At 40.8% G+C, this 115,343-nt stretch carries 104 protein-coding genes, 4 tRNA genes and 1 other RNA gene (1 of these 109 running past the window's edge); 43 read left to right on the forward strand and 66 right to left on the reverse strand.

All coding sequences use genetic code 11. From position 1 onward, the window contains the following. Positions 1–78: 78 nt before the first annotated feature. The 4 genes from KO530_RS10905 to KO530_RS10920 all read right to left on the reverse strand — a co-directional run bounded on the left by KO530_RS10905 (position 79) and on the right by KO530_RS10920 (position 4,448). Complete coding sequence (locus KO530_RS10905; RefSeq protein WP_216048434.1) at positions 79–846, reverse strand: 3-hydroxybutyrate dehydrogenase; 768 nt, start codon at positions 844–846, stop codon at positions 79–81. A gap of 3 nt (positions 847–849) precedes the next feature. After that, the gene (locus tag KO530_RS10910; RefSeq protein WP_216048435.1) at positions 850–1,869 is read right to left on the reverse strand and encodes an extracellular catalytic domain type 2 short-chain-length polyhydroxyalkanoate depolymerase; all 1,020 of its coding nucleotides are present in this window, start codon (positions 1,867–1,869) and stop codon (positions 850–852) included. Positions 1,870–1,881: 12 nt separating this feature from the next. Then, complete coding sequence (locus KO530_RS10915) at positions 1,882–3,066, reverse strand: E22 family MetX-like putative esterase (RefSeq protein ID WP_216048593.1); 1,185 nt, start codon at positions 3,064–3,066, stop codon at positions 1,882–1,884. 86 nt (positions 3,067–3,152) lie between these two features. Beyond that, positions 3,153–4,448 (reverse strand): GntP family permease, encoded by a 1,296-nt coding sequence (locus KO530_RS10920; protein ID WP_216048436.1) that lies wholly within the window; start codon positions 4,446–4,448, stop codon positions 3,153–3,155. 247 nt (positions 4,449–4,695) lie between these two features. On the opposite strand from KO530_RS10920, the gene KO530_RS10925 reads away from it, so the two are divergent. The 4 genes from KO530_RS10925 to KO530_RS10940 all read left to right on the forward strand — a co-directional run bounded on the left by KO530_RS10925 (position 4,696) and on the right by KO530_RS10940 (position 9,433). Then, a complete protein-coding gene (locus KO530_RS10925; RefSeq protein ID WP_216048437.1) occupies positions 4,696–6,960 on the forward strand; it encodes a TonB-dependent receptor in 2,265 nt (754 codons plus the stop codon). Positions 6,961–7,089: 129 nt separating this feature from the next. Beyond that, complete coding sequence (locus KO530_RS10930; RefSeq protein ID WP_216048438.1) at positions 7,090–7,731, forward strand: response regulator; 642 nt, start codon at positions 7,090–7,092, stop codon at positions 7,729–7,731. A gap of 71 nt (positions 7,732–7,802) precedes the next feature. After that, the gene (locus KO530_RS10935; RefSeq protein WP_216048439.1) at positions 7,803–8,162 is read left to right on the forward strand and encodes an MmcQ/YjbR family DNA-binding protein; all 360 of its coding nucleotides are present in this window, start codon (positions 7,803–7,805) and stop codon (positions 8,160–8,162) included. Between the two features lie 626 nt (positions 8,163–8,788). After that, positions 8,789–9,433 (forward strand): PEP-CTERM sorting domain-containing protein, encoded by a 645-nt coding sequence (locus KO530_RS10940; protein WP_216048440.1) that lies wholly within the window; start codon positions 8,789–8,791, stop codon positions 9,431–9,433. 249 nt (positions 9,434–9,682) lie between these two features. Here the strand turns inward: KO530_RS10940 and KO530_RS10945 are convergent, their stop codons facing one another. After that, the gene (locus tag KO530_RS10945; protein WP_216048441.1) at positions 9,683–13,045 is read right to left on the reverse strand and encodes a PAS domain-containing hybrid sensor histidine kinase/response regulator; all 3,363 of its coding nucleotides are present in this window, start codon (positions 13,043–13,045) and stop codon (positions 9,683–9,685) included. 227 nt (positions 13,046–13,272) lie between these two features. Between KO530_RS10945 and grpE the strand changes: the two genes are divergently transcribed. From grpE to KO530_RS10965, 4 genes are all read left to right on the forward strand, one after another. Continuing rightward, entirely contained in the window at positions 13,273–13,890 is a 618-nt protein-coding gene (gene grpE / locus KO530_RS10950) for a nucleotide exchange factor GrpE (protein WP_216048442.1), read from the forward strand. A gap of 103 nt (positions 13,891–13,993) precedes the next feature. Beyond that, positions 13,994–15,922 carry a molecular chaperone DnaK gene (gene dnaK, locus KO530_RS10955; RefSeq protein ID WP_216048443.1) on the forward strand — a complete coding sequence of 643 codons (1,929 nt, stop codon included), beginning with the start codon at positions 13,994–13,996 and terminating at the stop codon, positions 15,920–15,922. A 206-nt stretch (positions 15,923–16,128) separates the two neighbouring features. Further along, positions 16,129–17,268, forward strand: a complete 1,140-nt coding sequence (gene dnaJ, locus KO530_RS10960; protein ID WP_216048444.1) for a molecular chaperone DnaJ — start codon at positions 16,129–16,131, stop codon at positions 17,266–17,268. 227 nt (positions 17,269–17,495) lie between these two features. Next, on the forward strand, positions 17,496–17,972 hold the full coding sequence (locus KO530_RS10965) for a c-type cytochrome (RefSeq protein ID WP_216048445.1): 477 nt from the start codon (positions 17,496–17,498) through the stop codon (positions 17,970–17,972). Positions 17,973–17,996: 24 nt separating this feature from the next. Here KO530_RS10965 and KO530_RS10970 read toward each other — a convergent pair whose 3' ends face one another. The 3 genes from KO530_RS10970 to KO530_RS10980 form a co-directional block, all read right to left on the reverse strand. Further along, entirely contained in the window at positions 17,997–18,680 is a 684-nt protein-coding gene (locus KO530_RS10970) for a cytochrome b/b6 domain-containing protein (RefSeq protein ID WP_216048446.1), read from the reverse strand. A gap of 67 nt (positions 18,681–18,747) precedes the next feature. Then, positions 18,748–20,313 carry a PH domain-containing protein gene (locus KO530_RS10975; RefSeq protein ID WP_252729180.1) on the reverse strand — a complete coding sequence of 522 codons (1,566 nt, stop codon included), beginning with the start codon at positions 20,311–20,313 and terminating at the stop codon, positions 18,748–18,750. Further along, the gene (locus KO530_RS10980; protein ID WP_216048448.1) at positions 20,306–20,839 is read right to left on the reverse strand and encodes a PH domain-containing protein; all 534 of its coding nucleotides are present in this window, start codon (positions 20,837–20,839) and stop codon (positions 20,306–20,308) included. The genes KO530_RS10975 and KO530_RS10980 overlap by 8 nt, the downstream gene beginning before the upstream one ends. A gap of 203 nt (positions 20,840–21,042) precedes the next feature. Here KO530_RS10980 and dapB point away from each other — a divergent pair, with 203 nt between their 5' ends. The 4 genes from dapB to greA all read left to right on the forward strand — a co-directional run bounded on the left by dapB (position 21,043) and on the right by greA (position 27,156). After that, positions 21,043–21,846 (forward strand): 4-hydroxy-tetrahydrodipicolinate reductase, encoded by an 804-nt coding sequence (dapB, locus tag KO530_RS10985; protein WP_216048449.1) that lies wholly within the window; start codon positions 21,043–21,045, stop codon positions 21,844–21,846. 317 nt (positions 21,847–22,163) lie between these two features. Next, the gene (gene carA / locus KO530_RS10990) at positions 22,164–23,327 is read left to right on the forward strand and encodes a glutamine-hydrolyzing carbamoyl-phosphate synthase small subunit (protein WP_216048450.1); all 1,164 of its coding nucleotides are present in this window, start codon (positions 22,164–22,166) and stop codon (positions 23,325–23,327) included. Positions 23,328–23,346: 19 nt separating this feature from the next. Then, positions 23,347–26,571 (forward strand): carbamoyl-phosphate synthase large subunit, encoded by a 3,225-nt coding sequence (gene carB / locus KO530_RS10995; protein ID WP_216048451.1) that lies wholly within the window; start codon positions 23,347–23,349, stop codon positions 26,569–26,571. A 108-nt stretch (positions 26,572–26,679) separates the two neighbouring features. Continuing rightward, entirely contained in the window at positions 26,680–27,156 is a 477-nt protein-coding gene (gene greA / locus KO530_RS11000) for a transcription elongation factor GreA (RefSeq protein ID WP_216048452.1), read from the forward strand. A 169-nt stretch (positions 27,157–27,325) separates the two neighbouring features. Here the strand turns inward: greA and lnt are convergent, their stop codons facing one another. Genes lnt through miaB form a run of 5 tightly spaced genes read right to left on the reverse strand, consistent with a single transcriptional unit; the run spans position 27,326 to position 32,693 of the window. Further along, on the reverse strand, positions 27,326–28,822 hold the full coding sequence (gene lnt, locus KO530_RS11005) for an apolipoprotein N-acyltransferase (RefSeq protein ID WP_216048594.1): 1,497 nt from the start codon (positions 28,820–28,822) through the stop codon (positions 27,326–27,328). 12 nt (positions 28,823–28,834) lie between these two features. Continuing rightward, positions 28,835–29,695 (reverse strand): CNNM family magnesium/cobalt transport protein CorC, encoded by an 861-nt coding sequence (corC, locus tag KO530_RS11010; protein WP_216048453.1) that lies wholly within the window; start codon positions 29,693–29,695, stop codon positions 28,835–28,837. 33 nt (positions 29,696–29,728) lie between these two features. Then, on the reverse strand, positions 29,729–30,187 hold the full coding sequence (gene ybeY, locus KO530_RS11015; protein WP_216048454.1) for an rRNA maturation RNase YbeY: 459 nt from the start codon (positions 30,185–30,187) through the stop codon (positions 29,729–29,731). Next, entirely contained in the window at positions 30,184–31,230 is a 1,047-nt protein-coding gene (locus KO530_RS11020; protein WP_216048455.1) for a PhoH family protein, read from the reverse strand. Before KO530_RS11020 ends, ybeY begins: the two co-directional genes overlap by 4 nt. 26 nt (positions 31,231–31,256) lie before the next feature. Then, complete coding sequence (gene miaB, locus KO530_RS11025; protein ID WP_216048456.1) at positions 31,257–32,693, reverse strand: tRNA (N6-isopentenyl adenosine(37)-C2)-methylthiotransferase MiaB; 1,437 nt, start codon at positions 32,691–32,693, stop codon at positions 31,257–31,259. 254 nt (positions 32,694–32,947) lie between these two features. Here miaB and KO530_RS11030 point away from each other — a divergent pair, with 254 nt between their 5' ends. Next, positions 32,948–34,108 (forward strand): FAD-dependent oxidoreductase, encoded by a 1,161-nt coding sequence (locus KO530_RS11030; protein ID WP_216048457.1) that lies wholly within the window; start codon positions 32,948–32,950, stop codon positions 34,106–34,108. Positions 34,109–34,136: 28 nt separating this feature from the next. On the opposite strand, the gene KO530_RS11035 is transcribed toward KO530_RS11030, so the two are convergent. The 7 genes from KO530_RS11035 to KO530_RS11065 all read right to left on the reverse strand — a co-directional run bounded on the left by KO530_RS11035 (position 34,137) and on the right by KO530_RS11065 (position 37,665). Then, positions 34,137–35,594: an alanine/glycine:cation symporter family protein gene (locus KO530_RS11035; RefSeq protein WP_216048458.1), complete on the reverse strand. Its 1,458-nt coding sequence runs from the start codon at positions 35,592–35,594 to the stop codon at positions 34,137–34,139. A gap of 128 nt (positions 35,595–35,722) precedes the next feature. Beyond that, positions 35,723–35,797, reverse strand: a tRNA-Gln gene (locus tag KO530_RS11040). A 38-nt stretch (positions 35,798–35,835) separates the two neighbouring features. Continuing rightward, positions 35,836–35,910, reverse strand: a tRNA-Gln gene (locus tag KO530_RS11045). A gap of 7 nt (positions 35,911–35,917) precedes the next feature. Further along, a tRNA-Leu gene (locus KO530_RS11050) sits at positions 35,918–36,002 on the reverse strand. 24 nt (positions 36,003–36,026) lie between these two features. Next, positions 36,027–36,103 (reverse strand) — tRNA-Met (locus KO530_RS11055). 601 nt (positions 36,104–36,704) lie between these two features. Continuing rightward, positions 36,705–36,884 carry a hypothetical protein gene (locus tag KO530_RS11060; protein ID WP_216048459.1) on the reverse strand — a complete coding sequence of 60 codons (180 nt, stop codon included), beginning with the start codon at positions 36,882–36,884 and terminating at the stop codon, positions 36,705–36,707. 124 nt (positions 36,885–37,008) lie between these two features. Beyond that, on the reverse strand, positions 37,009–37,665 hold the full coding sequence (locus tag KO530_RS11065; protein WP_436792300.1) for an arylesterase: 657 nt from the start codon (positions 37,663–37,665) through the stop codon (positions 37,009–37,011). A 22-nt stretch (positions 37,666–37,687) separates the two neighbouring features. Here KO530_RS11065 and KO530_RS11070 point away from each other — a divergent pair, with 22 nt between their 5' ends. Next, entirely contained in the window at positions 37,688–38,392 is a 705-nt protein-coding gene (locus KO530_RS11070; RefSeq protein WP_216048596.1) for an ABC transporter ATP-binding protein, read from the forward strand. A gap of 2 nt (positions 38,393–38,394) precedes the next feature. Continuing rightward, positions 38,395–40,911, forward strand: a complete 2,517-nt coding sequence (locus KO530_RS11075) for an ABC transporter permease (RefSeq protein WP_216048460.1) — start codon at positions 38,395–38,397, stop codon at positions 40,909–40,911. 86 nt (positions 40,912–40,997) lie between these two features. Here KO530_RS11075 and folX read toward each other — a convergent pair whose 3' ends face one another. Further along, the gene (gene folX, locus KO530_RS11080; protein WP_216048461.1) at positions 40,998–41,363 is read right to left on the reverse strand and encodes a dihydroneopterin triphosphate 2'-epimerase; all 366 of its coding nucleotides are present in this window, start codon (positions 41,361–41,363) and stop codon (positions 40,998–41,000) included. Between the two features lie 111 nt (positions 41,364–41,474). Between folX and KO530_RS11085 the strand changes: the two genes are divergently transcribed. Further along, entirely contained in the window at positions 41,475–42,548 is a 1,074-nt protein-coding gene (locus KO530_RS11085) for an AI-2E family transporter (RefSeq protein WP_216048462.1), read from the forward strand. On the opposite strand, the gene KO530_RS11090 is transcribed toward KO530_RS11085, so the two are convergent. From KO530_RS11090 to KO530_RS11150, 13 genes are all read right to left on the reverse strand, one after another. Further along, positions 42,529–43,854: an ATP-binding protein gene (locus tag KO530_RS11090; protein WP_216048463.1), complete on the reverse strand. Its 1,326-nt coding sequence runs from the start codon at positions 43,852–43,854 to the stop codon at positions 42,529–42,531. The genes KO530_RS11085 and KO530_RS11090 overlap by 20 nt on opposite strands. Beyond that, positions 43,851–44,525 (reverse strand): response regulator transcription factor, encoded by a 675-nt coding sequence (locus KO530_RS11095; RefSeq protein WP_216048464.1) that lies wholly within the window; start codon positions 44,523–44,525, stop codon positions 43,851–43,853. Before KO530_RS11095 ends, KO530_RS11090 begins: the two co-directional genes overlap by 4 nt. Next, on the reverse strand, positions 44,525–44,797 hold the full coding sequence (locus KO530_RS11100) for a PepSY domain-containing protein (RefSeq protein WP_303500821.1): 273 nt from the start codon (positions 44,795–44,797) through the stop codon (positions 44,525–44,527). Before KO530_RS11100 ends, KO530_RS11095 begins: the two co-directional genes overlap by 1 nt. 49 nt (positions 44,798–44,846) lie before the next feature. Beyond that, positions 44,847–45,356, reverse strand: a complete 510-nt coding sequence (locus KO530_RS11105) for a glycine zipper 2TM domain-containing protein (RefSeq protein ID WP_216048465.1) — start codon at positions 45,354–45,356, stop codon at positions 44,847–44,849. Positions 45,357–45,449: 93 nt separating this feature from the next. Continuing rightward, positions 45,450–45,908, reverse strand: coding sequence for a hypothetical protein (locus KO530_RS11110; RefSeq protein WP_216048466.1), 459 nt, complete (start codon positions 45,906–45,908; stop codon positions 45,450–45,452). Positions 45,909–46,072: 164 nt separating this feature from the next. Beyond that, on the reverse strand, positions 46,073–46,495 hold the full coding sequence (gene arfB, locus KO530_RS11115) for an alternative ribosome rescue aminoacyl-tRNA hydrolase ArfB (RefSeq protein ID WP_216048467.1): 423 nt from the start codon (positions 46,493–46,495) through the stop codon (positions 46,073–46,075). Positions 46,496–46,505: 10 nt separating this feature from the next. Then, positions 46,506–46,805, reverse strand: coding sequence for a YciI family protein (locus tag KO530_RS11120; protein WP_216048468.1), 300 nt, complete (start codon positions 46,803–46,805; stop codon positions 46,506–46,508). Positions 46,806–46,830: 25 nt separating this feature from the next. Beyond that, positions 46,831–47,637 carry a tryptophan synthase subunit alpha gene (gene trpA / locus KO530_RS11125; protein WP_216048469.1) on the reverse strand — a complete coding sequence of 269 codons (807 nt, stop codon included), beginning with the start codon at positions 47,635–47,637 and terminating at the stop codon, positions 46,831–46,833. Next, entirely contained in the window at positions 47,634–48,815 is a 1,182-nt protein-coding gene (trpB, locus tag KO530_RS11130; protein WP_216048470.1) for a tryptophan synthase subunit beta, read from the reverse strand. Before trpB ends, trpA begins: the two co-directional genes overlap by 4 nt. A 78-nt stretch (positions 48,816–48,893) precedes the next feature. Next, positions 48,894–50,276 (reverse strand): bifunctional indole-3-glycerol-phosphate synthase TrpC/phosphoribosylanthranilate isomerase TrpF, encoded by a 1,383-nt coding sequence (gene trpCF, locus KO530_RS11135; RefSeq protein ID WP_216048471.1) that lies wholly within the window; start codon positions 50,274–50,276, stop codon positions 48,894–48,896. Then, positions 50,277–51,305, reverse strand: coding sequence for an anthranilate phosphoribosyltransferase (gene trpD, locus KO530_RS11140; protein WP_216048472.1), 1,029 nt, complete (start codon positions 51,303–51,305; stop codon positions 50,277–50,279). A 2-nt stretch (positions 51,306–51,307) separates the two neighbouring features. After that, complete coding sequence (locus tag KO530_RS11145; protein WP_216048473.1) at positions 51,308–51,910, reverse strand: aminodeoxychorismate/anthranilate synthase component II; 603 nt, start codon at positions 51,908–51,910, stop codon at positions 51,308–51,310. Continuing rightward, positions 51,907–53,505, reverse strand: a complete 1,599-nt coding sequence (locus KO530_RS11150) for an anthranilate synthase component 1 (RefSeq protein ID WP_216048474.1) — start codon at positions 53,503–53,505, stop codon at positions 51,907–51,909. The genes KO530_RS11145 and KO530_RS11150 overlap by 4 nt, the downstream gene beginning before the upstream one ends. A gap of 405 nt (positions 53,506–53,910) precedes the next feature. On the opposite strand from KO530_RS11150, the gene KO530_RS11155 reads away from it, so the two are divergent. The 5 genes from KO530_RS11155 to rluB are packed head-to-tail and all read left to right on the forward strand — an operon-like array spanning position 53,911 to position 57,770. Beyond that, positions 53,911–54,774, forward strand: coding sequence for a PHP domain-containing protein (locus KO530_RS11155; protein WP_216048475.1), 864 nt, complete (start codon positions 53,911–53,913; stop codon positions 54,772–54,774). 9 nt (positions 54,775–54,783) lie between these two features. After that, on the forward strand, positions 54,784–55,404 hold the full coding sequence (locus tag KO530_RS11160) for an L-threonylcarbamoyladenylate synthase (protein WP_216048476.1): 621 nt from the start codon (positions 54,784–54,786) through the stop codon (positions 55,402–55,404). 13 nt (positions 55,405–55,417) lie between these two features. Beyond that, a complete protein-coding gene (locus tag KO530_RS11165) occupies positions 55,418–56,257 on the forward strand; it encodes a segregation and condensation protein A (protein ID WP_216048477.1) in 840 nt (279 codons plus the stop codon). Then, positions 56,245–56,913, forward strand: coding sequence for an SMC-Scp complex subunit ScpB (gene scpB, locus KO530_RS11170; RefSeq protein WP_216048478.1), 669 nt, complete (start codon positions 56,245–56,247; stop codon positions 56,911–56,913). Before KO530_RS11165 ends, scpB begins: the two co-directional genes overlap by 13 nt. Next, positions 56,913–57,770, forward strand: coding sequence for a 23S rRNA pseudouridine(2605) synthase RluB (gene rluB, locus KO530_RS11175; protein ID WP_216048479.1), 858 nt, complete (start codon positions 56,913–56,915; stop codon positions 57,768–57,770). Before scpB ends, rluB begins: the two co-directional genes overlap by 1 nt. A 71-nt stretch (positions 57,771–57,841) precedes the next feature. Here the strand turns inward: rluB and KO530_RS11180 are convergent, their stop codons facing one another. The 8 genes from KO530_RS11180 to KO530_RS11215 form a co-directional block, all read right to left on the reverse strand. Beyond that, entirely contained in the window at positions 57,842–58,225 is a 384-nt protein-coding gene (locus KO530_RS11180) for an MAPEG family protein (protein ID WP_216048480.1), read from the reverse strand. Positions 58,226–58,416: 191 nt separating this feature from the next. After that, entirely contained in the window at positions 58,417–59,103 is a 687-nt protein-coding gene (locus KO530_RS11185; RefSeq protein WP_216048481.1) for a DUF4097 family beta strand repeat-containing protein, read from the reverse strand. 314 nt (positions 59,104–59,417) lie between these two features. Next, a complete protein-coding gene (locus KO530_RS11190) occupies positions 59,418–60,305 on the reverse strand; it encodes an NAD(P)-dependent oxidoreductase (protein ID WP_216048482.1) in 888 nt (295 codons plus the stop codon). Positions 60,306–60,322: 17 nt separating this feature from the next. Next, positions 60,323–61,987, reverse strand: coding sequence for an FMN-binding glutamate synthase family protein (locus KO530_RS11195; protein ID WP_216048483.1), 1,665 nt, complete (start codon positions 61,985–61,987; stop codon positions 60,323–60,325). A 60-nt stretch (positions 61,988–62,047) separates the two neighbouring features. Then, positions 62,048–63,367: a type II toxin-antitoxin system HipA family toxin gene (locus KO530_RS11200; RefSeq protein WP_216048484.1), complete on the reverse strand. Its 1,320-nt coding sequence runs from the start codon at positions 63,365–63,367 to the stop codon at positions 62,048–62,050. Further along, positions 63,361–63,675, reverse strand: coding sequence for a helix-turn-helix transcriptional regulator (locus KO530_RS11205; RefSeq protein WP_216048485.1), 315 nt, complete (start codon positions 63,673–63,675; stop codon positions 63,361–63,363). The genes KO530_RS11200 and KO530_RS11205 overlap by 7 nt, the downstream gene beginning before the upstream one ends. Positions 63,676–63,834: 159 nt before the next feature. After that, positions 63,835–64,275: a hypothetical protein gene (locus KO530_RS11210; protein ID WP_252729104.1), complete on the reverse strand. Its 441-nt coding sequence runs from the start codon at positions 64,273–64,275 to the stop codon at positions 63,835–63,837. A 163-nt stretch (positions 64,276–64,438) separates the two neighbouring features. Next, positions 64,439–65,575: an ROK family transcriptional regulator gene (locus KO530_RS11215; protein WP_216048486.1), complete on the reverse strand. Its 1,137-nt coding sequence runs from the start codon at positions 65,573–65,575 to the stop codon at positions 64,439–64,441. A 313-nt stretch (positions 65,576–65,888) separates the two neighbouring features. Here KO530_RS11215 and KO530_RS11220 point away from each other — a divergent pair, with 313 nt between their 5' ends. The 7 genes from KO530_RS11220 (at position 65,889) to KO530_RS11250 (ending at position 76,211) form a co-directional block, all read left to right on the forward strand. After that, positions 65,889–68,612, forward strand: a complete 2,724-nt coding sequence (locus tag KO530_RS11220; protein ID WP_216048487.1) for a TonB-dependent receptor — start codon at positions 65,889–65,891, stop codon at positions 68,610–68,612. 177 nt (positions 68,613–68,789) lie between these two features. Continuing rightward, on the forward strand, positions 68,790–70,337 hold the full coding sequence (locus tag KO530_RS22235; protein ID WP_216048488.1) for a phosphodiester glycosidase family protein: 1,548 nt from the start codon (positions 68,790–68,792) through the stop codon (positions 70,335–70,337). A 35-nt stretch (positions 70,338–70,372) separates the two neighbouring features. Next, complete coding sequence (gene nagK / locus KO530_RS11230; protein ID WP_252729105.1) at positions 70,373–71,299, forward strand: N-acetylglucosamine kinase; 927 nt, start codon at positions 70,373–70,375, stop codon at positions 71,297–71,299. A 13-nt stretch (positions 71,300–71,312) separates the two neighbouring features. Then, entirely contained in the window at positions 71,313–72,311 is a 999-nt protein-coding gene (nagB-II, locus tag KO530_RS11235; protein WP_216048489.1) for a glucosamine-6-phosphate deaminase NagB-II, read from the forward strand. Further along, a complete protein-coding gene (nagA, locus tag KO530_RS11240; protein ID WP_216048490.1) occupies positions 72,308–73,477 on the forward strand; it encodes an N-acetylglucosamine-6-phosphate deacetylase in 1,170 nt (389 codons plus the stop codon). The genes nagB-II and nagA overlap by 4 nt, the downstream gene beginning before the upstream one ends. 4 nt (positions 73,478–73,481) lie before the next feature. Further along, positions 73,482–74,795 carry a sugar MFS transporter gene (locus tag KO530_RS11245; RefSeq protein WP_252729110.1) on the forward strand — a complete coding sequence of 438 codons (1,314 nt, stop codon included), beginning with the start codon at positions 73,482–73,484 and terminating at the stop codon, positions 74,793–74,795. A 75-nt stretch (positions 74,796–74,870) separates the two neighbouring features. Further along, entirely contained in the window at positions 74,871–76,211 is a 1,341-nt protein-coding gene (locus KO530_RS11250; RefSeq protein WP_252729185.1) for an alkaline phosphatase, read from the forward strand. A 113-nt stretch (positions 76,212–76,324) separates the two neighbouring features. Here KO530_RS11250 and uspE read toward each other — a convergent pair whose 3' ends face one another. The 13 genes from uspE to KO530_RS11315 form a co-directional block, all read right to left on the reverse strand. Then, positions 76,325–77,236, reverse strand: coding sequence for a universal stress protein UspE (gene uspE / locus KO530_RS11255; RefSeq protein WP_216048492.1), 912 nt, complete (start codon positions 77,234–77,236; stop codon positions 76,325–76,327). A gap of 147 nt (positions 77,237–77,383) precedes the next feature. Next, the gene (locus tag KO530_RS11260; RefSeq protein ID WP_216048493.1) at positions 77,384–78,286 is read right to left on the reverse strand and encodes a F0F1 ATP synthase subunit gamma; all 903 of its coding nucleotides are present in this window, start codon (positions 78,284–78,286) and stop codon (positions 77,384–77,386) included. 1 nt (position 78,287) lies between these two features. Continuing rightward, on the reverse strand, positions 78,288–79,865 hold the full coding sequence (locus KO530_RS11265) for an alternate F1F0 ATPase, F1 subunit alpha (protein WP_216048601.1): 1,578 nt from the start codon (positions 79,863–79,865) through the stop codon (positions 78,288–78,290). Between the two features lie 13 nt (positions 79,866–79,878). Beyond that, the gene (locus KO530_RS11270; RefSeq protein ID WP_216048494.1) at positions 79,879–80,730 is read right to left on the reverse strand and encodes a F0F1 ATP synthase subunit delta; all 852 of its coding nucleotides are present in this window, start codon (positions 80,728–80,730) and stop codon (positions 79,879–79,881) included. A gap of 3 nt (positions 80,731–80,733) precedes the next feature. Next, a complete protein-coding gene (locus KO530_RS11275) occupies positions 80,734–81,012 on the reverse strand; it encodes a F0F1 ATP synthase subunit C (RefSeq protein WP_216048495.1) in 279 nt (92 codons plus the stop codon). Next, positions 81,005–81,730, reverse strand: a complete 726-nt coding sequence (locus tag KO530_RS11280; RefSeq protein WP_216048496.1) for a F0F1 ATP synthase subunit A — start codon at positions 81,728–81,730, stop codon at positions 81,005–81,007. The genes KO530_RS11275 and KO530_RS11280 overlap by 8 nt, the downstream gene beginning before the upstream one ends. A gap of 67 nt (positions 81,731–81,797) precedes the next feature. Continuing rightward, positions 81,798–82,085, reverse strand: a complete 288-nt coding sequence (locus KO530_RS11285) for an N-ATPase subunit AtpR (RefSeq protein WP_216048497.1) — start codon at positions 82,083–82,085, stop codon at positions 81,798–81,800. 2 nt (positions 82,086–82,087) lie between these two features. After that, complete coding sequence (locus KO530_RS11290; protein WP_216048498.1) at positions 82,088–82,444, reverse strand: AtpZ/AtpI family protein; 357 nt, start codon at positions 82,442–82,444, stop codon at positions 82,088–82,090. Between the two features lie 6 nt (positions 82,445–82,450). Further along, positions 82,451–82,840: a F0F1 ATP synthase subunit epsilon gene (locus KO530_RS11295; RefSeq protein WP_216048499.1), complete on the reverse strand. Its 390-nt coding sequence runs from the start codon at positions 82,838–82,840 to the stop codon at positions 82,451–82,453. Further along, positions 82,830–84,296: a F0F1 ATP synthase subunit beta gene (gene atpD / locus KO530_RS11300; protein ID WP_216048500.1), complete on the reverse strand. Its 1,467-nt coding sequence runs from the start codon at positions 84,294–84,296 to the stop codon at positions 82,830–82,832. The genes KO530_RS11295 and atpD overlap by 11 nt, the downstream gene beginning before the upstream one ends. 136 nt (positions 84,297–84,432) lie before the next feature. Next, the gene (locus KO530_RS11305; protein WP_216048501.1) at positions 84,433–85,512 is read right to left on the reverse strand and encodes a 6-phosphofructokinase; all 1,080 of its coding nucleotides are present in this window, start codon (positions 85,510–85,512) and stop codon (positions 84,433–84,435) included. A gap of 213 nt (positions 85,513–85,725) precedes the next feature. Next, on the reverse strand, positions 85,726–86,793 hold the full coding sequence (gene corA, locus KO530_RS11310) for a magnesium/cobalt transporter CorA (RefSeq protein ID WP_216048502.1): 1,068 nt from the start codon (positions 86,791–86,793) through the stop codon (positions 85,726–85,728). 362 nt (positions 86,794–87,155) lie between these two features. Beyond that, positions 87,156–87,752, reverse strand: coding sequence for a hypothetical protein (locus KO530_RS11315; protein ID WP_216048503.1), 597 nt, complete (start codon positions 87,750–87,752; stop codon positions 87,156–87,158). A 230-nt stretch (positions 87,753–87,982) separates the two neighbouring features. On the opposite strand from KO530_RS11315, the gene KO530_RS11320 reads away from it, so the two are divergent. Next, the gene (locus KO530_RS11320) at positions 87,983–88,267 is read left to right on the forward strand and encodes a hypothetical protein (RefSeq protein WP_216048504.1); all 285 of its coding nucleotides are present in this window, start codon (positions 87,983–87,985) and stop codon (positions 88,265–88,267) included. A 244-nt stretch (positions 88,268–88,511) separates the two neighbouring features. Here KO530_RS11320 and ssrA read toward each other — a convergent pair. Next, positions 88,512–88,871, reverse strand: a transfer-messenger RNA (tmRNA) gene (ssrA, locus tag KO530_RS11325). Positions 88,872–89,237: 366 nt separating this feature from the next. On the opposite strand from ssrA, the gene KO530_RS11330 reads away from it, so the two are divergent. Continuing rightward, entirely contained in the window at positions 89,238–90,476 is a 1,239-nt protein-coding gene (locus KO530_RS11330; protein ID WP_216048505.1) for an NADH:flavin oxidoreductase/NADH oxidase family protein, read from the forward strand. Between the two features lie 70 nt (positions 90,477–90,546). Here KO530_RS11330 and smpB read toward each other — a convergent pair whose 3' ends face one another. Continuing rightward, positions 90,547–91,026, reverse strand: a complete 480-nt coding sequence (gene smpB / locus KO530_RS11335) for an SsrA-binding protein SmpB (RefSeq protein ID WP_216048506.1) — start codon at positions 91,024–91,026, stop codon at positions 90,547–90,549. Positions 91,027–91,166: 140 nt separating this feature from the next. On the opposite strand from smpB, the gene KO530_RS11340 reads away from it, so the two are divergent. The 5 genes from KO530_RS11340 (at position 91,167) to KO530_RS11360 (ending at position 96,081) form a co-directional block, all read left to right on the forward strand. Beyond that, positions 91,167–91,598, forward strand: coding sequence for a type II toxin-antitoxin system RatA family toxin (locus tag KO530_RS11340; RefSeq protein ID WP_216048507.1), 432 nt, complete (start codon positions 91,167–91,169; stop codon positions 91,596–91,598). Further along, complete coding sequence (locus KO530_RS11345) at positions 91,595–91,927, forward strand: RnfH family protein (protein ID WP_216048508.1); 333 nt, start codon at positions 91,595–91,597, stop codon at positions 91,925–91,927. The genes KO530_RS11340 and KO530_RS11345 overlap by 4 nt, the downstream gene beginning before the upstream one ends. A gap of 182 nt (positions 91,928–92,109) precedes the next feature. Then, positions 92,110–93,102: a ribosome biogenesis GTPase YlqF gene (gene ylqF / locus KO530_RS11350; protein WP_216048509.1), complete on the forward strand. Its 993-nt coding sequence runs from the start codon at positions 92,110–92,112 to the stop codon at positions 93,100–93,102. A 135-nt stretch (positions 93,103–93,237) separates the two neighbouring features. Then, entirely contained in the window at positions 93,238–94,632 is a 1,395-nt protein-coding gene (locus tag KO530_RS11355) for a sensor domain-containing diguanylate cyclase (protein WP_216048510.1), read from the forward strand. Between the two features lie 228 nt (positions 94,633–94,860). Beyond that, positions 94,861–96,081, forward strand: a complete 1,221-nt coding sequence (locus tag KO530_RS11360) for an EAL and HDOD domain-containing protein (RefSeq protein ID WP_216048511.1) — start codon at positions 94,861–94,863, stop codon at positions 96,079–96,081. Between the two features lie 92 nt (positions 96,082–96,173). Here the strand turns inward: KO530_RS11360 and KO530_RS11365 are convergent, their stop codons facing one another. Both KO530_RS11365 and ppsR read right to left on the reverse strand, forming a co-directional pair. After that, the gene (locus KO530_RS11365) at positions 96,174–96,857 is read right to left on the reverse strand and encodes a DUF2461 domain-containing protein (protein ID WP_216048512.1); all 684 of its coding nucleotides are present in this window, start codon (positions 96,855–96,857) and stop codon (positions 96,174–96,176) included. Positions 96,858–96,868: 11 nt separating this feature from the next. Then, entirely contained in the window at positions 96,869–97,681 is an 813-nt protein-coding gene (gene ppsR, locus KO530_RS11370) for a posphoenolpyruvate synthetase regulatory kinase/phosphorylase PpsR (protein ID WP_216048513.1), read from the reverse strand. A 212-nt stretch (positions 97,682–97,893) separates the two neighbouring features. On the opposite strand from ppsR, the gene ppsA reads away from it, so the two are divergent. Next, on the forward strand, positions 97,894–100,266 hold the full coding sequence (ppsA, locus tag KO530_RS11375; protein WP_216048514.1) for a phosphoenolpyruvate synthase: 2,373 nt from the start codon (positions 97,894–97,896) through the stop codon (positions 100,264–100,266). Positions 100,267–100,355: 89 nt separating this feature from the next. On the opposite strand, the gene KO530_RS11380 is transcribed toward ppsA, so the two are convergent. Both KO530_RS11380 and KO530_RS11385 read right to left on the reverse strand, forming a co-directional pair. Then, positions 100,356–100,574: a tellurium resistance protein TerC gene (locus KO530_RS11380; RefSeq protein WP_216048515.1), complete on the reverse strand. Its 219-nt coding sequence runs from the start codon at positions 100,572–100,574 to the stop codon at positions 100,356–100,358. 171 nt (positions 100,575–100,745) lie between these two features. Then, positions 100,746–101,684, reverse strand: a complete 939-nt coding sequence (locus KO530_RS11385; protein ID WP_216048516.1) for a fatty acid desaturase family protein — start codon at positions 101,682–101,684, stop codon at positions 100,746–100,748. Positions 101,685–101,754: 70 nt separating this feature from the next. Here KO530_RS11385 and KO530_RS11390 point away from each other — a divergent pair, with 70 nt between their 5' ends. The 3 genes from KO530_RS11390 to KO530_RS11400 all read left to right on the forward strand — a co-directional run bounded on the left by KO530_RS11390 (position 101,755) and on the right by KO530_RS11400 (position 106,236). Then, positions 101,755–102,582, forward strand: coding sequence for a hypothetical protein (locus KO530_RS11390; protein ID WP_216048517.1), 828 nt, complete (start codon positions 101,755–101,757; stop codon positions 102,580–102,582). A gap of 153 nt (positions 102,583–102,735) precedes the next feature. Next, positions 102,736–105,789: a D-2-hydroxyglutarate dehydrogenase YdiJ gene (ydiJ, locus tag KO530_RS11395; protein WP_216048602.1), complete on the forward strand. Its 3,054-nt coding sequence runs from the start codon at positions 102,736–102,738 to the stop codon at positions 105,787–105,789. A gap of 18 nt (positions 105,790–105,807) precedes the next feature. Then, positions 105,808–106,236: a DUF4826 family protein gene (locus KO530_RS11400; RefSeq protein ID WP_216048518.1), complete on the forward strand. Its 429-nt coding sequence runs from the start codon at positions 105,808–105,810 to the stop codon at positions 106,234–106,236. Positions 106,237–106,285: 49 nt separating this feature from the next. On the opposite strand, the gene KO530_RS11405 is transcribed toward KO530_RS11400, so the two are convergent. The 4 genes from KO530_RS11405 to cdd form a co-directional block, all read right to left on the reverse strand. Then, the gene (locus KO530_RS11405) at positions 106,286–106,744 is read right to left on the reverse strand and encodes a GNAT family N-acetyltransferase (protein ID WP_216048519.1); all 459 of its coding nucleotides are present in this window, start codon (positions 106,742–106,744) and stop codon (positions 106,286–106,288) included. 21 nt (positions 106,745–106,765) lie between these two features. Beyond that, positions 106,766–107,917: a cupin domain-containing protein gene (locus tag KO530_RS11410; protein WP_216048520.1), complete on the reverse strand. Its 1,152-nt coding sequence runs from the start codon at positions 107,915–107,917 to the stop codon at positions 106,766–106,768. Between the two features lie 5 nt (positions 107,918–107,922). Further along, a complete protein-coding gene (locus KO530_RS11415) occupies positions 107,923–109,182 on the reverse strand; it encodes an adenylate/guanylate cyclase domain-containing protein (protein WP_216048521.1) in 1,260 nt (419 codons plus the stop codon). A 102-nt stretch (positions 109,183–109,284) separates the two neighbouring features. After that, entirely contained in the window at positions 109,285–109,677 is a 393-nt protein-coding gene (gene cdd, locus KO530_RS11420; RefSeq protein ID WP_216048522.1) for a cytidine deaminase, read from the reverse strand. A gap of 276 nt (positions 109,678–109,953) precedes the next feature. Between cdd and nlpI the strand changes: the two genes are divergently transcribed. The 3 genes from nlpI to KO530_RS11435 all read left to right on the forward strand — a co-directional run bounded on the left by nlpI (position 109,954) and on the right by KO530_RS11435 (position 114,076). Then, positions 109,954–110,847 (forward strand): lipoprotein NlpI, encoded by an 894-nt coding sequence (gene nlpI, locus KO530_RS11425; protein ID WP_216048523.1) that lies wholly within the window; start codon positions 109,954–109,956, stop codon positions 110,845–110,847. A gap of 17 nt (positions 110,848–110,864) precedes the next feature. Continuing rightward, entirely contained in the window at positions 110,865–112,298 is a 1,434-nt protein-coding gene (locus KO530_RS11430; protein ID WP_216048524.1) for a hypothetical protein, read from the forward strand. Between the two features lie 95 nt (positions 112,299–112,393). Then, the gene (locus tag KO530_RS11435) at positions 112,394–114,076 is read left to right on the forward strand and encodes a sensor domain-containing protein (protein WP_216048525.1); all 1,683 of its coding nucleotides are present in this window, start codon (positions 112,394–112,396) and stop codon (positions 114,074–114,076) included. 61 nt (positions 114,077–114,137) lie between these two features. Here KO530_RS11435 and cysZ read toward each other — a convergent pair whose 3' ends face one another. Further along, positions 114,138–114,890 (reverse strand): sulfate transporter CysZ, encoded by a 753-nt coding sequence (cysZ, locus tag KO530_RS11440; RefSeq protein WP_216048526.1) that lies wholly within the window; start codon positions 114,888–114,890, stop codon positions 114,138–114,140. 141 nt (positions 114,891–115,031) lie between these two features. Here cysZ and smc point away from each other — a divergent pair, with 141 nt between their 5' ends. Then, positions 115,032–115,343 carry the start of a chromosome segregation protein SMC gene (smc, locus tag KO530_RS11445; RefSeq protein ID WP_216048527.1) on the forward strand. Its footprint extends 3,168 nt past the window's final position, so only the first 312 of its 3,480 coding nucleotides appear in the window; the start codon lies at positions 115,032–115,034; its stop codon lies off the right edge, out of view.

Below are 115,343 nucleotides of genomic sequence, written 5' to 3' on the forward strand. Positions count from 1 at the left end.
TTTAAATTCAAAAACTCAGTATAACCATGCTTAGTAATGAAAACCAAGCATGATAGTTAACACTGTCTCAATAAATGTTTACCGAGCGGTCCAACCTCCATCAATTACTAGCGCTTGAGCGGTCATATTTTTAGCGGCATCACTGATTAGAAAAGCCGCTGTGCTGGCCAGTTCTTCAATTTCTATAAAGGCTTTTTTAGGCATAGGCTCAAGCATGATTTTATTGATAACATCTTCTTCACTGATACCATTTTCTATTGCTTGGGCGGCAATTTGTTGCTCGACCAAAGGGGTTTTAACGTAGCCTGGACATAAGGTGTTGATCGTCACGTCGCAATCACCTGTTTCTAGCGCTAAGGTTTTAGCAAATCCCAATAACCCGTGTTTGGCAGCGACATAAGCGGATTTGTAGGGGGAGGCGACAACCGAGTGCAAGGAACCAACATTGATAATGCGTCCGTAATTTTGTTCGCGCATATGGGGCAAAAACGCTTTGCTTAATAGTGCGGGGCCAACAAGCATGATATTGATTAGTTGTTGCCATTTTTGTGCGGGAAAATCTTCTAAACGAGATACATGTTGGATGCCTGCGTTGTTGATCAGCACATCGACAGTATCTGGCAACAGTTTTTCCGGTAACGCTTCTATCTGGGCGGCGTCACTCACATCTAATTCAACAGACTGAGCATTAATATTCTCTGCAACTAATTTATCAACTGCATTTTGAGCGGCTTGGGCATTAATATCGGCAACAATGATCTTATGTCCCATTTTTCCTAAATATTGGCCTATACCAAAGCCAATCCCACTTGCAGCGCCGGTGATTAATATGGTTTTATTTTGCATTTTTTATCCTTTAGATTTCGATTGAACGGCAAGTGATTTCACGATATTTTTTACAGCTTGGAGTTGTTTTCCTTGGGCTGTAGCATAATTTTTGTCAGTGTACCCCCACCAATCCCAACATCCTTGAGGGTTCATTGGAAGCATCATTGATGTAGTGGTTTGAGGATATAAAATGATTAACTGATTATTATCAGCCCAACGGTTCAAACCGTTGTTTTTGATATAATCTTGACCAATAGTTTGAGCATTTTGATTGCATCCGTGAAAGTTCACATGCACTTGACACTCTTCACCTTGTGCACAGCTCTTAGGCACATATACAAAACCTTTCTCGGCCATACTTTCGGCAGGATCTCCGCCTAATTCATGTTGGTCAATTTGTTTGATCTGGCCACTAGATGCAGCTGAAGGTGCCGTTAAATCTGGGTGTAAAAAATTAAGCAACTCACCCGCTGCATCGTAGTTACAATTTCCTAAAAAGGGCGATTCTGAGCTATCACAAGAAGATCCCGTTGCCAGGGTAGGGAAGTGATGGGCAAAAGGTTTATCTTTTATATAAGTTAGGTTTTCGTCTTTAACTAACCCTTGATATTGCTGATAAAGGGCATTGGCTACTGGGGGCGAGATTTTTGCGTCTAATTTGCCATGTAGTAACCAAACTTTACTGTCTTGTAAATGAGATAACGGGGCAATTAATCCTTGTTCTGCATATTGGCTTAGTTGGTTTGTTAATACATCCAGCGAGAATTCTGCGGATTGTTTGTTAACACATTCAGATAGCGCGGTAGTGATACTTCCTTGAGCGCAATAATAGGGGCCTGCTGCAATAATGGCGGCACCTTTTACCCAATCAGAATAAGCAATGTGAAACTGATTTGCCATATATCCACCGCTAGATAGCCCTGACACAGTGATCTCGTCAATATCTAAATCCAATTCTACAGTCTCGGCATTAACAACGGCGTTAATGGACAGGCTAGTGGTTAATCCCATACAGATAACCAAATTACGTAATTTTCTCATATGCTTGTTAACCTAGTTATTTAAAAAAGATTGGATTAGCGCGGCGTGATTAGTAATACCTGTGACACCTTCTAAGTGCCCTAAGGTTCCCGGCAAAATCGATAACTGACTGTCTTTACCATTATCCAATAGCATTTGATGTGTAGCCTGCAAATTATATGGCATCAATAAAAGATCTGTGGCTGCCGGTAAAAATAAGGTTTTTGCCTTAACTTTTTTTAGCGCATTCTTTAAATCACCTTGGTGGCCAGCAATGTACAACTGACAGGCTCGAACTAAATACAATAGGTGGTTTGCATCCATCGCCTCCGCCCGTGCCTCAGCCCTTGCTCGCAACCAATTAACGATGCTTGGTGATTGTCGAATATCTTCAAGTGGCGCTACTTCGGATGGGGAAAAATCAATAGATTGTCCAACTTGATTAAAAAAATCAGGGTAGAGTGCATCTTGGGTTATTAGCATTAAAGAGGCCACTAATCCGTCTGTTGGCGGCAGGCCAGAATAATAATTTCCCTGCTGCCAGTTTTTATCCAATTTGATGGGTGTCGACCAATGTTCGAGTTTAGCCGATGTCCATGCGTCTGCTTCACCTGCACCGATAACCGATATCATTCGTTCTACCCAGTCAGGATAAGCAACTGCCCAATCCAGAGCTTGCATTGAGCCCATAGAGGGACCTACTACGGCATATAATTTTGAAATTCCCAACGACGTTAGCAATTGTTTCTGGACGTTTACAAAATCACGAATGGTTACTACCGGGAAATCAAGACCGTATGGCTGACCTGTTTTTGGATTCATTGAGGCCGGGCCGGTTGTGATCACATTGGGATCATGGGCACCTAAATTGGCTAGGCTATCTACACTTACAACATAAAAACGATTGGTATCAATGGCTTTACCTGGGCCAATGATGGCGTCCCAATATCCCGCTGCGCTATCACTGTGTTGATACTTTCCGGCAGCATGGGAGTTGCCGGTAAAATAGTGAGTTATTAATATTACGTTGTCTTTGTTGGCGTTCAGGCGGCCATAACTTTCCCAACCTACAGTGACCGTTTCAATACTTTTTTCGCCAAATGTCTGGAAGTTTTTAGTCGTAAATGACTTTTTTTGAACCAAAGGTAAAGGTTCAACCTCAGCAGAACTGACCACATTGGCTGCGCTACTTTGGGTATTCGCACAAGCCGATTGCATGCTTAAACATAACAGCAAAAAACAGCCTTTTAGCCAGATGGTAGGATGTAATCTCAACTCTATTCTCCTCATATCCACTTACAAATTTAAAAGAAAGTAAACAGTGCGATGGCTAAACTTAATCCAATCAGTGGAATAACCACCGTCAATGCACCTACTGCCCAATAAGCACGTTGATGTGTTTCATGACAAATGCCTCGAATGGTTGTTACAACATAACCGTTATGGGGCAGTGAATCCAACGCACCAGAAGAGATTGAAACGATTCTATGTAACTGCTCAGGATCGACACCTTGATCCATGTAGTGTGGCCCAACTAAAGGTAACGCTATTGCTTGTCCTCCTGAAGCCGAACCGGTTAAGCCTGCGATAACACTAACCGCAATCGCTGCGCCTATTAATTCGTTTCCTGGAATTTGAGTCATGACTTCCACTGCTGTTTGAAACGCTTGTGTGGATTTAGCAATAGTGCCGAAACCAACCACTGCTGCGGTGTTACCAATGGCGATAAGCGCACCTGTTGTACCCACGCCAACTGCTGCGGTTAGGTTATGGAAGTATTTGAAATTGATTATCATCAAGGTTAATACTCCGCCACCTAACGCAACGATCAGCGCCATTTGTTGTAACGATTCATGGAAGGTATAGGATAAAACCAGTACCACCAACAAGGGGATTAAACCTGTGACCCAATGAGGGTAATCTCGTTCTGAAATTTTAGGGTCGTGATCTTTGCTTTCAAATCGTTCACCGGCGGCTAACGCTTTGTTCATCATTCTTCTGATCCACCAGAATCCCAATGTCGCCATGAAAATTGCCACCACTAAACTGACTTCCCATGCAGCAAAAGGGGATGTACCTAAATATTTTATCGGGATCCAATTTTGTATTTCGGGTGAGCCTGCTGATGTCATAGTGAACGTAACAGAGCCAAAAGCCAGTGCCGCAGGAATGAATCGTCTTGGTAAGTTGGCGTCTTTAAACAGACTCAAAGCCATGGGGTAAACAGAGAATGCCACGACAAAAACGCTCACCCCACCATAGGTTAGGATTGCACAGGCAATGACCACTGCGGCTACCGCATGTTGTTTACCCAAGCGCCCAATAATTGCCTTTGCCACAGCATCAGCTGCGCCAGTATCTTCCATGAATTTACCGAACAGGCTTCCCAATAAGAACATGAAGAACCAGTTTGCTACGAATCCAGAAAAACCCGACATATAGGTTTCTACAAAATTGGTATCGCCGATAAAGACAGGTAAACCACTCGTTAACGCAACAATTAGAGCACATAGAGGGGCTGCAATAAAAAGATTCATGCCTCTGATAGTCAAGACTATGAGCAAAAATAAGCCGCCGATTAAGCCAATTAGACTCAGCATTTTTATTCCCTTTTTTTTAATGATACAAAAATCTGTGACCGCAGAGAGTCATATCATTTCGCTCTTTCGTGTATCTAAATACAGTTTTGAGCGCGGTATATAGTGTTAATCTTTTTTACCTTTTGGGACATAGTACTATGGTACTAAGGTAAAATATTTTGAAGTAGATTAGAGTAATCACACTGTCACTGTGACCGCAGCGAATCGAATAATTGTATAAAAAGAAACTGTGTAAGAAGGACACTCTATGAAACACACACACACACAATCTATCGTTCAAAAGGGAAAGTTTTTAAAACTTTCGACACTCGCATCAGCTGTTGCTTTATCTTGTCTTTCAGGGCAAGTAGCGGCACAAGAAGAATCTAAAGGTGGTTTAGAAAGAATAGAAGTTACTGCTCGTAAAACGGTTGAAAGTCTACAAGAAGTCCCTGTTTCTGTTACCTCATTAGGTGCCACAGAATTAATGGAAAAAGGGATGTCAGTGATGACTGAGATCCAACAGCAATCACCCAATACAACTTTACAAGTGAGTCGCGGAACGAACTCTACATTAACTGCATTTATTCGTGGTGTGGGGCAACAAGATCCTGTTTGGGGTTTTGAACCAGGTGTTGGTGTTTACGTAGATGATGTCTACATTTCTAGACCCCAAGGCGCAGTTTTAGACTTGTTCGATTTGGAACGAGTGGAAGTTCTTCGTGGGCCTCAAGGTACTTTATACGGAAAAAATACAATTGGTGGCGCGATTAAATACGTTACCAAGAAAATGACCGGTGATACTGAACTGTCCGTGAATGCGACAGTGGGAAGTTACTCACAAAAAGACTTAAAAGTAATGGGGCAAATCCCTATCACTGACAACTTATTCTTTGGTTTTGCGGTTGCAACGTTAAATCGTGATGGTTTTGGTGAATTTCTTGTTGCGCCAGAAGGTCAAGATACTGAAAACTATAATAAAGATGTTCAGGCTGCACGTTTTACCTTGGAGTACCAAGCAAACGAGGACGTATTTGTTCGCTTTAACTATGACAAGACCAAAGACGAGTCAAATGCCAAAGGTGGTTACAGATTGTCAGATAGTATCCTAACGGATGCTCCGCAACCTGATAGTGTTTACGATTCATATTCAAGTTTGCCTACCTGGAACAAAGTTGAAACCGAAGGCATGAGCTTAACGGTTGAGTGGGACATCAACGATAGTTGGGCATTTAAATCGGTTACTGCTAGTCGTGAAGGTGACTCGCCAACCAATATCGATTTTGACAGCACGCCGCTAGGTATTTTTGATACGCCAGCAACTTATACCGATGAACAGATCTCCCAAGAATTCCAACTTAACTATGTTGGTGATGACATTACCTTCGTATCTGGCGCTTATTATTATGATGCAGAAGCTTGTGGAATATACGATGCTTACTTAATGGCATTTGGAATTTCAATCGAGCAAAGTGGTTGTACAGATACCAAAAGCTTAGCTTTGTACGGACAAATGTCTTACGACATAACCGATAAACTATCTACCACAGTAGGGCTTCGTTACACCAAAGACGAAAAACACGGTGTAGTGGAAGCGGGCACAAGACTGGGCCAAGCTTATCCAAACTCTGATTGGGTTGATGGCTATGTCAGACCTGATTATGCGCCGAATGTGGTGATTGATGATACTGAAACTTGGTCTCGTTTAACCCCCAGACTTGGTTTGGAATATGCCTTGACTGACTCAACCATGTTCTTTGGAAGTTACTCACAAGGTTTCAAATCTGGAATGTACAACCCTCGCGCGACTTTCTTCCAACCAGCAGCTGCGCCTGAGATAGTCGATTCTTATGAAATCGGTATGAAAAGTGACGTAACCGATTCATTTAGACTTAACGCTACTTTATTTAGATTGGATTACACCGACAGACAGTATGTTGTAAATGTACCTTCGGACGATTTAGCGGAGCCTACACAACGAATCGCTAACGTAGGGGAGTCTGATGCGAATGGTCTTGAAATTGAACTTACTTATATTGTCACCGAAGGGCTAACCTTCACCAGTGCATTAGGTACAATTGATGCAGAATTCACCGAAGTATTCTCGGTAGATGCAGCGGGTAACCCCATTGATTTATCTGATAATTTTGTGATTTCAAATACTCCTGACTTTACCTTTAATGCGGGTGTGAAATACGAGTTTACCACTGATATGGGCGACTTCGTTTTCAATGGTAACTATTACTATCGCGATGATTACGAATTATTCGAATCACCTGATGAATTGTTACGTCAAGAAGGCTATGGATTAGTTAACTTAAGCTTAAATTGGTATAGCGATGATGGTCAATGGACTGCTGGATTGCATGCCAAGAACCTGACTGACGAAGAATATCGAGTGGGTGGTTACAACTTTACCGGTGGCCGAACTGCCGATGGTGAATTATTACCTGGCTTAGGTGGTGATACAACGTTGATCGGTTATTACGGCGATCCCCGTACTGTTCACCTAACAGTAGGTTACACTTTCTAACGGCACTTTGTGTTGTTCCCAAGGGGCGACTTGGTCGCCCTTTTTTTGTTTTTATTATTAATATAACTTGAGCTTGGCAGTAACCTTTCATATGCTGCCAGTCATAGTAGTCTTGTAAAATCATTCATTATGTCAGTTAAAGCGCTTATCGCCGATGATCATCCGTTATTTCGCATTGCCCTTAAGCAGGCTGTGAGTGCACTATTGGATGACGACATCACTGAAACCTCAACCTTGCAAGAAACCTTGTCGGCATTAAATCATGATCCCCAAATTGAATTGGTATTTTTGGATTTGAATATGCCTGGCAATGACGGTTTATTTGGATTGAGCCAAATCCGCTTGTTGCATCCTGATGTGTTAGTGGTGATTGTTTCAGGTGAGGAAAAACCACTTATTATCCAAAAAGCGATTAATTTGGGAGCCAGTGGGTTTATTCCAAAATCCAGTTCATTGTCTGAAATTGCAAATGCCATCGAACAAGTATTGGATGGCCTGCAATGGTTGCCAGAACATCTGATTGCTCAGGTTGAAGCAAAGTTACCCGCCGAAGAGTCTGAATTTGCGAAAAATTTAGAACAATTAACACCACAACAATTTGTGGTACTTAAAATGATGGCTGATGGCCTGTTAAATAAACAGATAGCTTATGAACTAGGCATTAAAGAAACCACCATAAAACAGCATGGTTCAGCCATTCTTAAAAAGCTAAAGCTAAATAATCGAACTCAAGCAGGGGTGTTATTTAAACAGCTTATGAATCAAGTGTGATATTTTCTTTGATTGCCGAAGATTAACTGGCTGTTGAGCATTATTTTAAACGGTGAACCTAAACAATCAATATGAATTACGACGAGTTTAATCATTTTTGTGGCGCACTCAAAGCAACGACCTATGTTATGCAATGGGGCAATTCACATGTGTGGAAAGTTGGCGGAAAAGTATTTGCTATTGGTGGCTGGAGTAAAGATAAAAAACCTGCGTTTACTTTCAAAACTTCTGAACAAAACTATTATTTTTTGTGCGAACGGCAAGGATACATTCCAGCCCCTTATTTCGCCAATCGAGGTATGAAGTGGATTCAACAAATTGAATCCGACTCACACAGTAACGAAGAGTTAGAATATTACCTAATTGAATCTTATCGCTTAGTCTCGAAAGGGTTAAGCAAAACAAAACAACAAGAGCTTGGTTTACATTAGCAGATAATCAACTGATCCATTTGCTAATACTCACTAGCCGCGGTCAACCAAATGGGTGTGTGATCGGGGCAAGAATATCTTCTTGAAATAAGTTATTTGTAGTAGCTAAGACTCGATCTGGTATTTATGGTCAAATGCTTTGACCTAATCTGATAGTTAGAAATGAGCCATAACCGGCCGTTAAACTATACTCAATACATGCCAAAAATCATGATGTCAAAACGAACATTAGAAAATCACATCCGTCGAATAACGTTGCTTTGTAAGCAAAAAAAGTATCAAGCTAATTGGAAGATGCTTCTTGATGATTATTGACAACATTGGGTTATATCGTTTGGTTACTATAAATTAAGACATATCGTCTTCGCCAATTAATTTTGATACTAAGTCAGTAGCATTAAGATTTTTTTCTTAAATCGAGGTGATGCTAAACCAATCAGTCATAATGCAAATTAACACTTCTGCAGGGATTGTGGGAAATATCTGACGCAGGAGTGTCAAGACTTTCTACAAAAATCATTGAGATAAAGAGAGTTTTTTGTAAGTTATTGATATTTATTGGATAAATATCTTAGCATTGGTTTTGCTAGCTCAAAGGGAAATGACGCAATTATAAGAGACAGAGAATGAAATCGAAATACACTCCAATGTTATTACTGCTTAGCTTTTTTATTGCTGGCGCCTCTCAAGCTACGCTTATTACTGTAGATCCGGGAAATGGCACTACAACGGCGTTCACTCAAACTGGAGTTAACAGTTCGGCAGGTCCAGTGGTTGTCGATGGGATCAGTATCTCAGGTGATCCTCAGTTCTATTACGGTGACGCACCTTACGGTCTTGCAACTAATGGGAGTTGGAATTCTTCTTGGGTTGCAACCAATAGCCCAAGCAGCACGATTACCTTTGATCTTGGTGGATTGTTCGGATTCGTCGGTGGATTCATGAATTATGCTGTACTTGATTCTGGGTTGCCGTATGGAAATAATCCTATCATTGAAGCGCTTGGGTTTGATATGGCTGTGCTTGAAACTTATGATTTACACACGCTAGCTGCGATATCGACGCCCGGTGCGACAAATGGTGGCGCTTTCCGTGGCATACAACGGGCAGAGGCAGATATTAGCTTTTTCCGTATCAGTGGCGGTTACATTTTGACACGTGACTTGACAATTGGAAGTTCGCCGGCGCAACCAGTGCCAGTCCCTGCTACACTCGCTCTCTTCGGGCTTGGCCTTCTGGGGCTTGGCTGCTCACGCCGCAAAAAGGCGTAAACAGAACTCTTCATCCACTGGCCCACTTAGGTGGGCTTTTTATTGCCTGAGATTTGATACAGTCTGAGTCCGTAGTTGGCTAGCATTTGCCGTAAGGCGAAACTAACACAGTATATCGTATCAGCAGACATTGTTAATTAGTCCTTTCAATGTCCGCTTTTCGCTGCGACTGTCAGTTTAAGTTAGGACTAATTCAAGTTATTTTGTTAACGCCAAGCGACTTTTTCGTATCTTAATTACCACGCGATTTTATTCGATTTTAGCCCAGCCAATTTTTCGTAACATTCGTTTTAACGCGGCACTTTTTAGGGGTTTAGGTAAAAACATAAGGTCCGCTTTTTGCGCATTTTCTCGCATAATGTCACTGCGATCGGAAGAGTTTAGGATGCCTGGAATATTGTATTGCAGTTTATTCCTAAGACGGTTGGCGATGTCTAACCCTGTTAACTGGTTATCTAAGTGAAAATCTAACAGCATGAGGTCTATGTTTTGCTCTATTTTTTCAACATCCTCTAGGCTCTCAACACTGACGACGTTAGCTTCCCAGCTCTCTAATAACTGAACGACAGCCTCGCGAGTTTGCGGATCGTTTTCGGCCAATAATACGGTTCTACCATGCAAAATCTCGGTTTTTGCCAACCCAGTATCGGTAGATTTAACTCGGCTTTTTCGTTGTTTGCTAAGTGGTAAAGAGACAGAAAAGTTACTGCCTCTGCCAATCTGCGATTGCAGTTGAATAGGGTGATTCAGCAGTGACGAAATACGATCGACTATTGTCAGTCCTAACCCTAAGCCTTGCTGAATATTGGTTTTATCTAACTGTTTAAATTCTTCAAAAATATAACCTTGGTCAGTGCTCGAAATACCTGGTCCGGTGTCCAATACGCACACTTTAATCTGGTTTTTGCTGCGACGGCATCCGATCAGAATTTTTCCCGCTTGGGTATATCGGATTGCGTTAGATAATAGGTTTTGAATAATACGCTTAAGTAGTTTTTTATCTGAAATTACAACAGCGCTGCTGTGCACGTAAATCAAATTCAAGTTTTTTCGTTGCGCGATCAGATTAAAATCGTTGAATAAAGGCGATAAAATATCATCAATGGGGAACTCTTGAATATGGGATTCAAGTACCCCAGATTCTAGTTTTGTCATGTCTAAAAGCAGTGAAAGTAGTTCTTCAGCGTTATTGATAGAGTCATTTAAAGATTGGCTTAATAGTTTTATTTCCGGTTCGTTTGATTTTTGCTGTATTAGTTCACCAAACAAACTTGCCGCATTGAAAGGTTGCATTAAGTCGTGTCCTGCAGCGGCTAAGAACTTCGTTTTACTTTCATTTGCTCTTTCGGCAAGCAGCTTGGCTTTGGTTAACGCTAGATTGGAATGTTTCAGTTCTTCAGTGCGCAGATCCACTCGCTTTTCCAATTGCGATTTGGCTAATTCTAATTGCTGTTGAATTTCCATATATTCTGTAATATCGCTGTAGGTGGTAACAAATCCACCTCCAGGAAGTGGGCCACCATTGAGTTCAATCACCTGACCATTGGGTTGTTTACGAACATATTTATATATACTGCCTTGTTTAATATATTCGATCCTTTTGTCTATTTCCTGCTGCGGATTGTCTAAACTACCAAACAATCCCCGCTGGGCATTAAACGCCAGAATTTTGCGCATTGAGATACCGGCATGTATGTAACCTTCAGGGTAGTCGAACATTTGTATATATCGTTGATTCCACGCTATCAATTTCAGATCTGGGTCGATAACACTGATACCTTGCTGGATATGCTCAACACTGGATTGTAGAATCTCGTGATTAAATTGAAAGGTTTGCGCGGCTTCTTCCACCCATTCGACTAATTCTGTCAGAGGAACTTCATCTTTTTCTGCTATGGCTGAAATTAATATTCTTGAACTTGCGCCGCCTATTTTGGCCGCCAACATACTTTCCACCGATTCGACAATATTGATACTGGCATAACTGCTTTGTGCCGCATCACCTAGTTTATTTTTGATTCCATCAAGTTCATCTTGATTGAGCACATTTTGTGTCAGTGCTAGTAACTTAGACAATTTAATCGGTTGTTTCTGTGGGAAACTATTCTTAGGACTATTTTGTTGACTCTGTGGGGCAGAGGGGAAAAACCAAGTGATCAGCCCAAAGCAAATGCCATTGGCTAATAAACTAAATATAAATCCTCGTCCTAATTCCAAATCTGTTGGCGTAGGATCAAAATAGTAACTTGAGGTAATACTGGGCCAAAGCAACCAATAAAACCAACCTGCAGCGCCAACTAAAAGCCCAACATAGGCAGCTAATTTACTCGATTTTTGCCAATAAAGGCTCAGAATCATCATCGGAAATGTTTGCGCCAATAGTGCCATGGCAATTATGCCGCTGTTGACCAGCGGGGAGCCTGAACTCACATCTTTATGATAAAAGTAGGAGACGGCTAATACCGAAGCGATAGTTAGCCGTCGAATAAACAAAATGATGGCGGGACTTAAATTATTCTGTTTGTGATTAATTAATTTGAATTTGACCCAAGCAGGCGTAATTAGGTTGTTAGAAATCATTATCCCAACAGCTAAGGTGGCTACGACCACCATACTGGTTGCGGCGGCTAACCCGCCAATAAAACTCACCAATGTTGTAATCGCGCTATTTGAATTCAGTGGCAGTGCCAGCGCATAGATATCTGTGGAAATATCTTGTTGATCAAAAATTATGTGGCCTGCTAGGCCGATAGGCATTACAAACAATCCCATCCCCACTAAAAACAATGGGAATAACCACCTGGCAGTATTGAGCTCATTTTTTGATTTGTATTCCACAAAGTTCACATGAAATTGCCTCGGCAGACAAAACATCGCGCATATGCCTAATAGAACATGACTGACATACACCCAACCCCCTGAGTTGGTATGTAAAACCTGTTGGGCTTCAGTCGATAACTGAGCTTTACCCATTAAGTCGAATACGCCGTTAAATAACTCATAACAAACGAAAATTCCAACAAAACTCAGAGCAATAAGTTTCAAAGATGAGGCAAACGCCACGGTTAGCATTAATCCGGGCTTTTTATCGGTTAAGTCAAACGAGCGAGCCCCTAAAAAAATAGCTAATATGGCAAGCACTATTGCGACATACAATCCCATACTGGTGGAGGATTCATTAGTTAATAGTGTCAAGCTGTCAACTACCGAATCGAGCTGCAAAGCCACGTAGGGCACCACACCAATAAAACACAGTAACGACACTGTTGCGGCTAGCAAATTTGCGCTGTTGTATTGCATACCAATAAAATCGGCAAGTGAACTAATATTATTCCGTTGGCATATTTCTGCTATTTTCCGTAACGTACCAAAACCAAAGAGCATCACTAATATAATGCCTAAATAAGTTGGTACAAACGCCCATCCGTATTGTGTTGCTTGGGTTGTTGTACCAAAAAACGCCCATGATGAGCAGTGAACGCCCAAGGCTAAACTATAAATTATCGGATGTTGTCGTCCCTGCCGTAAATATTTATCGCCCAAATAACCAACCAAAAACAAGGCGATCAAATACATGAAAATGACAGTCGACATGGAAACAAGGCTAAACATGGATTAGTACATATCCTTTTGCAGCGGCTATTAGTTGAAATTTAATTAGTTTTTTCAGCCAAACTCACTATAAAACCGATTGCTTTTAATTCCAATTGGAAATGTTTTTTCTATTTCATTAAAAAAACTGGGGTCTTTGCCCTTGAAGCCGTTTAAACAAACCCCATTAATAACGCAACTCGAAGTTAATCCGATTAAGTTAAGTGAAAAAGGCGATGGAGTAAGGCATGAGCAAAGAGCAACAGCCAACAGATGATAATCAACAGGAACAACCTGAATTCAACCAAGCGGAACAAGCTGAAGTTGAGCAAGCGGCTGAAAATGCCGATGCCGGTGATTCCGAACAAACAATTGCAAAGTTACAAGAAGCATTAGCTAAAGCAGAAGCGACTGTAAACGAGCAAAGAGATTCGGTTTTGCGCGCTAAAGCTGAAATGGAAAATGCTCGTCGCCGCGCAGAAGGCGAAGTAGAAAAAGCGCGTAAATTCGCTTTAGAGCGTTTTGCAGGAGAGCTTTTACCTGTAGCAGACAATTTGGAGCGAGCTATTCAGTTAGCTGATCCGGATAACGAATCGCTTAAACCTATGATTGAAGGCGTGGATATCACCCTTAAGTCATTCGTAAGCACAGTAGAAAAATTTGGCTTGAAAGTGATAGATCCGCAGGGTGAACCCTTCAATCCAGAATTGCATCAGGCAATGTCGATGCAAGAAAATGCAGAGCTACCTCCTAATACGGTGATGGCTGTCATGCAAAAAGGCTATGAAATTAACGGTCGGTTGCTACGTCCTGCGATGGTAATGGTTTCTAGAGCCGCTGAAGGTGGCGTTGACATCGAAGCATAAGAGTTTTTGTGGAGATTTTTTTACATTTAACATTGAAAAAAATCAGAATAACCCCACAAATGATAAGACTTAGTTTTAATAATTTTTTAATGGAGACACGCTAATGGGTAAGATCATTGGTATCGACTTAGGTACAACAAATTCATGTGTCGCAGTTTTAGAAGGCGACAAAGTTAAAATTCTTGAGAATGCGGAAGGTGATCGCACAACGCCATCTATCATCGCATACAGTAACGACGGCGAAACTTTGGTAGGCGCACCTGCTAAACGTCAAGCAGTGACTAACCCACAAAACACTTTATACGCAATTAAGCGTCTTATAGGTCGTCGTTGGGAAGATAAAGAAGTACAACGTGACATCGACATCATGCCATTTACTATCACTAAAGCTGATAATGGTGATGCATGGGTTGAAGTTAAGGGTGAGAAATTGGCTCCGCCACAAATCTCAGCTGAAGTACTGAAAAAAATGAAAAAGACAGCAGAAGATTACTTGGGTGAAAAAGTCACCGAAGCGGTTATCACTGTTCCTGCTTATTTTAATGATTCACAACGTCAAGCAACTAAAGATGCAGGTAAAATTGCCGGTCTAGAAGTTAAACGTATCATCAACGAGCCAACTGCCGCTGCTCTAGCATACGGTATGGACAAGAAAAAAGGTGATAACGTCGTTGCTGTTTATGACCTTGGTGGTGGTACTTTCGATATCTCAATCATTGAGATTGATGAAGTTGAAGGCGAGCACACATTTGAAGTACTAGCGACTAACGGTGATACTCACCTAGGTGGTGAAGATTTCGATAACCGTGTAATCAACTACCTAGTTGACGAATTCAAGAAAGATCAAGGCGTAGATTTACGTAAAGATCCACTTGCAATGCAACGTCTAAAAGAAGCCGGTGAAAAAGCTAAAATTGAATTATCTTCTGCACAACAAACAGAAGTTAACTTGCCATACATCACTGCTGATGCGTCTGGTCCTAAGCACCTTACTATTAAAGTAACGCGTGCTAAGTTAGAGTCATTGGTTGAAGATATGGTAAAAGCTTCTCTTGAACCAGTGAAGCAGGCTTTGGCCGATGCTGATTTATCCGTTAGCGATATCAACGACATTATTTTAGTTGGTGGTCAGACTCGTATGCCACTAGTACAAAAATATGTAACTGAATTCTTCGGTAAAGAGCCGCGTAAAGATGTTAACCCTGATGAAGCTGTTGCCGCAGGTGCTGCGATTCAAGGTGGTGTTTTAGCCGGTGATGTTACAGATGTATTGTTGCTAGACGTTACACCATTGTCTCTTGGTATCGAAACAATGGGCGGTGTTATGACTGCATTGATTGAGAAAAACTCTACGATTCCTACTAAGAAATCTCAGACTTTCTCAACTGCAGAAGATAATCAGTCTGCTGTAACTGTACACGTATTACAGGGTGAGCGTAAGCAAGCGTCTGGCAATAAATCTCTAGGTCAATTTAACCTAGAAGGTATTCGTCCAGCACAACGTGGCGCTCCTCAAATTGAAGTAACTTTCGATATTGATGCTGATGGTATTTTACATGTATCTGCCAAAGATAAAGATACCGGTAAAGAGCAGAAAATCACTATCCAAGCTTCTTCTGGTTTGAGTGAATCTGAAGTTGAAAAAATGGTAGCTGACGCAGAAGCAAATAAAGATGCTGATGCGAAATTTGAAGAAATGGTACAAACACGTAATCAAGCTGATGCAATGATCCACGGTACCAAAAAGCAAATTGAAGAAGCCGGTGACGACTTACCAGCGGAAGACAAAGCAACCATCGAAACTGCAATTGAAGCACTTGAAGCAGCTGTTAAGAGTGAAGACAAAGCGGAAATTGAAGTCAAGACTCAAGAATTGATTCAAGCTTCTGCTAAGTTGATGGAAATTGCTCAAGCTAAAGCTGCTGCTGAAGGCGCTGCTGCTGGTGCAGAACAACCGCAAACAGAAAATGCGACAGCTGAAGACGATGTTGTTGATGCTGAGTTCGAAGAAGTGAAAGACGATAAGAAATAAGCGTCTTAACCTGTCGTAATTGGCAGGTAATTGATAAAAATAGGCGCAGAAATAACCTTTCTGCGCCTTTTAAGTGTTATCCCCTTGTTACTTAATAGCGCGTTTAGGTGACAAGGGGATAAAGCCCGAATTAACAGGGCATCTAACGTTGCTCAAGTTCAAACACGGTAAATTGTGTTTGTCATCAAAAAGGATAAACAAGCGATATGTCGAAGCGAGACTATTATGAAGTGCTTGGTGTTAGCAAAAGTGCTGACGAGCGCGAAATTAAAAAGGCATACAAACGCCTCGCCATGAAATTTCACCCTGATAGAACCAAGGGTGATAAAGGCATGGAAGAAAAATTTAAAGAGGTGCAAGAGGCCCACGAAATCCTAACCGATTCGCAAAAACGTGCTGCTTATGATCAGTATGGTCACGCTGGTGTTGATCCTAACCGAGGTGGCGCTGGCTTCGGTGGCGGCGCTGATTTTGGCGATATTTTTGGTGATGTATTCGGCGATATATTTGGTGGCGGCGGCCGTGGAGGGCGTCAGTCAAGAGCGCGTCAAGGTTCCGACTTACGATATAATTTGGAACTTAGCCTTGAAGAAGCGGTTCGCGGTAAGAGTGTCGAGATAAAAGTACCTACCTTGGTTGCCTGTGAGCCTTGTGATGGCACTGGTGCGAAAAAAGGCACTAAACCAACGACTTGCCCTACCTGTCATGGTAATGGACAAGTGCAAATGCGTCAGGGCTTTTTTGCTGTGCAGCAAACCTGTCCTACCTGTTCTGGTCGTGGCCAAATTATTTCCGATCCTTGTCGTGAATGTCATGGTCATGGTCGCACGGAGAAAACGAAAACCTTATCGGTTAAAGTACCAGCGGGCGTTGATACCGGAGATCGTATTCGTTTAACTGGTGAAGGTGAAGCGGGAGAAAGCGGTGCACCTCCTGGTGATTTATATGTTCAGGTGCATGTTCGTGAACACAATATCTTTACCAGAGATAGCAATAACCTGTACTGTGAAGTGCCGCTAAGTTTTACTGTTGCAGCCCTTGGTGGTGACATTGAAGTGCCCACTTTGGATGGCAAGGTTAAGCTGAAAATCACGCCTGAAACTCAAACCGGTAAGCTTTTCCGTTTACGTGGTAAAGGGGTGAAGTCGGTACGAAGCGGTAGTGTTGGTGACTTGATGTGCCGCGTAGTTGTGGAAACACCGGTGAACCTGAACAGCAAACAAAAAGAATTGTTGCAGGAATTAAATAATTCCATGGGTAAAGGCGACGAAGCAGCTAAATACCGTCCAAAAGAGAAAGGTTTTTTCGATGGTGTGAAGAAATTCTTCGATGACTTAACCAGTTAATTGAAAAATAAGTGATATGATAAAGACGTCATTTTTATGGCGTCTTTTTTTATACCTAAGATTTATGCTTTAATTTACGAAGTGGTTACCGATGGTAAGCAGCTTATTTTAAATAAATGTTTAACTAATTAGTTATTGATTTCTAATGATATAACAATGTAAATTGCTGTTTGTACGTCGAATCTAAGTCTATGAATCCAAAAACTATCCATTTAATCGAGGTCAATATGAAAAACATTATCGCTCCTGCGATGTTAGGTATTACATTGTTAACTGCAAGTTTCGCATCAGTCGCAGTTACGCCAGCTAAATCTGAAAAGCATGCCGGTGATGCAATAGAATATCGTCAAGCTATATTGCAATTAGTTAAAAGTAACGTTGGAATTATGGGCGCTATGGCGAAAGGACAAGTTCCTTTGAGTGCTGAAACATTAGAAAAGAATGCAAGCCGCATTGAACAATTATCCTTGATGATGGACGATTACTTTTCAGTCGACACAAGTAAGTTCAGTGTTGAAACTGAAGCTTTACCGGCGATTTGGAAAGACTATTCTGACTTCCAAACTAAAATTACGGCATTAACAGAAGCGGCAAGTAATCTGAAAATGGCCGCAGCAAGTGGCGATGAAGGCCAGCTAAAAGCAAACATTGGCGCAATCTTTAAATCTTGTAAAGGTTGTCATGATTCTTACAAGGCTGAATAACACCTTGTAAGAAGTCATTTGTAATTAAAAATAATAGTCTACTTCTGGCACTGGTGCTGCGATAGCAATTAACCAATACAAGAAGGCGGCAATGACAATTGCAAGAATAACCGCTAATAATAATCTAGATGAACCGATACCGTTTTGCGCGGCATCGGTTTTTTTTCCAGTAATCATAGCCCCGATTAAGGGAATTTTGCGTCCAAATTGATACCAAAGGATGGCCAGGATATGAATCCCAGCTATGCCTAAAATAACATTGAATATTTGATGATGTAAACCGTCCAACCAACTCTGTGTATCGCTGCTTACCGCTGACATATAAGGTCCAGAAGCAAGCACATCATCACTTGCAAATAAACCTGTGATGGCTTGAGCCCCCACAATTAAGATGACTGCTGGAACGATTAAACCACCCAATGGATTGTGACCAGTGAAATGAGGGTTTTTGGCTTTCAAAAAAGCTACCAAATACTGCCAGATAGCCTTCGGAGGATAGATGAAATTACTAAATCTTGCGTATTTTGGACCAACTAACCCCCACATTAAACGGAAGATAATGAGTCCTAGAGTGAAGTATCCAATATAAAAATGAATATCCATATACTCGCTACCTAATTCAGCCGTTATCCATTGGGATACCAAAGCTAAAACCAATAACCAGTGAAAAAGCCTAAGCGGAATATCCCAAATTAATTTCTTTTGCATTTTGATTTTTCTCCAAAGAGGTACCAATATCCTCACATTATCTAAGATCAGTTATACTCTTTTTATATTACATCCAAGAACGTTTTAGCTTAGAGACAATAAACAAGGCATTGCCTAAAATTCGTTTCGCATCATTTTGATTGATAAAAGGAATACTCAGAGCGCCGGATGCCATAATGATATTAATAGTGGCTATTTCATGCCTTCTCATCATACGGCTTTGTATAAATTGTGTTTGTTGTACTTTATATTTTGGGAAACTGTAAAAATCGACTCCAAATAATCCTTTTCTAAGATAAATATATTCGTCATCATCAGCGTAACCCCAGCGTTTCCATCGACAATATATCAAAAATACGATAAATCCACTTAGCAACTGGGTTACTAAAATACCTAAAATCCCTGATTTTGAAAAAGTTATTGCGCTTACGAGCAGATTAAAAGGGATTAACCACAAAAGCTGTCTAAAAATAAATCGTTTACTGATAGCAAGAAAGCTAATGTCATGTAATTTATTATTCGGTAACGCATCCTTGACGATGCTATGCGCTTCATCTTGCGTCACTGAAGGTACTAATATTCTGTTACTATTGGCCTGCAATTGGTTAGAATTTTGTTCTGTGCTGCTATTCTGTTTTAATTCCAAATTGACCCTGCCGAGAATCACATCTAACCAATCTTGTTTTAACGCTATTACTTGAAGGCGTGAGCGTTTCATGGTGACTTCTTGTTTAGTGAACAAGCCACTTCGACGAATATATCTGTCTGTGGTTTTCGCCAACGAATAATCGTAAAATAAAACGATTGAGCCAACTACGGATATCAAAGTAATAATCAAAGTTGCAAAAAGAACAAGCGAAAAAAATGCTAACCCTAACTGCCAAATTGCCTGTGACTGTGCGTCAAAATAACGTTCATAATCAAAACCTAATTGCTCTGCCAATGAGGCTAAATAGGCGGCTAAGTTGTCATAAAATGGTGCTAGTGCACCAATAATAATCCACACTCGATTGTTAGTAATACCGTGTAAAATCAGATCTTTAATTGAACGTGTATTGAGAATTTGTTCGCTTTCAATTCCCACATTAGGTTGCTCTAAAAGAGTCTTTTCTTCATCTGCTTGTCGTTCGGTTGGCGTATTGTGTGTTTTACCCTTTGCAAGGATGGATTGTTTTAACTTTTCAGCAAAACCCACAGGTAATGCAACTATTTTTGCCTCTTGTTTCGTCGAGCCAGCTGTATCGAGTTGCAAACAACAGGTATGGGTTAGCCGGTAGTAAAGCGGCCTTTCAATGGTGACGTTTTGAATTCTAGAAAAAGGCAAATCAATATGGGTTTTAGAGAACACACCAGAGCGGATTTCAACCGTTTCATCAATCAATCGAAATGAATAAAAGAAGTATTGCAGCCAAGATGAAACACTGATTAAAGCTAAAATTCCCACAATGATTGGGATCCAGATTTGCGGGTTCTCTTGCACCGTAGAGTAGCTTATGGCAATGGCTGGCAGCAAATAGATAACATTGTTGGCCGCTAATTTAATCCCACTTGCAATAAAATATAACACCGCAATGGGGGACAGTTTCTGCCAACGGTGAGTATTGAGTGTGGCATTTTCTCCCTCATTATCCATCACTTTGAACACCTTTATGGTCCAAGATGAATTGCCTGATTTTTTGTGCATCATCAAGACTTAAACCAGGTATTTCAAACGTGTGCATTGCGCCTCCAGCACTAAAAACCTGTAATGAAGCCAATTTAAAGGTTCTCTCCAGTGGGCCTCGTTTTAACTCAACGTGTTGTATCCGTAGTATCGGCTGACTATAAATTTTACGAAATATTACCCCGCAGGCGAAATGCAAATCAGTGTCTGTTAAACAATATTGTTTGCATGGAATAGCGATATATAAATAGAGGCTAATTAGAATTGCGACTAAAAACGCAATACCAAGTCCCAGCGGATAGACTACGATTAGCTCGGGGTGAATATCAATAAACGGCTGCCATCGGGTTAACGACATAACTAACATAAACATCAAGCAAAACAGCCAAGTAGAGCAGATAACCATGGGTCTATAACGGCTATTTAGAGGTTCAAAATCAATTTCTAATGGATCGGGTAAAGTGGATGTTTCTATTAGTTGATAAGACACAATCATACGGCAACATTAATTTAATTTACCCTAATGTAGCGGAATCAGAGTTTGAATCAATATATATCAGGTTACAAAATCTCAATCAGCTTAAAAACTGCTATGAAGATTTCCAATCAAATATAACTTATCGCTTTTTTACTGCTGCAAATTAGGTGTTTATATTGCACAATATTCAATAGTATTTATCTAATTGAAATGAGTAGAAAATGACAGGAATTGGTATTTTGGGAGCCAATGGCCGAATGGGCCGTGTATTAATAGATGCCGCCCATTTAGATGAAAACGTGAATTTGGCCGCAGCTTCTGTACGAGAAGGTTCGCAATGGATTGGAATGGACGCTGGCGAGTTAGCCGGTATTGGTAAACAAAATCTTAGCATTGCAGCAAGTTTAGACCAACAAGCACCTGAGATAGACGTCGTCATCGATTTTACGCTGCCCGATGTGCTTGAACAAAATTTAGCTTGGTGCGTGGCAAATAATAAAGCCATTGTGATTGGCACCACTGGACTGAACGATAATCAAAAAGCGCTGTTGCAAAATGCGGCTACTAAGATTCCAGTTGTGTTTGCGGCGAACTACAGTGTAGGCGTTAATCTTATGTTGAATTTGGTTCGTCAGGCAGCAAAAACAATGGGCGATACAGCAGACATCGAAATTCTTGAAGCCCATCATCGTTTTAAAAAAGATGCGCCATCTGGAACTGCTATGGCAATTGGAGAGGCTATCGCTGACGAAATTGGCCGTGATTTAAAGCAATGTGCCGTGTACGGTAGGGAAGGTGACACTGGTGAGCGCAAACACGAAACAATTGGATTTGCTACCGTCAGAGCGGGCGACGTGGTTGGTGAACACACAGCGTTATTCGCAGATATTGGTGAGCGACTAGAGATCACTCACAAAGCTTCTAGTCGATTGACCTTTGCTAAAGGTGCGATAACCGCTGCTAAATGGCTGGTTGGCAAACCTGCCGGACTATATTCTATGCAGGATGTGCTGGGGTTTAATTAATCTGAACTAAAATAGTGGGTAAAAATTAAGTGGCGTTTACCGGTTGCTTAATTTGACGTTTTAATGACTTACCTACGAATTTTGAATCAAATGCTCATTTTAGTAATTTTTCTACATTCTAATGGATCAAATAAAACCATTAGTGTATGATCTCGGGAATTTGCCAAATTTTCGGATGAGATGTGCTTAATCTCCCGAAAATACTAGCGGTGATGAGGTAAACGGGATGTAAATTAATAATTTCAACCCGTTTTTTATAGGGTTTTGATGCTTAGCTTGCAAAAAAACCTTGGGTTGTCCTTAATTAGGAGGTTGACTTGGCTATTTCTGCTCTTTTGGTGCTAGAAGACGGTTCTGTTTTCAAAGGCACATCAATTGGAGCTTCTGGTGTTTCTGTCGGTGAAGTGGTGTTTAATACATCAATGACAGGCTATCAGGAGATTTTGACTGACCCTTCATATGCTGAACAAATTATTACCTTAACTTATCCTCATATAGGTAATACCGGTACTAATGAAGAAGATGTTGAATCCACAAAAATTTGGGCTAAAGGCCTAATTATTCGAGACCTTCCTTTATTAGCTAGTAACTTCCGTAATCAATCTTCTCTTTCTGACTATTTGAAACATAACAATATTTTAGGCATTGCCGATATTGATACTCGTCGATTGACACGCATCCTTCGAGACAAAGGCGCGCTTAAAGGTTGCATTGTCACTGTTGATGAATTTAATCAAGATGATGTTTCTGAAGCCTTAAGTGCTGCTCAAGCGTTTCCGGGTTTGAAAGGAATGGATCTAGCGAAAGTGGTGACTACAGATAAAGCATATCCATGGCAAGATGGTGTGTGGTCTTTAGAAACCGGATATGCGAAAAATGTAGAAGATTGTAAGTTTCATGTAGTTGCTTATGATTTTGGTGCGAAACACAATATATTGCGCATGTTAGTAGATAGAAGTTGCCGCTTAACTGTGGTGCCAGCTACAACACCTGCCGAAGAAGTGTTAGCAATGCAGCCAGATGGAATATTTTTATCTAATGGCCCTGGTGATCCTGAACCTTGTGATTACGCTATTGCCGCTATCAAAACTTTCTTGGAAACCGAAATTCCTATTTTTGGTATTTGTTTAGGTCACCAATTGTTGGCGTTAGCCAGTGGTGCAAAAACAGAAAAAATGAAGTTTGGTCATCATGGCGCAAATCATCCGGTTAAAGACTTAAAGCGTGATGTGGTAATGATTACCAGCCAAAACCACGGTTTTGCAGTGGACGAGTCTTCTTTGCCAGATAATTTGGATGTGACACACGTATCTTTGTTTGATAAGTCGTTGCAAGGCATACACAGAAATGACAAACCGGCATTTAGCTTTCAAGGGCATCCTGAAGCAAGTCCAGGTCCCCATGATGCAGCTCCCTTGTTTGATCATTTTATTGAGCTGATAGAAAAATCAAAATCAGCAACTACTTCAATTTCAGCTTGATACTTAGAGAAAGAATACTATGCCAAAACGTACTGATTTAAAAAGCATTCTGATTCTGGGCGCGGGTCCAATTGTAATTGGCCAGGCATGCGAATTTGATTATTCAGGAGCTCAAGCCTGTAAAGCCCTACGTGAAGAAGGGTATAGAGTTATTCTAGTCAATTCCAATCCTGCTACCATTATGACAGACCCGGAAATGGCTGATGCGACTTACATTGAACCCATCCATTGGGAAGTGGTAAAACGCATAATTGAAAAAGAACGCCCAGACGCAATTTTACCTACTATGGGTGGTCAAACGGCACTTAACTGCGCCCTTGATTTGAACAAACATGGTGTATTGGAAGAGTACTCTGTTGAGATGATTGGCGCGACAGCCGATGCAATTGATAAAGCAGAAGACCGTGAGCGTTTTGATAAGGCGATGAAATCAATTGGTTTGGCTTGTCCAAGAGCTGAAATCGCACATACCATCGAACAAGCTCATGATGTGCTGAGTCGTATTGGTTTTCCTTGTATAATCAGACCTTCGTTCACTATGGGCGGCTCCGGTGGCGGTATCGCCTATAACGTTGATGAGTTTGATGAGATTTGTCGCCGCGGGTTAGACCTTTCACCAACCAGTGAGTTACTCATTGATGAATCGCTAATTGGTTGGAAAGAATACGAAATGGAAGTGGTACGAGATAAAAGCGATAATTGTATTATTGTTTGTACCATCGAAAACTTCGATCCAATGGGTGTTCATACTGGTGATTCAATAACTGTTGCACCAGCGCAAACCCTGACAGATAAAGAATTTCAAATCATGCGTAATGCAGCAATGGCAGTATTGCGTGAGATTGGTGTTGAAACTGGCGGTTCAAACGTACAGTTTGGTGTTGACCCAAAAACTGGCCGCATGGTTATCATAGAAATGAATCCTCGGGTGTCTAGATCTTCTGCACTAGCGTCGAAGGCCACAGGTTTCCCAATTGCGAAAGTTGCGGCTAAATTAGCGGTTGGCTACACCTTAGATGAACTGGCAAATGATATTACTGGTGGTTTAACCCCAGCATCGTTTGAGCCTGCGATTGACTATGTTGTCACTAAAATCCCTCGTTTTAACTTCGAAAAATTCGCTGGTGCTAATGATCGCTTAACCACACAGATGAAATCTGTCGGTGAAGTGATGGCAATTGGCCGTAATCAGCAAGAGTCTTTGCAAAAAGCGTTACGAGGCCTAGAAGTTGGCGTTAATGGCTTAAACCCGATCATCGATATTGAAGATCCGGAAAGTGAAGCGATTATTATCCGCGAGCTCAGAGAACCAGGCGCAGAGCGCATTTGGTATATTGCTGATGCAATGAGAATGGGCATGTCAGTTGAGCAAGTTTTCTCACTGACCAACATTGATCGTTGGTATTTGGTTCAGATTGAAGACCTTGTGAACCTTGAAAAACAGGTGGCTGAAATTGGCTTATCCGGTATCGATTATGACTTGATGCGCACCTTAAAACGCAAAGGGTTTGCTGATTCTCGTTTGGCTGAGTTAACTAATGTCGCCGAAAGTGACGTGCGTGAACTTAGACACTCGATGGAAATCACACCTGTTTATAAGCGCGTAGATACCTGTGCAGCGGAGTTTTCGACTAGTACAGCTTACATGTATTCAACTTATGATGAAGAATGTGAAGCTAATCCATCGGATAAAGATAAGATTATGGTGTTGGGCGGCGGTCCTAACCGAATAGGTCAAGGTATCGAATTTGACTACTGTTGTGTTCATGCAGCGCTAGCAATGCGTGAAGATGGCTATGAAACTATCATGGTTAACTGTAACCCAGAAACGGTTTCTACTGATTATGATACATCTGACCGGTTATACTTTGAATCCGTTACCTTAGAAGATGTGCTCGAAATTGTGCGTATCGAAAAGCCTAAGGGCGTCATAGTGCAGTATGGTGGCCAAACACCATTGAAACTCGCTCGCGAGTTAGAAGCTGCCGGCGTGCCAATTATTGGTACATCTCCTGATGCTATCGATAGAGCTGAAGATCGTGAACGCTTCCAACATATGGTCAATAAATTAAACCTAAAACAACCCGCAAATAGCACCGTTAGCAACATGGAGCAGGCGTTGGTTGAAGCTGAAAAAATTGGTTTTCCATTAGTTGTTCGTCCGTCTTATGTTCTAGGTGGTCGTGCAATGGAAATTGTTTACGACTTAAAAGATTTAAAACGATACTTGAATGAAGCTGTGAAAGTTTCAAATGACTCTCCAGTGTTACTTGACCGTTTCCTTGATGATGCCATTGAAGTTGATATCGACGCCATGTGTGATGGTGAAAACGTGGTAATCGGCGGAATTATGGAGCATATAGAACAAGCTGGAGTTCACTCTGGTGATTCTGCCTGTTCCTTACCGCCATACTCATTGAGTCAAGAAATCCAAGACGTAATGCGTAAGCAAGTTAAAGATATGGCCCTAGAACTAGGTGTCGTGGGTTTGATGAATACACAATTTGCCGTGAAAAATGGTGAAGTGTACTTAATTGAAGTAAACCCGCGCGCTGCTCGTACTGTTCCGTTTGTATCTAAAGCAACAGGAATGGCGCTTGCAAAAATAGGCGCTCGTGCAATGGTTGGTCAATCACTTCCTTCACAAGGGGTGACGGAGGAAATTATCCCGCCGTTTTATTCTGTCAAAGAAGTTGTTCTGCCGTTTGCTAAGTTTCAAGGTGTTGATCCTTTGTTGGGCCCAGAAATGCGTTCAACAGGTGAAGTGATGGGAGTAGGGGATACCTTTGAAGAAGCCTATGCCAAAGCTAACTTAGGCGCTGGTGCGCCCATTCCGCAAAAGGGTAAAGCGCTGATTTCAGTTCGTCACAATGACAAAAAACGCGTTGTTGAACTTGCCCGTAAAATGATTGAAAAAGGCTTCAGTTTAGAGGCTACCTCGGGTACTGCAAAAGAGTTAAACGATGTTGGAATTGCCTGTAGTGTGGTTAATAAACTTACAGAAGGTCGTCCAAACATTGTTGACGCCATTAAAAATGGCGAATATTGTTATATTGTGAATACTACTGAGGGACGTAAAGCGATAAATGATTCAGTGTATATTCGTCGTGAAGCATTGCTCAATAAAATCACCTATACCACAACTTTGAATGCAGCATTTGCGACAGTAAATGCCCAAACTGCAGATGATCGCGCGAAAGTAAACTCGGTCCAATCTTTACACCAGAGAGTTAACGAACGCTAAACTTGTGGTAAACTAAGCAAAATTTCTAGTAATAAAAGTGCGCATTCACTGCGCACTTTTTAATTAACCTCAACATAAACAAAAGCACATATAAGTGAGCGTTGATCAATGAATCAATATCCAATGACAGCAAAAGGCGCAGAAATGTTGCGCGCAGAGCTTAATGAACTTAAATCTGTTAAGCGTCCACAAATCATTCAATCCATAGCAGAAGCTAGGGAGCATGGTGATTTAAAAGAAAATGCCGAATATCATGCAGCCCGCGAACAACAGAGTTTTTGTGAAGGCCGCATTCAGGACATCGAAGGTAAGTTATCTAATGCACAAATTATTGATGTAACAAAAATAACAAACAATGGAAAAGTTATTTTTGGGGCAACAGTCACTATCATCAATGTTGAATCTGATGAAGAAACAACCTATAAAATCGTAGGTGATGATGAGGCAGACATTAAAAATAATCTAATCTCTGTGAATTCACCTATCGCCCGTGGTTTGATAGGTAAAGAAGAAGACGACATTGTTACAATTCAAACTCCTGCAGGCACTGTAGAATATGAAGTGTGTCAGGTCGAATATATTTAAGTTTGAATTCTCAGGCGGCGGCAATTTAAGCTAAAGTTTGATTTAATTTGAATATTCAGTGCTGCGGCTGGTTTTTGCTTCCACACTACCAGCCAAAGTGCCTTGCTTAGTAGGCAAAACCTCAAATTTTAAAACGCTATCAATTAAAACCTTATCAATTAAAATACTATCAATCTGTGCGTTTAGTGTAGTCTCTCCAAGCCCATCCCAAAGCGATCAAGCTCAAAATCCATAGCGGCAAGTCTTGCCACTTTCTGTAGGGTGTAAAGCCTGTTGTACTGGCTATTTCAGCCGATAATACACCGGCCTTAAATTGCGGAAGTCGACTAATTATTGTTCCGTCGTAACCGATGAAGGCAGTAATACCATTGTTCGTTGCCCGTAAAACTGGAATGCCAAACTCTTTTGCTCTGACTTGGGCAATTTCAAGGTGCTGATCGGGACCATGTGAATGACCAAACCAAGCATCATTACTCACAGTGATGATGAAATCGGTTTCAGTTGTTAAATTTGCAGCGATTTGCCTAGGAAATGCAATCTCAAAACAAATCGCAGGAGCCAAATTGATGCCATTTGAGACCAGATTCGATTGCAAATAATCACCTCTGGTAAAGGATGACATCGGTAAATCAAAAATCGGTGCAAGTTGTCTTAGCCAACTTTCAAACGGAATAAATTCGCCAAATGGCAGCAAATGATGCTTATCGTATCTGTTTGAGTGCAAATAATGATATTGTCCCTGCGTATCCTCAGGCAGCTTTTTACCTATGGCAATGAGGTTATTAAACGCTTGTCGTGAGTCATAATCGTAGTTGACTATACCGGTGATTAACCCTGTATCCTGCTCGGTTGCTTGGCTATCTAATTGACGCAAAAAGGATTCCGCAGTTGATTCTAATTGGGGAATAGCCGCTTCAGGCCAAATAATGAGTTGATTCTGCCAATGACCTTCGGTCAATTTGCGGTATTTTTCCATGGTCGGAGCTTCTTCTTCTGGAGCCCAGCGCATTTCTTGTTTTATATTGCCTTGCACCATTGCAATGGAGACTGTGCTTGCCTTGGGCGTCACCCAATTAACAGAGTTTAATGCCCATCCGCCTATAAATATGATTGAAGCTAAGGCAATGGTAGGAATATAAACCTTTTGTTTTATACTTAATGCGCATGAGACTGCTAAAGCGATTAAAATAACACTCAGTCCCGTCTCACCGAAAACCGGTATCCAGCCGGAAAGGGGACCAAGAAGTTGACTGTAACCAATAGATAACCAAGGAAATCCAGTAAATAACCAACTTCGAATAAATTCGCTTATAAACCAAATAAAAGGTGCCAACAATGGCCAGTAACGCAGTTTGCAATATCGTTTGAGCACAAACGCGAACAATCCCGGATACAAGGCTAAAAAACTGCAGAGCAGAACCATAAGCCCTACTGAGCCAATCAAGGGGAGTCCACCAAAGTCTGCAATACTTACGTGAACCCACGAAATACCGGCACCAAACCAACCTAAACCAAATGCAAAGCCGGTTTTAAATCCCGATTTACTGACTAATAAACGATAAAAGAACCCAGTTAATAAAATGGGCGTTAAAAACCAAAGCGAAAAAGGTGCATAACTGAACGTCATTAACGCACCCAATAAAATAACACCAATATAATGCAGCATGGTTTTTAACACTTAGTCTTCTTTGTTGGGTAAGGTCACTTTCAGTTGTAACAATCGACGTTTATCTGAATTAGTAATTTTAAATATCAGACCTTCAATTTCAATCTCGTCATCCGTCATTGGCATATGCCCAAATGCTTTCAAAACTATGCCACCAATGGTATCGGCTTGTTCAACATCATAGTGGGTTTCAAAGAATTGATTGAAATCTTCGATTGGTGTGAGTGCTTTAACAGAGTATGTGTAAGTATTTAGAGGACGAATATCGTCAGAATCATTTTCTTCGATATCATGTTCGTCTTCTATCTCGCCTACAATCAACTCTAGAATATCTTCTATCGTAACAAGACCTGACACGCCACCGTATTCATCTACCACTATCGCCATATGATAACGTTGCTGCCTGAACTCTTTAAGCAAAACGTCAACACGTTTACTTTCAGGTACAATAACAGCTGGTCGTAATACGTCTTTTAGGTGAAATTCCTTTCCAGGGATGAATGCATAAGCAAGTAGGTCTTTGGCTAATAGAATTCCTTCAATGTGATCTTTGTCTTCGTTGATTACTGGGAATCTAGAGTGAGCAGACTCCAGCATCACCGGTAGAAATTCTTCTACTGACTCGTCAACATTAATGGTCATCATTTGCGCTCTAGGGATCATGATGTCCCTTACGCGCATTTCATTGACGCCCATCACACCTTCAATCATCTCTCTGGTCTGCGGGTCAATTACTTCTCGTTGCTCTGCATCGGATATAATATCAACCAATGCTTCTTTACTTTTCGGTTCTGCGTTAAAAGTTTGTACTAGTTTATCTAGCCAGCTTTTATTCGTAGAACCGCTAGTAGAGTGGGGGTTGTCTTCGCTCATAATATCTTTTTTAGGTTCCTTGGATCACTATATTTAATGATCTTGATAGGGGTCGTCAATGCCTAATTTTGTTAAAATTTGCACTTCTAGACTTTCCATTATTTCTGCATCCTGATCATCTACATGGTCAAACCCAAGTAAATGGAGGCTTCCATGGACAATCATATGTGCCCAGTGATCGGTTAATAGTTTATTTTGTTGCTCAGCTTCTTTTTCAACTATGTCTGCGCAAACGACTAAATCGCCTAATAAATTAAGTTCTATTTCAGCCGGGGCCTCAAACGGAAAGGATAATATATTGGTGGGTTTGTCTTTTTCACGGTATGTCGCGTTTAAATTTTGGCTTTCTTCAGGCGTCACAATTCTAATTGTTAACTCTGTTTCATCGATTTGTTGATCGGCTAACGCGAATTTAACCCACTGCTCGAATTGTTGAGCTGTTGGGAGATTGTTATTTTCGCAAGCAATTTGGATATCTAGGTCAATATTCACTTAATCGGCTTCTCATTTTCACCTTTAGCGCTTTGCTCTGCTTGTTTTTGCAATTTAGCTTTTTCTTGAGCAGACTCAAATTCTTCATATGCTCGAACGATTCGCGCGACCACGGGGTGCCGAACTACATCGTTAGCAGTGAAAAAGTTAAAGGAAATATCTTGAACGTCCTTTAATACGTCTATGGTGTGACGCAATCCAGAGCGTACCCCTCTTGGTAAGTCTATTTGCGTAATGTCACCGGTAATCACCGCACGTGAATTGAAACCAATACGAGTTAAGAACATTTTCATTTGTTCTACAGTGGTGTTTTGACTTTCATCTAAGATGATAAAAGCGTCATTTAATGTTCGGCCACGCATGTAAGCTAAAGGCGCTACTTCGATAACATTACGTTCGATAAGTTTTTCAACTTTTTCAAATCCTAACATTTCGAAAAGGGCGTCATACAGAGGGCGAAGATAAGGATCAACTTTTTGAGATAGATCACCGGGTAAAAACCCGAGTTTTTCACCCGCTTCAACTGCTGGTCGAGTTAGCAGGATTCGGCGGATTTCTTGGCGTTCCAATGCATCAACAGCACAAGCAACCGCTAAATAGGTTTTACCTGTACCAGCTGGGCCCACACCGAAACTAATGTCATGGTTTAATATATTAGACACATATTGGCTCTGATTGGGGTTTCTTGGTTTGATCACGCCCCTACGAGTTTTAATATGTACTTCTTTGCCGTAATGTCCCGCTTCCGCTCTTTCAAGGCATTTTGCTTCTTGAATGGCTAAGTGAACCTGATCAGATTCCAACATTGGGATCTTACCTTTAATAGGTTGAGTTTCGATATAAAGCAATTTAAGTAATTCGGCCGCACCGTTACTTTGTAAAGGATCGCCTATCACTTTAAATTCATTATTGCGATATGTGATTTCAACCCCTAAACGGCGTTCTATTTGCTTTATGTTGTCATCTAATGGTCCGCACAAACTTGATAGACGTTTGTGATCGGCTGGTTCTAAAAACACTTCGCTGCTGACAATAGTACTCAAAATTGAATTTTACCTTTTTGACTAGTTTAATGTGATGTTGGCGAAAATTTCTGTACACCTAATGCATCTTCTTGAACTGTCTGTTTTGACAAGATAGATTTAGGTGCAACACTGACTCTCAAGCCCATATCTTTTTCACGTCTGACAACGTCTCCTCGCAATGAGTTCGCGAACACGTCAGTAATTTTGACATCGATGAATTCACCAATCATGTCTGGTGTACCTTCGAAGTTTACAACACGATTATTTTCAGTACGGCCAGACAACTCCATTGGATTCTTTTTCGATGGGCCTTCAACTAATATACGTTGTTCCGTGTGAAGCATATTTCTGGCTATTCGCAAGGCCTGTTGATTAATTCTACTTTGTAAAATTTGCAGACGTTGTTTTTTGGTTTCTTCGCTGACGTCATCTGGCAAGTCGGCCGCAGGCGTACCTGGTCGTGCGCTATAGATGAAACTAAAACTCATATCAAAATCTATTGCTTGGATTAAATCCATTGTCGCTTGAAAGTCTTCATCTGTTTCTCCGGGGAAACCAATAATAAAGTCTGAGGACATACAAAGATTAGGGCGAATCTTTTTAAGTCGACGAATTTTTGATTTAAATTCGATAGCTGTATGGCCACGTTTCATCAAATTTAAAATTCGGTCTGCGCCGCTTTGCACAGGAAGATGCAGGTGATCAACCAATTCTGGAATCGACGCGTAGGCTTCAATCAAATCATCAGTAAACTCAACCGGATGAGACGTTGTATAACGAATTCTATCGATGCCATCGATGGAGGCAATTAATTCAAGTAATTCGGCAAAGTTGCAAATGCTTTCATCGAAATGAGGTCCTCTAAATGCATTTACATTTTGACCAAGTAGATTTACCTCGCGAACACCTTGTTCAGCAAGTTGCGCTACTTCTAGTAACACATCATCAACCGGACGGCTTACTTCTTCGCCTCGTGTATAAGGTACAACGCAAAAACTGCAGTATTTGGAACATCCTTCCATAATAGAAACAAATGCGCTTGGACCATCTGCCCGTGGTTCCGGTAGACGGTCAAATTTTTCAATCTCAGGGAAACTGACATCAATAACTGATTTTGAGCCACCTTTTATCTGGTTGATCATCTCTGGCAATCGATGCAATGTTTGCGGACCAAAAATCAAATCCACAAAAGGTGCTCGTTGTCTTATCGTGGTGCCTTCTTGTGAGGCAACACAACCGCCCACACCGATAATCAATTCAGGCTTGTGTTTTTTTAAGTTTTTCCAGCGCCCCAATTGATGGAATACTTTTTCTTGGGCTTTTTCGCGAATAGAGCAGGTGTTCAACAAGATAACATCAGCATCTTCTGCTTCGTCAGCAAGCTCATAACCATGAGTAGCATCAAGTAGATCGGCCATTTTTTCCGAATCATACTCGTTCATTTGACAGCCCCACGTTTTAATGTATAACTTTTTGCTCATATTGCGTTTTTAAACCCTAATTTTTATATGCCATTTAGACGCCACCATCGACTGACTATGCTAGACAAATTTGTTACAAACTGGCTAAACCGAACCGCTTATTTTAACGTTATTTGTTGATTGGATCTAGCTTTCATCTGTTATTTAACTGCGGCGCGATCATGTCCCCTAATTTATTTAATTTTTTACTGATTAAACTGGATTTATTTCAGTATGATATAGCCATCAAAAGTAATTCAGCGTGATTAAAAAATATGTTTGATGTAGGTATTGTTGGTGGAGGAATGGTGGGTGCTGCAACTGCTGTAGGACTTGCTCAGCAGGGGCTCGATGTTGTTATATTTGAAGCGAAATTACCCGAAGCGTACTCTCCTGAACAGCCGCCAGATATGCGAGTGTCCGCCATTAACATTAATGCTTATTCATTATTGAATTCTTTGGGAGCCTGGCAAGATGTTCAATCCATGCGCTTTTGCCCATTTAAAAAAATGTTAGTGTGGGAAAGCGACAAGGGCGCGACGCAATTTGATTGTAATGAAATAAATCAGCAGCAACTGGGTTTCATTATTGAGAATAGATTAATTCAGTTGGCATTGCTAAATCGTATTCATTCCTTGCCAAATATTACCTTGGTAAGTGGGGCAACGATTAAAGAAATTCAAAACGGTGTACCCAATATCATTAATACCGCTGATAATTCATCTTACCAATGTACTATTTTAGTCGGGGCGGATGGGGCAAATTCGCAGGTGAGAAGTAGCTTGAATATTGGTCAACAAGGCTGGCAGTATAAGCAACATGCGATGGGCATCAACATCAAATTGGCGGACGCTAAACAGCAAGATATAACCTGGCAGAAATTTAAACCCTCAGGCCCTTTGGCATTCCTACCGTTGTATGATGGTTTTGCTTCATTGGTTTGGTATGACTCAGCGGATAAAATTGCAGAGTTAAAACGTCTGAATCTAAGTAATTTGAAAACCCAAATTATGGCGAATTTTCCTAAAAAACTTGGCGATTTTGAGATACTTCAAAGCGCTAGTTTTCCATTAACACGGATGCATGCAAATCAATATTGCAAAGGTAATTCAGTATTAATCGGCGACGCAGCGCACACCATTAATCCATTAGCAGGACAAGGTGTGAATTTAGGTTTTCGTGATGTGTCTGCACTTTTAGAATGTTTGAGTAACTGGGATAAACAAGCAACCTCAGTGCTGCCATTATTAAAACAATATGAAAATAAACGAAAATCATCGAATTTATTAATGATGTCGACTATGGATGCAATTTACGCGGCATTTAGCAATGATAACTTGCCTTTGAAACTACTCAGAAACCTTGGTTTGAGTTTGGCTGAGAATGCCGGACCAATTAAAAAACAAGTTATGAAGGTAGCATTAGGATTGACCTAAACCAGCGCCAATCCTGTAGGGAAGGGGGTTATTTCCCCCAGATTCCTTTTTCAGTTTCGCCTTGGATCTCACAGTCACCATTTAAGTATTCTGGTTTTTGACCTTTCTTACGTTTTTCAAAGTAATCCTGGCTGATTGAAACTATCGTGGGAGTCATTAACACTATGGCGATAATATTAATAAATGTCATCAAGCCTAACGCCATATCGGCCATTGCCCAGACTTTTGGTAATGAGGCCATTGAACCCCAAAAAATCATCAAAAGATAACCGCCCGTGTATACCCAGCGTCCGACTTTATTGTCTAATTTAAACATGTGGAGATTACTTTCTCCATACGCATAATTGGCAACAACAGACGTAAATGCGAATAAACTAATGGCTGCCGCAACAAAATCACCGCCAAATTCACCTAAGTGACTGCCCATCGCATCTTGGGTTAAACGTATACCTTCCATCTGCTCACTACTTGAACCACCTGCTAACAATATGACAATGGCTGTGCAAGTACATAAGATCATTGTATCTATAAAGACACCGAGCATTTGTACATAACCCTGTGAAACAGGGTGGTTAGGATTCGGTGATGCTCCAGCTGCTGCATGGGGTACACTTCCAGATCCGGCTTCGTTCGAATAAAGCCCTCGTTGTATACCATTCTTAATTGCTGCACCTAAGGCCCCAGCCGCAGCTTCGTGTAAACCGAAGGCTGATGAAATTATGTCTGAAAGCATAGCTGGCACAAGTTCGTAATTAGCGATGGCAATTCCCAAGGTTACCAAAACATATGTAATGGCCATAAAAGGCACTATCCATTCGGCGAATCTGGCAATAGCGCGAAGGCCGCCAACGACTATCATACCGGCCATTAGGATAATCACTAGACCTGAATAATGGGTCGGAATTTCATAGGCGTGATTTAAAGCGTCAGTAATAGTGTTTGCTTGTACGGCGCTAAAAATAAATCCATATCCCAAAAACAGAAATAATGAAAATAGCACCGCTAACCAGCGTTTATTGAGACCTTGTTGAATGTAGTAGGCGGGACCGCCTCGGAATTCACCATTTATATCTCGGACTTTATAAAGTTGGCCCAAAACGCTTTCTGCGAAGCCTGTTGCCATACCAAGCAAGGCAATCATCCACATCCAGAAAATCGAACCTGAGCCACCGAGTGAAATGGCAACCGCGACGCCAGCCAAATTTCCGGTGCCTACTCGAGCGGATAGGCTGGTACACAATGCTTGAAATGAACTAATTCCTGAGGCATCACTTTGGGTACTGTTTTTCATGATGCTAAACATGTGCCCGAAATGTCGGAATTGTAAAAAACCTAACCTGACAGTGAACCATACTCCAGCACATACCAACATGACTGCAAGTATAGGAAAGTAAAAATTAGATTGCTCCCCTTCGGTTTCCCATAAAACACTTAACCCTCTGTTCCATAATAGATCGTTTATGAAACTTACAATGTCGTTTATCACTCGAATCCTTGCCCATTTATAATTTTTATAGCTGCAGTTTGAAGTGATCTAGTTCTTATGTAAAGAGAAGGAGGGCTATCATTTGACAACAAATAAAAAAGCCCAAGACAAAATCTTGGGCTTAAATATGGCTGGGGTAGCTGGATTTGAACCAACGAATGGCGGGATCAAAACCCGCTGCCTTACCGCTTGGCTATACCCCAAATGGCAGCAAGTGCAAATGCACTTGCTACGCAAAAGATGGCTGGGGTAGCTGGATTTGAACCAACGAATGGCGGGATCAAAACCCGCTGCCTTACCGCTTGGCTATACCCCAACAAAGATGGTGCGGAAGGAGAGACTTGAACTCTCACGCCGTGAAGCACTGGAACCTAAATCCAGCGTGTCTACCAATTCCACCACTTCCGCACATGCTTGTTCTAAAACAAGACTTGGTGGCTACGGCGGGACTCGAACCTGCGACCCCATCATTATGAGTGATGTGCTCTAACCAGCTGAGCTACGTAGCCATCTATCTTTGGGTACTCCGCTTTGGAGTGGCGCGTATTATGCTGATAAGGCATAAGGTCGTCAACCCTTTTTTTAACAGAATTGTTTGATTGCTCGATATCTAAGCAAAGCCAGTTAAAAAATCTACAACATGACACTTATTTGTACAAATGTATTGAATCTTTTTTAATTTAGTACTGTTTAATTCGATTTTTGAAGGATAGAAACTTTGCATTAAATTGAAAATAAAAACATAAAAAACGTTTTTTTTTAGATTGATTGCATGTTTTAGCAGTCATTTGTCGCACTGCTATACGCATTTTAGCTGTGATTTGGCAGATGCAACGGTCATTAGGTGAACAAATGATAATTGCCCTTTGCCTGACAACCAATTACCAGCTAGGTATATAAACCAAATGAAGTGTTATCTATTAAGAATATCGTCTCGTCATAAAACTCCTATATAAAGGACGGCAGACTAAAAATAGTTATCAATTGAAAAGACCGATAGAGAAGTTACCTTCTGTATATTGTGTACAGCGATAAAAAAACCGAGCACTAATGGCTCGGTTTTTTAAAATTGATCGCCTGTTTAGACGAAACTAGCTATGTTAATACCGATTAAGCTTGGGTATTAATAACTGAACCTACACGTGAGTCAGGTGTAGGACTGTTTTGAGTCGAAGATGATTGAGACGGTGATTCAAGCTCGGCTTGACGTTGTTGAGTTTCAACCTGACGAGCTTGTTGCTGCGGAGCTGCTTGGGCAGCTGAACTGCTAGATGAAGAACCTACTTCCATTTTAATAATCCTCGTTGCTGATAACTATTGGTAAATATAGTACAAAAAATAACAGCATGCACTATTGTGAAATAAACAACTCTGTCAATCGCACAGCGCCTATAACAAGCTAATATGCTTACATTTAGTCAATCCATTGTTCTAATTGTTGTTGCATAAAATTCGCGATCATCGGTTGCGCTTGCAAATTAGGGTGGATGCCATCTTTTTGCATTAGTGATTTGTCTAAGGCAATTTCCTGTAAAAAGAACGGGATTAAAGGAATCTCATTTTCAACGGATAGCTCAGTGAACATGCCGGTGAACATTTGGTTATATCTGCGACCGTAATTAGTGGGTATCTGCATTTGCTGTAAAATTACCGAAAGCCCTTGCTGTTGAGCCATATCAATCATCTGTTGAATGTTGGCCTGCATTTTTTTCACTGGGTGACCTTGCAATCCGTCATTACCACCCAATTCAATGTATAAATGGGTAGGGGAGTGTTGATCGAGTAATCTGGGAAGCCGAGCTAAAGCACCGTCTGTCGTTTCACCGCTTATTGCGGCGTTTACAACGTTTATGCCTTGGTTTTGCCATGCATTTTGTAACAAACTAACCCAACCTTGTTCTTGCGTTAGCCCATAAGCAGCGCTTAAGCTATCTCCTAGAATCAGTATTTTTACCGATTGTGGATCGTCAGCTTGTTGAGCTTGCAAGTGATCTGAAATACTCAGTAAAAGTATAACTATTAACCCAACAATAAACAGACGATTTCTGTCTCTTTTAAACCATAAGTGCACTATGACAACAACTCCAAATGTAATGATAGAAACTAAACGAATCACCAAAGTAGTAAGTACGAGCGAAGGTGAACTTCAGATCCTTCAACCAATTAGTTTTAAAGTCAAGGCTGGTGAGTCGGTTGCCATTATTGGTGCGTCGGGTTCCGGTAAGTCTACACTGCTGAGTTTGTTAGCGGGTCTGGATCAGGTAACCGAAGGTGAGATCTTCTTGGCTGGTGCGCCTTTGCATTCTATGGATGAAGAACAGCGTGCTAGGCTACGGGGCGAAAAAGTTGGATTTATATTTCAAAGTTTTATGTTGGTGCAAAGCTTAACCGCATTGGAAAATATTATGCTTCCGGCTGAAATAGCGGGTTTAGATAATGCCAAACAGCTTGGTCAACAAATTCTTGAACAGGTTGGCTTGGGACATCGTGGCAATCACTATCCCAATCAATTGTCAGGTGGTGAGCAACAACGTGTAGCGATAGCACGTGCCTTTATCACTAAACCTAAAATTTTATTTGCGGATGAACCAACCGGTAATTTGGATGCCGCTAATAGTGAAAAAGTAGAGTCTTTGTTGTTCGAGTTAAATAGAGACTCAGACACTACTTTAGTGCTTGTTACCCATGATCCCGTATTGGCGAAACAGTGTCAGCGTCAGTTGAGTATGCAAGCGGGTGTGTTAACTGAGGTTACCTCATCCGATTCACAATCAGACCAACAACAGCAGGCTAGTTAAACATGAAATATGGTTTTAATTTGGCTTGGCGTTTATTCAAGCACGAAGCTAAACGTGGCGAACTCACGATTATTTTGTTTGCGATTGTTTTGTCTGTGGCAGCGGTTTTGTCACTCTCATTATTCAGTGAACGACTTCAAGGTGCTCTGACGGCTAAATCTGCCGAGTTTATTGCCGCTGACAGGCTGTTAGAGTCAGATAAACCCGTTGATCCTAACTGGATTGCAAAAGCAAAAGAATTAGGCTTGCAAACCACCCAGCAAGTGTATGCCCGCTCCATGGTATTTGGTAACGAGCAAATGACTTTAACCAGCTTACGCGCTGCAGATGACGGTTATCCCTTAAAAGGTGAGTTAAAAACCTCAACAGAGCCCTTTGGTTTGGGTCAGGTGACTAAAAATTTACCGGCTTCTGGCGAAGCTTGGGCGGAGTCACTGTTGTTACAGAAACTCGGTTTAAAGCTTGGTGATAAAATTGAGGTGGGAGATAAGGAGTTCACTTTAACCCGAGTCATTACGGATGTGCCGGATTCTGGGTTTAGTGTGTTTGGTGGTAATCCGAAGGTATTGATAAGCCTTAACGATTTGGCTGCAACTCATATTACTGGCCCAGGTAGTCGAATTGATTACACCTACTTTTTCGTAGGGGATAGCGGTGACTTAGATGATTATTATGATTGGCTGCGACCTCAATTAAATCGAGAAATTCACTCTTGGCAATCGGTAGAAGATGACGACTCGCAACTTGGGCGTTCTGTAGGCAGAGCTGAGCAATACTTTTTACTTGCCAGTTTGTTAGCAATTGTATTGGCGGCAGTGTCTATTGCCGTTGCTGCTCAACGTTATAGCCAACGTCATTATGATCCCGTTGCGATCATGAAAACCCTGGGTGCGAGTAAACAATTAGTACAACGGGTTTATTTATATCAAATATCTTTTATCACCTTGTTGGGTATCTTAGTGGGGACGGTCGTCGGTTTTATCATTCAACAATTAGTCATTTTGGCGATTGCCGATAAAGTCAGTGTTTCCATCGACGTATGGCATTGGCGTCCATTGGTCATTGCTGTTTTTACCGGAATGATTTGTGCGGTTCTGTTTTCACTTTATCCCTTGTTAAAATTGTTCTCGGTTCCGCCTTTGCGTGTACTCAGACGTGATTTAGGTGCTGGGATGAGTTCCAGAGTTCTGCAGTTTGCGGCCACGGGTTCAGCCATATTGATATTGATGTGGGCCTATAGCCAAAACTTGCAAATTAGCTTAATCCTGTTTGTTTCCGGTATCGTTTTAGTCTGTGCGTTGTTGGCCATCACTTATGGTTTGATCGCGGTTGGCAGAAAGTTAGGTCAAGGTAAAATGGGGGCGTGGCAGTTAGCTTGGGCGAGAATCAAAAGACGGGCTATGGATAACAGTGTGCAGCTGATTAGTTTTTCGGTCACTATTATGTTGTTACTTGTGGTTTTGGTTATGCGTAACGACATGGTCTCGCAGTGGCGCGACCAGCTACCGCAAGGCACTCCTAACTATTTCATGTCAAATATTACTGAGCAGCAACGTCCTGCATTAAATCAACATTTCGAACAGTTAGGTGTTAAAACCGATGTTTTTTATCCGGTCGTTAGGGCTAGGTTTGTGTCGATTAACGACGAAAAAATACGAACTGAGATCACTAAAGAAGATGAAGATAAACAAGATAGTGGCCGCAACGGACTCGGGCGAGAGGCTAATTTAACTTGGAGTAATCAACTCCAAAATGAAAACAAAATTGTTGCTGGAAAGTGGTTAGACGAATGGCAAACCGGAGATGAATATGGGGTATCTGTAGAGCAGAGGTTAGCGTCAAGATTAAATATTAAGTTAGATGACAAACTAACATTTAATATTGGTAGTGAAGTGATTAGCGTGAAAGTAACCAGTCTTCGCAGTGTCAATTGGCAGACCATGCAACCCAATTTCTTTTTTGTATTGCAGCCTGAAGCCATGCAGGCATTTCTACCCACTTACATCACTAGCTTTCATGTTCCAACAGAGCAAAAATCGAAAATAGCGCAGCTAATGCAGCCATTTTCCAGTGTCACCTTATTTGATGTAGACGCAAGAATTAATCAATTAAGAGCCATTGTTGATCAAGTCTCTGTGGCGGTTGAGTTTATTCTAGTGTTAGTGCTGATTGCCGGTTCTTTGGTATTAATTGCGCAAGTTCAGGCGAGCATGGATGAGCGCCAGCAAGAGTTGGCCATTTTACGTACGCTAGGGGCCAAAGGCAGCTTGATCCGTGCCAGTGTTATTTATGAGTTTTTAATTATTGGTGCAGTGGCGGGGTTGATGGCAGCCTTTGCCAATGAACTCACCTTATATTTATTGCAGTCACAAATTTTTGAAATGCAGGGAAAACTACATTTCGAATATTGGATTATTGCTCCAGTTGTTGGTGCGGCCACTGTAGGCTTGTTAGGTGCTGCAGGATGCTGGAGGTTATTAACCTTAAATACCAGTCAGTTATTGCGGAAAATGGTTTAAGCAATTAAAGCTATTCAAAATAATCATTAAAAAGGGCGATTCGCCCTTTTTCTGATGTTATTTGCTTCAATCTGGAGTGAACAGAATTACCCTTTAGTACATGATAGACACAGTGATACTGAGTCTGAGAAACGTAGTGCATGGGGCTTATCTACTTCGGCTTCAGCATAAATTACCCAAGGATGTTCTGCGGCAATTTCCAATACGTCTGATGTTAGCTTTTCCAGCAGTGAAAAACGGTTGTCTTCTACCAGTTTGATAATTCGTTTGGTAATGATTTTATAATTTAATGCATCTTCCATATCATCTGAGTCTGTTGCTTGCTCGGCGTTGTAATGAATTTTCACATTAACGATAACGTCTTGTTTGTTCACTATTTCATCTTCATTAATACCAATGTAAGTGCGTAACCTGAGGTTTTTAATTCTGATAGTGGCTGGATTCAGCTTCATTTATTGTCACTTCCTTAAAATTCGCGAAATGTTGTTTAATCGTTGTGTTTTCAATAGGTCTATTATCTGCTAGTTTGTGGACCAACATCAAATAATCCAATGTGAATTTATATGGATACTAAGTCGCCCACTGCGATTAAAGCAATATTAGTGTTAGCCTGTATTGTTATTATATTAGCTGGTATTAAAGCAGCCAGTACAATCGTAGTTCCTTTTCTTTTATCTATTTTTATAGCGATGGCGTGTCATCCAATTATCCATTGGGCTTCTAAATACAAGGTTCCTCGTTGGTTATCAGTGATACTAGTTATACTGTTAATTGTGATATTTGGATTTATGTTAGCAGGTTTAGTGGGTAACTCCATGGCCGAATTTCGTGAAAATATTCCCCAATACAAACAACAATTAAGTGATGAGCTAGTATGGATAACCAGCAAGCTTGAAACTCTGTTTAATATTGAAGTAAACAGTGATTTGCTCGTGTCTTATTTAGATCCCGGCATCGCCATGAGTATGGCCACTAATATACTCACCAGTTTTGGCAGTGTACTGACTAACTTTTTATTAATTATTTTAACTGTCGTGTTTATGCTTTTTGAAGCTGATTCGGTGCCTAAGAAAGTGCATATTGCGCTGGATGATCCATCCATGAAGATTCAGCAAATAGATAAGTTTTTAGTGTCGGTTAAAAATTATTTAGTAATAAAAACCATCGTCAGCATAGGCACTGGCGTGGTGATTGGCCTTTGGTTATATTTCTTAGGCCTAGATCACTTTATGTTATGGGCGGTGTTAGCGTTTCTATTGAATTACATTCCAAACATTGGGTCGATTATTGCGGCTGTCCCAGCGGTATTGCTGGCATTTGTACAATTGGGCCCTGGTGTGGCTGGACTCACCGCCATTGGATATGTGGTCACCAACACTGTTATGGGTAATGTAGTTGAACCGAAATTTTTAGGCAGAGGCTTAGGCTTATCCACTTTAGTAGTGTTTTTATCGTTAATTTTCTGGGGATGGTTATTAGGCACTGTGGGCATGCTGTTATCGGTGCCTTTGACTATGATCGTAAAAATAGCATTAGAGTCCAATCAAGATAGTCAGTGGATAGCGGTCTTGCTCGATAGTGAAGATATTCCAGATGAAAAAGAAGATGAAGCTGAGCTCAATCAGGCATCCGAGTAAAGGTCATTTCAATTTTGGCTCCACCTAGTGTGGAGTCAGTAATTTCCATTTTACCGTGGTAAGCAGAGATTAAATCGGTTACCACCGCCATACCAATACCTTGACCTTCTTGATAACTGTCTAAGCGTTTTCCTCGGTGCAATAATTCTTGGCGATGTTGCGGCTCAATGCCGTTGCCGTCATCTTCCACGGTAATGCGCAACAATTTATTGGTTTGTTGTGCAGATACTTTGACTTTAGACTTTGCCGCTTTACAGGCGTTATCCATTAAATTTCCGAGTAATTCCATTAAATCAGTTTGGTCACCTTTGAACTGGCAATTCTCTGCTATTTGTAAGCTAATCGATAAATCTTTATCAGCATGCACTTTAGCCATTGCTGATTGTAGTTTTTGAACAATCGGCAATACCGAAACTGCCTGATCCCAGCCACTGCCAGCACCGGCAACGGCACGTTTTAATTGGCGTTGAATAATATTATTTATTTGTGATAAAGGTTCATTGGCTGAGCTGGGCAGATTCGGGTTACCGGCAAGCACAGCTAAAGGGGTTTTTAAGCTATGGGCTAGATCGCTAAGACTATTTTTATAGCGACTACGTTGCTGCTGTTCGGTATCGAGCAGGTGATTGATACTGCGTTTTAGTTTTTCCAATTCAGGCGGGTAGGTTTGTTGTAAGCGTTCTATATCACCTTCCTCGGTCTTTTTGATTTGACCAATCAATGTGTTTATTGGGCTCAAGGCCATATTTAAACTGGCTATTAATACGATCAAAAGTAACAAGGCTAAAAAGCCTAGCCAATACCAAAGGGTATTGGAAAAGGCATCCCGCTCTTTTTCAAAGGTGAGTTTATCTTGCACAATAAAAAAGCTGACAGGCTCAAAATCTACATTACCTTCAAACTCAGCGGTATAGGAATAGAGGAAATAATCAGCGTCCAAACTAAATTCAGCTAAAAATATTTCTTTACCAATAATTGGAGCGTCTAACTGAGGTTGCTCTGACCAGTTTAAAGTGGATAAAGACTGCCACACAACATCATCGTTTATTTTAATAAATGCATACAATCCAGAGCCAGGAATGTTGAGCTTGTCATTAAACAGTTGTTCAGGCATTTCAGGCTCACCGTCTACCATTTCAAATTCAGAAATAAGGGTGAGACTTTGCACCCGCAATTGTTCGAGCATAGATTGACTGAGACTATCCGTATAGGCTTGTTCTAAGGTCATTGCACCTAAAGGAATGAAAAGTAGCAGTGCCAGCAAGGCGGCCGCAAAACTTCTGAGGCGCAACGATAACCTGATCATAATTCTCGATTGATTCGGTAGCCGCGTCCGCGCAGGGTTTCAATTGGTTTATAATTATTTTCTGGATCTAGTTTCTTACGTAAACGCCCGACAAACACTTCTATCACGTTACTGTCTAAATCAAAATCTTGATCATATATGTGTTCAGTCAATTCCGTTTTAGAAACTATTTTTTGTGGATTGAGCAAAAGGTACTCCAACACTTTGTATTCATAAGCCGTGAGCTCTAAGGATTGCCCGTTTACAGCGACTTCTTCGGCTGTGGTGTCGAGTGTTATAGGACCTTTTTCAATAAGCGGATTGGCTTGTCCTGAGGATCTACGAATCAGCGCTTTTGCTCGGGCGAGTAGTTCTTCATTGTGAAAAGGTTTAGTAAGATAATCATCTGCTCCAGCATCTAAACCTTCTACTTTTTCCTGCCAACGATCCCGCGCTGTCAAAATGAGTATAGGGCAGGTGACATCGTTTTTACGCGCATTTTTTATAACATCAAATCCGTCAATTACAGGTAGACCTATATCGACTATGGCCAAATCGTATGGGTGTTCAGCTAACAAATAGCTGGCTTTGGCACCATCATCGGCTAAATCGACACTATAACCATGTTGTTGTAATAACTGATCTAATTGGGTTAACAGTCTACTGTCATCTTCCACCACAAGAATACGCATTATTTATCTCTACTACGTTGTTTGGTTATCTTACCTGAACGTTTATCGACATCTACAGTGACCACACGCCCATTTTTCTGTAAAACTTTGACCTTATAGGTATTTTTACTTTGGTTAACACGCAATACTCGACCGTTAACCTTTTGCAGCACTCTATTTGCAGCTTGGGCTTTATCAATGTTGTCTTTTGATGTTTCTTGGGCTGACACTTGCCCGCCGAAGCAAAGAGCAAGGGTCATTAACAAGAAAATCAATTTACCTCTGATGTGCACAATCAAAATGGGTTCCTGATTTGTTGGCGTTTTTATGATTACAAATAGTTTAATGTCTTACTGGTGATACCTTCACTTTTACTTTCACTGTATTACCTGGGCGCGAATGCATAAAGGTTTCATAGGCTGCACCTTGATAACGATATTTTACGTTATAACCTTTGATTTTTCTTACTTTTTTTGCAGGCTCATATACGGTCTCACAATGTTGGGTCACTCGAGTGCTGTATTGCGGCCCTTGCACGCTATTACCAATTGCGCCGCCGATAATGGCGCCTGTTACTGTGCTCCTGCGGTTGTCGCCAATCACATTTCCAATCACACCACCAATTACTGCGCCGGCAATTGTTGAGTTTGTGCGCTGACGATGATCGATGCTGTAGCGAACTGTTCGTTCAACAGGGTAACACTGCTGTATGGGTTGTTTTACCGTCGAGTATTGATATACCGGATCGACCCGAACTACTTTTGCATAATCATAACGGGTATCGGCTAACGCTTGACCAGCAGAAAAACCGAAAAGTAATGTGGCAATTGAGATGTTTTTTAGATTTAACATTTTGTCTCTCCTTTGAAATCTTAGGTTCATAATAGGAGAGACTAACTGAACTATAACTGAACTAAACCTTATCGGTTAGTTAAGCATTGGGGTTTAAACGGATTGTAGGTTTCTGTTGTGCAATGGATTAACGCAGGTAGCTGAAATCGTACTGTTTCTATTGTTAGTGTAGATGTGTATTTCCAAATCTATGTTTTTCAATTTGTACCAAAGGTCTAAGTTATCAGCGCTAGGGCAAATAATTCGTTGTATATACTGTTCTTGAACGCCTTTGGCTAAATCTAGTTTTTGGGGAATTTTGATGAACGCTCTGACTTCTCCAAAAGACGCATTCGAACCTTGATAGTCCCAGTCTCCTAAATGCAAAGCGGTGTAAAACGTTCTATCCACACTTTCCAACGTTTTTGGGTCAGCTTGATAGCTGTCTTTATCGGCAAATCGAACAATTTTCATTGAGAAGAGTTGATTACAAGCAGAAATACTCAACATGATCACAGCCAGCAAAAAAGCTCTTTTGATCAATTTAATCGTAAACTTATGTGTGTTTTTCATTCACCACCCCTTCGTTACTCAGGGTATCGGCTAGTAATTCATAAGCTTGAGTGCTGCGATGTAGCCAAGTGTCTAATCCTTTTTCACATAACAGCTTTCATAATGGCCGCAGTTAAGTAGATAAGAAAGAGGTTGGCTAAGAATTGGAACGCAGGCTTTTATCGTTAATCGAAGTCGACTTTTTTTCGCAGAGATTTGGTTTTTCCAGCTTTTTTCTTACTTTCTACTCGGCGAACTTGGGATGACTTTGTGGGTTTAGTCGCCCGTCTAGGTTTGGGTTTTTCGCCGGCTTTTTTAATAATTTCGATTAAACGAGTAACGGCATCTTCGCGGTTTTGTTCCTGCGTGCGGTAGTTTTGAGCTTTTATCACCAGAATGCCGTCATTGGTTATCCGGCTGTCGTTACTATTGAGCAAACTTGTTTTGTAAAACTCAGGCAAAGTAGAGGCGTTAACATCAAAACGAAGGTGGATTGCGCTGGAGACTTTATTCACATTTTGTCCGCCAGCGCCTTGGGCACGAATAGCATTCATTTCAAACTGATCGTCAGATATGCTGAGGTGTTCGGTTATGCTTATTAGTGCCATGATTATCTGCCTAAGGTAAGGTTTGTGAAAATGGTTTCACGACTACACTTTTGAAAACTCCGGCTCCAATGTACGGATCGCTATCTGCCCATTGTTGAGCATCAGACAAACTATCAAATTCAGCAATGATCACCGAACCGGTAAATCCTGCTTCACCAGGAGTTGGGCTATCAATTGCCGGACAAGGACCGGCAATGACCAAACGTCCTTGTTGTTTAAGTGACTCCAATCTTTCTAGGTGAGCAGGGCGCACACTCAGTCTTAAAGGTAGACTATTGGCTACGTCCTCTGCGTAAATGACATACAACATTGAATTATCCTTCTTATCAAATTAGTTATTTATGGGTAGCCGCTTTCATCTCACAGACAAAGCTTGCAAGTTGTTCTAGCATTTTACTCGGATTATCGAGGTTTTGTTCGATAATGTTCACCGTAGCTGAACCGGAAATGGCGCCTGCTGCGCCTGCCGTTATCGCTTCAGTTACTTGTGCTGGTTTTGATATTCCAAAACCTAACAAGGGAGGAGCGACTTGGTATTGAGTTAGTTTAGCAATTAATTCGTCGGCGGGAATAGTCGCGGCTGTCTCTGCACCCGTTACACCAGCTCTACCAAGTAAATAAGTATAGCCAGACGACTTACGACCAATTTCGGCTAAGGTTTCGTCACTCGCATTTGGCGGCGCGATGAGAATTTGATTGATATTATTGCTTTCCGCTACGTCTATAAATCGCTGTGCTTCGCGCAGGGGAACATCGGCAATTAGAATCGAATCTACTCCCGCAGTGTTAGCCGCCTGATAAAATTCAGTTAAGCCTTTTTTAATGACAAGGTTGCTATACAGCAGCAGTCCAATTGGCACCTCTGGAAAAATATCGCGAATTTGTTTAATCACATCAAAACAATCTGATGGCGTTATTTTATTCTCCAAGGCGCGAATACTGGCTTTTTGAATCGTAGGGCCATCTGCGATGGGATCTGAATAGGGAATACCTAATTCCAACGCATCGGCACCGCTTTCTACTAGTGTTTTAATGATATTAAATGAGGTTTCTTTATCTGGATCCCCAAGCATTACGAAGGGGACAAATGCGCCTTGGTTAGCTTTATTCAGGCGTTCAAACATGTTGTCGTAACGGCTCATTTTTGTTCTCCCAAAATATTGTAAACGTGGGCTAAGTCTTTATCACCTCGACCAGATAGATTCACCACTATGATAGTTTCCTCTTCTGCTTCATCTGCCATATTGAGGGCATGGGCAAGGGCGTGTGAAGACTCAAGCGCCGGAATAATCCCTTCTTTGCGAGCAAGTAATTGGAACGCGTTTAATGCTTCGTCATCGGTAACTGCCGCATACTGTGCTCGACCTATGTCGTGTAAATAAGCATGCTGAGGACCCACTGCAGGGTAATCTAAACCAGCAGAAACTGAATAGGATTCTTCAATCTGGCCGTCGTTATCTTGCATAATGTAACTGTATGCACCATGTAACACACCTTTACTACCTGTGCAGATAGCGGCACCGTGATCCGGTGTGTGAATGCCTTTACCCGCAGGCTCTACACCAATTAAACTCACACTAGGTTCATCAATGAAATCAGCAAACATACCTATGGCATTTGAACCACCACCTACGCAAGCCACAACGGCATCGGGTAAGCGTCCTTCTTTTTCCATGATCTGCGCACGGGTTTCTTCACCAATCATTCGATGAAATTCACGTACGATAGTCGGGAAAGGATGAGGTCCGGCAGCCGTACCAAGTAGATAGTGGGCCTTGTCATAGGTGGCTGACCAATCACGCATCGCTTCATTTACCGCATCTTTAAGAGTACCTGAACCGGCATTGACGGGGATGACTTCGGCACCCATTAGGCGCATACGAAACACATTTGGTGCTTGACGCTCTACGTCTTTGGCACCCATATAAATACGTGCTTTTAAGCCCATAAGCGCGCAGGCTAAAGCTGTTGCCACACCGTGTTGGCCAGCACCCGTCTCAGCGATTACTTCGGTTTTGCCCATACGTTTGGTTAATATTGCCTGTCCCAAAACTTGATTGGTTTTATGGGCTCCACCGTGTAATAAGTCTTCGCGTTTTAAATACAGTTTTACTTTCGGGTTACTCACTAGATTTTTAGTAAGAGTCATCGCTGTTGGGCGGCCCGCGTAGTCTTTTAATAAGCCGTTAAATTCTTCCACAAAGCTGGGATCATTTTGCGCATCTATAAAGGCTTGTTCAAGTTGATCTAAAGCGGGAATAAGTAACTCTGGTACATACATACCACCGTATTCGCCAAATTTACTGTCTAAGTGATTCATGTTGCTCTCTTATGTCTATATTTATTTTAACGTTATTATTTGTCTGTAAGCTATTAGCAATCGTTGCATGATTAAACTTCAGTAGCGTCGTAACAGATCAAATAATTGTGCAATTTTTTGTTGATCTTTAATGCCTGGGGCGGATTCCACCCCCGAATTTGCATCTAGCCCTAGTACGTTAGTTGCTCTGGCATCTTGAATGTTTAGAGGAGTCAGCCCGCCAGCTAATATGACATTATTGTTATCTGGCAATTGGGATAACAACTGCCAATCAAATTGTTGTCCTGTGCCGCCGGATTGCTCGCCGACTTTGCAATCTAACAAAATCCTATCGACGTTCTCTAAATCCATAACCGGTAGGCTATTTGTGACCCCAAATGCTTTCCAAATTTCACAATTGGGCTGTAATTGAGTACGCAATGCATCAATAAAAGTTTGATCTTCTTGTCCGTGCAATTGTACCGCAGTTAAATTTAATTGATTGGCATATTCGACAATGGTGTCGATAGTGTTGTTAACAAAAACGCCCACATAATGAAATGGTACCGAATCGACAATTTGTTTTGCGCTTTGCAGAGTAATTGCGCGCGGCGACTTTTCAGCGAAAATTAAGCCGCCATAGATTGCGCCACAGCTGGCAATAACTTGGGCATCTTCGACTCTAGTGATGCCGCAAATTTTAACCTCACCGAAAAGTAGTTTTTTAACTGCACTGATAACGTCGAGTTCTTGCATCACTGAACTGCCGACCAAAAATCCGTCTACTAATGGGGCCAGTCGGCGCACATCTTTATTGGTATAAATACCGGATTCAGATATCACTACACATTCGTGCTTACTTTGTTTTATTAGAGGAACTAGTTTTTCGGTAGTGGCTAAGTCAGTACTTAAATCACGTAAATTACGGTTATTGATACCAATAATTTTAGCCCCCAAAGCCAAGGCTCTATGAGCCTCTTCTTCGTTACTGACTTCCGTCAATACATCAAGTTGATATTGCTTAGCTAGCTCAGCAAGTTGAGCATATTCTTCATCGTTGAGTACCGAAAGCATAAGCAGTACAGCATCGGCATTGTGATGACGGGCCAAATATATTTGATAAGGGTCTACAAAAAAATCTTTATTTAAAACCGGCTGGCTAACGCGTTGGCGCACATATTCTAGGTATTCAAATTTACCTTGAAAGTACTTTTCATCGGTTAATACTGAAATGCACGCAGCATATGGACCATAGGCTGCAATAATCTCATCGAGATTAAAATCATCGCGAATCAAACCTTTCGATGGTGAAGCCTTTTTACATTCGAGCACATAGCCTGCATTTGGTTTAGATAACGCTTGATAAAAACTGCGATCTGAAGGAGTCAAATTATCTTTAAATGATGAAAGCGGCAAATCTAATTTACGTTGCACCAATTCTTCACGTTTATTGGCGACTATTTTTTCTAATACATTTGCCACTTATTGTGCTCCTTGTTGACTAGTGTTGGCGGCAGATAAAATGGTGTCTAATGCTTGTTTAGATTGCATGGCCTCAACCGCTATTTGCGCACCTTGTTCATACGTGGATGCGATACCTGTCAACTTCAACAAAGCGCCGGCGTTCATCGCGACCGCGGATTGGTGGGCTAGCTGTCCTTTACCGGTTAATACCGCCTCTATTAGTGCTTTATTCTCTTCAGGCTCTCCACCTTTTATACTTTCAAGTGAGTGCTCTTGTAGACCAAAATCAGCAGGCGTTAATGTGTATTCGTTAATCTCGCCATTTTTTAATTCAGCCACTTGAGATGGACCGTGCAAGGCTAATTCATCTAAGCCACTGCCATGTACTACCAGCGCATGCTCATAGCCCAACAATTTTAAGGTTTTGGCAAATGGCATGACCCATTCAGGAGCGTATACCCCGATCATCATGTGTGTCGGCTTGCCTGGGTTGGCCAACGGGCCGAGTAAGTTAAACAGGGTGCGGGTTTTTAAGGTGGTTCTGACAGGCATCGCAAACTTAATTCCTGCATGATAATTTGGTGCAAACAAGAAACATAAATTTGCATCATCTAAGCAGTTTCTCGCGGTCTGCGCACTCATACTAAGATCCATGCCGAATTCTCGAAATAGATCCGCGGAACCGGATTTACTGGAAACACTGCGATTGCCATGTTTTGCCACTTTTACACCACAGCTAGCGGCCACAATTGCGGCGGCTGAGGAAATGTTGATGGTGTTGTGACCATCGCCTCCGGTTCCTACAATATCTGCAAAGGGATAATCGGGACGAGGGAAGGGCGCTGCATTATTGATTAACGCTGCCGCTGCACCAGCAATTTCTGCTGGCTTTTCACCCTTTATTTTAAGGGCGGTTAACATCGATGAAATCACGATGTCATTTAACTCGCCTTTCACTACCATTGAAAATAAGGCTTCGCAATCTTGCTGTGATAAATCCTGACCTAGGTATAACGATTCCAAATGGGAAAGAGTATTGATAGTCATATTTATGCCTTTTGCGTTAAATAACGAATACTTTGTTCAAGTAGTTGACTTCCATGAGAGGTCAAAATCGACTCAGGATGAAATTGGAAGCCCAACATTCTGTCGGCAGGATGATACACACACATGGGAATACCTTCAAAGTTAGCTATTACATTTAGTTCTTTTGGAATATCACTGACTACCAATGAATGATATCGCGCCACGGGCAGTGGATTTGCTAGGCCACAGAAGAGTGCGCTGTTGTCATGCTGGATGTATGACGCTTTGCCGTGCATAACTTGTTCAGCTCTAATCACTTTTCCACCGTATGATTTAACAATCGCTTGATGGCCTAAACAAATTCCTAGTACTGGAAATTGACCTTTAACAAGCTCGATGAGTTCGAGTAAACAACCGGCTTGTGATGGCTCTCCTGGTCCGGGTGATAACAATAATAATACTTCTGAATTTTCTGCTTTTTGTTGCATTTGAGAATAGATCATTTGAGCAGAAACTGAATTTCGATAAATAATCAGCTCCATTCCCATACCACGTAACTCATCTACTAGGTTGTAGGTAAAAGAATCATAATTATCCAGCAGAAACACACTAATTGGACGGCTCATAAATTATTCTCCTTTGCATGGGCACTGACAATCGCGGTGATAACCGCTTGTGCTTTGCCTCTGGTTTCGTCTGCTTCAGATTGTGGATCTGAGTCGTACACCACGCCTGCGCCAGCCTGGATATAAGCAATATTGTGTTTGACAAATGCGGAGCGAATTACGATACAAGTATCCATGTCGCCATTGCCATTGATATAACCCACTGCACCGCCATAACTTCCTCTGCGTTTTTTCTCTACTTCACGGATAAGCGATGCTGCACTGACTTTAGGGGCACCTACTAGCGTCCCCATATTCATGCAGGCGGCGTAAGCATGCAGTGCATCTAAGTCATCTCGTAATTGACCGACTACACGACTGACTAAATGCATTACATGGGAATATCTATCTACTTTTAAAAGATCTTTTACGAAGCGGGTACCGGGTTGGGAAACTTTTGCTACGTCATTTCGGGCTAAATCAACAAGCATTAGGTGTTCTGCTTTTTCTTTTTGGTCTTCACGTAGATTAAGCTCAATTCGACTATCCAAATCTACATTGATACTGCCATCAGCATGTTTTCCTCTGGGGCGAGTACCTGCAATCGGATATATCTCAATTTGATTACTCTGTTTATCGTATTTGAGTGCCGACTCGGGGGAAGCGCCAAACATACAAAAATCGTCATCTTGTAGAAAGAACATGTATGGACTTGGGTTTTGTTTCTTTAGATTGGCATAAGCTGCATAGGGAGAAGGACAAGGTAATTTAAACGTGCGCGAAGGAACAACTTGGAAAATATCGCCAGCCAAAATATGTTCTTTAAGATTTAACACATCCTGTTTGTATTCGTCATCTGACTTATCCACCTCTAACTTCATCTCAATACCGACTGGCGTTGATTGCATGGGTTGTTGTTTGAGTTGTTTTAATTGGCTGATGATTTCTTCTAGTTGTTGACTGACTGAAAAGTAACTACTGCTTACATTTTTGCCACTAAATACTGTGCTAATGACTTCAGTGGTTTGTAATTGATGGTCTATCACGAGCAATGATTGGGCTAGGTAAAAAACAAAATCAGGGCAGGTATTTTCGCTGTCGGGCACCTCGGGTAGGGATTCAAAACTGGCTAAAAGGTCGTAAGCGAATGCGCCGCCTAAAAATAAGTTTTGAGGATGTTCACGCAAGCAATGAATATTTTTGACAATTAATCGCAATGCATCAAATACGGCCGGTGCTTTTAATCGAGTGTCTTCGTCAAGATTCGAATCGGGTATCGAAAACGTTAATTTCAGGGCGGTGTTATTCGAGTCTACTTCAACTTCAACGCCTGCAGGTATGTGCTGTTCAAATAACGGTAACACAGAGGCACCATTTTCATTTAACCCTTGAATGAGCACGGTGTGACCATGGCAAGTTAATTTTAATGCGGCATCCAACAAGATTAAACTCTTTAAGTTATCCTTACTGTCAATCTCCGCCGACTCAAGCAATAACGTATTGGTTTTGCTTTTGCACAACTGTTGATAGGCGCTGAGAGGGTCAGCAACATAGGGACCATGTTTAACAATGGTTTCGGCTATTCCGGGTTTTTCACTTAATTGAGTTAAACTCATGTTTTACTTCTCAAGTTTGATTTTAATTTTAGCGCGTTGCGGGCAGATACGAAAAAGGCCCGATAAACGGGCCTCTTAATAATTATTTGCTACACACACAAACACTCACAGCCCGCTAGTTAGGGATGTGCCACCACCAGATTTTGCTATTTGTGGAATGAATTGTATTTGTCATGTGTTTAAATTCACTTTGTAAACTGTAATTAAACCTTAAAATAAGGCTGTCTATTGACTTTTTTTGAGAATTTATCCAACTCCCAAGGCATTTAACCTGAATATTTTGTGGCGTTTAACATATAATAACGCTATCACCCTTATAGAAGAAAACAATTCGCTCGTTGTGTCAATACATTGGACGATAAAAAGTTTAAAATTGCCTAATTAAAGCGTTATATGATAGAAGCCATGAAAATAGATTTGCATTGCCATAGTAGTTATTCAGACGGTCGATTGACTCCCCAGGAGCTGTTAGATCGTGCTCACAATATGCAAGTAGATGTACTGGCATTAACTGATCATGACACTGTTGATGGGGTTCAAGAACTTAAAGATCATCAACAACAGTGTAAACGTAAATTAGCCGTGATTGCTGGTGTTGAATTGTCAACAAGCTGGCATGGATTTGATATTCATATTGTTGGTCTTAACGTGGATCACAACGACCCAGTATTTTTATCTCGACTTGCACAGCAGAGTCAAAGTAGACAAGAACGGGCGCTAAAAATAGCCAATAAATTAGAAAAAGCGGGTGTACCTGATGTGTATGAAACCGCAAAAAGCTTTGCTGGCGTTGGACAAATAACCCGTGCTCATTTTGCTAGAGCATTGGTAAAACTTAATGCTGTCAGCAGCCTAGAAGATGCTTTTAAAAAGTATTTAGGGAAAGGTAAAAAGGCCCACGTAAAACCTGAGTGGATAAGCATCGAAGAAGCGGTGACTTGGATTCAGGATGCCGGCGGACAAGCAGTTTTAGCCCACCCAGGACATTACGACATGACCGCAAAGTGGTTGCGTCGATTGGTGGCTGAGTTTGCCCTATCAGGCGGCGATGGGATCGAGGCTAATCACATGCATTTAGCTGCAAGCAAAAGGGAATTGCTGGTGGAATTAGCCATCGAACATCAGCTGCTGGCCTCTACAGGGTCGGATTTTCATTATCCGAGTCGCTGGACGGAGCTAGGGAAAAGTTTAGCCATATCAGAGCGTTTAACGCCTGTGTGGCATGATTGGAAAAACCTCTCAGAACTAAACAATAGAATAGGAAATTAGCGAAAACTTATGAGTCAGTATTTTTATGTTCATCCTGATAATCCTCAGCAACGGTTATTGCGCCAAGCCTGTGAAATTATTCGAGCTGGTGGCGTGATTGTTTATCCCACAGATTCTGGCTACGCAATTGGGTGCCAAATGGAAGACAAGTCTGCCCTTGAACAAATTTGCAGGATACGACAGATTGGCAAAGATCATAACTTTACTTTGATGTGCCGTGATATGTCTGAATTGTCGAACTACGCTAGGGTTGATAATACCGCCTTTCGTTTGATAAAGAATAATACGCCAGGGCCATATACTTTTATTCTAAAAGCCACTAAAGAGGTACCAAAGCGGTTGCAGAACCCAAAACGTAAAACAATAGGTATTCGAGTGCCCGATAACATCATAGCGCTGCAATTGTTAGAAGAATTAAACGAACCCTTAATGTCCACGACCTTGATTTTACCCGGTGAAACTCAGGCCGAATTTGATCCTGAAGATATTAGAGACAAATTAGAACGTCAGGTCGATTTGATTATTAATGGTGGGTACTTAGGTGAGCAACCCACCAGTGTGATCGACATGTCTGAGGGGGGGATTGATATCATCCGCGAAGGCAGTGGCGACACTAGCGTATTTGGTTGAGGCGAATTAGCCAATGACCCAAGAGTCAGCGCCGAATAAAGCACCTATTCAACAGCCATTGCCCCTTGCATTCGTCAATGGCGAGGCAATGATTGATAAACCGGAAGATTTGTATATTCCGCCGGATGCTTTAGAAGTTATTTTAGAAGCGTTTGAAGGACCATTGGATTTACTTTTATATCTAATTCGCAAACAAAAATTCGATATAGTGAATTTGCCAGTGCTACAAATTACCCAACAATACATGGAATATGTTGAGGTAATGAAAGAAATAAAGTTGGAGTTAGCCGCTGAATATTTGCTGATGGCAGCGATTTTAGCCGAAGTCAAATCGCGACTCTTATTGCCTAAACGACCAGACGCCGAAGAAGATGAAGATGATCCTCGCGCTGAATTGATTCGTCGTTTGCAAGAATATGAAGCGATAAAGTTAGCAGCCCAAGAAATTGATGGGCTACCTCGAATGGAAAGAGATCTGTTCAGCGCCAGTGCTACACCGAACGAGCATGTCGCACCAATAAAAATACAACCTGAAGTGAACTTACAAGAACTCGTATTAGCGTTTCAATCGGTGATGAAAAAAGCCAAAGCCTTTGAGCATCATCAAATTGAAAGGGAAGTCTTGTCGACTCGAGAACGAATGAGCAAGATTTTAGAATTATTAGATGAAAAAGACTATCTTGGTTTTGAGACCTTATTTTTTGTATCGGAAGGAAAAGCTGGGGTAGTAGTGACTTTCTTAGCAATATTGGAGTTGGTAAAAGAGAGTTTGGTAGAATTGGTACAAGCTCAACCTTTCAGTCAAATACATCTGAAACTGCGTAATCGAGAAGAGGGTGTATGGCAAGATTAACCGATGAACAGTTAAAACAACTTGTTGAAGCGGCAATTTTTGTTGCCGATGAGCCATTGAGCAAAGATAAATTACAGACCACAGTGTTAGAAGGCCTCAGGGTGTCGAATAAAAAGCTTGATGCCGCGTTAGCTGAGCTGAAATTAGACTATGCCCCGCGAGGGATTCAACTGATTGAGGTCTCATCTGGCTTTCGGTTTCAATCGGTGGATAGCTTGAGCCCTTGGTTAAGCAAATTGTGGCAAGAACAAGCGCCGCGCTATTCTCGGGCGCTATTAGAGACTTTATCTTTGATAGCTTATCGTCAACCGATAACCCGAGGAGAGATAGAAGACGTGCGAGGGGTTTCAGTCAGTAGTCACATTATGAAAACCCTAACGGAAAGAGAATGGGTGAAAGTGGTTGGTCACAAAGAAGTGCCAGGGCGACCTTCGTTATATGCAACAACTAAAGGGTTTTTGGATTACTTTGGGATTAAAAGTTTAGCTGATCTACCGCCCATGCAAACAATTGAAGTGCTTCCTGAGTTGGAGCAAAAAGAACAAGACGAACAGCGACTAAAAACAGTGGCTGAACACATGACATCAGACACAGTGTCCCAAGAAACAGCGATAAATTTGGCTGAACTAGGACCAAATAAAGAGCAAATACATTAATGAGTGAAAAACTGCAAAAAGTACTGGCAAACGCTGGTCAAGGATCCCGTCGTGAGATGGAAAAGTGGATAGAGCAGGGACGTATATCGGTAAACGGTAATGTCGCTACTTTGGGAGACCGAGTAGAAAATACCGATCAAATACGAGTGGATGGTCAGTTGTTAGCCTTAGCCCAAGAAAAGCCGGTGTGCCGCGTGCTGATGTACAACAAACCCGAGGGAGAATTGTGTAGTCGCAAAGATCCTGAAGGTCGCCCCACAGTGTTTGACCGCTTACCTAAAATTCAGAATGGTCGCTGGATTGCGGTAGGTCGCTTGGATATTAACACCAGCGGACTACTATTATTTACTAACGATGGTGAACTGGCTAATCGATTAATGCATCCTAAGCATGAAATCCAAAGAGAGTACGCCGTTCGCGTGTTTGGTGAAGTTGATAGTAAGATGATAGCGCTATTGAAAAAAGGGGTGGAGTTGGATGATGGTATGGCTAAATTTACTACCATATCTCGTCGTCCTGGGGATGATGAAAGCCTAAACTCTTGGTTCAATGTTACCTTATCTGAAGGACGTAATAGAGAAGTTCGTCGTCTATGGGAGTCGCAAGGCGTGCAGGTCAGTCGCCTGATTCGGGTTAACTACGGTGGTTTAGAGTTGCAAAAGCGCTTACCTCAAGGTGGCTGGATAGAATTAACCTTAGATGAGCTTAATCCGTTGCGTAAATCTGTACAATTACCCAATGAAACTGAAAGTTTGATCAATGAAAAGCGTAACAAGCTTGATCACGTTAGGATTAGTCGCATGCGACGTTCAGTCAAAAAGCATAAATTGAATAAGAATTTAAAAAGAAGAAAATAACAATTTAAAAAATGCGAAAAAAGCACCTTTTGATTAAATTCGAAGGTGCTTTTTTTATGCTCTTAAGTGAGTTACAAGGAAATAATGAGTAAACCAATTGAACAGGCCAAGCCTACTGACCACACCAAACTTCTCAGTACGTGGATATCTAACCAATAACAAATAGCATAAATTAAACGTGAGATAACAAATCCAATCGCTAGGTATTGAGCGATATCACCCACGTTTTGCGTAATTAGCGCCGTTAATGCACCGGGTATAAACATGATTAGTGCTTCAAAACTATTTTCGTGAACGGCTTTGGCTCGCGCACCAAAACCGGTGAGTTTACTCTGTTGCGCACGAGGGTTTCGATTGTCATAACCTCCCTGCTTATTCTGCGCAATGGCTAAAGGTGCTTTGAATACAATTGGCATAATAGTGGCAATGATTAAACAGATGATAATAGTCGTCATGAGATACTCACAATGTGAACCTGATTGTCTAAGTATAACGTTAACATCTAAATATTTGTTTAAACAAATACCTTTTTAATTATCACCGATTTATGTGTGCTGGGAAATGTAAAAAATGGCCGTCTACATAAGAGTTATGAAAGACGGCCGAATAGTCGGGAATGACATTTGGTACCGTTAAATAAAGGTATTTACATATTGCTGTCGAATTGAAATTCAACTTTATTCAGTAATTGCGCATCATCAATGTTTAGCTCGACTTCACGATAAAGAATGATTTGACCTGCAACAGTTGCCCCTTGTTTTATACTCAAAGTAGGCACTGAATGATCGTTATTGTTACGATTATTTTTGTGGAAAATGATATCGCCCAGCACTTGCGTGTTGTTGGTTAGCAAAATATCTCCGTTGTGAGTGTGCACAGAACCTTCGACTACAACACCATTTAACTTAATCTCACCATTGATGGTTTCGACCTCTTGAGCAACTTTCGAAGAATGCTGCAAACTGATATCACCGTTGACGGTTTTGACAAAACCTGCACTGCTAAAATGGTGACCCGCTTCAATGTCACCATTTACGGTTGACGCATTTTCGACTGTGACATAATCACCCATTTCGATACTGCCATTGACCGTATCGACAGTTCGAGCAGTCACATCATCGTGTAACTCAATGCTGCCATTTACTGAGCTGACGTTAGAGACGTGTTTACCTTGAGATACTTCTAATCCACCAAAAACACTACTCACGCTATTACCGTCCGATGTGTCGTTACTACCGCCTCCAACATGGATGATGCAACCAGATAAAACGAGCATAGTAGAGGTGGCGATGATTGCTCGTGAAATAGTTTTTAGTGAGTTAGCGCTTAACATAAAATTCCTAAGTATGTGTGATAATTGTAATTTGAGTTGTATTTTTATAAGAAGTTGCAGAACTCAGGCCATATTTTTAACTGTATGATTTTAATGTATTTTTTATTTTATGAGAATGAAATAATTAATTTTTTTAGGCAGAATAACAAAATATTAGTCAATTATGCTGAGTGTTTAGCGATTTTCACAGCGCCTTGTTTAGAGAGTAAATGAAGTCGGGTAGGTCACTCAAATAACGGGATTTAAGCTATTTGGTATTCCCACAAGCGCCGCCTTTCAACGACGCTTTTGAGGGGTAAATTGGGTTTACTTATTTACTTTTTTTCTAAAAGGGTGATTAAACTGGACGTGTCGAATCTATCCCCTCCATTGGCCTGAACTTGGCTATAAAATTGATCTACTAGAGCCGTTAACGGTAAATGTGCCTTCGATACTCTCGCTTGGTCCAATACTATACCGAGATCTTTGCGCATCCAATCGACGGCAAACCCAAAGTTAAACTCATTATCTAACATAGTGCTGGCACGATTATCCATCTGCCAAGATTGTGCAGCGCCTTTAGAAATAACCTCAACAACTGCCTCAGCATCTAAGCCATTTTGTTTGGCAAAGTGTAATGCTTCAGATAAACCTTGTACTACACCGGCAATGCAGATTTGATTCACCATTTTGGCCATTTGACCACTACCAACCGGACCTAACAGCTTTTGCATTTTGGCGTAACAGCGAATTAGCGATTCTATTTTTTGATAGTCCCTTGGCTCAGCTCCAACCATCACGGTAAGGGCACCGCTTTGTGCTCCCGCTTGGCCGCCAGAAACGGGGGCATCTGCATAGCCGATATTTTTGGATTGAGCTATTTGCGCTAGTTCTTGTGCCACTAAAGCCGATGTCGTTGTATGATCAACAAAAATACTGCCTTCTTTCATTGTATTAAATGCGCCTTTATCACCTACTGTTACTTCACGTAGGTCATCGTCGTTACCTACGCAGGCAAAGACAACATCTTTACCTTTTGCTGCTTCAGCGGGGGTTGCAGCTTTTGCACCCTTATACTCCTTTAACCAAAGCTCAGCTTTGCTATCAGTGCGATTATAAACGGTCACTTTATGGCCTGCATTGGCTAAATAGCCCGCCATAGGAAAACCCATGACCCCTAGGCCAATAAACGCGATATTCAGAGAATGATTTTGATTCGACATAGGAATTCCTTTTAAAATTATGCGCGTTGAGCGCTAGTCTGCTGTTCGTCAGTGGTTTTGGTTTTTAAGCCACTACTGGATTCTAAAACATAGTTTTTTGGCATAAAGCAATCTACCGAAGACTCCTGCATTTCTTTGTTAAACTGTTCAGGATAATCATCTGTCAGTAAACAGCCAGCTTCAAGGCTAGGGTATATTTCATCATAACGCTTTATTTCTGTTTGGCTTATGCGCCGATAAATATGCCCTCTGTTGATTGAGCTATGGTCAGTCAGGCCTGCTGAAGAGACTATATCTAAAGTGGCATGTACTGTTTCTTGGTGATACCTGGCCACTCGTTGGGCTTTGTCTTCGACCACGATGCCTTTGGCTAAATTCTTATCTTGTGTGGCAATCCCGGTGGGGCATTGGTTAGTATTGCACACTAAAGACTGCACGCATCCCAGTGCCATCATCATACCGCGAGCGCTATTACAAATGTCTGCACCTACCGCAATATTTCGCACTACGTGAAAGCCGGTAAACGTTTTGCCACTTGCAATGACTTTGATGTCTTTTTTAAGATCGAAACCTTGTAAAATATCGCAAACATACACAAGTGCTTCTCGAAGAGGCATGCCCACTGAGTTAGAGTATTCTAATGGCGCTGCACCTGTGCCACCTTCACCACCGTCTACAGTGATGAAATCAGGTTTTATGCCGGTTTGAATCATGGCTTTACACATCGCCACAAATTCACTTTTTTGACCTATACAAAGTTTGAAACCAATGGGTTTTCCGGCTGATAAATCCCGCAATTGTTGAATAAAATCCATCATTTCAAGAGGCGTTGAGAATGCACTGTGTCCGGGAGGTGAGTCGACGCGGGTACCTGGTTCGACTAATCTTATTCGTGCTATTTCAGCGGTATTTTTATCCGCAGGAAGAATACCACCATGACCTGGTTTAGCGCCTTGTGATAATTTTATTTCAATCATCTTTATCGATTCTTTTTGGGCCACTTGCTTAAACGCTTCAGGATCAAAATTTCCCTGATTATCACGGCAACCAAAGTACCCCGTACCGACTTGCCATACGATATCGCCGCCATTCTCGAGGTGATAAGGGCTAACGCTGCCTTCTCCAGTATTGTGATAAAAGTTACCTAGCTTTGCGCCTTTGTTTAAGGCGCGAATGGCGTTTGCACTTAACGACCCGAAACTCATAGCTGATATATTAAATACACTGGCTTCGTATGGTTGTTTGCAATCTGGACCACCAACCTTAACTCTTGGTTCAGGCTGCTTTTCGTCGTAATGTATCGCGCCTACTGAATGGCTTATCCATTCATAGCCAACATTTTGTGTTTGTAGTTTTGTTCCATAGGGCAGGGAGTCTAATTGACCCTTTGCGCGTTGGTATATAACCGAACGAAACATACGATTAACAGGCACTCCATCAGTTTCTGATTCAAAAAGATACTGGCGCAGAAAGGGTCTTATATCTTCCATTAACCATCGCCCGTGACCGACTATGGGGAAATTTCGTAACAGTGCATGTTTGGTTTGAAATATATCGTAAAAACCAACAACGGTTAGGGGGATAAGAATAATGAGTCCCCATGTAGACGCTGACCATAAAACGCTGGCAAGGATTAACAGCCCCCAACTTAAAAAACAAAATACATAAAATGCTAAACGCATGATTTTCCCCATTCAACACTAAACCACTATTTTGATTAGGATAATGTTCAGTGAACTAGTTTATAACGTCAACCTGAGATTAGATTGAACTTCTTCGATAAGTGTCTTGGGAACATGGTGTTCTTTGGCTAACTTTTGCCATTGTGACACCTGTTCTACGACCTCATCTATGATGCGATCAATTTTTCGTTTATTAAAAATTGGACTTAACTGAGCGAAGGAATATAAATCCTTTCTATCAAAGTTATCACGCTTGCCATTTATAGACATCCAATGACTGTTGACCCATCTACTGCCTGGTTTGTAACTGTACGCTAAGTCATAGGCAGGGGCTAACGTCCATTGTTGCTGTTGATCAAACATAAACGAAATATTTTTTGCATGATCATCGTGATTTTTGGCCACCACATTGAATACCATTCTTCTGAATATTTGTTCGGCTTCTTTAGCAGATAACTTTAAGCTTCGGGCAACGTCAAATAACTCTGCATAAGAATAGATTCCCACTTGCTTAAAACTAACGTGAGCAAGTCCATTTAATGTTTGGACGTGGACTTTGTCATTGCCGATACGATCAAATCTTTGGGTGATAAAGTGTCGTCGTTTACCTTCGTTGAGCAAATAACAGGGCATCATATCTATTTGACTGGCCGTGGCCATTAAATAGTAAACGTATTCCATTGCCCCATAACCGGTGGGATCACCAAATGTTTCCTGGTTCTTATTGTGTTCACTTACCCCATCAAATTTCATTAAATAATGGCTGAACCCGTCTGGCGCATTAGTTTGTCCAGAACGCACTTGGGTAAAATCTGAATTAAATGCTAAAACCGCTTTCGGCCTTGCGCCACCAGCACTCATACCAACCGACATTAGCGCCATCATCGCTTCTTTGTCCTCATAACCTTGTTGATTCAAAGATACATTAAATTTGGACCTTTGATTGACAATGTCTTGGGCAACTTCCACGAGGTTTTCAACCTCAAGTTGCTGTGATGAGTTAAGATTTTTATGCCGGGTCGCTGGGGCAAAAGTTAGTGCGCCCATGCCGCGAGTACCTGTGTATTTTAAGCGTTGAAGAGGGGATATATCCTTTGCTGATTTCCCCTGCGAAGCAACCCATGCATTGATGACGGCATTACCAAAATCATCGGGTAGGGAGTCAGCAACCAATCCGGGGAGGCCTTTAAATGCGGCAAAGTCGGTTTCAGGGAAAGTATAAATCTGTTTTGATAAAGGCATTTTTAACGGTGACAATTGAATACCGGTTTTGATGAATGCCGGAGTGTACTCGAACGCGCCCAACTGTTTATCAGGATCATAGCTAACCGCACCAACTTGGTGATCCTGGTAATTCACTATGACTACCTCTTTTACCATGCCGGATCACCTTTTTTACTTGCTGGATTATTACCTGATGCTCGTTGTCTTTGTTGGCCTTGCCGTTTGGCTAACTGAATGGGGGACTCGGTTGGAATAGGAATAAACAGATCCAATTGTTTGCTCAATCCCAAGGCGACTAAAATAGCTACCACTGTTTCTAATTGAGCATGACCTTTTTCCGCGCGCATAACCACCTTTCTGGAAAGGCCTGTTTTATCTGCGATGTCTTGTTGCGTTAAATCAGCATTCAGGCGGGCTTGTTTCAAACGTTCACCTAAATCGGCTACAATCTCTTTTGTTTGCATAACTACCTAAAGTGATAAAAAGGACACATTAATAAACAATATACCAATAATGTCCCAATTTAATGACTTTATCAACATCTATCTTAGTATGCTTATTTTGGGACTTAACATGAATTATGTTTGTTAAAGTCCTATTTTTGGGACTTTATTCTTGGCTGGTTATAATCGGTTTTGATTAAAGAATTGGGTAATTGCGTTAGCATCTATATCAACACCATGATTTTCAAGCCAATGGATCGCATCTACCAGTGAAGAGAAAAACTGATAATTAACCTCGGCAGCTTGATAACCAGTAGATAATTGTTGCTTGATTGTATTACTGATATCAGAATCTAGAATCACTACTGCCACCGCTGTAATCCCCAGCTGCTTGCGTAAAAAGGTCTGCTTTTTAAACAAGTTATAAGTTGAAGGTGGAAATAAACTTTCTCCATATAAACAACTTAATTGCGCCCATGGACGGTTTTTATCAACCGTGTGGAAATTGTCAATCGTTTGCTGCAGTGAACCCTCTAATGCTTCATCATTCCATGGGCCTCGCCCACTAAAAAGTAACACTTGGCCACATTTTCCTATGACATGCTCACCATGTTTTTGCAAAATAACTGTCCCTTTAAATGCTTGTCTGACTAAGTTAAAACTATAGACCGGAAAAAGTAAAATTGTTATAAAAAATAACGCGAAATGTCACGAATAAATCTAATTATTGTTTTAAATATCAGTGGCTATTGCAATCTATCAAAAAGATAAACAAAAAATCTTGTTATCGTTTAAAAAAATAAAATGCAGGGATTGCAGTAACCCCTTTTTCTAAAATATCGTTACCATCCGCTATATGGATTTTAGGAGTTGGAGCGAAAACATCTCCATAGGAAGCACCAGTAACAACGACTTTTTCAGATAGCGATTTCTGTAACTCAATTGGTAATCTGCCGGTAAAAACAATTGCTTCTGGATCAAGTAGACTTTGGATGGCTTTGAGTGGGAACTTCATAGTTTCAACACATGCTGTTACCCAAGATTTGATGTTAGTGTCTTGATTGGCAATCGCTGCCTGAATTTTCTCAGGAGTGGCCTCTTCCCCCCAAACAGCACTCAAATGTTTGTAAAGTGATCCCAAGTTGGGCCTTAGTTGCGATTTATCGCTACTAAATAAGGTAGAAATTTCGCCAGCATTTCCAAAAGCACCATCGACAACCTCACCTTCAAAAACAAAACCACCACCTATATCTAGAGTAAACAGCATGAGATAGAAACTTTGCAGCGTAGCTCCTTTTTTAGTTAACGAAAAACCAATAGAGGCAGCGTTTCCGTCATTTTCTACAAAACAGTGTTGTTTGTATCGTTTTGCAAAGGTTTCTTGAAAATTAACAACAGACCAACCTTGCGGATCTTGTTGGGAACAAATACGGCCTTCTTCGTTAGTAAAAAATCCAGAAATAGATATACCTATCCCTAAAATATTAATTGAGGGATCTAACTCTGAAAATAATTGGTCGAGCATAGATAAGGCTGCTTTAATTGCTAGTTCTGCCGATAAGAATGTCCCATCTTTACAAAATCTAACGATGTTTGTGCGGTCGAGATCATCTAATAGAACTACCACTCTATCGTGTTCGAAAACCACCCCAACACTAGCAAAAACTCCGGGGATTAACGTCAAGTAAGTAGCTGGTTGTCCTCGCTGCCCAGCGATTTTTGAGTGCTCTTCAACTATGCCAAGGGATATTAAGTGCTTAGTCAGTCTCGTTAAAGTTTGATTAGATAATCCCGTTGCCTTGGCTATTTCCGCACGAGTTGCTTTGCGGTTTCTACGAATATTTTCAATTACTTTTTTATGGCTACTATTTAGCTGTTTTTCGATGTGCGAAATGGATGTTATTTGCTGTAGCGTTTGCAATGTAAACCCCTTGAAGGAAGTAAATGACGAAAACCAAGAACAATTAGAAATCTAGCCCACTGTATAGAATAACAATTAGGTAACTTAATTACCACCTTGATAATTAAGTTAATTGGCAGGTAAATAATACAAAACTCCAAATTAGTTATAACCTTTTGAATATTATTATTATTTTTGTAAATCCAAAATTATTTTTGAAATATTAAGTATTGACGTGGTAATTAATGGTTGACAATTTATTCTTGCGTGGCTAGTTTAAATACCAGAGTGGTAATTAATAATAAAAACACACTGTCAACATCGAGGAAAATTAATGAGCAGAACAAATGTTACTCCCAGAGCAAGTAAATTCAGCAAGGTCTCGACTGCGGTAATCTTAGGATTGTTAAGTAGCGCGTCTGCTAACCTTTATGCCCAAGAGTCAAGTGAAGGTGACGTTGAAGCCATTACGATTAAAGGTGTAAGAGGTAGCCTTTTAAAATCTCTTAATCAAAAACGATTTGCAAATAAAGTGGTCGATGTCATTACCGCCGAAGATATAGGTAAGTTTCCAGAAGCTAACCTGTCTGAAGCGATTCAACGTGTACCGGGTGTCACCTTAAATCGAAACCCTACAGGTGAGGGGACTGCAATTAACTTACGTGGTCTTGGTCCTGAATTCACCTCTACTGAAGTTAATGGAATGTTAGCGGGGGGTAGTGATGGTACTCGTGGCTTCTCATTCGAAATTTTTCCAGCTGAATTATTTAACAGTGTAGAAATATCCAAGTCAGTGACTGCAGATCAAGTGGAAGGCGGCATTGCTGGAAGCGTTTCTCTGTATACGCCAGATCCGCTAGCAACCAAAGATCAAGTGCTCAATGTTTCTGTTTACAATAACTACAGTGATAATACTGGCACAAACAGCCCAAAAGCGTCAGTAGTATTTAATCAAAACTGGGATGACACTTTTGGTATCAATGCCGCATTGGTGTATTCAGATACAGATATGCAGAATAATGAAGTACGTGGCAGTAGCCATAGTCCTTTATCAGCCGTTTGGACTGGACCTGACGTGGGCGAAGAAGGTGGTCCTACCCAAGAGCAACTTGATGCATTATATCCTCGTATTGAGAGTTTTGGTTATACTTCAGAGGAACGTGAAACCCTCGGCGCTGTATTAGGTCTGCAGTGGCGCCCTAATGATGATCTTGATATTAAAGCACGGGCACTTGTTGGTAAGATTGATGGTGATCGTGTAGAAACAATTTTAGATGCACCCTCAGAGAGTAATATTACCGCTGTTAGTAACACTGTGATTGAAAACGGTATAGCAACTCAAGCCACATTAACTGGTGTGCAACAACGTGTTGGTGCAAGACAAGAAGCGATTGATGAAGAGGTAAACCAGTTCACTTTAAGTGCAGATTGGCACATCTCTGATAGCTTGAAATTTTCACCCTATATTGGCCACTTTAGTCGCGAAAAGACCAACAGTAATGACTTGTTTTCATTTCGCAGAATGGAAGAAGACGGCAATTTCTATCCAGCTGATGTAAGTTACATTATGCGCGACAACTACTTAGAGTGGTCTACCCCTGATACTGATTTTGCAAGCAACCCTGAAGAATTTGTTGTTAACGTGTTCATTCGTCGTCCTCTTGAAACCAAGGACTCAAACAATACCTTGAAGTTGGATTTTGAATACGATAACGGCGACTTGATGAAAGTTGACTTTGGTTTGCGATTTACCGACAGAGAATTGGAACAACATCAAACCAGATCTGATATCAGGGCAGAAAGCTTCTTAGCTGATGGGGTAACCCCACTAAATCGTCGCACTGATTTACCTACTTTAGCGGATGTATATACTCCACTAGACCGTTTTAATGTAGATGGTGCAGGCTTTGCGCCATCGACGTTAATTGGTGGTGATCCTGCGCAAATTCTATCAACTTTCTTTAATGCAGATGGTTCGCCCATCGATGGTTTATACGAAGATGTAAACGAACCTTTTGAACTAATCAACAGCTTTGAATTGCAAGAACAAACCATTGCAGCCTATGCTCAAGCAAATATTGAAGTAAGTGAAAGTGTTACCTTAAGTACTGGCTTACGTTTTGTTCGAACCATTCAAACCATTGATTCGCAAGTGACTACGGATTCGTCTGATGTAAATGCGTTCAGCCCAGTTACCTTGAAAAGCGATTATCAAGAGATTTTACCGAACATGAACGTACGTTATGCTCTTAATGACGATATGGTGGTACGTGCGGCTTACTTTAAGAGTTTAACACGACCTGCGCTAGGTGAATTAGCTGCGTTTGAAAGCTTTAACGGCATCGATGAAGGCGGCGGTCTTGGTTCACGTGGTAACCCTGATCTGCAACCGTTTACAGCAGATAACTATGACATAGGTTTTGAGTGGTACTTTACTAGTGAAGCTGTAGCTGCGATCAATATTTTCTATAAAGATTTAGATGGTTTCATTGATACCTCATCTACGACTGAAATTAGAGAGTTTCCTAGACAAAGTGATGGTGTAATTGTAAGTGGACCTATTATCTTTACCCAACCTGCAAATGGCGTTGGTGCAACCATTACCGGTATTGAGTTAGCTTATCAATCTAGACTCGGATTCATCAGCGAATCCTTAGACGATTTTGGTCTGTTGGCAAACTACACAATGATTGATAGTGCCGCGCAATATTCAGACGAAGGTGACGTGCGTAATTCTGGTTTACCTGGATTGTCAGAAAGTAGTTACAACTTGGCCTTGTACTATGATGTCCCTAGCTTTAATGCGAGATTGTCTTATACATGGCGAGATGAATATTTGGTGGAATTTGCTTCAACCGCGGGTATTCCACAATGGCAAGAAGAGTATGGACAGCTTGACTTTTCCGCCAGTTACAATGTGACTGATGCACTGCAAATACAAGTGCAAGGGTTAAATCTGTTAACTGAGCAAGAAGTGAATCGTTCGGTTCAAAATACCCCGTACGATCTTGCACAAATCGATAGAAGATTTGTTATTGGTGCCAGATACTCGTTTTAATAACGAAAATTAGGTTAAGGAGCATCATAAGATGCTCCTTATTTAAGCCTACCAATCTAAACTATCAACTCTAAGCCAATATTTCTTACCGAGTGAATTATCATGCCAGTGTTCGGTTTTTCAATAAGATGCTTTGTCATTGTTTGCGCATTATTGGTAAATGCGTGTTCCACTCCAGTGCAGACTAAAACTGGCTTGCCAGTAGCATTTACTGATGCAACTCAAACAGTCATTTCGCCTGGACTAAGCTACTTTAAGGTGGATAGAGGTGAGCTATCTGGATATTTTGAATTGACCAGTTCAGTGATGTCTGTAACCGACGCTAACGCCTTAGTAGATGCATTGAACAAACATGTATCGAGACTAACGATAAATTCAAGAAGTCACAGTTTAAAACCTAAAATGATTGATCTGGTTGAACAGGCACCTGATGGCAGTGATTTAGGAAAGTTAGTTACAATTGGTCAGTTTAATACCTTAGCTGATGCACAAATTATGCAACAACAACTTGCGGCAATTGGTTTACAAATGCGTCCTTCACACAGTACCCAACGAAGTGGCGGTATGGGTAAACAAGAAATCAGTATTCTTAAATTAGTGCCTTCTCAATACACCGGCACTCTAACGTCGTCTTTAGCTAAGCAACAAATAACAGGTGTTGAAAAAGTATCGGAAATAGCTAAAAAAAATCTAGCGGTAGCTGCCGTCAATGGTGGTTTTTTTGCATTTAATTCAAGCCAAGGGATCATTGGCGATGTGGCAGGCTTAGCAGTAATTGACGGCATATTAGTTAGTGAAGCTGTGGCCGGCAGACCTGCTTTATTAATCAACAATCAACCCTCATTATCGGTTGAAATTTTAAATAATGTGCAATCTCAAATTAGTTTAACTGTTGAGGATAAAAACTTTTATGTAGATGGCATTAATCGTCTATCGGGTAAAATATTTAACTGTGGTTTCGGTCATCCTAAAGTTGTGGCAATACACGATTTTGTTTGTCACAAATCTAATGAAATCATTGTTTACAATCATTATTTTGGCAATCTTCATCCGGTGTTAAGCAACCGCGAGTTTCACTTTTTCGTGGATCAAAACAATTCTGTTTATTTTAATCGTCCGGATATGTCAACTTCTTTACCTGTTGGCCACCGTCTTGTTGTTGCTTCTGGTGATTCAGTCTCACAACTCGAAAAGTTTGTATCAACAAAAACAAAGGTAGTTATTAATCAGCAGGTAACTAGTGACTCAGGTGAACTGACTTTGCGCAAAGGTATGTATGTGATTAATGGTGGACCAACACTATTAGTTGATGGCAAGCAACCTATTTCTCAACGACGTTCGCAAGGGTGGGGAGTGACCCCTGTTAAAGGTGGTACCGCTGCTATTGATCATCGAGACGATATTTCTGAAGCGTTGCCAGAGAACAATCGAATCAACTTTTACCAAAATTGGGTTTTAAAGCGCCATCCTCGTACAGCGGTGGGCGTTACTAATACAGGCGATGTATATGTAGTAGTGGTTTATGGAAGAGATCCGTTTAAAAGCATAGGGGCATCTATTACTGAAATGTCAGAGCTTATGTTGGAGTTAGGTGTTCAAAAGGCGATCAATCTAGATGGTGGCGGTTCTAGTGTAATGGTTGTTAATGGCCAGATAACAGGAAAGCCATCGGATAGTAATGGGGAAAGGGCAGTCGCTGAAGCGTTGCTATTTACGGCGAAATAAAAGGTTTAGAAGTGGTAACGGGAATAACAAATACATTGAAAAAGAACTCAACACCAGGTGAATCCCTCATTTTAGGAATTGATGGTGGTGGTACTAAATGCAAAGCCGTTTTGATGTCACCAGATAATGTGGTTTTAGGTGAAGGTACTGCAGGGCCTGGAAACCCTGTTTATGGTATCGAGCAGGCTAAAGACTCTATTAAAAACAGTGCGCTCATGGCATTAAAACAAGCGGGTATCAGTCCAAGTGAATTGACTAAAATTCCGGTAGGGTTAGGTCTTGCAGGCGTAAACCTACCTAAGCATTACGACACCATTATGAAATGGCAGCATCCGTTCAGACAAATATTTTTAGCCACGGATTTATTGATTGCCAGTTTAGGTGCTCATAACGGGGGGGATGGCGCTGTCATAGTGACAGGCACGGGATCGTGTGGGTTTTCCTATGTGAATCAAAAGTCAACGATATTAGGCGGGCATGGATTTCCCCAAGGAGACAAAGGCAGTGGGGCTTGGTTTGGTTTAAGGGCGGCAGAACAGGTTTTACTGTCACTTGATGGATTAGGCCATCCAACCAAACTCGTTAACGTTATGCTGGAACAACTTAATGTGAAAAACAGCGAAGAGCTGACAGAAAAAGTTGCAGGTAAACCAGCATCATTTTTTGCTCAATTGGCTAATTGCGTTTTTATTGCGGCAAGTTCAAAAGATGAAATAGCAATTTCTATTGTTCAAGAGGGAGCAGGTTACATTAACGGCATGGCTGAAAAGTTAATGAATACCCATCCTCCCAGAATATCCCTTATTGGTGGTTTAGGAACCTCATTGTTCCCATGGCTAAACAAAGCAATCCAAAATGCACTATCTGCTCCCTTGTCGCCACCGGAAGTAGGGGCTGTCTATTTTGCTAGACAAAATATGAATGGCTTCCCATCAGATAAATCAATTTCAATAGCTACATAAATAAGAGTTTTACATGACACAAACAATAATGGAAAAAGAAGCGCGACAAACCCCTAAAGTTATTCGCGAACAAATTCAGAAAAATCAAAAAACAGTCACAAACATTGCCAATAAGTTGCACCAATTCAAACCTAAAATGGTGATGATTATTGGTCGAGGGTCGTCAGATCATGCTGGTGTGTTTGCTAAATATTTAATTGAAATTGAAGCTCAAATTCCGACCTTTGCTGCTGCACCTTCAGTTTCAAGTGTGTACAACAAACAACTGGTCTTGGATAATGCTTTAGTGATTGTTATTTCGCAGTCTGGACGCAGTCCCGATATATTAGCTCAGGCAAAGATGGCTAAAAAAGGCGGAGCATATTGCATTGCTTTGGTGAATGATGAAAGCTCGCCATTGAAAGATATTGTAGATGATGTTTTGCCTTTAAACGCGGGCAAAGAAGAGTCTGTTGCGGCAACTAAGAGCTACCTCTCAACTCTTTCCGCTCTTCTGCATTTAGTCGCAACGTGGACAAACAATCAAGGTTTACTCGATTCCCTGAATCAATTGCCTAGTTTACTTGAAGCAATCATTGATTCACCTTCACAATTAGCGCCCACAGATGTTGATAACGTCAATAACCTAGTTGTATTGGGACGGGGATTGGGTTTTGCGGTTTCTAAAGAAATAGCGTTAAAACTAAAAGAAGTCTGCAGTATTCATGCTGAGGCTTTCAGTAGCGCTGAATTTTTGCATGGCCCCATTACTTTGATAGAGCAAGGCCTAGCAATATTAGACTGTCTGGTTCTGGACGAAAGTGAAGCTTCTCATATTGAACAAATAAACGAAGTTAAACGACGAGGGGCACAGGTTCTGCATTTACACCAGAGTAAACTAGCTGCGCATCCGCGAATAGCTCCTCTGTTAGTCTTACAACGTTTCTATATTGATGTTGCTAAGCTTTCAACCCATCGCGGCTTAAACCCTGACGTGCCTTTGGGCTTGAATAAAGTAACCAAAACATTATGACGCAACAAATGAGATTACATGCCCAAAGATTATTTGATGGACAGGCATATCATACTGATCAAGTGCTTGTGATTGAAGGCGAAGAAATCATTGCAATCGATCAGGATATTTCACAGGTTGATACGGTGCTGAGCGGGCTAGTTGCCCCAGGATTTGTAGATTTACAAGTAAACGGCGGAGGCGGGGTATTATTCAATGCTCAGCCAACCCTAGACTCGTTAAAGACCATCTTCGCCGCTCACGCCCGTTACGGTACAACAGGACTATTACCCACGGTAATTACTGATGATATCGACGTAATGAATAGGGCGGCTGACGCAGTTGCGCAAGGGATTCGTCAAAATGAGCCAGGTATCTTGGGAATTCATTTTGAAGGTCCACATATTTCCACGATTAAAAAAGGTGCCCATAGTCAACAACATATTCGTCCGATTACAGATCAAGAGTGGACTCTGTTTAAACGTCAGGATTTAGGTAATATAGTTGTGACCTTAGCGCCAGAAGTGGTACCTGAGGGGCAAATTAAAGAGTTAGTCAGCTTAGGTGTGAAAGTTTGTATCGGGCATAGTAACGCTGACGGAATTACCACAAGCAAAGCAATACAATGTGGTGCCTCTGGATTTACCCATTTGTTTAATGCCATGTCGCCTATTTCTGCTAGAGAGCCTGGTGTAACAGGCGTTGCTTTAACATCTGAAACGACGCGTTGCGGACTCATAGTCGATGGACATCACGTGGATGATTTAAATATTCAATTAGCGCTCAAGACGAAACCTAAAGGTGGAATCTTTTTGGTAACCGATGCGATGCCTCCAGTTGGTTCAGATGCGACGGAATTTGATTTTTTCGACCGGCAAGTAACGGTAAGAGATGGACGATTAACATCTACTACCGGAGAGTTAGCTGGTGCTGCCATCGATATGGCATCATCGGTAAGATACTGTCATTTTAATTTGGGGATCTCTGTGGATGAGTCTATTCGCTTAGCAAGCCAATATCCTAAAGATTATTTGTCAGGCTCACCTATGCAAACCAATCCGAAAGTACAGCTTGCGCCAGGTAAAATCGCCAATTTCATTCAATTGGATGAGAAACTCGTTGTGCAGTCAACTTGGGTAAATGGTAATAAGGTGTTTTTTCAAGAAACAATGGCTAATGAGGTCTAACAATATGCAAACTATAACAACAAATAAAACCAGTACCCTTGTTCCAATGATCGTTGTTGGCATCTTATTTTTTATTTTTGGTTTCGTCACTTGGCTCAATGGCTCATTGATTCCATTTCTTCAATTAGTATGTGAATTAAATGAGTTTGAAGCTTTGTTCGTGACCTTTTCATTTTATATTGCGTACACAGTGATGGCCTTGCCGATGTCCATTATTCTTAAAAAAACCGGTTATCGAAACGGCATGGCGTTAGGGCTTGGGATCATGGCTGTTGGCGCACTGTTACATATACCAGCCGCTATTACTGCAAATTATGCTTTTTTCTTAGTCGCTTTGTTTGTGTTAGCTGCGGGGTTAACGATATTACAAACCGCATCTAACCCTTATATAGTTTATTTAGGACCTGTTGAAAGTGCAGCTATGCGCATTAGCATCATGGGACTGATAAACAAAAGTGCGGGTGTATTGGTGCCAATTCTGTTTACCTCTTTGATATTGTCTGACATGGGAGACTTTTCAGAACAAGCGCTTAGTGGATTGTCAGAGGTAGCCAAAGATCAGCGCCTAATGGAATTATCACATAACTTAATCGTGCCATATGTTTTAATGGCAATTGCACTCACAATATTAATCGCTCTGGTTAAATTTTCTTCATTGCCTGAAATTTCATCAAGCAATACTGAAACAGAAGAAAGCGTGAGTAAATCATCCATATTTCATTTCCCACACACAGTGTTGGGTGCAATTGCGTTATTTTTCTACGTAGGTGTAGAGGTGATTGCCGCAGATACGATTGGCCTCTATGGTTCTTCATTGGGTGTAAGCAACTTTGCTGCTTTAACCTCATTCACTATGGTCTTTATGGTATTCGGTTATTTAATCGGTGTTAGCTGTATTCCGCGCTTTATCTCCCAAGAGCGCGCTTTACTCGGCTCAGGGATTGCTGGCTGTTTGTGTATTTTGGGTATCGTCTTGTCTTCTACACAATCCACCAGTATTGCAGATGTATTGTGGGGATGGACAGGTATTCCGGTAATTCCTAACACTATTACGTTTGTGGCGTTAATGGGGCTGGCTCACGCGTTAGTGTGGCCATCTGTATGGCCTCTAGCATTAAAAGGACTCGGGAACTACTCGGCGCAAGGCTCAGCTCTACTGATTATGGGTATCTCTGGTGGTGCAATTTTACCTTTGTTATTTGGCAAAATCTCCCACGAAATAGGCGATCTACAGTCTGCTTACTGGATAGGTTTGCCATGTTATTTATATATTTTCTTTTACGCGATTCGTGGACACGCTATCCGCTCATGGAAGTAGCACGTTAAACCTTAACTATCATTAAAAAATAGGCTCAGTATGAAATGTAAAATAGGATTGCTCTCATTGTCGCTAATGCTTTTTGGCTGCAATGATCAACAACAGACAAATCAAACCATTGTGGTACCTGAAAAACCAAAAAATATCATTATGGTTGTGGGTGATGGCATGGGCCCCGCATATATTAGTGCGTATCGATATTTTCACGATGACCCCAATACAGCAGAAATTGAGCAAACAGTTTTTGACCGCACTTTGGTGGGAATGAGTAGTACGTATCCGGCTCCTATTTCCGGATACGTGACAGACTCTGCAGCCGGTGCAACAGCGTTGTCAGCTGGGGTGAAAACCTACAACGGTGCCATTGCTATGGATGTGAACAAGCAACCGGTAACCACGGTTTTAGAAGTATCCAAACGTTTGGGAAAGAAAACTGGAGTCGTCGTCACCAGCCAAATTAATCATGCCACTCCTGCCAGCTTTATGTCCCATAATGAAGCTCGCGGTAATTACGATGAAATAGCTGATAGTTACGTAGATAATTACCAAATGTATGATGTTGTACTCGGTGGTGGCTGGAAATTCTTTTTGCGTGATGATAGAGACTTAGTCAGCGAGTTTACGGAACTGGGTTATCAATATGTTGATGACTATGCAGCCCTAAACAATGTTGCAAAAGATAAACCGCTTTTGGGCTTGTTTGCTGATGTTGGCTTACCCTGGGCCTTAGATGACACTGATGCTAATCGTTTGAAAACCATGACATCGACAGCCTTGGAGCAGCTAGAAAATGATAACGGATTTTTTATGTTGATAGAAGCGAGTCAAGTTGATTGGGGTGGGCACAGCAATGATATAGCTGCTGCCATGGGTGAAATGCAAGATCTCGCCAATACATTAGAAATGCTTGAAGAGTATGTAGCTCAGCATCCTGATACCTTGGTGGTGGTAACTGCTGATCACAGTACTGGTGGTATGACATTAGGTGCTAATGGAAAGTATGAATGGAAACCTAAAGTTTTACGTACAATGAAGCATTCTCCAAGTTACATTGCTGAGCAGTTGTTACAAACTGATATTACTCAACAGTCAACTTCTGATTTGCTCAATTTTACTTTGACAGAATCTGAACTTGCCTTGTTAAAAAGCAGCAAAAACATCGGTGAAGATAATCAGCCGTTATCCAGCGAGGGTAATCCCTACGCAGATGTATCCGCTGATGCGGTTAAAAAAGCGCTTTACGTCAATATTAAACACATTATTGATGCAAGAACTCTCACCGGTTGGACGACAGGCGCTCATACAGCCGTAGATGTTCCAGTATTCGCGTTTGGTAGCCACAGTGAATCGTTTGTAGGGCTAAACAACAATACTGATATTGCGAATACGGTTTTTTCATTACTTGAACACAAATAATCTAGTGGAAAGGATACCTTTTGGTATCCTTTTTTATATTGAAAGGGCAGGGCGTGAGAGTAAACGCCCTTTTTACTGGCGAATTTAGGGTTTCTTTGTTTTAGAGCTCAGCTTCACTCACTCTCATCTAAGTTCAGAGCCAATACCTCACAATTGAGTTCTGCCAAAATGGATTCAGCAGTATTCCCCAGAAATGCAGCGGAAATGCCTTTACGTGCCACTGTGCCTAAAATCACTAGCTGCGCATCAATTTGCTTGACCACATTTGGAATCACTTTTTCTGGCAAGCCTGCAACAACATGTTTTTTTGCCATACTTATTTCATGTTCTTTTTCCATCCCATCGAGTTTTTCACTATGAAATTGGGCACTATTGGCGCTGAGCTTTTCAAAATTGATAGTAGGAAAGTCAATCGACGCACTCATGTTATGCACTAAATAGGCGCTAACAGTATGTATTTCACTGCCGCCTAATTTGGCAAAAAGTCTAGCGGCTTCTAGTATGTCTTTATTTAATGCTACATGATTATCGTCTTTGGCCAACACATCTACCGCTGCCAAAATCGGCGAGTTTGTCCAAGTCTGGTGTTTCACAAGCAATAGCGGCGCTTTGCAATATCGCAGCAAATGCCGATCTAATGGTAACGCAAAGGGATTAATGCTCATGGCATCTGCAGAAATACGTTTTATAACCAGATCAGGTTGAATTTTGTCTACGGCGTCTTCTATCCCTTCATAAACTTCGCGACACCATTCAACATGGGTGGTGCACTTTATGTTCTTTTTCTCGAGATCTTCAGCAATGCTATTCATATAGAGATAGCGATCTGCAAGATATTCTTTTTTCATTTCTTTACGGTGGTCACTAGATAGAATATCGGTCAATTCTAAAATAGGTTCATAAATGACATTGAGAAGATGAATGTGCACTTCATTGAGCTCTGCAAATTTCAAGGCTCGAAGCAATGCTTCATGCTGCTTGCGCTTACCACTGATCACAACTAGAATTTTTTGCGGGGTTTTCATAGTAATCTCCATTAATGAATCAAACTTATACATTCCGACCATACACCGATTACCCAAGCAAAACTTGATGTCGATCAAACTTGATGAATAAACAGTTTAGTTCAATATTTCAGAACTAAATTTTAATTTTTCTGTTCTGCTTCGTTTTTATTCAGCCGAAGGGCTGAGGGCTTCAAAACCATTGACTAAGTCAGAAAGCTCTTCATCAATTGCACTTTGTCTGAGTTTGTTAAATGTCTTTTGCATCTGCTCTTGTAACTCTTCGATATTTTTTTCAGCGCGTTGCATGGCGATTAACCGACTGGCATTTTCGCTCGCGAGTGACTCAATGCAACCTTTGAAAAGTGATGTGAAAATGTATTCTTTTATCAGCGTGCTAATGGTGAGCGTATTATTGACTAACAATTGTGGCAGACATTGATTAGGCCAAGGTAGAGAAACAAATTCGTGTTTCCACTTTTGGTCAATGGGTAATATTCGCTGAAAACAGGGGGCATAGTTAGGTTTATCTAGGGTACGATTGAAAAACAGGTAGACCTCTTTGAGCTGATTGGTTTTTTGTTGGTGTTCAATTTCCAACAAAATTTCAGATACAAAAGAAGTAATGCTTTCTATTGAATTAGGCAGTGAAAACTGTTTTCCAAGTGGTGCATTTACGCCTTCTAGCAAAGATTGAATTCGTTCACCGGCGGTCCAAATAACTTGCGCTGCGCCGAAGTCTTTCCGTTTTGAATTTAAAAAGTCTACTAAAATATCATTAAATTGCCCCACTAATCCTTGATCTGAGCCAATTACAATTATGCCTATTTGGGTTTTATGATCTGATGGTTTAGATACTTTATCTGTTGTTGGGTAGTCACTTTTGTCGGTATTTAGAAAATAAGCCACTAGTCCTAATTGCACAGTTCGATAATAATCATCAAGTGAAAGCACGGCGTTTTCATATTGGTTGATATTGGCGGCAGCCATAGCTTTCATTGTTCTAACAACTGATTTTAAATCAGTTGCACTTGCAATTTTACGTTGTAAATCGCTATTCGATTCACTCATATTAAGCTTCGCCAGTGACAGTGCTTTGGTCAATAGCAGAGTCAGTATTTGTATGGAAAGGTTCAAGCACCTCTTTAAACATTGCAAAGATAAGGTTTTGTTCATCTTTATTAAGGTCGTTGCTTAATTCTAAGTTGTTCAGAATATCCTGACTGAGGGTATTTATTCCTTTCACTACCGCATCTTGTGCCTCTTGGATATGTTCTAACGAAATGGTGTCAAAGAAATGATTTGTCAGGGCTAAGAGCACAACAATTTGTGCCGACACTGCTAGCGGTGACGATTCAGGTTGTTTAAGACAGGCACGAATGCGTTTTCCGTGCTCAATAGTCGCCAAACTATTTTCGTCTAGGCGTGCACCAAAACGGGCAAATGATTCCAACTCTTCAAATTGTGCATACTCTAATTTTAACGTACCTGAAACGGCTTTGAATCCAGCGCGTTGGGCTTTTCCGCCTACTCTGGAAACTGATTTTCCTACATCTACTGCCGGTAAAACCCCTAAATCAAATAATTTAGGAGATAAGTAAATTTGTCCGTCGGTGATTGAAATTAGGTTTGTGGGGATATAAGCCGACATATTTTGTTCTTCGGTTTCGATTATGGGTAAAGCGGTAAGAGAGCCGCCTCCATTTTCTTGATTTAAATGGGTAGAGCGTTCAAGTAATCTTGAGTGCAGATAAAAAATGTCGCCTGGAAATGCCTCTCTTCCTGGTGGTCTGCGTAGCAATAAAGACAACTCCCGATAGGAACGAGCATGTCGAGTTAAATCATCATAAACAATTAATACGTCTTTACCCGCATGCATGAAGTACTCGCCAATACTGGTTGCAGCATAGGGCGCGATATAATCTAAGCCTGGTGGATCATTACCCTCAGTGACCATTACAACCGTATAATCGAGGGCATTATGCTGTTTTAATGTGGCGATAGTTTTTGCAATCGAAGATGACTTTTGGGCGATTGCACAGTAGATACATATTACATTTTTGTCTTGCTGATTTAATATGGTATCAATGGCGATGGAGGTTTTTCCGGTTTGCCGATCGCCCATAATTAATTCCCTTTGCCCGCGTCCAACGGGGAGTAGGGCATCGAGTACCTTAATTCCGGTTTGTAATGGTTCTGTAACTGGTAAGCGTGACATGATCTCTGGTGCTGGACGCTCAATAGGTAAGCGTGGCGTTTGTGCAAGTTGACCTTTGCCATCTACGGCATGACCTAGAGGATTAATGACACGCCCCAATAGGTGTTCGCCCACTACAATGTCCATTACTCGGCCAGTTCGCTGAACTTGGTCACCCACGCTTAATTGACAATAGTCACCTAACAATACTACGCCAACCTCATTTTCATCTAGATTAAACGCAATGCCGAAGATATTATTTGGAAAAAGTACTAATTCCTCAAAGCCAACACCTGGTAGGCCAGTAACCGATGCGATACCTTGGGACACACTTTCAACAATGCCTATTTCCTGAAGCACAAAATTGATATTCGCATCACCATTGGATTGTTTTAGTTGTGCAAACAGTGAGTCATAGTTTTGCTTTAAACTAGGCTGAGGATCCGGCTTCATTTTGTCTCCGCACTTATTTAATTTCATCTGTGTTTGGGCTCTTACTGGCGTCAAACTTGGTCTCGTCATCTGCTAGGTCATCTGTTAAGTCAAGTGAACTTGTTTTAGGTATCTGATGATTGATACTCTCTTTTAATAGATTTAAATAATTGTGTGCACTCCAGGGTATTTTCCAACCATCAAAAATAACCTCTATGCCACAAATTAGCTCAGGGTTGAGTGTGTAAATAAATTTGATTGCTTCAGCGTTATCTTTCGAATAGGTTTTAATGAACCATTGCTGTAAGGTGTTTTTTTGCGCCGCGCTTAACGCAAAGGTACTGTGAATAGAAATGTGTAAATTTGAGTTAACAGCTTTATCTATTTCAGCGTGTTGTTTGCTGTCCATAATGGTGAGTTGTAGTAATAATTTGTCGAACATCAAATTTTGAACGTCACTATCAGCAAGATCCCGCAGTACTTTTCTACAGGTGGCATATACTTCCTGCATACTTTTTATTACAACTTCTTGTTGCAAACTTTGCATATCTTGCTCTATTCCTTGCAGCCTATTAGCAAGAATATCCGCGGCTTCTTGTTGTGCCAAGGCAAGTAATTTTTGTCGTTCGTCTTTGGCCTCTTGATTGGATTGACGAATAATCTCGCTGCGCTGTTTTTCTATTTGGCTTAGTTTTAATTGATACTCAGCTTGAAGTGCTTCTGCTTGCTGGTTTTTATCATTTGCGGCACTTAAAATCTGCGCAATTTTGGTTTCTCGTTTATTCAGACCGTTGATAATGGGGTGATATAAAAAGCGTTTTAATAACCACAATAATATTAAAAAATTGACGGTTTGAGCGATTACGGTAAACCAATCGATAGGCATTATTTAGTTCCCAACTTTATCTACAAAATAGTTCCAAAAGGGATTACTAAAAAGCACGATCATCGAAACTACAAAACAATAAATGGCCGTAGACTCAATCATGGCTAAGCCCACAAATAGCGTTCGAGTTATGGTTGATGACGCATCTGGTTGTTGTGCGAGTGCTTTTAATGCATTTGCTATCGCTGTCCCTTCAGCTAAAGAAGGGCCTAATACTCCGATGCCAATTGTTAGCCCCGCAGTGATGATCGAACAAATAGCAATTAGGGTGAGGTTATCCATTAGTTTTCTCCTGTGTCGAAACGGATATTGATGTAAATTTGGGGGTGCTTTGCTGATCCTGCGCAGTAGCTGCAGCGATATACACAGCTGCGAGAATAAAGAATATGTAGGCTTGTACCATTCCGGTTAATAGACCTAACAAAGACATAATAATGGGGAATACAAATGGGGAGATAATCAGCAAAATAGCGATAATCATGGCTCCGCTCATCATATTTCCAAATAAGCGTACCGACAACGCTAAGGTACGAGACAGCTCACCTATGATATTAAACGGCAGCATAAAGACATTAGGTTGAGCGTAAGACTGCAAATATTTTAATACTCCCTTTTGTTTTATTCCGTAATAGGGGACAGAAATAAACACACAGAACGACAATGCGATTGTGGTAGACAAAGAACCTGTTGGTGGCTCAAAGCGAGGAAATATAGTGAGTAAATTAGCTGTTGCAATAAACAAAAATAGGGTGCCTAGAAAGCCAATGTATTTAGCCGGCTTACGCAAACCTGCTTCGCTTATTTGCTGCAAAATAGTCACTACTAATACTTCTAAACCATTTTGCCAGCGAGTAGGCTGCAATTGATCATTCAATTTACGGGTAATCAGATACGCACTTAGTACTAAAATAGCCATTATCAACCAAGTGAAAACGATAGTGGCATTTAGCTTTAAAAAGCCAAACTGCCAAAAGATGATTTCATCGGGCGTAATATGCATGGTTGTGAACCTTCTCTGTTATTTCTTAATTACCAATAAGTGAAACCTTATGCTTCCCATTTAGTTGTTAAACTGGATTGGGTTTTGCACTAATTGACAACATTCTATTAGTTACGACTCGACCAATTAGAAAACCGATCAAGCATGAAATAAGTAGCCAAAATTGCTGATTTGAAATTAAATAGAAGGCAATTAAGCTCAACCCCATGCGCAAAATAAAACCACCGATAAACCAATAAACCGGTTGTGCTGATCGCAGTCCTTTTTGCACCGTAATCCATAAGCTATAGAAAAAGCTAATGCCTAAAACAACACCCGCAACCAACGCAAATAGCATATTTAATGGTTCGTTCATGGTTAGTCTTCCTCGTCTGTTGAGTTGTTATCATTCTGGTTGTGAATCGCTTGATGCTCTTTGGTGACCCAGCCCCATGCAGTGAAGCAACCAATAGCTAAGCCGGCCAATAATAACGCTAAAGTCCAAGAGCGTTGTCCATCGTAATTTTTGTCTATCCAAATGCCTAAACTGACCCCCAAAAAAGTCGGTACCGCCACTGACCAACCTATGACTCCCATCATGCCTAACCCAAACCATACACCGGGATTTTTGTGGCGTTTCGCTTTTAGTTTTAATTGCGCTTTTGTTTCTACTTGCTTCACCAAAGAATGCGTTGTGTGTTTTTCGGGTTGTGACTTGCCATCTTTGCTAGACATTAGGCATCAATCTCTAGACATTGATGAAAACTGCTTTAAAAAAGTCGTTTCTAATTTGGCTAACACACTGCGCAATTCCAATTGTTGTTGATCTAATTTTAGAAATTCTTGCTCGACAGTTTCGTGCAACTGCTCTAAAGAACTACCAATTACGGCTCTGCGTACAGAGATCAGCAACTGCTTTCCTGTTTTAACCAGCATACCTTCATCAATCGCAATATAAGCATACTCATTAGCAGATACCTGATAGGTTAAAATACCAGGCACCACAGGTGTCACGCAGTCCAGTCGATTGGGTAAAATCCCAAAACTACCTTCGGGGGTTTCGACTACAACACTGATGACATCCTTTATTTCCAAAAATATTTGATGGGGAAGTAAAATTTTAACTTGCATGTTGGTTGTCCTGTTGGCCTGCCTCTGCACTATCACTTTTTGATTTCAAGGCTTCACTAACGTCACCAATCATGTATAACGCACTTTCAGGATAGTCATCAAAATCACCCTGCAGAATTTGCTCACATCCGCTTAGGGCACTTTCCAAACTAACAAATTTTCCTGGCATGCCAGTGAATTGTTCCGTAGTGAAAAAAGGCTGTGTAAAGAAGCGCTCCAAACGACGGGCACGAGTAACTATTTTACGGTCTTTATTAGAAAGCTGCTCTAATCCAAGCATCGCGATAATGTCTTTTAATTCATCATATTGAGCGAGTATTTGTCTGACTTGTTGAGCTAATTTGTAATGCCGCTCACCGACGATATTTGCTGTTGCTAAACTTGAACTGGATTGCAGCGGGTCGATGGATGGATATAGGCCTTCACTGGCACGTTTTCGGGAAAGTACCAATGTTGCCGAAAGGTGTGAAAAAGTATGGGTTGCGGCAGGATCGGTGAAGTCATCGGCAGGCACATACACAGCTTGTATCGATGTTATCGCACCATTTTGCGTGTTCGCTATGCGCTCTTCCAAACCGGATAACTCGGTACCCAATGTTGGCTGATAACCCATCCTCGAAGGCATTTGTCCCATCAGGCCAGATACCTCAGAGCCGGCCTGAATAAACCGAAAAATATTGTCAATTAATAGCAAAACATCTTTGTGTTCATCGTCACGAAAATATTCCGCCATAGTGAGGGCGGCATGACCAATTCGAAAGCGGCTACCGGGCGGCTCGTTCATTTGTCCGAATAGCATAACCATATTATCCAGCACGCCAGCCTGCTTCATTTCCCGATAAAGCTCTTCACCTTCACGGCAACGCTCGCCAATACCACAAAAGATACTCACTCCTTTTTGATGGCTGACCATGTTGTGGATCATTTCTGTTAAAAGTACCGTTTTACCCACACCAGCACCGCCAAATAAACCCGCCTTGCCACCACGTTCGAGTGGGCATAAAACATCGACAATTTTTATTCCGGTCTCGAAAATTTGTAATTGACTGGATAATTTAGATAACGGCGGGGGATTTTGATGCACACTGCGACGTTCACAGTTTTGGTCAAAATCTTTGCCGTCAATAGGGCTGCCGAACACGTTAAACATACGCGATATGATTTGTTTGCCGATAGGCACGGTAAGAGACTGGCCAGAGTCTTCAGCTTGCATACCTCTAGCTAAACCCTGAGTAGGGGTCAATGCAATGGTACGTACTTTATTATTAGGTAATTGGGTAAGCACTTCTAACGCGATAGTGCGATTTTTAGCATAGATAATATTGTGAATAGCAGGCGGTTTGTGATCGAACTTAATTTCGACAATGCTACCGCGCACGGCACTGACTACACCGACTTGACTAGGTGCGTGTTGCCCATCTTCTATTAATGAATCAGAGGATTCTATACTCGACATTTACGATGCACCTTAGTTGACATGATCATTATAAATTTCATTGCTGCTTGCGAATTGATCTCGATCAAACTCACAAATGATAATGGTTTATAAATTAAGTAAAGGTTATCGCTAATTTATTTATATTTATTGGGTTTTAAGAGTTAGACGTATCTTCTAGCTTAGCAACCCCAAAACTTATACCTAACGAGATGGCGCTTTGCAGGGTTAGGTCGTCCACTGAAACCCCTTTGGTTTGATTTGCGACTTGTTCTAAAGGGACGCTGGTTAATTGGTTATTTTGTTGTACAACAACCCGTCCGAATTGTTTTTCAGTAACCAGTTTTGCTGCAAAGGTACCCACGTTTGTAGCAAAAATACGGTCATTTGCTGTGGGCGAACCGCCGCGCTGAATATGTCCTAAAGAGGTTGCTCTTACTTCAATACTTAAGCGTTTTTCCAGCTGACTTTTAAGTACATTTGAAATACCGCCTAAACGTATCGGATCTGGGCTGTCAGAAATCGTTTGTTGCACGGCCATAGATCCATTTTCAGGTTTTGAGCCCTCTGCAATCACAATAATAGAATAGTGCTGATCACTGGCTCTTAATTCGCATGCTGAGACGATTTCATCCAGATTATAAGGAAATTCTGGAATCAGAATGACATCTGCTCCCCCTGCAACGCCTGCATGTAGCGCAATCCATCCGGCGTAACGTCCCATGGTTTCAAGGATCATAATTCGTTTGTGTGAATGGCCGGTGGTACGCAATCTATCAATTGCTTCGGTTACAATTGATACCGCCGTTTCAAAACCAAATGTGCGTTCGGTGCACATCAAGTCGTTATCAATTGTTTTCGGAACCCCAACAATATTCATACCTAGTTTTGTTAGTTCATAGGCAATTGACATAGTGCCATCACCGCCAATCATCACTATGGCATCAAGACCGAGCTCTTGATAATAAGACTGCACATCTTGTGAGCAGTCTTTACCTTGGTAATCAAAAGGATTTGCCTTATTACTGGTACCTAAAATGGTACCGCCTAAGGGTAAGATCCCACTGCAGTCAGCATAACTTAATTGACGTACTTTACGTTTTAGTAGGCCATCAAAACCATCTTCGATACCTATAATTTCGGCATTGTTGTTTAACATTAACGATTTTGCTACAGCGCGTATTGCTGCATTTAAACCCTGACAATCACCACCGCCAGTCAGAATGCCTATCCGCATTTTTTAAACTTCCTACGTATTCTAATAATTGATATTGGTCATCTATTTATATCGGGGAGTATCACCCAACGACTTTACCACTGTCTGGTGATTGCGCTATTAGTAATAACCCTTACTTTGTATATCAAAATAGCAGAAGAAGAGGCGAGTTTGTTCCATCTCGCAAAGCAAATATGCGGGTATGTCGTCAGTTAATCTCTCATTTTAAACCGACTATAACCACTTTCGTTTTTTGAAAAATAGCAACATGCCACAAACCATGCTTAAAATAATTAACCAAACTACCAGGTAACCGTAGGGTGACAATAATTCAGGCATACTCAGAGGGCCGGCGCTGGGATTGAAATTCATGCCATAAATACCCACCACAAAAGTAGGTGGTATAAATAGCGTGGCAATGATGGTCAATACCCGCATGACTTCATTTAATTTCAAACTAACTAAACTCATGTACAGCTCCATCAAACCATTTGTCATTTCATGGTAGGTTTCGATTAATTCAAGTAACGAAATACTATGGTCGTAACAATCCCTTAAAAAAACTTTAGTTTTTGCGCTTATTAGGCTTTGCGTGTCGTCTCTGATGAGTTGGTTAAGCAGCTCTCGTTGTGGCCAAATTTGCCTTCTTAGTAAAACCACATCGCGGCGTAATTGATGAATTTTCTGTAAGATTTCTTTATCGTGATTTTTTAATAATAGCTCTTCTGTTGAATCAATCAGCTGCGCATAAGTTTCCAGTACCGGAAAGCACCAATCAACCACGGAATCAATTAAACTGTAAAACAAGTAGTCAGCTTTATGGGTTCGCATCTTGCCGCTAGCAAGGTTTAATCTGGTTTTGACGCCAGAGAACGGGTTGAATTGACCACTGCAAAAAGAAACCACAGTGCCCTTCATTAAAAATAAGCTAACTTGTTGCAGATAAATATTCGATTCGCTTTGCACAGGTAGCGAAAAAATAGAGAAAATTTGACCATCGTGGGTTTCTATTTTAGGCCGTTCGGCTCGGTTGGCAACGTCCTCAATATATAACTCGTGTATTCCAAAATTCGTTGCCAAATGACTCAATAATGCTTTGTCAGGATTACCCTGAACGTGCACCCAAGTGATATTGTCTTTATTGACGTATTCCATGCATTGTTCGACCGTAATACCACTTTGTTCAACCACTTGATGTTCATTGTAGTTAAACAAAGTAATGTTAACCGCCCCATCAACAGATGCATCAATAAGCCCTGGTTGCGCCCCTGGCTGACCATATTGTTTGCGGAATAGTTTCATAATTGTCCTTATATGATGGCTTAGATAACACCACTAACTCTAGGCTATATTTCGTTGCTAATTTAGCACTACAGGAAAAGATGTAACATCATCATTAAACTAGAAAAGGATTTAATTAACCACATAATTGGTCGTTCACCCCGAATACTCGTGAAGCAATACAGACATTTTAATTATCGACGCAGCAAGCACCATTTTAAAGGGGAGGGCTGTTTTCCCTCCTTTGTTGGGGGGAACCTTTATATTCGATATGTTTTGAGGATGGGAATATGTTGATACTTATAGAAAATTTTGTTCAATTGGCTTCGTAGTTGGTTTTCAAATACCCAAGACTTAGTTAGATCCGGTTATCTAAATTGATCCTAAGTACAAGGATCATATTTAGTTAATAAATTCCCATTGCTGCCATAAAGTGAGCGATAAATGCTCAATACACTCTGCCTTGCGTTTTCTTCTTCTGCAATTTTAACGGTTCTAATTTGATGTTTCCTGTATTCGATTGCGGCTCTATTAATGAGGGGGAATGTTAAGGGCTTGAATTTTTCAGTGTATAGTCCTTTCACTAGACCAACGAATAGGTCAACATCATTTTCCATCTCGGCTTTAATAATTGCGTAACCTAGGGTGCCCATGTCAGCGATTATATAATAATGCTCTCTCATCTTTTTATATGGTGTCATCTTAGGAGAGTTAGCATTAGTGGCAATTAACTTATTTAAATTGTCTATTACCTGTTCTGCATTTTCTTTATATTGTTTGACTAATTCCAAGACGTTGTTGCTGTTAATGCTTGTAGAATGATCAGCATAATTAAACTGCATGTCTCGGGACAAACTTTTTGCGTAGAGTCCATAATAAATATTACAAACTGGGTTTGAATTCGCATTATTGGCGTAAAAAAGCGTTACTAATAAGAATAAACAACTAAAAAAGCGGTTGAGCGTTAGTATATTTACCATTGGATCCTTCCTTGCGCTTAAATCGTGTTAGGGTAATTTAATTCTGCCATTAAGTATTTTATTGGTCAATATTTGAACAGTGTGTTTTAGGGGGGCGACTTTTTTATTGGCATTTAGCGCATATTTTAACGGGTTAGTTGAAGACGAATTGATTGTTAAAGTTATTTATTTGAAATTTGTGAAAGAGCCTCCTAATTTAATGTAATACATTTGCCTTAAATGGAATTAAAATGTCAAATAATGACTTAGGTACACTCGCTTCCTCAAAACGTGAACTCACTTTCATCCGGTACCTCGCGGCGTTAGGCGCTATTGTTGGTGGAAATATTGGATATGAATTTTATTTAGGTAGTGGCGACACACTTCCAATCTTAGCGGGGGTGTTAATTGGCGCAATAGCAGGCGCACTGTGCGCAAAAGCGCTGAGCATCGCCATTCAAATCGCTTTAATGGCACTCATTGTTTTATATTACGCAAATCGAATTTTCAATATCTGGGCTTTGATAACCTCATAACCCATATATCTGTGGGGTCACCAATAAGTCAGCCGTTGAAATATATCCAGTGGATTTACATCCTGAGTTGGCTGTTCTGCATAGAGAAGTTTATAGCGGTAGATACACTAATTTGTACCCCTAAATGTCAAACTATCAACGGTCATTAGCGAACCTTCTCCGATCAAAAACGCATAAAAAAACCCTGTTAATCACCGTTTTTAGTGGCTTTGGCAGGGTTTTTGTCGTTCGTCGAACGTAAATTTGGTGGAGCTGGCGGGACTTGAACCCGCGTCCAGAAAGCTTCAACCGTCGGTACTACATGCTTATTTTGTCTTTTATTTAACTATTTTGGACTCCGACAAACAGGATTCCTAGTAGCTGTTCCGATACTATTTCGCGGTTCAACCTCGGACAAGTTTCCCTCGCTATTCTATTAGTATGACCTTCCAAACCTTCACGAATAGAAGACGGCTGAAGTGGAAGGGCCTATACAGGTTATTAAGCTGCTAGTGCGTAGTTTTCGTCGTTTGCGACTATTTTTTTGCGGCTGTTTAAAGAGGCAAACCGCACCTCTGCATGCACCTAAGGCATCCCGATTCCTGTCGAATCCAAAATCAGCCCCGATGTAGTACTTTTTCAAGTAGCAGATAGGATAACACATCCTTCTCTAAAACAATATGTGGGGACAATAAATTTTACTTCAAGTGCTTGGGTTTTAATCGTTTTTTTATAGTTTGCGTTTTTGAGTATTATTTTTGTTCAATTGTTCTGATTAAAACGCGGCGGATTAGACCTTATTTAATCTCAATGGGGCTGGCATTAGCATTTTGACAACCTAGGGCATAGAGATGATAAGATTTTGCGAGTGAGTTATATGTAAGCTTTAAATCATATTTTTAAGATATCTAAACATTGGGTGGTTGCTGAATTACGGCTATTTTTGTTTTGATAGCATAATCAGTAGTTTTTTCCATCATAAGAAGGGTGTATGTCTTCAGATATATTTGCAGAATTTTCGTTACCTTGCGGTAAAACATTAAAAAACCGTTTTGTCAAAGGGGCAATGGAAGAAAACCTAGCCAATGCCAAACAATTACCCGATGAAACCTTGTTCAATTTGTATCAAAAGTGGGCGCAGGGCGGAGTAGGCTTAATTATTACTGGTAACGTAATGGTTGATCATATGGCCATGACTGGTCCTGGAGGCATGGCATTAGAACAAGATACCGATTTAGTACCCTTTCAAACATTGGCGCAAAAAGCCAAACAAAATAATACACAGGTGTGGATGCAAATTAATCATCCTGGACGACAGGTATTTAAGAAAATGGGCGGTAAAGTGCTGTCAGCATCTGATGTGGCACTGGATCTTGGTAAACACTCTAAACTGTTTAGCCAACCTAAAGCAATGTCGGAAGAGGAAATTGAAGACGTTATTCAACGATTTAAGCGCACCGCATTATTGGCAGAAAAAGCGGGGTTTGACGGCGTTGAGGTGCATGCCGCGCATGGTTATTTACTGGCTCAATTTTTATCGCCTTTAGTGAATAAACGTAGCGATCGCTGGGGAGGAAGTTTAGAAAATCGAGCTCGCTTACTATTGGAAATTGTTAGCCAAATAAGGGCTGCTTGTGCTGCCGATTTTGCTGTTGCAGTAAAGTTAAACTCTGCTGATTTTCAACGTGGAGGTTTTGATGTCGAGGATGCCTTAGCGGTAGTTAAAATGCTTGAATCATTAAACGTCGATGTAATTGAGCTTTCAGGTGGTAGCTACGAAGCTCCTGCCATGCAAGGGCGTACAGCGGATGATCGAACACTTGCAAGAGAAGCGTATTTTCTTGAGTTTGCAAGTCAAATTGCCCAACAAAGCCAGATACCAATTATGACTACTGGTGGCATCAAACGTTTACCGGTGGCCCAAAAAGTACTCGACTCTGGTGTTGATTTAGTAGGAATGGCCACTGCGCTTGCCTACAATCCTGATTTACCTAATCATTGGCAACAGGTGCCTGGAATGGTCAGCATGACACCGAAGGTTGAATGGAAAAATAAAACCTTAAGTGGAATGGCAAATATGGCCCTTGTAAAACGCCAATTGCGTCGCATTGGCACGGGAAAACCTGCAAAAATTGATGCTTCAGCCATATATACATTAATCTTGGAGCAAATTTTGTCTGCTAAGTTAACCAAGCGTTATCGTCGTAATGTGAAACTTGGTGCTGAATAGTATTTTTGTATTTTGCATAAAAGAACCTAACCAACAGGGTTTGATTAGGCTCATTGCCTGATAATTGTAATCAGGCGCTATGTTTCATCATGCGTTCTTTTTGACGTGCCCAATCACGATCTTTAACCGTATCCCGTTTGTCATGGGCGTCTTTACCTTTGGCTAAGTGTATTTCTACTTTCACCCAGCATTGTTTCCAGTACATTGCCGTAGCAATAATCGAATAACCTTGGCGTTCGCGCGCGCCCATTAGCCGGTCAATTTCGCGGCGGTGAATAAGCAGTTTTTTTTGTCGATCAGGATCACACACAACATGGCTTGAGGCTTGGTTTAAAGGCGTGATTTTACACCCTTGTAAGTAGGCTTCGCCGTTGTGAATGTTCACAAAACTATCTGTTAAGTTAACTTTGCCTGCACGAATGCCTTTTACTTCCCAGCCTTGTAATTCTATACCTGCTTCGATTTTATCTTGCAGGTGATAATCATGACGGGCTTTTTTGTTTAAAGCTATCGTGTTGCTTTGATTTGATTTAGCGTTCTTTTTCTTCATAGTGGCGAATTATATCAGGACCAATTAATTTGTCTGTAGAAGAGTTAAAAAATAGTTGTATTTACATGGATGAACTATGAAATATGATATTTCGTGGTAAACTTCAACGAGAAATTGCAAGGTTACATAGAGGAAAATGAATGGCAAGTGTTCATCGCAGTGCGCTAGTAGCATTTAGTGCCGAATCGATGTTTGATTTAGTCAATGACGTAGCTTCTTATCCTGAATTTTTGCCTGGCTGCGCACAAACTAAAGTACTAGAACATAACAAAGATTCGATGAAAGCGGCTGTGCTCATTGCCAAAGCGGGTGTTAAACAATGGTTCACTACGCTAAATGCGTTAGATAGAGGCAAAACCATTGAAATGAATTTAGTTGAAGGGCCTTTCTCGCATTTAAGTGGTGGCTGGTCTTTTACTGCATTAGCTGATGATGCCTGTAAAATTGAATTGAAACTGGATTTTGCGTTCTCCAGTCGATTGGCTGAAATGGCCTTTGGAAAAGTGTTTAACACAGTCGCAACTAATATGGTGAATGCCTTTACCGCCAGAGCAAAAGAGGTATACCTATGACCGACTCGCAAATCACTGTTGAAGTAGTGTACGGCTTGCCTAAAGAACAGGCGCTTATCAGTGTAACAATAGAGAAGGGCAAGACAGCAGAAGAAGCAATTCAAGCATCTGGTATTTTACGTCGTTTTCCTGAGATAGATTTATCGGTGTTGAAAATAGGTAATTGGAATCGGACATGTAAACTTACCGACATACCTAATGACGGCGATAGAATAGAGATATATCGTCCGCTAATTGCTGACCCTAAAGAAGTACGTCGAATACGCGCTGAAAAGGCCAAAGTAGAAGGGCGGGCAGATAAAGTCACAGGTGGCCGAGTAAAGTCGTAAATTAGCAGGTGCTTTAGGTAAATAGAACGTTTTTTTTGCATATGTTTAGTTAGATTGACCTTAATCCCTTGCACTGAAGTTGCGCTCAAGCACGTCATTCATGGCTAAACGCCCATGGGCCCACTATCGTTCGGTAATAGTGGAAATCATAACTAATTAAGTAACTAAAAAAGAATTTTAAAATGGCGATTCAGTGGTATCCCGGGCACATGCATAAGGCCCAAAAAGAGATAAAAGATGTGCTACCTAGCGTGGATCTGGTCATCGAAGTGCTAGATGCACGGATACCATATTCCAGTGAAAATCCTGCGATTAAACACTTAAGAGGTGATAAACCTTGCATCAAAGTGCTGAGTAAAACAGATTTGGCTGATCCTGAACTCACCCTTAAATGGCAAGATTATTTAGAGCAAGAAAAAGGCGTTAAAACCTTTCCCACCACCACAGAACAACCGGCCAAAATTAAACAAATAGTTGATTTGTGTCGCAAAATGTTACCCGAAAAAGACGCAGGCATTAAATCTATTAATACCATGATTGTGGGTATTCCTAATGTCGGGAAATCGACACTGATTAATACCTTAGCTGACAGAGTTATTGCGCAAACTGGGAATGTTCCAGCGGTTACTAAAACTCAGCAACGGATTAATTTGGGCAGCGGCATTGTGTTATTTGATACTCCAGGTATTTTGTGGCCCAAAATTGAAAATGAAAACAGTAGTTATCGTTTGGCAGCGTCTGGCGCGATTAAAGATACGGCGATGGATTACGAAGATGTTGGATTTTATGCGGCGGATTACCTGATTAAAGCCTATCCTGAGTTAATGAAAGAGCGATTTGCTTTAGAATCCATACCTGAAACTGAAATTGAATTTTTAGAAGCTGCGGCAAGCAAACGAGGTGCCTTACGTGCAGGGGGGAGGGTTAATTTACATAAAATTTGTGAACTACTGATTAATGAACTTCGTTCCGGTAAATTAGGCCGTATCACCTTAGAAACGCCAGATATGGTGATTAAAGAAGAAAAACTTGTGGCGGAATTAGCAGCTCAAAAAATAGCTGAAAAAGAAGCCAAAAAACAACGTTTCAAGGACGGTTCTGCAACCCCAAATAAGCGTGATGCTAAAGCCATAAAAATGGAGGGAAAAACTAAAAATAAACGACGTAAACGTTGAAATGGGTAGCCTAATTTTACCGAATATTCAAATGTTTGGGTAAAAAAATCACCGTTCGGTTAGCGTTTCCAAGTAATTAGACGGAACGGGCTTTTGCTCTATACTTAATAAGTATTCATTTTGTAGATGATCTTGATGACTGACTTTATTGAGCTAAATACCAAGAAGCTTCTCGAAAACGCCCACATTGGCGTCGTTATCCATCGCTGGGATACTTCCGTTATATACGCAAACCCAACGTCATTACGTTTATTAAGATTGAGCTATAAACAAATAATCGGTAAAAGTTCCATCGATCCTCAGTGGCGATTTTTAGATGAGTCAGGCAAAAAACTGCTGATTGAAGATTATCCTGTCAATAAAGTAAAACGAACCCGTGAACGCCTCAAAAACGAGGTGCTTGGTGTGTTAGACAGCTCTGTGGATACTATTAGTTGGTTTTTTATTAACGCCTATTTTGAAGGGGAACCTGGCAGCCCAGAAGCCTTTATTGTGGTGACCTTTACTGATATTTCAGATTCTAAACAATTGTTTTCCTTTAAAGCCATTGTTGAAAACACCCAAGACATGGTAATCGTTACAGACGCGACAGATATTAACTACCCACTTAGTCCCAAAATTATTTACGTCAATAAAGCCTTCGAGAAAATGACCGGTTACAGTAAGGACAGTGTAATTGGTGAAACGCCGAGAATTTTACAAGGCCCTTTAACAGATAAAGAAACTACTAATCGTATTCATCGTGCGCTGAAAAATTGTCAGGAAGTCAGTGAAACCTTATTAAACTATGATGCCAATGGCAGACCCTACTGGGTTGATATGAACATCATTCCTCTCAAAAATAAATATGATGAAGTAACGCATTTTGCTGCCATAGAGCGTGACATTTCAGAACGTAAATTTTATCTCGAGCAATTAAAAAACAAAAACAATGAATTCAAAAAGTTGAAGACGGAACTAGAAAACTTAATTGATGAAAGAACCAAAGAGCTTCGTCAAGCCAACGCTAAACTAGAAAAAATAGCCTACTACGATCCTTTAACTAATATCCCCAATCGACGTTTTTTTATTGATCATGCCCACCGGTTAATTAAGTCGTGTAACAGGCGAGGGGCGTTGGTTGCTTTTGGTTTATTAGATATTGATGATTTTAAGGTGTTTAATGATAGCTTTGGTCATGATGCTGGTGATATTGTCCTAGTAGATATCGCTAAATTCTTAAATGGTTTCTTTCGAGTAGATGACGCTTTTTGTCGATACGGAGGAGAAGAGTTCGCCTTTGTTGCAGCAATTAAAGAAGCCGATGATGCAACTAGTTTGGCGGACCGCCTGTTGGACGGAATTCGTAACCTTAAAATAGATATTAACGCTACCACGCAGATATCGGTAACTGTGAGTATGGGGGTGCAAGTGTCTATGCCCTCGGAAGAACTCGATTTAGAAAAAGGTTTAAAAGATGCCGACGTCACACTTTATCAATCAAAAGGAGAGGGCAAGAATCAAGTTAAAATCACCTTCGAACATAGATGATAAGTGACATATTTTGCTCCCGCTCCCTTTACCTAAAAATAAGTCACCTTTAAAAAGCCATCTTTAAAAAAGTAAAATGTTGACGCTAAAAATATTTACCTGTGAGTGCCAACCCTTAAATGCGCGTATTAGCTTAAAGTGGAATATAAAAATGTTACACATCTGTTTATAATTCACAGTTAAAAGATTATTATTAAATTATACACTTGTTGTATTTTTAGGAAGCCTGTGGAAGAGACTATTTTATTTGCTAGACAACCTATTTTTGATAGAAATTGTAAAATGGTCGCCAGTGAGATTCTTTATCGAGGAGATATATTCAACTCTGATAGTGATGCCAAAAATCTGATCGCCACACGCGACCTGCTAGTTAATGTTTGCACTTCAGTTTTCAATAGTAATGTAAACCTAGATCTTCCCATGTTAGTTAACGTTGATATGGATTTTTTAGACTCAGATTATTTTTTCCCTCTACCACCTCATAATCTTATTTTTGAAATATTAGAAACCGTTGAACCTAGTGAAAAAGCGTTAAAAAGAATCGCTGAATTAAGGCGTCTTGGTTACGAATTTGCTTTAGATGACTACATTCTTGAACCCTCTAAATTTCCTTTTTTCAAACATATTAAAATATTAAAAATTGATATCCTTGATATTAATTTCAATAAATTAAAAGCTGTTTTTCCGAAATTAAAAAAAATTGGTTTTCAGTTATTGGCAGAAAAAGTTGAAGACCAAGCAAGTTTTGATGAATGCATGGAATTGGGTTTCGACTTATTCCAAGGTTATTTTTTGGAAAAACCGTCAATAATTACCGGTCAAAAAATTGATGCCAACAAAAATTCAGCATTGCAATTGGTTTCCCAGTTAAGTCGGACAGATATTGAAGCTGCAGAAGTTGCGGAGTTGATATCGCGCGATCCTGTACTCACTGTAAAAATATTAGCTCTTATAAATTGTCCAATTTATCAATTGGTTAGAGAGGTTAAGTCGGTTAAAGATGCGGTTGTTAGGCTTGGCTTAAACGTGGTCAAACAGTGGGCCATGATCTTAACTCTTGCATCAGAGTCGTCACAACCTTCAGAGTTATTTAGAACCTTATTAATCAGAGCTAAAACCTTGGCGTTATTTTCTGATAGCCCAATCACAGGTGGTGTAAAAACTGATTCGTCAGAGAGTTTTCTGGTGGGATTGTTATCTGGCATTGATGCTGTTTTTCAGGTTGAGATTAAAGATATTCTAGATAGTTTAACCCTCAGTGAATCTATTAAATCAGCATTGTTATCCCATGATAATGATCTTGGGAAGTTACTGAAAAATACCATAGGTATTGAACGCTTAGACGATCAGGTATTCGAACGCCTGTCGAAACAGGAACTCGAATTATTTAAAAAGTGCTATTCACAAGCACTGAAATGGACTGACGAAGTGATGACCTATATTGATTAAGTTTTTGTTACTCAACTTTAGTTAAAATCACTACTGAGCCCTGAAAACTCACTAGTTTTTGAAAAGGCGACTTACAGTCTGAAGTCAAATCGTTAAAATCGCAAAGCCAGTGCATCACATAAAAACTTTTGAAAAGGCTGGGCTCTGCCATAGCGTCTAGCGACTTCCTCACATAGATTACCAGCAAATAAGAAATCTTCGGCAAGCGGACATATTGCGATAAAGTCTTTGCGCTTAATTTCTTCGATTAATTTGTGATCAGCATTAAATCCTTTAGGTGGTCGTTTTAATTTCTCCCCTGAGAGGGCATAAATTTCGGTAAACGGTGCGTGTTGTATCGCGTCTTCGTATGAATCAGGTTTGAGAGCAATATAGTCACGAATTGATTTCAATGCGTCAGGTTCTGGACGCCAAGTTCCGACCCCTAAAAATACATTGTCCGGCTCGATATGCAGGTAGAAACCTGGGGCGTGGACGTTTTTGCCAATTTCATGGCGGAACTGAATCCCAACGTTGGTTTTGTATGGAGATTTGTCTTTGGAAAAGCGCACATCTCGGTAGGGCCGCATCATAGAGCCACCTACTTTTTTTGGGATGGCTTCGTAATGGGGAGAAATCATTTTAATCCAAGTGTCCATACCCTCAATAAATTCTAGGGTAGGGGTGCGAACCTTATCTTCATACTCTTGTTTATGATCTGCAAACCAATTTTTATCATTGTTATTAGCCAACTGCCTCAGGAAAGTCATCAAGCTTGGGTCGAAATGGGTAAACATACGATAACTTCCTAATATTTGCGTCTTTGAATACCTGTTTCAGCTAAAATTTTAGCTGACATCTCTTCTATGGAAAACTTGGTGCTGTTCAAAAATGGGATTTTTTCTTTACGATATAGATTTTCAACTTCTCTCAATTCCATTCGACACTGCTTCATTGACGCATAACGGCTATTGGCCCTTCTTTCAGAGCGTATTGAATGCAATCTTTCCGGTGCAATGGTTAATCCAAATAGCTTATCTTTAAAGCGCCTTAGTGCTGGGGGGAGTTTTAAAATATCGCCCATATCTTCTTCAGTGAAAGGGTAATTTGCTGCTTTAATACCAAATTGCAGAGCTAAATATAAACTGGTTGGAGTTTTACCCGAACGAGATACACCACACAAAATAATATCCGCTTCGTTATAGTCTTTAACATTAGAACCGTCATCATTTGCAAGGGCATAATTAACCGCATCAATTCTGTTGTCGTAAGTTTTTTCATGGATGCTGTGGGTACGATGTTTTTCCGGCATCGAAGGGACGCCTAATGCTTTTTCCAGAGGCGCAACAAATTGGTCAAGAAAGTTATAATTAATGCCTACTGACTTAGCGACCATTTTTCTAACTTCGGTATTCACGATGGTATAAAATACTAAAGGACGCAAACCAGTCTCTTTGAATTCCTCTGAAATTTTATTTAAGACTTTTTGGGCTTGTTGTTCAGTTTCTACGAATGGTTCTGTGTAATGTTTAAATTCGACGGTAAAAAGTGACAGCAATGCATGCCCAAACACTTCCGCAGTAATGGCTGTGCCATCAGATATGTAAAAAGCTGATCTCACTACAATTCCTTAACAATGTTGTAATTTTATTACAGAAAAAAATTAAATTTTACTTTCTTCTTTACACCATTCTAAAATCCCTGACGCAAAAAGCCAGAAGGTGAACAAAATAAATTCATAAGCACCATTCTGACAACTTTATTGCATTAAAACTTATTTCGTTTGCGCCTTAGCAATCGGGCCCAGGACAAAAAAACTTTGAGGTGTTAGCAGTGCAAGAATATGTACTTTGGTATGAGCAGTTGGGAATGAATGATGTTAATCGCGTTGGCGGTAAAAACGCATCATTGGGTGAAATGATTTCAAACCTGTCTAATGCAGGTGTTCAAGTTCCGGGGGGCTTTGCTACAACCGCATACGCATTTAACGAATTTTTAGAACAAAGTGGACTCGAAGAGCGTATCCATGACGTGCTGAATAGTTTAGATGTTGACGATGTTGAAGCACTAGCTAAAGCCGGTGAAAATATTCGTAACTGGGTGATTGAAACCCCGTTTTTGCCAAAACTTGAAGAAGAAATTAAAACCGCATTTGAAAAGCTACAGGGTGACGCTGGTGATGAAGCTTCATTTGCTGTGCGTTCTTCAGCCACTGCTGAAGATATGCCAGATGCTTCTTTTGCTGGTCAGCAAGAGACTTTTTTGAATGTAAAAGGTTATGACTCTGTGCTTGTAGCCATTAAGCATGTTTTTGCATCATTGTTTAATGACCGAGCTATTTCTTATCGTGTTCACCAAGGTTATGACCACAAGGGCGTTGCATTGTCTGCTGGGATACAGCGGATGGTTAGAAGTGACGTGAGTTCTTCTGGTGTTATGTTCACCATCGATACTGAATCAGGTTTTGAAGACGTGGTATTTATTACTTCTTCTTATGGTTTGGGTGAAATGGTTGTTCAAGGTGCTGTAAACCCTGATGAGTTTTACGTACACAAGCCTACCCTAGACAAAGGCTTGCCAGCTATTGTCCGTCGCAACATGGGCAGCAAATTAATCAAAATGATCTACTCTCCAGATTTGGCCCATGGTAAACAAGTCGAAATTGTGGATGTCGACAAATCTCAAAGTTTAGAATTTTCTATTACTGACCAAGAAGTAATGGAATTGGCCAAACAAGCGCAAATTATTGAAAAGCACTATAAGCGTCCTATGGACATCGAATGGGCTAAAGATGGTACTGACGGTAAACTGTATATCGTTCAAGCCCGTCCTGAAACAGTGCGTTCGCGAGAAGACATTCAAGTTATTGAAAACTTCCAATTAAAAGGCAAAGCGAAAATTGTCACCGAAGGTCGTGCAATCGGTCATAAAATTGGTGCAGGTGAAGCCAAAGTACTTAGTTCAATTGATGAAATGGGTAAAATTCAGCCAGGCGATGTACTAGTAACAGATATGACGGATCCCGATTGGGAGCCGATTATGAAAAAGGCCTCAGCAATCGTAACGAATCGCGGTGGCAGAACTTGTCATGCGGCTATCATCGCCCGTGAATTAGGTATACCAGCTGTTGTAGGTTGCGGAAATGCAACTGACTCAATCGAAACTGGCGATAAAATTACAGTATCTTGCGCCGAAGGTGATACTGGTTATGTTTATGATGCTGAACTTGAATTTGATGTAGTGACATCTCGAATCGATTCAATGCCTGATATTCCACTCAAAGTTATGATGAATGTGGGTAATCCAGACCGAGCTTTTGATTTCGCTAGATTACCTCACAAAGGGGTTGGCCTAGCTCGTCTAGAGTTCATTATCAACCGCATGATTGGTGTGCATCCAAAAGCCCTTTTGGACTTTGATAACCAGCCAGAAGAGTTGAAAGAAGAAATTTCGGAAATGATGGCCGGTTATGAATCGCCAGTAGAGTTTTATATTCAAAAATTGGTTGAAGGTGTGTCTACCATTGCCGCAGCTTTCTCTCCAGAGAAAGTTATCGTGCGTATGTCAGATTTTAAATCAAATGAGTACTTCAACTTGGTTGGCGGTTATCAGTATGAACCTGATGAAGAAAACCCAATGCTTGGTTTCCGCGGTGCAAGCCGTTACATCTCTGAAGAGTTCCGCGATTGTTTCGCGCTAGAGTGTGAAGCAATTAAGCGCGTTCGTAACACCATGGGACTGACCAATGTGGAAGTGATGATCCCATTTGTTCGCACCGTAGGTGAAGGTAAAAAAGTAATCGAGTTATTAGCTGAACAAGGTTTGGTGCAAGGTGAAAATGGTTTACGCGTGATTATGATGTGTGAATTACCTTCAAATGCATTGCTTGCCGATCAATTCTTAGACATCTTTGATGGATTCTCAATTGGTTCGAATGACTTAACTCAATTAACCCTTGGATTGGATCGTGACTCTGGCGTAATTGCGCATTTGTTCGACGAACGGGATGAAGCGGTGAAAATTCTATTGAGTATGGCAATCAAAGCGGCCAAAAAACGTGGTAAATACGTGGGTATTTGTGGCCAAGGTCCTTCAGACCATGAAGACCTTGCAGCTTGGTTGGTGGAACAAGGAATCGATAGTGTTTCTTTGAATCCTGATACCGTAGTTGAAACTTGGTTATACCTAGGCGAAAAACACGCGTAATAGTTTATCGTCATTAAACTAATTTATAGTTAAAACAACAAAGGCAGGTTCATCCTGCCTTTTTTTGTATTTAAATTGCGCTTAGTTATCTAACGATACTTTCGGTTAAGCAGGTATCTGTCTAATCGTCGAGCAGTGACACTCATAGAGTTTTGACATTTTTGCAAGCATTTCCGAGCCAGTGGTATGTCGTAACTCAAGAGCATTAACCCGCTGATCAAAAATAGAATTGAACCTGGTAAGATCGCGAAAACAATCCCCACAGCGGATAGCACTGCGCCTATCGTAATTCGAATTGCCTTTTTCATATGCTTCTCTTTTATCCGTTGCTACTGACGTTATTGAGTTATGGCATAACCCGCTGCATTTCTGTTGTGCGTAAAAAACCACAGATTAGGATCACAGTGTAGTGTTTAATTCGATTTAAATGTGTTTCGGCTTGTAACAAGTTGTGTTGAATTATTTCCAACTCATAGGTTCTAGCTCATATTGCTCACAGATGACGGCGCATGATGAATATTTTTGGATTTGCCATGGCGTTTTGAAATGCACTTTTTCATCACTTGCCAATAATTGTTTGCTACACAATCGAAACCGTCGTACATGCCTTTTTGTTTGAATAACTGATGGGCCTTTTTCAAATTTTGTGCTGGTATTTTTTGATGGATATGATGTTCCAAGTGATAATTCACATCATTCGGACAAATTAATAAAGCGACAATTGGATTTGCCAATGTGGTACGGGTGTTTAAGCGTGGATCTAATGCGTCTATATCGGTAACTGCGCCGTGTTCGCCGATGATCCTAATTCTGCTCAGAGCAGGATATATGAATAGGTAACCTACCCAAAACGCAGCGTATGTCCATAGTACGTCAAAAAATATCAAACTAGCGATGAAAATCCCATGAACAACGATGTTGGGTAAGCGTTTTTGCCAAGTAGATACTTTAATCTGGTAGATAATTTCTTTGAATCCGTTCACTCCGCTAAAATCTCGGAGAAGCTTACGGGCCATACTGGCGGGCGTTGCAGGATAGTTTGCAACAAATATTTTGTCTGGATCTTTACCTGTGCCTGCATAACGATGGTGTTGTGCATGACCGTTTTTAAAGGCTTGATAATCAACCAGTACTAAACCACCAAGTAGCCAACGGCCGACGTAGTGGTTAAGGCTGGGAGTGCGAAATAAAGTGTTATGTCCAGCGTCGTGATTAAGGATAGCAATACCCAAAATTCGCCCTCCGATAATCCAACTGCAACAAATAAATGTGTACCAATATGGAAAGCTCAGCAAAACTATTATTGCAATGGAAATCAATGCATAGTTTATAAAAACACGATACCATCCCACCAAATCAGAAGTTTGGCATAGGGCTTTCAATTCGTCAGAAGAAATATGATCTGATAGTTTTAGCAAAGTCTTAAATCCAAGTAGAGAGACCTTTTATAGGTATAACAAAAAATAGGGATATTGCAAATTATTTGTTATGAAGTTAAATTATCAAGTTGCTATTGAACGACTCGCTGCAGACAGCGCAGATAAAAAAGTTTTAGAATTATTAAGTGCCATCAAGGGATTTCAAATATCTGAGCTTACAAGCCTATCGGCAAAACAATTGCTGGTGATTGCCGATAAGCTAGAGATAAGTGAAGCATCCTTGCGTATGGCCTTATCTCGACAAACTAAACAAGGTAAGTTAATCCGCGAAAACGGTAAATATTCACTGGCAAAAAGTCGAAAACCTTTTGTACTGCCTCGATTCTGGTTAGATATGCAGCAGCGCAGCGCGAATTGGGATGGTGAATGGCTGTTGGTGAATCAACTGCAACATAAGTTTAGCCCAACGATAATGCGGCGGTTAAACAATAAAGCTGATTTGCTTGGTTTTAAATCCTTTCCATCCTTGGGGTGGTTGAGACCTAATAACCTAGTAGATTTAAGAGAAGAAACACTTTTTCACTTTCATTCGGTTGTTGAGGAGCCTCAATTTTTAACCTGCTGTTTGACCGATATCGATGAAGCATCTATTGGTTTATTCACGCAAAGTTGGCCGTTGGATAAATTAAATCAGTTTTATCATAAAGCTTACGAATTGATTTTCCGTGAAAGTGAATTGTTGGAAACGTTATCAGATAAAGATATTCTCATTCGTAGCTTTGCTATAGGGCGTTTAGTTGTCGAATACTTATCCAAAGATCCTTGGTTACCGGAAGATTTAATTGACTTGCCAGCACGAACTAGGCTGTTCGAGCAAACTGTTGAATACTATCAGAAAATTACGCCATTATGGTTAAACGTAATGATCCAAGAGTGAAACCGCTAGAATTTTTAGTGCCATAGAAATCAAATAGATAGTTGAATGGCTATGATAAATTTAGCATATAAATTATATTCAATGAATGTAGGTAAAGAACTAGGCATAACGCTATAATATGCCCATCTTATTTGGACGTTTAAAACAGTGACAATGTTACCGAGTATTGATCCTCAATCCGCTTTAGAAAATCACTATCAAATGTATTTGGAAGATTTAAAGTCTTCTGGCTTTACTGGTGATATTGAATACAGTTACGCTAGCCGTCTGGCTGTTGCCACTGATAACTCTATTTATCAAAAATTACCTCAAGCTGTTGTGTTCCCTAAAACGACAGCCGATCTGACCCTGATTGGTAAAACTTCAAACCAATACGATGGCGTCAAATTTAGCGCTAGGGGAGGCGGCACTGGTACTAATGGTCAGTCTCTCACAAGTGGCATTATTGTCGATGTTTCTCGGCACATGAATCAGATACTTGAAATCAATGCGCAGCAAAGTTGGGTTAGGGTGCAAGCTGGGGTAGTGAAAGATCAGTTAAATGATGCGCTCCGTCCCCTGGGCTTTTTCTTTGCGCCTGATTTGTCCACTAGTAACCGCGCCACTATTGGCGGGATGATTAGCACTGATGCATCAGGGCAGGGATCTTTAGTATATGGGAAAACCAGTGATCATGTGCTTGGGCTAACATCGGTACTGGTTGATGGTACGGTTTTAGAAACGGCACCAACGGCAATAGAAAATGTCAAAAACGACCCAGCTCAACCGAGCCGTTTAACGAGTATCACATCACAATTAATTGCTACTTGCGTTGATAAACGTCAGCAAATTCTGGCTAAATTTCCGCGAATGAATCGCTTTTTGACTGGATACGATCTTGAACACACTGTATCCGATGATTTAACTCAGTTGGATATCAGCCGTGTTATAACCGGCTCTGAGGGATCCTTAGTCTTTGTGGCTGAGGCAAAACTGAATATTACCCCTATTGCTAAATGCAAAGCCTTGGTTAATATCAAATACGATTCATTTGAATCGGCTTTGCGTCATGCTCCTCATATGGTTGCCGCAAATGCGACTTCGGTGGAAACGGTCGATAGCAAAGTACTCAACTTGGCGAAACAAGATATTGTTTGGCACTCTGTTAAAGATCTTATTCAAGATGTGCCCGGCAAAGAAGTGCTCGGATTAAATATGGTCGAGTACAACAGCGAAGATAAAGCCGAAATAGAAGCTAAAATAGCGCAGCTTAGTGAAACCTTAGACAATGCTCAAAAACATGGATTAGACGGCATAATTGGTTATCAATTAACCTATGATGTGGCCGATATTAATCGCATTTATGCAATGCGTAAAAAGTCTGTCGGTTTGTTGGGGAAAGCGGATGGCTGGAAAAAACCCATTCCATTCACTGAAGATACAGCGGTACCACCGGAAAATTTAGCTGATTTTATTATGGAGTTCAGAGCTCTCTTAGATAGCAAAGGACTTGCTTATGGCATGTTTGGTCATGTTGATGCGGGTGTACTGCATGTGCGGCCAGCCCTTGATATGTGCGATCCTAATCAACAGCAAATCATGCAAGAAATTTCTGATGAAGTAGTCGCTTTAGTCTCTAAATATGGCGGTTTGATGTGGGGCGAGCATGGTAAGGGGTACCGCAGTGAATATGGCCCTGAATTTTTTGGTGAAGAGCTTTTTCTAGAGTTACGTAAAATTAAAAGTGTATTTGATCCCTTGAATAAGATGAATCCGGGGAAAATTTGCACGCCTATCGATTCCACTGAAGAACTGGTTAAAGTCTCCGATTTGAAAAGGGGAGACTTAGACAGCCAAATACCTATTGCGGTTCGCGACTCGTTTGAGGTGGCAATGAGCTGTAATGGCAATGCGCTTTGTTATAACTACGACACCAAATCAACCATGTGTCCTTCCAGTAAAATCACTCGTGATCGCCGTCATACGCCTAAAGGTCGCGCAGGCATGATCAGAGAATGGTTACGCTTGCTTAGTCAAAATAACGTTAACGTGATTGAATTAGAAAAAGGCGAAGAAACGCCATCTTGGTTTGAACGTCTACAAAATACTCGCTACAAATCGAAAAACACCGACTTTTCACACGAAGTATTAGAGGTGATGGAAGGTTGTCTAGCCTGTAAAGCCTGTGCCAGCCAATGTCCGGTGAATGTTGATGTGCCGTCTTTCCGTTCACGATTTTTAGCGATGTATTATCAGCGCTACTTGCGGCCGGCTAAAGATGTGTTAACTGCGAACATTGAATCTATGGCTCCATGGATGGCAAAAGCGCCTGCAATGATTAACTTTTTCCAGCGTCAACCTTTGCTCAAAGAAGCAATCAAACGATATATAGGTTACGTTGATGCGCCATTATTGTCTGAGCCTTCGCTGGATAAGCGACTTGAAAAAAATCAAATCATGCCCTTCGATTTACAGGCTCTATCCGCATTAGATGAGGAACAAAAATTAAAAACAGTGTTGATAGTACAAGACCCTTTCACTAGCTATTATGAAGCTGAAGTGGTGGAAGAGTTGATTCAATTATTGCAAAAACTGCATTTTAATCCTGTTATTTTGCCGTTTAAGCCGAATGGAAAACCTCAGCATGTGAAAGGCTTTTTAGCTAAATTTGCTAAAACAGCGCAAAACACAGCAGACTTTTTAAATCAGGTTTCCGAACTGAATTTACCTATGATCGGTATCGATGGTTCTTTAGTACTATGTTATCGAGATGAATATCGTCGTATTCTAGGCAACCAGCGCGGTAATTTTCAGGTTCAACTAGTGAACGAATGGCTTGCTAGTCAGTCTTTAGAAAGAGAGCTACTAGAAAGAATGCAAGTTCGTAACCCTGATGGTCTTGAATTTAAGCTCATTTCTCACTGTACCGAAAAAACCAGTATTGCCGGTAACGATGAGCAATGGCGCACAATATTCTCTTGGTTCGGTTTAGAGTTAACATCGATTGCCACTGGGTGCTGTGGGATGGCAGGCTCTTTTGGTCATGAGTTAATTCATCAACAAGAATCAAAAGGAATTTATGATTTAAGCTGGAAGCAAGCTGTAGATTCGGTTCCTCAGCAAACGCTTTTGGCAACAGGATATTCATGCCGTACTCAGGTGAACAGATACGAAGGTTTCAAGCCTAAGCATCCAGTACAGGCTCTGTTAGCAGTATTACAGAAATAATAATCGATAAGGATAGTTATGACACAACCTCAGGCCATGAGTCAGGAGCAAATGACTCAGTGGGTGCGTTCGCAGTTTCAGCGAGCCAATAAACATTTAGCAGAAAATGGTGTTATTTTTGATTCGGTGGTGACCGAAGAATGTCGTTACCTAGCACCTTATGTAGCAGTTTGGAAAATCAAAGCACTAGATAAGAAATTTTATTGGGTAATCAGTGGCGATCTACCTTGTGATTTTATGCCATATGAAAGTGAAAAAAACGCGAGAGATGTGCTTCGTCGATTTTCTTTTCAATGGCAATTGAAAGCACAAGATATTGAAGAAAGCGGAAATATTGATAAAACCCAAAAACAGTTTGCAGAGATGTTAGTTACCCGAGCGGAAGGCTTGTATGCTTTGTATAATCAAGAAGATTTGTGGAAAGAAATCAAGGGCGGCAAAGCATAGATTTTCAATCAAAAGCTATGCAAAATAAAACAGCACCTTAGGTGCTGTTTTAATGTGTCAAATCCACTCTGTTGAGTGAAAATTCTGCTGTGGAACATGCCATTTTTTGTCTGGCTATTCCTGCGTCCATATAGACTGGACCGACTGGGTTGAATCCCTGGTTTTGATAATATTCTACACCTTCCAAATCACACTGAACGTATACTTGTTGCAAACCTAGACGATGTGCATTCTCTAGTAGTGCAGCAAACAGTGTGCGGTAGACTTCAGGTCCACGAAATTTTGGAACAACTGCTACGCGGCCAATTTCCCCTCTGGTGGTTAATCTGCCTGTCGCGATTTCTTGTTTTTCATTGTCTAGCACAAGTACATGGGTTGCATGCACATCTTGCTGATCAAATTCGCATTCTCGAGGAATGCGCCACTCGTAAACAAATACCTTTTCTCTTAACCTACTAAGCGTATGTTTTGCTTTTTCCCAGTCAACGTTTTGTACCGTCAACGTCACTAAAGCGCTCCTTAAAGTATCTTAAATATCAGGGAACCACCCCCCTGCATTAACGAGTTTAGCCAAGATTTGGTTAAAAATTAATCCGTCAGCGTAATTAATTTTCGTTTGTTTATCTAAAACGCTGGAATTGAGCATTTTAAAAAGCATACTTTCATGTTCAGATTCAACGTTAATTCTGTGTTGATTTATCCATGTAACCATTTGATATTTATTGTTTAATCTTACTTTCTGCTGGATTACTTTGGTGTCCAGTTTGCGCTCAAAGCTTACTCCTGAGTCGAGTAAATTAACAATTTCATTAAGTGAATAATTTTCTGTTAAATCAGCCTCATACATATCTACATCTTTGGTTTCGGTGAAGTAGGTAGCGATAAAATCATCAAAATGTACAGAATTGATCATTTGGTTAAACATATTTTTTAGTTTTTCAATTTCTGACGGCTTAATTTCAAAACGCGAATCTCTTAAGGTTAAGTCTGGATCGCTATAGCGAAGGTTAAATAAATTCTTGGCTTGGGCATAATCGACAAAACCGTCAAGCAATTCTCTTTGTGTCGGCGCACGAAAGCCTACTGAATAATTTAAACAGGATGTTATTGCTACGCCATTATGTGGAAAGCCGGGAGGGATATAAATTAGGTCACCTGGTTCAAGCACTTCATCAATAATGGGGTCAAAGCCGGTTATTTGTTTTAAGTTTTTAGCGGGTTGTATGGAGTCATGGTGCTTATTTGCGCCAACTTGCCATCTTCTAGAGCCGCGTCCTTGTATAATAAATACGTCATATTGATCAACATGAGGGCCAACACCTCCATTGGCTTCTGAATAACTGACCATTAGATCATCGACCCGCCAATTAGGAATGAAGTCAAAACTATCTAACAACATTTTTGCGTCAGGTATATAGTGGTCGACAGACTGCACTAACAAAGACCAATCACCTATGCAATAAGGGGTAAAGTCTGAAAATGGGCCAGGGGAGTTGGACCATTTTCCCTGTTTTTTAGAAATGATACGAGAATCTACTTCCTCTTCTTGAGCAAGGCCTGCCAGTTCATGTTCGTCTAGAGGATCAACAAAGTCAGAAAAAGCCTTACGAATGACAAGCGGTTTTTTCTGCCAATATTCGGTCAGAAAATGTTGTTTATTGGGAATGTTTAATTTGTACATTAACGTTAACTTTTCCTTTGCTGTGCGTATTGAGACTCACTTATAAAATAAGCGGTAAGTGTACCAAGTCCTTTTAGGTATAGCTTGTCTACACTCTCAAATTTAATTTGCTCTCGAGAATGTAAATAGGTGTTTTGACAAACTAGTACTTTGCTTGCTTGGCCATGACTTTCTAAGCGAGAGGCTAAATTAACCGTTTCTCCCCACACATCAAAAAGCATATTATCTAATCCAACACATCCCGCTGTAAGTGGTCCGCTGGCTATGCCGATTCTAATCTGTAAATTTAATTTTAAGTGATTACACAGATTATTAAAGCTTTCCAACATAGTCCTTGCTGCTAGACATGTCTGCAATGCTGGGTTTAATCGCTTTTCGTAAATTCCGCATACCGCCATATATTGATCGCCATTGGTTTTAATTTTTTGGAGTTGATTTTGTCTACTGATTAAATCAAATTCGCAATAAAATGAATTCAGTAACTGCATGATTTCTTGCTCATTTGTACTGCTACAATGTTGGGTGTACCCCTGAATATCGGCAAATAACACTGAACAAAAATGCTGCTCTATTTGCATGGATGGAGCCGGAGTCGTGAAGTTTGTTAGTAGGTTTTTAATCAACGGCTTAGGTAAGGTTTTCTGTAACAAATGTGATATGCGGGCTTTATCTCGACTCATTCTCAGATGAGCAGTACGGGAATTTTGATAAATCAATAAGCTAGAGGTTATGGCTGCGGCAGAGATTAATAGACAAGTGCCCATTGTCAGCCAAAACTTTTCTAATTCGTTTGCCTGAAAAGTCTGACGAGGAAATTGCCAGAACGCTTCAATACCGCAAAAACAAACGACATAAATCACCAAGTTGGGAATATATTGGCGTTTTTCCCAATCGCGGTATAAAAATGGACTAACAAACAAACCGATTATAAACAGAAAGTGGAATTGTAGATTAATATTCCAAATTACACTTGATATACCAATGTAGGATACAAAACCAAACATCAAAAGTGCTCTGGCAGAGACAAAGTGATGACGCCAGTTGAAACGTAAGATCTGGATGAATATAGCGATGTGTAACACACATAGGATTAGAACTGGAAAGCCGCCATATTGCCAAAATCGAGCAATAAAAGGCAATTGCAAGACTAAAAATATCAACACCATTAATGAAATCGTGTTTACTATTTTTATGTGGCTGAGGTTATCTAAATCCTTTTCATTGATCCCCAGAAATGCAATTTTCCGATAAAGTAATTTTAGCATTGGCAATCCTTGCCATGGTTAGAAATATATCTCTAAATCTAGCAATAAACACAGATTTTTCCCATGCTGTCCAAGTCTAGTTTTCAACTGATTTTAAGTTTATTAGTCCAGTTCGAACGCGAAAGGCAACAATGTACTGATATCTACTGTTTTGACATTATCGCTGGTGTCATACATCAAAATTTCAGTATCTTGATCAGCAAATTCTTTAATTTTTTGTCTGCAACCGCCACAGGGAGGACAGATTTTTTCATTTGGACTAGCGACTAATATCTTAACGATTTTTTTACCACCATCTAAAATCATCGCTGCGATTGCACCGGCCTCGGCACATTGCCCTAAAGGGTAGGCTGCATTTTCAATATTGCATCCAGCATAGACTTTACCGTTGTCCGCTAAAATGGCTGACCCGACTTTAAAATTTGAGTAAGGAGAATAGGAATTTTGCTGTGCTTGTTTGGCAGCTTGGATTAGTTTTTTAGTATTATTTTCCAACAATTTTATCTTTCATTTTGAAAATGGCCAAACAGTTTGCGACAAAATGCCTGTGCTTGACAAGTATTTATCTAAATTGGCTTATCTTAATGAATTTTGTAAACCGCTAAATTTACCTTGAATTATCGTATTTGTGCTGGGCTAAGCTTTACTTTCGTGTCTAAATAAGCGAGTCTTATCTTGCTCTTTTGAGTGTTATTTTCTTAACCTTTAAATCCGAATTGATTTAATTTCCGTTAGTTTATTGTCCAACTTTCAAGTGCCATAGTCATCAATATGAATAAACACCTTTTGCTGTCATTATTTCTAGTAACCTCAGGCCTTGCTGGCTGCAGTATTAACTCGGGCTCTGCACTGCATTCAAAAGTCGAAAGTATTTTAATTCCAGAACCGCAACCACTGAATTTTAGGTCGCAGCTGGCCATCGCTAGATACAACCAAATACTGACGCAAACATCATTAAGCAATGAAGAAAGAGCTGAACTGCTCTTTTTACGTGGAACACATTACGACAGTGTAGGTTTAGCGGGGTTGGCTCAATACGATTTTGGTCGGGCTAAGCAATTAAAGCCTGATATGGCAGAAGCATACAACTCTCTTGGTATTCATTTCACCCAACAGATGGAGTTTAATGAAGCTTATGAATCCTTTGATTCTGCTTTGGATATCAATCCAGAGTTAGATTTTGCGTTATTAAATAGGGGCATTGCACTTTATTATGGGCAGCGAAATGAACTGGCTATGCAGGATCTCATTCGTTTCTATAATAAAGATAAAGAAAATCCGTTCTCTGCTTTGTGGCTCTTTTTGGCCCACAAAGAAATAAATTATGAGGCTGCGCTGACGGAATTAAAAAAGCATCGTGAAAATCTTTCTGATGACAACTGGGGAACAATTATTGTTGATTTTTACTTAGGTAAGGTTAGCCGTAATACCCTGTTGAATGGATTTGTTTTAGGGCCTAAAACGACGGTAGAACTTAATCAACGCATGTGTGAAGTTTATTTTTACATGGGTAAATTTTATGAAAGCCTAGGTGAACGTGGTTTGGCGTTAAATTATTTCAAAATGGTTTTAAGCACTAACATTTATGATTACGTTGAACACCGATATGCACGAATCGAAATAGATATGTTGCGTAAACAGGCGTCTGAAGATTTAAAAAGTTAAGATCTATGTGTAATTAAATGATTTTACGTTTGCTGCTATTCGTCTTTTTTTTCCCCTTATTGCGGGCTGATAGTGCATTATCTCCGAGCTTCTTATTTGATATCGGCATACGTAAACCCGAGCATTACAATTTACTGTATTTGGCGGCACAACAAAATCATCAGGCCGCATTACGACAGCTTTCAAGCACCGCGATACAGCATAATCACATGTATTGGGTAAGCAAAAGTGCCGAAATTGGCTCCGTGGATTCTCTTTTCTTCTTGGCTAACAACACGTCTGAGGTGGCTACAAAAAAACACTATTTATCGCAAGCAGCTCAACTTGGGCACTCTGAGAGTCAATTTCAATTGGCATTATTAACAGCTAGCAGCTCTGCCAAAGAACGTCTGCTCGAAAATGCGGCTTACTCTGGTCATAAAAAAGCGATAGTGTCTTTGTATTATTTATTAAATAAAAAAGGCACTGCTGATCAAGATAACCTTTGGTTTGCTCAAGCGGCAGAAATAGACATTGATTTAACCTCAGCTTATGCTGATTTCCTTTGGTTACAACAGAGTCCTGAGGTCAGTATTGAGTGGCTGAATAAACAAGCCGATAACCCAGTGAACGAGGTTAAATACCAAACTGCTACCTTAGCATCTGATATTGAGCACACTCGTTGGCGCAAACCTGTAACGACGTTTTTAGATAATAGGACAGAGCAACCCCGATGCGCCATCGATATTCAATTCATAGCTGGATCCTTATTGGCTATAGAACAAATCGCTGAGTTGTCGCACCGCTTCCAAGGCGATCCACGTTTTGCTTCTTTTCCTATCTGTTTCAATCCACCTGTATGGTTATCCCCAGAAGCGTTAGCTTGCAGTAATGCTGCAGATAAAAGGCTAACATGTTCACTGCAGGCAGTCTCTGAACTGGCCAGCCTAACTGATTTTACTCACGCTATTGTCGTTGCTGACTCAGGTATTGCAAATGTGCACAATGGTGTCATGTTTCTTGATAAACAAGACGACTATAGGGTGTTTTTACATGAACTTGCGCACTTTGCGGGATTTGTTGATGAATATGAAGTTGATGCACAGATGGCGAACAAACTTTGCACCTCGACTCAAGCTCCCAATTTGGTTTATGCAGAAAATAAACCGGCACTTTCAAACACTGAGTTTGCTCGTTACCAAACTGATTACGAAGACTTAATATTAACCAAAACATCAACTTGCGAACAAGTCAATTCCAATGCCTATAAACCGGTTCAACAAACGACCTTTATGGAGCACCATGATATTGGCGTGATCCCCAAAGTGTACTTAAACATCTGGAAAGACTCGCTAAATGATAAATTAAGTTTAACCCCTATATACGTCAATTTTGCGCAGTGGTTTGAGTCTAACGGAAATCACAAGCAAGCTGGATACTGGTGGCATAAATATAATAAATACCGCTCGTAAGTCGCTATGGCTCTAAAAAACACGGCAGCTGAGTGAGATTAGTTGAAATGCTTAACTATAATGAAAAAGATTACAATAAGTGAGATGTTTAAACTATGCCAATTGACATAAAGCAACTGAGTCAAGCCTACCAATATTTGCCGGATGCGACTGGCTTGGTTGATGACACTGGAAATATATTGTTTATCAATCAGGCGTTTGCAGAGCTCATAGACGCAGATACAATGGTTACAACTCAAGATTCATTAGCGCAAGTTTTTCTATTGCGCAAATCACAGTCTAACGATTGGCAAAGTCTACTAAACACGGCCATAGATCAGTCTTGCACCGTTGAAGTTGTCATTGCCAATAAATCAAACCATCTTGTGTCATGTCGTTTGCATCTTCAATCTATTGTTGATGAAGGTCGCTTCGTTTGTTTTCTCGCCAGATTAAGCAATAAATCGATTAATGCCTCACTAGATGAAAATCTCACTACTTTGGCCTATCGAGATAGCTTAACAGGGCTGGCTAATCGATATTTATTTAGCCAGTTATTTGATCATGAAATTAGTCAGTCGCAACGCTTAAACAAACGTTTTGCGGTGTTGTTCCTTGATTTGGATAAATTCAAAAAAGTGAATGACAGCATGGGGCACGATGCGGGTGACGAAGTACTGTGTGCGGTTGCCGAAAGGTTGCAAAAATCATTACGCAAAAGCGACTTGATTGCCCGTATGGGGGGCGATGAATTTGCAATTATTATGAGTAATATAAAAGACTCAGAGACAGTCTCTAAGGTAAGCGACAAACTGATTCGAGAAATTAAGAAGCCGGTAAAAAGCGGTGCGAATGTAATGGAAGTAGGTTGCAGTATAGGCATAAGCATTTATCCCGATAACGCACTAACCGCAGAGTCTCTGCTCCAGCATGCTGATGCGGCCATGTACCGAGCCAAACACGATGGTGGCAATCGCTACCAATTCTTCAGTGACGCGTTAAATCAAGAGTTAAATGATATTCGTGTTGTTGAGCAAGAATTACAACAAGGACTTATTGATGATCAATTTGTACCTTATTTCCAACCTGTCATCGATCTGCGCAGTAATAGGGTGGTGGGAGTTGAGTGCTTAGCACGTTGGAAGCATCCTAAACGGGGTGTTTTGGCTGCTGTGGAGTTTATAGATGTTGCCGAAAAGAAGGGCTTGATAAAAGATGTTTTTAATCAAGTTTTAACCCAAGCCTTCGAACAAATTGATGATTGGACACTGTCCTTGAATGAACGCATTCCGCTGTCAATCAATATTTCAAATAAGCAATTTTATCAACATAACACCTTCGATTTAATTGACCAGTTAATTGCAAAATATAAGGTGCCATCTGATGCCATTCGTATTGAAGTAACCGAAAGTACCTTGCAGGAAAGTGAAACTGATTTGTTGGAGCATTTGAAGCGGATTAAAACATCAGGCTTCAGTATTACCTTAGATGATTTTGGGACGGGATATTCTTCGTTACGTTATCTGCAACAACTTCCCGTAGATACTCTCAAGATTGATCGATCTTTTGTACGCAATTTAGATAATAATCCACACGATAAAATTATTGTTAAAGCGATTATACAACTCGCTGAAACCCTTGGGATATCAGTGGTTGCCGAGGGCGTTGAAACGGCCTTACAATCTGAATTTTTAGAGCAAAATAAGTGTTTTATTATGCAGGGATACTTTTTTAGTGAGCCCCTTAGCAGCAATGATTTTGAAGCCTTTATCAAGTCAAAACCATCACTTACTAAATAACCTGTTCACAGACTTTAAGCAAAGACCAAGAATGTGAACAGGGATATTCGTTTATCGCTGATTAACGATATTCGGGAACTTTGTCACGTAACTCATTAACCCACATCGAAGTGGCACCACAAATTGCAACTGGCATAACCAAAAAGTTAATAATGGGGATCATCGAAAACACGCTGACCAACACACCAAATGAAAAACAATGTGAGCGACTTTGGTTTAAGGTGGCACGCATGGTTTTAAAGTCAATTTTGTGATTATCAAAAGGATAGTCACAATATTGGATAGCCATCATCCAAGCAGAAAATAAAAACCACAATACTTGTCCGGCTACAGGCAACAGGAAAAACAATATTAGAAAACCAATGGCGCGGGGAATATAGTAACCAAGTTTAGCCATTTCTCGACCCAAGGTGCGAGGAATATCTTTGAATACATCGAGTATTCCACTATCGCCGAGCCCTTTTCCGGTGAGATGCAATTCTACTTTTTCAGCCAGCAATCCGTTGAACGGTGCCGCTATCCAATTGGCTAAGGTTCCAAACAAAAGAGCGAATATCAACAACACTGTTATGACCGCAAGTGGCCACAAAATATAGGCTAAACCTTGTTTTAACCAGCTTAACCATTCCCAATCAGGAATGATATTAACGATATAAAGAATAGAAGACTCAATTTGCCCGACCAAAAAATATAGGGCCACTGAAAAAAGAATCAAATTTACTGCTAATGGAATAAAAACAAAACGTTTTAATCCTTTGGTTTTAATTAACGAAAAGCCCTGAAGAAAATATCCGGCACCACTGTTACTTTGCATTCTTTACTAATTCCTGCAGATTAAACTCAAAAATAGGGGTTAAGTATAACTTTGTGTTGAATCAATACAAATCCTCAATTGTTACACTTGATGACATTTGATACATTCACTACAAACTATAATAAAGATCACCAATCCCTAATGCGCTTAAAAAAAATCCGGTTGGCTGGGTTCAAGTCTTTCGTTGATCCTACCAATATTCCGTTTCCTGATGATATGACAGCAATTGTTGGTCCCAACGGTTGTGGCAAGTCTAATGTCATCGACGCGGTTCGATGGGTTTTAGGGGAAAGTTCCGCTAAAAATTTGCGTGGTGACGCAATGACGGACGTTATTTTTAACGGTTCAAGTGCGCGTAAACCAGTATCTCAATGCAGTGTTGAATTGGTTTTCGACAACTCTTCTGGTCGAATTCAAGGGGAGTTTGCAAACTACACAGAGCTATCAGTTAAA

It is taken from the genome of Aliiglaciecola lipolytica, assembly GCF_018860635.1.
In the GTDB taxonomy this organism is placed as follows: domain Bacteria; phylum Pseudomonadota; class Gammaproteobacteria; order Enterobacterales; family Alteromonadaceae; genus Aliiglaciecola; species Aliiglaciecola lipolytica_A.

Bases quoted from the DNA above. Each gene is read 5' to 3' on its own strand.
- KO530_RS10905 (WP_216048434.1), bottom strand. From the start codon at position 846: ATGCAAAATAAAACCATATTAATCACCGGCGCTGCAAGTGGGATTGGC.
- KO530_RS10910 (WP_216048435.1), bottom strand. From the start codon at position 1,869: ATGAGAAAATTACGTAATTTGGTTATCTGTATGGGATTAACCACTAGC.
- KO530_RS10915 (WP_216048593.1), bottom strand. From the start codon at position 3,066: ATGCAATCGGCTTGTGCGAATACCCAAAGTAGCGCAGCCAATGTGGTC.
- KO530_RS10920 (WP_216048436.1), bottom strand. From the start codon at position 4,448: ATGCTGAGTCTAATTGGCTTAATCGGCGGCTTATTTTTGCTCATAGTC.
- KO530_RS10925 (WP_216048437.1), top strand. From the start codon at position 4,696: ATGAAACACACACACACACAATCTATCGTTCAAAAGGGAAAGTTTTTA.
- KO530_RS10930 (WP_216048438.1), top strand. From the start codon at position 7,090: ATGTCAGTTAAAGCGCTTATCGCCGATGATCATCCGTTATTTCGCATT.
- KO530_RS10935 (WP_216048439.1), top strand. From the start codon at position 7,803: ATGAATTACGACGAGTTTAATCATTTTTGTGGCGCACTCAAAGCAACG.
- KO530_RS10940 (WP_216048440.1), top strand. From the start codon at position 8,789: ATGAAATCGAAATACACTCCAATGTTATTACTGCTTAGCTTTTTTATT.
- KO530_RS10945 (WP_216048441.1), bottom strand. From the start codon at position 13,045: ATGTTTAGCCTTGTTTCCATGTCGACTGTCATTTTCATGTATTTGATC.
- grpE (WP_216048442.1), top strand. From the start codon at position 13,273: ATGAGCAAAGAGCAACAGCCAACAGATGATAATCAACAGGAACAACCT.
- dnaK (WP_216048443.1), top strand. From the start codon at position 13,994: ATGGGTAAGATCATTGGTATCGACTTAGGTACAACAAATTCATGTGTC.
- dnaJ (WP_216048444.1), top strand. From the start codon at position 16,129: ATGTCGAAGCGAGACTATTATGAAGTGCTTGGTGTTAGCAAAAGTGCT.
- KO530_RS10965 (WP_216048445.1), top strand. From the start codon at position 17,496: ATGAAAAACATTATCGCTCCTGCGATGTTAGGTATTACATTGTTAACT.
- KO530_RS10970 (WP_216048446.1), bottom strand. From the start codon at position 18,680: ATGCAAAAGAAATTAATTTGGGATATTCCGCTTAGGCTTTTTCACTGG.
- KO530_RS10975 (WP_252729180.1), bottom strand. From the start codon at position 20,313: ATGGATAATGAGGGAGAAAATGCCACACTCAATACTCACCGTTGGCAG.
- KO530_RS10980 (WP_216048448.1), bottom strand. From the start codon at position 20,839: ATGATTGTGTCTTATCAACTAATAGAAACATCCACTTTACCCGATCCA.
- dapB (WP_216048449.1), top strand. From the start codon at position 21,043: ATGACAGGAATTGGTATTTTGGGAGCCAATGGCCGAATGGGCCGTGTA.
- carB (WP_216048451.1), top strand. From the start codon at position 23,347: ATGCCAAAACGTACTGATTTAAAAAGCATTCTGATTCTGGGCGCGGGT.
- greA (WP_216048452.1), top strand. From the start codon at position 26,680: ATGAATCAATATCCAATGACAGCAAAAGGCGCAGAAATGTTGCGCGCA.
- lnt (WP_216048594.1), bottom strand. From the start codon at position 28,822: ATGCTGCATTATATTGGTGTTATTTTATTGGGTGCGTTAATGACGTTC.
- corC (WP_216048453.1), bottom strand. From the start codon at position 29,695: ATGAGCGAAGACAACCCCCACTCTACTAGCGGTTCTACGAATAAAAGC.
- miaB (WP_216048456.1), bottom strand. From the start codon at position 32,693: ATGAGCAAAAAGTTATACATTAAAACGTGGGGCTGTCAAATGAACGAG.
- KO530_RS11030 (WP_216048457.1), top strand. From the start codon at position 32,948: ATGTTTGATGTAGGTATTGTTGGTGGAGGAATGGTGGGTGCTGCAACT.
- KO530_RS11060 (WP_216048459.1), bottom strand. From the start codon at position 36,884: ATGGAAGTAGGTTCTTCATCTAGCAGTTCAGCTGCCCAAGCAGCTCCG.
- KO530_RS11070 (WP_216048596.1), top strand. From the start codon at position 37,688: ATGATAGAAACTAAACGAATCACCAAAGTAGTAAGTACGAGCGAAGGT.
- KO530_RS11075 (WP_216048460.1), top strand. From the start codon at position 38,395: ATGAAATATGGTTTTAATTTGGCTTGGCGTTTATTCAAGCACGAAGCT.
- folX (WP_216048461.1), bottom strand. From the start codon at position 41,363: ATGAAGCTGAATCCAGCCACTATCAGAATTAAAAACCTCAGGTTACGC.
- KO530_RS11085 (WP_216048462.1), top strand. From the start codon at position 41,475: ATGGATACTAAGTCGCCCACTGCGATTAAAGCAATATTAGTGTTAGCC.
- KO530_RS11090 (WP_216048463.1), bottom strand. From the start codon at position 43,854: ATGATCAGGTTATCGTTGCGCCTCAGAAGTTTTGCGGCCGCCTTGCTG.
- KO530_RS11095 (WP_216048464.1), bottom strand. From the start codon at position 44,525: ATGCGTATTCTTGTGGTGGAAGATGACAGTAGACTGTTAACCCAATTA.
- KO530_RS11105 (WP_216048465.1), bottom strand. From the start codon at position 45,356: ATGTTAAATCTAAAAAACATCTCAATTGCCACATTACTTTTCGGTTTT.
- KO530_RS11110 (WP_216048466.1), bottom strand. From the start codon at position 45,908: ATGAAAAACACACATAAGTTTACGATTAAATTGATCAAAAGAGCTTTT.
- arfB (WP_216048467.1), bottom strand. From the start codon at position 46,495: ATGGCACTAATAAGCATAACCGAACACCTCAGCATATCTGACGATCAG.
- KO530_RS11120 (WP_216048468.1), bottom strand. From the start codon at position 46,805: ATGTTGTATGTCATTTACGCAGAGGACGTAGCCAATAGTCTACCTTTA.
- trpA (WP_216048469.1), bottom strand. From the start codon at position 47,637: ATGAGCCGTTACGACAACATGTTTGAACGCCTGAATAAAGCTAACCAA.
- trpB (WP_216048470.1), bottom strand. From the start codon at position 48,815: ATGAATCACTTAGACAGTAAATTTGGCGAATACGGTGGTATGTATGTA.
- trpD (WP_216048472.1), bottom strand. From the start codon at position 51,305: ATGACTATCAATACTCTTTCCCATTTGGAATCGTTATACCTAGGTCAG.
- KO530_RS11145 (WP_216048473.1), bottom strand. From the start codon at position 51,910: ATGAGCCGTCCAATTAGTGTGTTTCTGCTGGATAATTATGATTCTTTT.
- KO530_RS11150 (WP_216048474.1), bottom strand. From the start codon at position 53,505: ATGAGTTTAACTCAATTAAGTGAAAAACCCGGAATAGCCGAAACCATT.
- KO530_RS11155 (WP_216048475.1), top strand. From the start codon at position 53,911: ATGAAAATAGATTTGCATTGCCATAGTAGTTATTCAGACGGTCGATTG.
- KO530_RS11160 (WP_216048476.1), top strand. From the start codon at position 54,784: ATGAGTCAGTATTTTTATGTTCATCCTGATAATCCTCAGCAACGGTTA.
- KO530_RS11165 (WP_216048477.1), top strand. From the start codon at position 55,418: ATGACCCAAGAGTCAGCGCCGAATAAAGCACCTATTCAACAGCCATTG.
- scpB (WP_216048478.1), top strand. From the start codon at position 56,245: ATGGCAAGATTAACCGATGAACAGTTAAAACAACTTGTTGAAGCGGCA.
- rluB (WP_216048479.1), top strand. From the start codon at position 56,913: ATGAGTGAAAAACTGCAAAAAGTACTGGCAAACGCTGGTCAAGGATCC.
- KO530_RS11180 (WP_216048480.1), bottom strand. From the start codon at position 58,225: ATGACGACTATTATCATCTGTTTAATCATTGCCACTATTATGCCAATT.
- KO530_RS11185 (WP_216048481.1), bottom strand. From the start codon at position 59,103: ATGTTAAGCGCTAACTCACTAAAAACTATTTCACGAGCAATCATCGCC.
- KO530_RS11190 (WP_216048482.1), bottom strand. From the start codon at position 60,305: ATGTCGAATCAAAATCATTCTCTGAATATCGCGTTTATTGGCCTAGGG.
- KO530_RS11195 (WP_216048483.1), bottom strand. From the start codon at position 61,987: ATGCGTTTAGCATTTTATGTATTTTGTTTTTTAAGTTGGGGGCTGTTA.
- KO530_RS11200 (WP_216048484.1), bottom strand. From the start codon at position 63,367: ATGGTAAAAGAGGTAGTCATAGTGAATTACCAGGATCACCAAGTTGGT.
- KO530_RS11205 (WP_216048485.1), bottom strand. From the start codon at position 63,675: ATGCAAACAAAAGAGATTGTAGCCGATTTAGGTGAACGTTTGAAACAA.
- KO530_RS11220 (WP_216048487.1), top strand. From the start codon at position 65,889: ATGAGCAGAACAAATGTTACTCCCAGAGCAAGTAAATTCAGCAAGGTC.
- nagB-II (WP_216048489.1), top strand. From the start codon at position 71,313: ATGACACAAACAATAATGGAAAAAGAAGCGCGACAAACCCCTAAAGTT.
- nagA (WP_216048490.1), top strand. From the start codon at position 72,308: ATGACGCAACAAATGAGATTACATGCCCAAAGATTATTTGATGGACAG.
- KO530_RS11245 (WP_252729110.1), top strand. From the start codon at position 73,482: ATGCAAACTATAACAACAAATAAAACCAGTACCCTTGTTCCAATGATC.
- KO530_RS11250 (WP_252729185.1), top strand. From the start codon at position 74,871: ATGCTTTTTGGCTGCAATGATCAACAACAGACAAATCAAACCATTGTG.
- uspE (WP_216048492.1), bottom strand. From the start codon at position 77,236: ATGAAAACCCCGCAAAAAATTCTAGTTGTGATCAGTGGTAAGCGCAAG.
- KO530_RS11260 (WP_216048493.1), bottom strand. From the start codon at position 78,286: ATGAGTGAATCGAATAGCGATTTACAACGTAAAATTGCAAGTGCAACT.
- KO530_RS11265 (WP_216048601.1), bottom strand. From the start codon at position 79,865: ATGAAGCCGGATCCTCAGCCTAGTTTAAAGCAAAACTATGACTCACTG.
- KO530_RS11270 (WP_216048494.1), bottom strand. From the start codon at position 80,730: ATGCCTATCGATTGGTTTACCGTAATCGCTCAAACCGTCAATTTTTTA.
- KO530_RS11275 (WP_216048495.1), bottom strand. From the start codon at position 81,012: ATGGATAACCTCACCCTAATTGCTATTTGTTCGATCATCACTGCGGGG.
- KO530_RS11280 (WP_216048496.1), bottom strand. From the start codon at position 81,730: ATGCATATTACGCCCGATGAAATCATCTTTTGGCAGTTTGGCTTTTTA.
- KO530_RS11285 (WP_216048497.1), bottom strand. From the start codon at position 82,085: ATGAACGAACCATTAAATATGCTATTTGCGTTGGTTGCGGGTGTTGTT.
- KO530_RS11290 (WP_216048498.1), bottom strand. From the start codon at position 82,444: ATGTCTAGCAAAGATGGCAAGTCACAACCCGAAAAACACACAACGCAT.
- KO530_RS11295 (WP_216048499.1), bottom strand. From the start codon at position 82,840: ATGCAAGTTAAAATTTTACTTCCCCATCAAATATTTTTGGAAATAAAG.
- atpD (WP_216048500.1), bottom strand. From the start codon at position 84,296: ATGTCGAGTATAGAATCCTCTGATTCATTAATAGAAGATGGGCAACAC.
- KO530_RS11305 (WP_216048501.1), bottom strand. From the start codon at position 85,512: ATGCGGATAGGCATTCTGACTGGCGGTGGTGATTGTCAGGGTTTAAAT.
- corA (WP_216048502.1), bottom strand. From the start codon at position 86,793: ATGAAACTATTCCGCAAACAATATGGTCAGCCAGGGGCGCAACCAGGG.
- KO530_RS11315 (WP_216048503.1), bottom strand. From the start codon at position 87,752: ATGGTAAATATACTAACGCTCAACCGCTTTTTTAGTTGTTTATTCTTA.
- KO530_RS11320 (WP_216048504.1), top strand. From the start codon at position 87,983: ATGTCAAATAATGACTTAGGTACACTCGCTTCCTCAAAACGTGAACTC.
- KO530_RS11330 (WP_216048505.1), top strand. From the start codon at position 89,238: ATGTCTTCAGATATATTTGCAGAATTTTCGTTACCTTGCGGTAAAACA.
- smpB (WP_216048506.1), bottom strand. From the start codon at position 91,026: ATGAAGAAAAAGAACGCTAAATCAAATCAAAGCAACACGATAGCTTTA.
- KO530_RS11340 (WP_216048507.1), top strand. From the start codon at position 91,167: ATGGCAAGTGTTCATCGCAGTGCGCTAGTAGCATTTAGTGCCGAATCG.
- KO530_RS11345 (WP_216048508.1), top strand. From the start codon at position 91,595: ATGACCGACTCGCAAATCACTGTTGAAGTAGTGTACGGCTTGCCTAAA.
- ylqF (WP_216048509.1), top strand. From the start codon at position 92,110: ATGGCGATTCAGTGGTATCCCGGGCACATGCATAAGGCCCAAAAAGAG.
- KO530_RS11355 (WP_216048510.1), top strand. From the start codon at position 93,238: ATGACTGACTTTATTGAGCTAAATACCAAGAAGCTTCTCGAAAACGCC.
- KO530_RS11365 (WP_216048512.1), bottom strand. From the start codon at position 96,857: ATGTTTACCCATTTCGACCCAAGCTTGATGACTTTCCTGAGGCAGTTG.
- KO530_RS11380 (WP_216048515.1), bottom strand. From the start codon at position 100,574: ATGAAAAAGGCAATTCGAATTACGATAGGCGCAGTGCTATCCGCTGTG.
- KO530_RS11390 (WP_216048517.1), top strand. From the start codon at position 101,755: ATGAAGTTAAATTATCAAGTTGCTATTGAACGACTCGCTGCAGACAGC.
- ydiJ (WP_216048602.1), top strand. From the start codon at position 102,736: ATGTTACCGAGTATTGATCCTCAATCCGCTTTAGAAAATCACTATCAA.
- KO530_RS11400 (WP_216048518.1), top strand. From the start codon at position 105,808: ATGACACAACCTCAGGCCATGAGTCAGGAGCAAATGACTCAGTGGGTG.
- KO530_RS11410 (WP_216048520.1), bottom strand. From the start codon at position 107,917: ATGTACAAATTAAACATTCCCAATAAACAACATTTTCTGACCGAATAT.
- KO530_RS11415 (WP_216048521.1), bottom strand. From the start codon at position 109,182: ATGCTAAAATTACTTTATCGGAAAATTGCATTTCTGGGGATCAATGAA.
- nlpI (WP_216048523.1), top strand. From the start codon at position 109,954: ATGAATAAACACCTTTTGCTGTCATTATTTCTAGTAACCTCAGGCCTT.
- KO530_RS11430 (WP_216048524.1), top strand. From the start codon at position 110,865: ATGATTTTACGTTTGCTGCTATTCGTCTTTTTTTTCCCCTTATTGCGG.
- KO530_RS11435 (WP_216048525.1), top strand. From the start codon at position 112,394: ATGCCAATTGACATAAAGCAACTGAGTCAAGCCTACCAATATTTGCCG.
- cysZ (WP_216048526.1), bottom strand. From the start codon at position 114,890: ATGCAAAGTAACAGTGGTGCCGGATATTTTCTTCAGGGCTTTTCGTTA.